Origin of the sequence: Chthonomonas sp. (assembly GCA_016788115.1) — a bacterium.
GTDB lineage: Bacteria > Armatimonadota > Fimbriimonadia > Fimbriimonadales > Fimbriimonadaceae > UBA2391.
The window spans coordinates 57,672-172,306 of the sequence record JAEURR010000006.1 but is presented as its reverse complement, the minus strand read 5'-3'; the positions used below and the strand labels follow the sequence as shown (position 1 = coordinate 172,306).

The 114,635-nt window shown below is 60.5% G+C and carries 114 protein-coding genes and 5 tRNA genes (2 of these 119 cut by a window edge); 73 read left to right on the top strand and 46 right to left on the bottom strand.

Annotated elements, in window-relative coordinates; all coding sequences use genetic code 11:
• Positions 1-115: the 5' portion of a penicillin acylase family protein gene (locus tag JNM85_05925; protein MBL8087594.1), read on the bottom strand. 2,111 nt of this gene lie to the left of the window's left edge; 115 of the gene's 2,226 nt are visible here — the first part of the coding sequence; its start codon is at positions 113-115; its stop codon lies beyond the left edge, outside the window.
• A 74-nt stretch (positions 116-189) separates the two neighbouring features.
• Complete coding sequence (locus JNM85_05920) at positions 190-393, bottom strand: hypothetical protein (GenBank protein MBL8087593.1); 204 nt, start codon at positions 391-393, stop codon at positions 190-192.
• Positions 394-481: 88 nt separating this feature from the next.
• Between JNM85_05920 and JNM85_05915 the strand changes: the two genes are divergently transcribed.
• Positions 482-1,345, top strand: a complete 864-nt coding sequence (locus JNM85_05915) for an NAD+ synthase (protein ID MBL8087592.1) — start codon at positions 482-484, stop codon at positions 1,343-1,345.
• On the opposite strand, the gene JNM85_05910 is transcribed toward JNM85_05915, so the two are convergent.
• Positions 1,339-1,959, bottom strand: coding sequence for an N-acetylmuramoyl-L-alanine amidase (locus tag JNM85_05910; GenBank protein MBL8087591.1), 621 nt, complete (start codon positions 1,957-1,959; stop codon positions 1,339-1,341). The genes JNM85_05915 and JNM85_05910 overlap by 7 nt on opposite strands.
• A gap of 17 nt (positions 1,960-1,976) precedes the next feature.
• Positions 1,977-3,029 carry a M42 family metallopeptidase gene (locus JNM85_05905; GenBank protein MBL8087590.1) on the bottom strand — a complete coding sequence of 351 codons (1,053 nt, stop codon included), beginning with the start codon at positions 3,027-3,029 and terminating at the stop codon, positions 1,977-1,979.
• A gap of 62 nt (positions 3,030-3,091) precedes the next feature.
• Here JNM85_05905 and JNM85_05900 point away from each other — a divergent pair, with 62 nt between their 5' ends.
• From JNM85_05900 to ftsZ, 23 genes are all read left to right on the top strand, one after another.
• Entirely contained in the window at positions 3,092-4,099 is a 1,008-nt protein-coding gene (locus JNM85_05900; GenBank protein ID MBL8087589.1) for a BMP family protein, read from the top strand.
• A 71-nt stretch (positions 4,100-4,170) separates the two neighbouring features.
• Positions 4,171-5,535 (top strand): ABC transporter ATP-binding protein, encoded by a 1,365-nt coding sequence (locus tag JNM85_05895; GenBank protein MBL8087588.1) that lies wholly within the window; start codon positions 4,171-4,173, stop codon positions 5,533-5,535.
• Entirely contained in the window at positions 5,532-6,551 is a 1,020-nt protein-coding gene (locus tag JNM85_05890; protein ID MBL8087587.1) for an ABC transporter permease, read from the top strand. The genes JNM85_05895 and JNM85_05890 overlap by 4 nt, the downstream gene beginning before the upstream one ends.
• A complete protein-coding gene (locus JNM85_05885) occupies positions 6,548-7,426 on the top strand; it encodes an ABC transporter permease (protein ID MBL8087586.1) in 879 nt (292 codons plus the stop codon). Before JNM85_05890 ends, JNM85_05885 begins: the two co-directional genes overlap by 4 nt.
• A 7-nt stretch (positions 7,427-7,433) precedes the next feature.
• A complete protein-coding gene (locus JNM85_05880; GenBank protein ID MBL8087585.1) occupies positions 7,434-8,717 on the top strand; it encodes a cellulase family glycosylhydrolase in 1,284 nt (427 codons plus the stop codon).
• The gene (locus JNM85_05875; GenBank protein ID MBL8087584.1) at positions 8,695-8,916 is read left to right on the top strand and encodes a hypothetical protein; all 222 of its coding nucleotides are present in this window, start codon (positions 8,695-8,697) and stop codon (positions 8,914-8,916) included. The genes JNM85_05880 and JNM85_05875 overlap by 23 nt, the downstream gene beginning before the upstream one ends.
• Positions 8,917-8,983: 67 nt before the next feature.
• Positions 8,984-11,548 (top strand): alpha-glucan family phosphorylase, encoded by a 2,565-nt coding sequence (gene glgP, locus JNM85_05870; protein MBL8087583.1) that lies wholly within the window; start codon positions 8,984-8,986, stop codon positions 11,546-11,548.
• 393 nt (positions 11,549-11,941) lie between these two features.
• Positions 11,942-12,433: a hypothetical protein gene (locus JNM85_05865; protein ID MBL8087582.1), complete on the top strand. Its 492-nt coding sequence runs from the start codon at positions 11,942-11,944 to the stop codon at positions 12,431-12,433.
• A 2-nt stretch (positions 12,434-12,435) separates the two neighbouring features.
• Positions 12,436-13,335: a 16S rRNA (cytosine(1402)-N(4))-methyltransferase RsmH gene (gene rsmH, locus JNM85_05860; protein MBL8087581.1), complete on the top strand. Its 900-nt coding sequence runs from the start codon at positions 12,436-12,438 to the stop codon at positions 13,333-13,335.
• A complete protein-coding gene (locus JNM85_05855; GenBank protein MBL8087580.1) occupies positions 13,332-13,769 on the top strand; it encodes a hypothetical protein in 438 nt (145 codons plus the stop codon). The genes rsmH and JNM85_05855 overlap by 4 nt, the downstream gene beginning before the upstream one ends.
• Complete coding sequence (locus JNM85_05850; GenBank protein ID MBL8087579.1) at positions 13,750-15,453, top strand: penicillin-binding protein 2; 1,704 nt, start codon at positions 13,750-13,752, stop codon at positions 15,451-15,453. Before JNM85_05855 ends, JNM85_05850 begins: the two co-directional genes overlap by 20 nt.
• Positions 15,450-16,928, top strand: a complete 1,479-nt coding sequence (locus JNM85_05845) for a UDP-N-acetylmuramoyl-L-alanyl-D-glutamate--2,6-diaminopimelate ligase (protein ID MBL8087578.1) — start codon at positions 15,450-15,452, stop codon at positions 16,926-16,928. Before JNM85_05850 ends, JNM85_05845 begins: the two co-directional genes overlap by 4 nt.
• Complete coding sequence (locus JNM85_05840; GenBank protein ID MBL8087577.1) at positions 16,925-18,274, top strand: UDP-N-acetylmuramoyl-tripeptide--D-alanyl-D-alanine ligase; 1,350 nt, start codon at positions 16,925-16,927, stop codon at positions 18,272-18,274. Before JNM85_05845 ends, JNM85_05840 begins: the two co-directional genes overlap by 4 nt.
• Entirely contained in the window at positions 18,271-19,230 is a 960-nt protein-coding gene (locus JNM85_05835) for a hypothetical protein (protein MBL8087576.1), read from the top strand. The genes JNM85_05840 and JNM85_05835 overlap by 4 nt, the downstream gene beginning before the upstream one ends.
• Positions 19,227-20,597 (top strand): UDP-N-acetylmuramoyl-L-alanine--D-glutamate ligase, encoded by a 1,371-nt coding sequence (murD, locus tag JNM85_05830; GenBank protein ID MBL8087575.1) that lies wholly within the window; start codon positions 19,227-19,229, stop codon positions 20,595-20,597. The genes JNM85_05835 and murD overlap by 4 nt, the downstream gene beginning before the upstream one ends.
• Positions 20,582-21,814 carry a cell division protein FtsW gene (locus tag JNM85_05825; protein MBL8087574.1) on the top strand — a complete coding sequence of 411 codons (1,233 nt, stop codon included), beginning with the start codon at positions 20,582-20,584 and terminating at the stop codon, positions 21,812-21,814. The genes murD and JNM85_05825 overlap by 16 nt, the downstream gene beginning before the upstream one ends.
• Complete coding sequence (gene murG, locus JNM85_05820; GenBank protein ID MBL8087573.1) at positions 21,756-22,871, top strand: undecaprenyldiphospho-muramoylpentapeptide beta-N-acetylglucosaminyltransferase; 1,116 nt, start codon at positions 21,756-21,758, stop codon at positions 22,869-22,871. The genes JNM85_05825 and murG overlap by 59 nt, the downstream gene beginning before the upstream one ends.
• 4 nt (positions 22,872-22,875) lie before the next feature.
• The gene (locus JNM85_05815) at positions 22,876-25,116 is read left to right on the top strand and encodes a D-alanine--D-alanine ligase (protein MBL8087572.1); all 2,241 of its coding nucleotides are present in this window, start codon (positions 22,876-22,878) and stop codon (positions 25,114-25,116) included.
• A gap of 280 nt (positions 25,117-25,396) precedes the next feature.
• Positions 25,397-25,816 (top strand): hypothetical protein, encoded by a 420-nt coding sequence (locus JNM85_05810; protein ID MBL8087571.1) that lies wholly within the window; start codon positions 25,397-25,399, stop codon positions 25,814-25,816.
• A 5-nt stretch (positions 25,817-25,821) separates the two neighbouring features.
• Positions 25,822-26,601, top strand: a complete 780-nt coding sequence (locus JNM85_05805) for a DUF881 domain-containing protein (protein ID MBL8087570.1) — start codon at positions 25,822-25,824, stop codon at positions 26,599-26,601.
• Positions 26,598-27,014, top strand: coding sequence for a small basic family protein (locus JNM85_05800; protein ID MBL8087569.1), 417 nt, complete (start codon positions 26,598-26,600; stop codon positions 27,012-27,014). Before JNM85_05805 ends, JNM85_05800 begins: the two co-directional genes overlap by 4 nt.
• Positions 27,015-27,029: 15 nt before the next feature.
• Complete coding sequence (gene ftsA / locus JNM85_05795; protein ID MBL8087568.1) at positions 27,030-28,250, top strand: cell division protein FtsA; 1,221 nt, start codon at positions 27,030-27,032, stop codon at positions 28,248-28,250.
• A gap of 101 nt (positions 28,251-28,351) precedes the next feature.
• A complete protein-coding gene (gene ftsZ, locus JNM85_05790) occupies positions 28,352-29,572 on the top strand; it encodes a cell division protein FtsZ (protein ID MBL8087567.1) in 1,221 nt (406 codons plus the stop codon).
• 59 nt (positions 29,573-29,631) lie between these two features.
• Here the strand turns inward: ftsZ and JNM85_05785 are convergent, their stop codons facing one another.
• The 4 genes from JNM85_05785 to JNM85_05770 form a co-directional block, all read right to left on the bottom strand.
• The gene (locus tag JNM85_05785; protein MBL8087566.1) at positions 29,632-30,018 is read right to left on the bottom strand and encodes a hypothetical protein; all 387 of its coding nucleotides are present in this window, start codon (positions 30,016-30,018) and stop codon (positions 29,632-29,634) included.
• Between the two features lie 15 nt (positions 30,019-30,033).
• Positions 30,034-30,121 (bottom strand) — tRNA-Ser (locus JNM85_05780).
• A gap of 26 nt (positions 30,122-30,147) precedes the next feature.
• On the bottom strand, positions 30,148-31,425 hold the full coding sequence (gene rocD / locus JNM85_05775) for an ornithine--oxo-acid transaminase (protein ID MBL8087565.1): 1,278 nt from the start codon (positions 31,423-31,425) through the stop codon (positions 30,148-30,150).
• A gap of 190 nt (positions 31,426-31,615) precedes the next feature.
• Positions 31,616-31,849 carry a hypothetical protein gene (locus JNM85_05770; protein ID MBL8087564.1) on the bottom strand — a complete coding sequence of 78 codons (234 nt, stop codon included), beginning with the start codon at positions 31,847-31,849 and terminating at the stop codon, positions 31,616-31,618.
• Between the two features lie 31 nt (positions 31,850-31,880).
• Between JNM85_05770 and JNM85_05765 the strand changes: the two genes are divergently transcribed.
• Positions 31,881-33,839, top strand: a complete 1,959-nt coding sequence (locus JNM85_05765; protein MBL8087563.1) for a homocysteine S-methyltransferase family protein — start codon at positions 31,881-31,883, stop codon at positions 33,837-33,839.
• On the opposite strand, the gene JNM85_05760 is transcribed toward JNM85_05765, so the two are convergent.
• Both JNM85_05760 and JNM85_05755 read right to left on the bottom strand, forming a co-directional pair.
• Positions 33,836-34,837 carry an aldo/keto reductase gene (locus JNM85_05760; protein MBL8087562.1) on the bottom strand — a complete coding sequence of 334 codons (1,002 nt, stop codon included), beginning with the start codon at positions 34,835-34,837 and terminating at the stop codon, positions 33,836-33,838. The genes JNM85_05765 and JNM85_05760 overlap by 4 nt on opposite strands.
• Positions 34,838-34,859: 22 nt before the next feature.
• The gene (locus tag JNM85_05755; GenBank protein MBL8087561.1) at positions 34,860-35,339 is read right to left on the bottom strand and encodes a hypothetical protein; all 480 of its coding nucleotides are present in this window, start codon (positions 35,337-35,339) and stop codon (positions 34,860-34,862) included.
• 70 nt (positions 35,340-35,409) lie between these two features.
• Here JNM85_05755 and JNM85_05750 point away from each other — a divergent pair.
• Positions 35,410-35,486 (top strand) — tRNA-Pro (locus tag JNM85_05750).
• Positions 35,487-35,527: 41 nt separating this feature from the next.
• Here JNM85_05750 and JNM85_05745 read toward each other — a convergent pair.
• The 5 genes from JNM85_05745 to JNM85_05725 form a co-directional block, all read right to left on the bottom strand.
• Positions 35,528-36,379: a hypothetical protein gene (locus tag JNM85_05745; GenBank protein ID MBL8087560.1), complete on the bottom strand. Its 852-nt coding sequence runs from the start codon at positions 36,377-36,379 to the stop codon at positions 35,528-35,530.
• A 294-nt stretch (positions 36,380-36,673) separates the two neighbouring features.
• Complete coding sequence (locus JNM85_05740) at positions 36,674-37,540, bottom strand: hypothetical protein (protein MBL8087559.1); 867 nt, start codon at positions 37,538-37,540, stop codon at positions 36,674-36,676.
• Positions 37,537-39,543, bottom strand: a complete 2,007-nt coding sequence (gene ligA / locus JNM85_05735) for an NAD-dependent DNA ligase LigA (protein ID MBL8087558.1) — start codon at positions 39,541-39,543, stop codon at positions 37,537-37,539. Before ligA ends, JNM85_05740 begins: the two co-directional genes overlap by 4 nt.
• Before the next feature lie 333 nt (positions 39,544-39,876).
• On the bottom strand, positions 39,877-40,593 hold the full coding sequence (locus JNM85_05730) for a PEP-CTERM sorting domain-containing protein (protein ID MBL8087557.1): 717 nt from the start codon (positions 40,591-40,593) through the stop codon (positions 39,877-39,879).
• Between the two features lie 112 nt (positions 40,594-40,705).
• The gene (locus JNM85_05725) at positions 40,706-41,737 is read right to left on the bottom strand and encodes a deoxyguanosinetriphosphate triphosphohydrolase (protein MBL8087556.1); all 1,032 of its coding nucleotides are present in this window, start codon (positions 41,735-41,737) and stop codon (positions 40,706-40,708) included.
• A gap of 92 nt (positions 41,738-41,829) precedes the next feature.
• Between JNM85_05725 and JNM85_05720 the strand changes: the two genes are divergently transcribed.
• The 4 genes from JNM85_05720 to JNM85_05705 all read left to right on the top strand — a co-directional run bounded on the left by JNM85_05720 (position 41,830) and on the right by JNM85_05705 (position 43,928).
• Positions 41,830-41,905 (top strand) — tRNA-Asp (locus tag JNM85_05720).
• 7 nt (positions 41,906-41,912) lie between these two features.
• Positions 41,913-41,988, top strand: a tRNA-Phe gene (locus JNM85_05715).
• Positions 41,989-42,072: 84 nt separating this feature from the next.
• Positions 42,073-43,200, top strand: coding sequence for an SLBB domain-containing protein (locus JNM85_05710; protein MBL8087555.1), 1,128 nt, complete (start codon positions 42,073-42,075; stop codon positions 43,198-43,200).
• The gene (locus JNM85_05705) at positions 43,197-43,928 is read left to right on the top strand and encodes a D-alanyl-D-alanine carboxypeptidase family protein (protein MBL8087554.1); all 732 of its coding nucleotides are present in this window, start codon (positions 43,197-43,199) and stop codon (positions 43,926-43,928) included. Before JNM85_05710 ends, JNM85_05705 begins: the two co-directional genes overlap by 4 nt.
• Here JNM85_05705 and JNM85_05700 read toward each other — a convergent pair.
• Positions 43,925-44,749 (bottom strand): N-acetylmuramic acid 6-phosphate etherase, encoded by an 825-nt coding sequence (locus JNM85_05700; GenBank protein ID MBL8087553.1) that lies wholly within the window; start codon positions 44,747-44,749, stop codon positions 43,925-43,927. The two genes, JNM85_05705 and JNM85_05700, sit on opposite strands and share 4 nt — an antisense overlap.
• On the bottom strand, positions 44,746-45,645 hold the full coding sequence (locus JNM85_05695; GenBank protein ID MBL8087552.1) for a hypothetical protein: 900 nt from the start codon (positions 45,643-45,645) through the stop codon (positions 44,746-44,748). Before JNM85_05695 ends, JNM85_05700 begins: the two co-directional genes overlap by 4 nt.
• 91 nt (positions 45,646-45,736) lie before the next feature.
• Between JNM85_05695 and JNM85_05690 the strand changes: the two genes are divergently transcribed.
• The 12 genes from JNM85_05690 (at position 45,737) to JNM85_05635 (ending at position 56,304) form a co-directional block, all read left to right on the top strand.
• A complete protein-coding gene (locus tag JNM85_05690; GenBank protein ID MBL8087551.1) occupies positions 45,737-46,438 on the top strand; it encodes a hypothetical protein in 702 nt (233 codons plus the stop codon).
• Between the two features lie 56 nt (positions 46,439-46,494).
• Positions 46,495-47,574: a shikimate dehydrogenase gene (locus tag JNM85_05685; GenBank protein MBL8087550.1), complete on the top strand. Its 1,080-nt coding sequence runs from the start codon at positions 46,495-46,497 to the stop codon at positions 47,572-47,574.
• Positions 47,534-48,307: an ATP-binding cassette domain-containing protein gene (locus JNM85_05680; GenBank protein MBL8087549.1), complete on the top strand. Its 774-nt coding sequence runs from the start codon at positions 47,534-47,536 to the stop codon at positions 48,305-48,307. Before JNM85_05685 ends, JNM85_05680 begins: the two co-directional genes overlap by 41 nt.
• A 59-nt stretch (positions 48,308-48,366) precedes the next feature.
• A complete protein-coding gene (locus tag JNM85_05675; GenBank protein MBL8087548.1) occupies positions 48,367-48,810 on the top strand; it encodes a hypothetical protein in 444 nt (147 codons plus the stop codon).
• A 156-nt stretch (positions 48,811-48,966) separates the two neighbouring features.
• Complete coding sequence (locus tag JNM85_05670; GenBank protein MBL8087547.1) at positions 48,967-50,562, top strand: flagellar hook-length control protein FliK; 1,596 nt, start codon at positions 48,967-48,969, stop codon at positions 50,560-50,562.
• A 9-nt stretch (positions 50,563-50,571) separates the two neighbouring features.
• Positions 50,572-51,231, top strand: coding sequence for a hypothetical protein (locus JNM85_05665; protein ID MBL8087546.1), 660 nt, complete (start codon positions 50,572-50,574; stop codon positions 51,229-51,231).
• Between the two features lie 3 nt (positions 51,232-51,234).
• Positions 51,235-51,615 (top strand): hypothetical protein, encoded by a 381-nt coding sequence (locus JNM85_05660; protein ID MBL8087545.1) that lies wholly within the window; start codon positions 51,235-51,237, stop codon positions 51,613-51,615.
• 159 nt (positions 51,616-51,774) lie between these two features.
• On the top strand, positions 51,775-53,091 hold the full coding sequence (locus JNM85_05655; GenBank protein MBL8087544.1) for a flagellar hook protein FlgE: 1,317 nt from the start codon (positions 51,775-51,777) through the stop codon (positions 53,089-53,091).
• An 81-nt stretch (positions 53,092-53,172) separates the two neighbouring features.
• Entirely contained in the window at positions 53,173-53,553 is a 381-nt protein-coding gene (locus JNM85_05650) for a RidA family protein (GenBank protein ID MBL8087543.1), read from the top strand.
• Positions 53,550-54,458 carry a quinate 5-dehydrogenase gene (locus JNM85_05645; protein MBL8087542.1) on the top strand — a complete coding sequence of 303 codons (909 nt, stop codon included), beginning with the start codon at positions 53,550-53,552 and terminating at the stop codon, positions 54,456-54,458. Before JNM85_05650 ends, JNM85_05645 begins: the two co-directional genes overlap by 4 nt.
• 32 nt (positions 54,459-54,490) lie before the next feature.
• Positions 54,491-55,264, top strand: coding sequence for a hypothetical protein (locus JNM85_05640; protein ID MBL8087541.1), 774 nt, complete (start codon positions 54,491-54,493; stop codon positions 55,262-55,264).
• Positions 55,265-55,269: 5 nt separating this feature from the next.
• Positions 55,270-56,304 (top strand): hypothetical protein, encoded by a 1,035-nt coding sequence (locus JNM85_05635; protein MBL8087540.1) that lies wholly within the window; start codon positions 55,270-55,272, stop codon positions 56,302-56,304.
• 4 nt (positions 56,305-56,308) lie between these two features.
• Here JNM85_05635 and JNM85_05630 read toward each other — a convergent pair whose 3' ends face one another.
• Complete coding sequence (locus JNM85_05630; protein MBL8087539.1) at positions 56,309-56,671, bottom strand: hypothetical protein; 363 nt, start codon at positions 56,669-56,671, stop codon at positions 56,309-56,311.
• A 100-nt stretch (positions 56,672-56,771) separates the two neighbouring features.
• Here JNM85_05630 and JNM85_05625 point away from each other — a divergent pair, with 100 nt between their 5' ends.
• On the top strand, positions 56,772-57,299 hold the full coding sequence (locus tag JNM85_05625; protein MBL8087538.1) for a Spy/CpxP family protein refolding chaperone: 528 nt from the start codon (positions 56,772-56,774) through the stop codon (positions 57,297-57,299).
• A gap of 52 nt (positions 57,300-57,351) precedes the next feature.
• Here the strand turns inward: JNM85_05625 and JNM85_05620 are convergent, their stop codons facing one another.
• Positions 57,352-57,888: a GNAT family N-acetyltransferase gene (locus tag JNM85_05620; GenBank protein ID MBL8087537.1), complete on the bottom strand. Its 537-nt coding sequence runs from the start codon at positions 57,886-57,888 to the stop codon at positions 57,352-57,354.
• 22 nt (positions 57,889-57,910) lie between these two features.
• On the opposite strand from JNM85_05620, the gene JNM85_05615 reads away from it, so the two are divergent.
• From JNM85_05615 to JNM85_05590, 6 genes are all read left to right on the top strand, one after another.
• Complete coding sequence (locus JNM85_05615) at positions 57,911-58,897, top strand: sugar phosphate isomerase/epimerase (protein ID MBL8087536.1); 987 nt, start codon at positions 57,911-57,913, stop codon at positions 58,895-58,897.
• A 10-nt stretch (positions 58,898-58,907) separates the two neighbouring features.
• Positions 58,908-60,995 carry a hypothetical protein gene (locus JNM85_05610; protein MBL8087535.1) on the top strand — a complete coding sequence of 696 codons (2,088 nt, stop codon included), beginning with the start codon at positions 58,908-58,910 and terminating at the stop codon, positions 60,993-60,995.
• A gap of 82 nt (positions 60,996-61,077) precedes the next feature.
• Complete coding sequence (locus tag JNM85_05605; GenBank protein ID MBL8087534.1) at positions 61,078-62,514, top strand: hypothetical protein; 1,437 nt, start codon at positions 61,078-61,080, stop codon at positions 62,512-62,514.
• 125 nt (positions 62,515-62,639) lie between these two features.
• Positions 62,640-63,206, top strand: a complete 567-nt coding sequence (gene grpE, locus JNM85_05600) for a nucleotide exchange factor GrpE (protein ID MBL8087533.1) — start codon at positions 62,640-62,642, stop codon at positions 63,204-63,206.
• Positions 63,203-64,579, top strand: coding sequence for a phosphoglucosamine mutase (gene glmM, locus JNM85_05595; GenBank protein MBL8087532.1), 1,377 nt, complete (start codon positions 63,203-63,205; stop codon positions 64,577-64,579). Before grpE ends, glmM begins: the two co-directional genes overlap by 4 nt.
• On the top strand, positions 64,563-65,321 hold the full coding sequence (locus JNM85_05590; protein ID MBL8087531.1) for a type III pantothenate kinase: 759 nt from the start codon (positions 64,563-64,565) through the stop codon (positions 65,319-65,321). The genes glmM and JNM85_05590 overlap by 17 nt, the downstream gene beginning before the upstream one ends.
• Here the strand turns inward: JNM85_05590 and JNM85_05585 are convergent.
• The 5 genes from JNM85_05585 to JNM85_05565 are packed head-to-tail and all read right to left on the bottom strand — an operon-like array spanning position 65,318 to position 70,900.
• Positions 65,318-66,178: a hypothetical protein gene (locus JNM85_05585; protein ID MBL8087530.1), complete on the bottom strand. Its 861-nt coding sequence runs from the start codon at positions 66,176-66,178 to the stop codon at positions 65,318-65,320. The genes JNM85_05590 and JNM85_05585 overlap by 4 nt on opposite strands.
• A gap of 57 nt (positions 66,179-66,235) precedes the next feature.
• Positions 66,236-67,870: a caspase family protein gene (locus tag JNM85_05580; GenBank protein ID MBL8087529.1), complete on the bottom strand. Its 1,635-nt coding sequence runs from the start codon at positions 67,868-67,870 to the stop codon at positions 66,236-66,238.
• Between the two features lie 31 nt (positions 67,871-67,901).
• Positions 67,902-69,062, bottom strand: coding sequence for a hypothetical protein (locus tag JNM85_05575; GenBank protein ID MBL8087528.1), 1,161 nt, complete (start codon positions 69,060-69,062; stop codon positions 67,902-67,904).
• Positions 69,063-69,091: 29 nt separating this feature from the next.
• Positions 69,092-70,063 carry a hypothetical protein gene (locus JNM85_05570; protein ID MBL8087527.1) on the bottom strand — a complete coding sequence of 324 codons (972 nt, stop codon included), beginning with the start codon at positions 70,061-70,063 and terminating at the stop codon, positions 69,092-69,094.
• A gap of 42 nt (positions 70,064-70,105) precedes the next feature.
• Positions 70,106-70,900, bottom strand: a complete 795-nt coding sequence (locus tag JNM85_05565) for an HAD family phosphatase (protein ID MBL8087526.1) — start codon at positions 70,898-70,900, stop codon at positions 70,106-70,108.
• 80 nt (positions 70,901-70,980) lie between these two features.
• Here JNM85_05565 and JNM85_05560 point away from each other — a divergent pair, with 80 nt between their 5' ends.
• From JNM85_05560 to JNM85_05540, 5 genes are all read left to right on the top strand, one after another.
• A complete protein-coding gene (locus tag JNM85_05560) occupies positions 70,981-71,472 on the top strand; it encodes a chemotaxis protein CheW (GenBank protein ID MBL8087525.1) in 492 nt (163 codons plus the stop codon).
• 17 nt (positions 71,473-71,489) lie between these two features.
• Positions 71,490-73,571, top strand: a complete 2,082-nt coding sequence (locus JNM85_05555) for a chemotaxis protein CheA (GenBank protein ID MBL8087524.1) — start codon at positions 71,490-71,492, stop codon at positions 73,569-73,571.
• Between the two features lie 7 nt (positions 73,572-73,578).
• On the top strand, positions 73,579-74,457 hold the full coding sequence (locus JNM85_05550; GenBank protein ID MBL8087523.1) for an HDOD domain-containing protein: 879 nt from the start codon (positions 73,579-73,581) through the stop codon (positions 74,455-74,457).
• 194 nt (positions 74,458-74,651) lie between these two features.
• Positions 74,652-76,823: a flagellar filament capping protein FliD gene (gene fliD, locus JNM85_05545; protein ID MBL8087522.1), complete on the top strand. Its 2,172-nt coding sequence runs from the start codon at positions 74,652-74,654 to the stop codon at positions 76,821-76,823.
• A gap of 58 nt (positions 76,824-76,881) precedes the next feature.
• Entirely contained in the window at positions 76,882-77,355 is a 474-nt protein-coding gene (locus JNM85_05540) for a DinB family protein (GenBank protein ID MBL8087521.1), read from the top strand.
• 82 nt (positions 77,356-77,437) lie between these two features.
• On the opposite strand, the gene JNM85_05535 is transcribed toward JNM85_05540, so the two are convergent.
• From JNM85_05535 to greA, 5 genes are all read right to left on the bottom strand, one after another.
• Positions 77,438-78,079: a ComF family protein gene (locus JNM85_05535; protein ID MBL8087520.1), complete on the bottom strand. Its 642-nt coding sequence runs from the start codon at positions 78,077-78,079 to the stop codon at positions 77,438-77,440.
• An 80-nt stretch (positions 78,080-78,159) separates the two neighbouring features.
• A complete protein-coding gene (locus JNM85_05530) occupies positions 78,160-78,354 on the bottom strand; it encodes a response regulator transcription factor (GenBank protein MBL8087519.1) in 195 nt (64 codons plus the stop codon).
• A 255-nt stretch (positions 78,355-78,609) separates the two neighbouring features.
• Positions 78,610-79,776, bottom strand: coding sequence for a hypothetical protein (locus tag JNM85_05525; protein MBL8087518.1), 1,167 nt, complete (start codon positions 79,774-79,776; stop codon positions 78,610-78,612).
• 123 nt (positions 79,777-79,899) lie between these two features.
• The gene (locus JNM85_05520) at positions 79,900-80,622 is read right to left on the bottom strand and encodes a hypothetical protein (GenBank protein ID MBL8087517.1); all 723 of its coding nucleotides are present in this window, start codon (positions 80,620-80,622) and stop codon (positions 79,900-79,902) included.
• Positions 80,561-81,031, bottom strand: a complete 471-nt coding sequence (greA, locus tag JNM85_05515) for a transcription elongation factor GreA (protein MBL8087516.1) — start codon at positions 81,029-81,031, stop codon at positions 80,561-80,563. The genes JNM85_05520 and greA overlap by 62 nt, the downstream gene beginning before the upstream one ends.
• A gap of 39 nt (positions 81,032-81,070) precedes the next feature.
• Here greA and JNM85_05510 point away from each other — a divergent pair, with 39 nt between their 5' ends.
• On the top strand, positions 81,071-82,006 hold the full coding sequence (locus JNM85_05510; GenBank protein ID MBL8087515.1) for a glycosyltransferase family 2 protein: 936 nt from the start codon (positions 81,071-81,073) through the stop codon (positions 82,004-82,006).
• Here the strand turns inward: JNM85_05510 and JNM85_05505 are convergent.
• The 7 genes from JNM85_05505 to JNM85_05475 are packed head-to-tail and all read right to left on the bottom strand — an operon-like array spanning position 82,003 to position 87,042.
• Positions 82,003-83,178, bottom strand: a complete 1,176-nt coding sequence (locus JNM85_05505; protein ID MBL8087514.1) for an ABC transporter permease — start codon at positions 83,176-83,178, stop codon at positions 82,003-82,005. The genes JNM85_05510 and JNM85_05505 overlap by 4 nt on opposite strands.
• Positions 83,175-83,906, bottom strand: coding sequence for an ATP-binding cassette domain-containing protein (locus JNM85_05500; GenBank protein MBL8087513.1), 732 nt, complete (start codon positions 83,904-83,906; stop codon positions 83,175-83,177). Before JNM85_05500 ends, JNM85_05505 begins: the two co-directional genes overlap by 4 nt.
• A gap of 21 nt (positions 83,907-83,927) precedes the next feature.
• On the bottom strand, positions 83,928-84,962 hold the full coding sequence (locus JNM85_05495) for a homoserine dehydrogenase (protein MBL8087512.1): 1,035 nt from the start codon (positions 84,960-84,962) through the stop codon (positions 83,928-83,930).
• A complete protein-coding gene (locus JNM85_05490) occupies positions 84,962-85,414 on the bottom strand; it encodes a hypothetical protein (GenBank protein MBL8087511.1) in 453 nt (150 codons plus the stop codon). Before JNM85_05490 ends, JNM85_05495 begins: the two co-directional genes overlap by 1 nt.
• 23 nt (positions 85,415-85,437) lie before the next feature.
• Complete coding sequence (locus JNM85_05485; GenBank protein MBL8087510.1) at positions 85,438-85,911, bottom strand: peroxiredoxin; 474 nt, start codon at positions 85,909-85,911, stop codon at positions 85,438-85,440.
• A gap of 40 nt (positions 85,912-85,951) precedes the next feature.
• Entirely contained in the window at positions 85,952-86,359 is a 408-nt protein-coding gene (locus JNM85_05480; GenBank protein MBL8087509.1) for a CBS domain-containing protein, read from the bottom strand.
• On the bottom strand, positions 86,356-87,042 hold the full coding sequence (locus JNM85_05475) for a hypothetical protein (protein ID MBL8087508.1): 687 nt from the start codon (positions 87,040-87,042) through the stop codon (positions 86,356-86,358). The genes JNM85_05480 and JNM85_05475 overlap by 4 nt, the downstream gene beginning before the upstream one ends.
• Positions 87,043-87,082: 40 nt before the next feature.
• Between JNM85_05475 and JNM85_05470 the strand changes: the two genes are divergently transcribed.
• The 3 genes from JNM85_05470 to dnaB all read left to right on the top strand — a co-directional run bounded on the left by JNM85_05470 (position 87,083) and on the right by dnaB (position 90,963).
• Positions 87,083-87,397: a hypothetical protein gene (locus tag JNM85_05470; GenBank protein MBL8087507.1), complete on the top strand. Its 315-nt coding sequence runs from the start codon at positions 87,083-87,085 to the stop codon at positions 87,395-87,397.
• A 20-nt stretch (positions 87,398-87,417) separates the two neighbouring features.
• Positions 87,418-89,523, top strand: a complete 2,106-nt coding sequence (locus JNM85_05465; protein MBL8087506.1) for a hypothetical protein — start codon at positions 87,418-87,420, stop codon at positions 89,521-89,523.
• Positions 89,524-89,598: 75 nt separating this feature from the next.
• Positions 89,599-90,963, top strand: a complete 1,365-nt coding sequence (gene dnaB, locus JNM85_05460) for a replicative DNA helicase (GenBank protein MBL8087505.1) — start codon at positions 89,599-89,601, stop codon at positions 90,961-90,963.
• Between the two features lie 2 nt (positions 90,964-90,965).
• Here the strand turns inward: dnaB and JNM85_05455 are convergent, their stop codons facing one another.
• Entirely contained in the window at positions 90,966-91,913 is a 948-nt protein-coding gene (locus JNM85_05455) for an SIS domain-containing protein (GenBank protein ID MBL8087504.1), read from the bottom strand.
• 45 nt (positions 91,914-91,958) lie between these two features.
• Between JNM85_05455 and JNM85_05450 the strand changes: the two genes are divergently transcribed.
• From JNM85_05450 to secD, 5 genes are read left to right on the top strand one after another with little or no spacing between them, the layout of a single operon-like run.
• Positions 91,959-93,680, top strand: coding sequence for a GAF domain-containing protein (locus tag JNM85_05450; protein MBL8087503.1), 1,722 nt, complete (start codon positions 91,959-91,961; stop codon positions 93,678-93,680).
• 16 nt (positions 93,681-93,696) lie between these two features.
• Positions 93,697-94,800, top strand: a complete 1,104-nt coding sequence (locus JNM85_05445) for a hypothetical protein (GenBank protein MBL8087502.1) — start codon at positions 93,697-93,699, stop codon at positions 94,798-94,800.
• Complete coding sequence (gene tsaB, locus JNM85_05440) at positions 94,797-95,351, top strand: tRNA (adenosine(37)-N6)-threonylcarbamoyltransferase complex dimerization subunit type 1 TsaB (GenBank protein MBL8087501.1); 555 nt, start codon at positions 94,797-94,799, stop codon at positions 95,349-95,351. Before JNM85_05445 ends, tsaB begins: the two co-directional genes overlap by 4 nt.
• Entirely contained in the window at positions 95,351-96,301 is a 951-nt protein-coding gene (murB, locus tag JNM85_05435; protein MBL8087500.1) for a UDP-N-acetylmuramate dehydrogenase, read from the top strand. The genes tsaB and murB overlap by 1 nt, the downstream gene beginning before the upstream one ends.
• Before the next feature lie 38 nt (positions 96,302-96,339).
• Positions 96,340-98,874, top strand: coding sequence for a protein translocase subunit SecD (gene secD, locus JNM85_05430; GenBank protein ID MBL8087499.1), 2,535 nt, complete (start codon positions 96,340-96,342; stop codon positions 98,872-98,874).
• 54 nt (positions 98,875-98,928) lie between these two features.
• On the opposite strand, the gene JNM85_05425 is transcribed toward secD, so the two are convergent.
• A complete protein-coding gene (locus JNM85_05425) occupies positions 98,929-100,167 on the bottom strand; it encodes a hypothetical protein (GenBank protein MBL8087498.1) in 1,239 nt (412 codons plus the stop codon).
• 63 nt (positions 100,168-100,230) lie between these two features.
• Here JNM85_05425 and JNM85_05420 point away from each other — a divergent pair, with 63 nt between their 5' ends.
• From JNM85_05420 to JNM85_05400, 5 genes are all read left to right on the top strand, one after another.
• Positions 100,231-100,572, top strand: a complete 342-nt coding sequence (locus JNM85_05420) for a P-II family nitrogen regulator (protein ID MBL8087497.1) — start codon at positions 100,231-100,233, stop codon at positions 100,570-100,572.
• A 26-nt stretch (positions 100,573-100,598) separates the two neighbouring features.
• On the top strand, positions 100,599-102,128 hold the full coding sequence (guaA, locus tag JNM85_05415; protein ID MBL8087496.1) for a glutamine-hydrolyzing GMP synthase: 1,530 nt from the start codon (positions 100,599-100,601) through the stop codon (positions 102,126-102,128).
• A 61-nt stretch (positions 102,129-102,189) separates the two neighbouring features.
• A complete protein-coding gene (locus JNM85_05410) occupies positions 102,190-103,455 on the top strand; it encodes a hypothetical protein (protein MBL8087495.1) in 1,266 nt (421 codons plus the stop codon).
• Positions 103,455-104,210 carry a class I SAM-dependent methyltransferase gene (locus JNM85_05405; protein ID MBL8087494.1) on the top strand — a complete coding sequence of 252 codons (756 nt, stop codon included), beginning with the start codon at positions 103,455-103,457 and terminating at the stop codon, positions 104,208-104,210. The genes JNM85_05410 and JNM85_05405 overlap by 1 nt, the downstream gene beginning before the upstream one ends.
• 42 nt (positions 104,211-104,252) lie before the next feature.
• On the top strand, positions 104,253-105,068 hold the full coding sequence (locus tag JNM85_05400) for a dihydrodipicolinate synthase family protein (protein MBL8087493.1): 816 nt from the start codon (positions 104,253-104,255) through the stop codon (positions 105,066-105,068).
• 79 nt (positions 105,069-105,147) lie between these two features.
• Here JNM85_05400 and hisF read toward each other — a convergent pair whose 3' ends face one another.
• From hisF to JNM85_05385, 3 genes are read right to left on the bottom strand one after another with little or no spacing between them, the layout of a single operon-like run.
• A complete protein-coding gene (gene hisF / locus JNM85_05395; protein ID MBL8087492.1) occupies positions 105,148-105,924 on the bottom strand; it encodes an imidazole glycerol phosphate synthase subunit HisF in 777 nt (258 codons plus the stop codon).
• Complete coding sequence (locus JNM85_05390) at positions 105,921-106,772, bottom strand: hypothetical protein (protein ID MBL8087491.1); 852 nt, start codon at positions 106,770-106,772, stop codon at positions 105,921-105,923. Before JNM85_05390 ends, hisF begins: the two co-directional genes overlap by 4 nt.
• Positions 106,773-106,988, bottom strand: a complete 216-nt coding sequence (locus tag JNM85_05385) for a hypothetical protein (protein MBL8087490.1) — start codon at positions 106,986-106,988, stop codon at positions 106,773-106,775.
• A gap of 33 nt (positions 106,989-107,021) precedes the next feature.
• On the opposite strand from JNM85_05385, the gene xth reads away from it, so the two are divergent.
• The 3 genes from xth (at position 107,022) to JNM85_05370 (ending at position 109,425) form a co-directional block, all read left to right on the top strand.
• On the top strand, positions 107,022-107,792 hold the full coding sequence (gene xth / locus JNM85_05380) for an exodeoxyribonuclease III (protein MBL8087489.1): 771 nt from the start codon (positions 107,022-107,024) through the stop codon (positions 107,790-107,792).
• Between the two features lie 173 nt (positions 107,793-107,965).
• Positions 107,966-109,255: a C40 family peptidase gene (locus JNM85_05375; protein MBL8087488.1), complete on the top strand. Its 1,290-nt coding sequence runs from the start codon at positions 107,966-107,968 to the stop codon at positions 109,253-109,255.
• A 94-nt stretch (positions 109,256-109,349) separates the two neighbouring features.
• A tRNA-Glu gene (locus JNM85_05370) sits at positions 109,350-109,425 on the top strand.
• A gap of 205 nt (positions 109,426-109,630) precedes the next feature.
• Here the strand turns inward: JNM85_05370 and kdsA are convergent.
• Complete coding sequence (kdsA, locus tag JNM85_05365) at positions 109,631-110,461, bottom strand: 3-deoxy-8-phosphooctulonate synthase (protein ID MBL8087487.1); 831 nt, start codon at positions 110,459-110,461, stop codon at positions 109,631-109,633.
• Positions 110,462-110,633: 172 nt separating this feature from the next.
• Here kdsA and JNM85_05360 point away from each other — a divergent pair, with 172 nt between their 5' ends.
• Positions 110,634-110,804 carry a hypothetical protein gene (locus JNM85_05360; protein MBL8087486.1) on the top strand — a complete coding sequence of 57 codons (171 nt, stop codon included), beginning with the start codon at positions 110,634-110,636 and terminating at the stop codon, positions 110,802-110,804.
• A 79-nt stretch (positions 110,805-110,883) separates the two neighbouring features.
• Here the strand turns inward: JNM85_05360 and JNM85_05355 are convergent, their stop codons facing one another.
• Positions 110,884-111,576, bottom strand: a complete 693-nt coding sequence (locus tag JNM85_05355; protein ID MBL8087485.1) for a hypothetical protein — start codon at positions 111,574-111,576, stop codon at positions 110,884-110,886.
• 41 nt (positions 111,577-111,617) lie between these two features.
• On the opposite strand from JNM85_05355, the gene JNM85_05350 reads away from it, so the two are divergent.
• Positions 111,618-112,661, top strand: a complete 1,044-nt coding sequence (locus JNM85_05350) for a BMP family ABC transporter substrate-binding protein (GenBank protein MBL8087484.1) — start codon at positions 111,618-111,620, stop codon at positions 112,659-112,661.
• A gap of 60 nt (positions 112,662-112,721) precedes the next feature.
• Here the strand turns inward: JNM85_05350 and pstA are convergent, their stop codons facing one another.
• The 3 genes in view from pstA to pstS are tightly spaced (at most 4 nt apart) and all read right to left on the bottom strand, a layout consistent with a single transcriptional unit that may run on beyond the window.
• A complete protein-coding gene (gene pstA, locus JNM85_05345) occupies positions 112,722-113,651 on the bottom strand; it encodes a phosphate ABC transporter permease PstA (protein ID MBL8087483.1) in 930 nt (309 codons plus the stop codon).
• Positions 113,652-114,623: a phosphate ABC transporter permease subunit PstC gene (gene pstC, locus JNM85_05340; GenBank protein MBL8087482.1), complete on the bottom strand. Its 972-nt coding sequence runs from the start codon at positions 114,621-114,623 to the stop codon at positions 113,652-113,654. It lies immediately after the preceding gene.
• Positions 114,624-114,627: 4 nt separating this feature from the next.
• Positions 114,628-114,635 carry the 3' portion of a phosphate ABC transporter substrate-binding protein PstS gene (gene pstS / locus JNM85_05335; GenBank protein ID MBL8087481.1) on the bottom strand. 1,087 nt of this gene lie beyond the right edge of the window, so the window shows 8 of its 1,095 coding nt (coding positions 1,088-1,095); the start codon falls outside the window, past its right edge — the gene reads right to left on this strand; its stop codon occupies positions 114,628-114,630.

Here is a 114,635-nt window from a genome sequence, read left to right as displayed (position 1 = left end):
CCTCATAGGCTAATGGCTCGCTGGGCGCGGCGATTGTCGGAACGCCGTAGCTGTCGCGGTCGGCGGTCGCGCCGAGTTGGGTGGCCAGAAGTGCAACGAGCGGGGCAAGACTCATAGCAAGAGGTTTAGCACAAAAAGAAGTCCTGGGCCATCGCAGCCCAGGACTTCTGTTGCTTCGTCCGCCTCGTGTTAAGGGAGAGGATTGCGAACGCCGCCGAGAGCTTTGCGTCCGCCGGACAGAGAATAGATCATGTAGATGATCGCGCCGAGCGCTAGCGCGGCAAAGCCGAACTTGAGGATCACCCCGATCAATCCAAAAGCCAATCCAACGGCGATCCTGAAACCGATGATCGCAAGGATCACAATCGCTATCGTCTTTAGAATGCTGGTCATGGTTTTTTTGAACTCCTGATCTACTCTACAACTTCCAGAAGCGAAACGATTCACGTCTAGGTCCATCGACCCTCCTGCAGGTACGATCATGCAATCCATGAGCGTGCCCATTTTGCGTTCTGAACCGCCGACCCTGGATCCGCTGGCCATCGATGCTCAGGCGGTTGCAGACTGGCTGGTGATGTTCTTGCGCGACGAGTGTATTCGGCGACGCGGAATCGGAAAAGCGGTGCTTGGGCTCTCGGGCGGGGTGGACTCCGCGGTGGTCGCGTACCTTTGCGCCCGAGCCTTTGGGCCGGAGAACGTCCACACCATTCGCATGCCGTACAAGGTCTCTTCGCAAGAAAGCCTGGACCACGCGCAGTTGGTCATCGACGATCTTGGACTGACCGCGCGCACCATCGACATCACCGCGATGGTCGACGGCTATGTGACGGCCGCCGAACCCGAGATTAGCTCGCACCGAATCGGAAACATCTGTGCCCGCGCGCGCATGATTGTTTTGTTCGACCAGTCCGCTAAGCTAGGAGCACTGCCGATCGGAACTGGAAACAAGAGCGAGCGGCTGTTCGGCTACTACACGTGGCATGCCGACGACTCCCCGCCGATCAACCCGCTCGGGGACCTCTTCAAGTCACAGGTCTGGGAAGTTGCCCGGGTGTTTGGAGTGCCCGAAGTGATCATAGACAAACCCGCAAGCGCAGACCTGATCAAAGGTCAGACCGATGAAAGCGACTTTGGGATCACCTATCGCCGAGCAGATCGGATCTTGCACTTCCTGTGCAACGGCTACCGAATGGATCAATTGGTTGCCCGCGGATTCGACCCGCATGAAGTGGAGCTGGTCTGGAAGCGCGTGGATGCGACGCACTGGAAGCGCCGACTACCGACCGTTGCGATGCTCTCCTCGAGCGCAATTGGTGAGTTCTACTTGCGACCGGTCGATTACTGACGCTTCTTGGGCTGCTCGTCGAGCTTGTAGATCAGTTCCAGTCCGTATTTCTTGGCCGTGTCAATCAATCGGTCCCAAGGGAAATTCAGCGGATCGTTCTTGCGTCCGCGGGGCTCGGCGACGTACTCGTGACTCGTGATGTACTTGATGTCCTTGAACCGGTACGTCTTGAGAACGCGAATGAGGCGCACACACGCATCAACCTGGGCATCGGTCCAGGGATCCTTCCCATCGCCGACGTTGTCCATCTCAAATCCGACCGAGAAGTTGTTGACGTTCTCCCGACCAAAATGGTCGATACTTTTGCCGGCGTGCCATGCGCGGTTGAACGTCGAAACGTGCTGGACAATCGCCCCGTCCTTGCCGATGGTGTAGTGCGCGCTTGCCTGACTCTCGGTCATGGCGAACCACTTGCAGACTCCCATCATGGTCGTGCCTGCGGTGTGGTGAAGGACGATCGTGTCAACAACCACACCAGCGGGCCGAGGGCCGAAATTGTTCGATCCGTACCAGATCATGCCGCCCCGTCCCGGGTGCAGCCCCTCCTTCTCTGCGAGAGGGTACGCGCTAGGCTGGGCCAGAGCGAGGACGATGCCGGCGATGATGGCTTCCATGCGCTGAAGTATACGCCTCAGATCATGCGGTAGTCGCCGTTATGTGCATCTTCGAGGTATCGGGCCAACAGCGCGACCGCGGCATCCACATCGGCACGGTGCACAGTCTCGTTAACTGTGTGGATGTATCGACATGGGACCGACAGGGTGAACGCAGGGATACCGCCGTGAAGTCGCTGAATCCCACCCGCATCGGTACCGCCCGCCGGAAGGATCTCCATCTGGTGCGCGATCTCGTTCTTCTCCGCGACGGTCCGGAAGTGTTTGACCAACTTGGGGTGACACAGCAGGGAAGAGTCCATGATCTTGATTGCGGCACCCTTGCCGAGGCGAGTAATCGCGTCCGAATCCGGGATGCCCGGGATGTCGTTTGCGAGGGTGACGTCGATGGCAATCACCACATCGGGCTTCACTGCCGAACCGCTGGCGCTTGCTCCGCGCAGACCGATCTCCTCTTGCACCGTGGCAACGGCCACGATCTCCACCTGGTGCGACTTCACCGCGCGCAGAGCTTCGATCATCACGTACAGCGCGACTCGGTCGTCCATGGCCTTGCACGTGCATAGGTCTCCCATCGTCTGGAAGTCTCGGTTCATGGTCACCATATCGCCGAGGCTCACCGCGGCATTCGCGGTCTCGGCGTTCATCCCAATGTCCACGAAGAACGACTCGATGGCCGGTGCTTTCCCCATCTCGTCCGGGCTGAGCAAATGCTTCGGCTTGGACTGGATCATAAGCACGCCGTGGATTGGGCCGGTGGCGGTGTGAACGATCACGCGTTGAGCGGCCATTTGGCGCGGGTCCCAACCACCCAGTGGCTGAAGCTTTAGAAATCCTTGGTCGTCGATGTACTTGACGATGAAGCCAATCTCATCCATGTGTGCGGCGATCATCACGCGCATTGGCGAGTTGACACCCTTGGGCGAGACGGTGCAGCTCAGGTTGCCCATCCAATCGACGTCCAGCTCGCCCGTAACGGTCAACTCTTCACGGACGATTGCGCGAATCTTGTCTTCTTGTCCAGGGACGCCGTGGGCCTCCGTCAGCTTCTTCAGCAATGGCTCGTTCATAAGCAAAAGATACTCCGTGGAGTCGGCGCAAAGTTGTCGTGGTCAGTGTAATCTGTACGGCTATGAAGTTTCGCACTTGGCTCATGGTAGGCGCGGCCTTTGTCGTCCTCGGTTGTACGGGTGGGCAGACCGCCGCGAAGGACGGAACCACCGAACCCACCGCGTCCAAATCCGAGAAGTTCAAAGTCGCTTTGATCACTCCAGGTCCGGTAAGTGACGCGGGCTGGAACGCGATGGCCTACGAGGGGCTTCAGTCCATGGCAAAAGCGCTCGGGGCAGAAGTAGTTGCCAGTGAAGCCCAGGGTCCAAAGATTCGCGATGCCATGCGAACCTACGCTCAGGATGGCTACAAGCTGGTCATCGGGCACGGCTATGAGTACAACGAGCCGGGTGCCGAGATTGCAAAGCTCTTCCCGAACACGGTGTTCATCAGCAGCAGCGGTGGTCTGACTGCCAAGAACGCGGGCGCATTTCGGTTCCAGTTGGAGGACGGATTCTATATGGCGGGGATGTTCGCCGCGATGCAGTCCAAGACCGGCAAGCTAGCGATGGTTGGTTTCAGTGCGATCCCCAGCATCGCCTCGACCTTCAAGGCGTTCGAGGCGGGGGCAAAGGCGGCGAACCCCAAGATCGTGGTGCGCACGATCCCCATCGACCTCAGCGCGGACTCAATCGCCGTACGACAGGCGACGCTCGCTGTCCTGAACGACGGCGCGGATTTTGTGATTCACCAGGCGAATAATCTCGCTCAGACGGTCTTCGATGCGTGCAAAGAGAAGGGTGCCTTTGCGCTGGGAGCGAACGCCAACCAAAACAGCAATACGAGCGGCGCGGTGGTTGCGAGCGCAGTGATCGTTGCGAATCCTGCCTTCCTGGAAGTCGGCAAGGCGGTGAAAGCGGGGACGTACGAGGGCGGGATTACGACCATCGGCATGGCCCAGAAAGCGATCGATTTTGTGATCCGACCCGACGTCGAAGCCAAGCTCGATCCCGCTGTGAAGGAGCGTCTCGCCAAAGTGCGGGAAGAGATCACTTCGAACCCCGCTTTGGTGCCGAAGGACAAGTTCTGACCGAGTTCACGCTGAGCGTCCGGAATCTGAGCAAAGCCTTTGGGGCGGTTCAGGCGCTGGACGGAGTTCACTTGGATCTTCGTCCGGGAGAGATCCACGCAGTTTTAGGAGAGAACGGCGCGGGGAAATCGACCCTGATGCACGTCTTGGCGGGCGAGTACGAGGCGGACTCTGGGGAGATCTTAGTTCAGGGAGTGCCTACGAAGTTTGGATCCGCAGCGGACGCACGTCGCGCCGGGATCGGCATGGTCCACCAGCATTTCATGCTCGTTCCAGCTTTCACCGTGGCCGAGAACTTGGCGATGACCACCCTCGATCGGTTGGGGTCATCACTCGACCTGGAGCGGCGAGCGAACAAAGCGCTGACTTTGGGGTGCGAACTCGGCTGGGAGCTTGACCCGCATGCACTTACCGGCCAACTCGCGGTGGGCGAGCAACAGCGTTTGGAGATCGTGCGCTTGCTCGCAACGGATGCCGAAGTGCTGATCTTCGACGAACCAACCGCTGTCCTGTCACCAGCGGAGGTCGAGGACCTGAGCCGAGTGCTGCGTCAGTTGCGCGATGGGGGGCGCACGGTGGCTCTAATCGCTCACAAACTCAGCGAGATCATGTCCGTCGCCGACCGGGTCACCGTATTGCGACGGGGAAAGTTTATCGCCACCGCACCAATCTCGGAGGTGGACGAAGGGACCCTTGCGACTTGGATGGTGGGTGAATTGCCTGCCCCGCCTGCCCCACCCGTACGTAACCCCGGGGAGATCGCCGTGGAGGCAAAGTGCCTGGTGGTCGATGGGGACCGTGGCGAAGTAGCGGCACGCGAAGTGGACATGAGCGTGCGCCACGGAGAAATCTTGGGCATCGGTGGAGTTGACGGGAACGGCCAATCAGAGCTTGCCGAGGCGCTTGCGGGCTTACGGCGGGTCCGGTCCGGGACTCTCAATGCACCGACGAACGTCGCTTATATCCCCCAAGATCGACAGCGCCAGGGACTCGCGCTCGGGATGTCGATCGAAGACAACCTCACCTTGGGTGTCTTGGACCGAGAGGGGTTCGTGAAGGCGGGTTGGTTGCAACCGCAGCGCATCCGTGGGTGGGCCGAACGAATGGTGGCTGAGTACGCGATCAAGGTGGGGAACTTGCGCGATGCAGTCTCGACGCTCAGCGGCGGCAACCAGCAAAAGGTCATCGTGAGCCGCATTGTGGACGCGGGTCCCGAAGTGCTGGTGGCGCTGAATCCCACGCGCGGACTTGATTTTCGGGCCGCAGAGTTCGTCCAACAGCAGTTGGTCCGGGCGGCGGAGCGCGGGTGTGCGGTCATCTTGTTCACCGCCGACCTGGATGAGCTTCAGTCGCTGTGCGATCGTTACGCGATCATGTCGCGCGGCGAACTCCGAACCGGTGAATTGGCGGCAACGTGGGTCGGAGGATCGGGATGAGAGCGTTGGGTTCGGTGCTGCTGATTGCAGCAGGACTCATGGTCGTCCTCGTGGTGACGTTGGTGGCCTTTGGCATGCCCCTTGGGCCGTCGCTGAATTGGCTCTATGAGGGAGCGCTCGGCTCGCCACAGGGGCGCGCGCGGTCGCTCGTGAACATGACCCCGCTGCTCATCACCGGCCTTGGGATTGGCATTGCCTGGCGCGCGGGCATGATCAATATCGGGGGCGAGGGGCAGTACGTGGTGGGCGGGTTACTTGGCGCGACGATGTACAAGCTCGCGCCCAACCTGAATCCGATCGCTCTCAACGTGACGATCTTGGTCGCGGGCTGCGTCGGCGGCGGGTTGTATGCCTCATTGGCGGGTTGGCTCAGCGTGCGCCGCGGCGTGCAGGTCATCATCTCCACGATCCTCCTCAACTTCATCGCGATCCAAATGCTGGACTGGGCCGTGAACGGGCCGCTTAAAGAACATAAGGGTCAGCTGCCCATGACCGATATGCTCCCGCAATCGGCGATGCTGGCGAGGTACTCAGTCAGCACCGATTTGCACGCTGGCGTCTTCTACGCCTTGGCGCTTGCGCCACTCTGTGCGCTGTGGCTTTTCCGTTCCCGGGCAGGTTTTGTGCTGCGAGTGGTGGGCAATAACCCTGCCGTTGCCGAGGCGAATCGTCTTTCGCCGGGGCGCGTGAAAATTCAGGCGATGGCCATCTCGGGGGCGCTGTGCGGACTCGCGGGTGGCATCCAGTACACCGCCGTCGCGGGGCAGCTCGCCCGCTCGTTCTCCCAAGACTGGGGGTTCCTGGCGATTCCGGTGGCGCTTCTGGGTGGTCTGAATCCGCTCGGAACAGTGCTGAGCGCGGGTTACTTTGGCGCGCTGTTCGCTGGGACCGATACGCTCGCTCGCTTTGTGCGTGGCGGGAGTGCGATTCTGTTCGTCATTCAAGCACTGGCAGTGTTCGGCTTCGTCGCTGCCGGCCGGTGGGTCGAGAGGCGTCGACGCGAGGCCGCGCCATGAGCGAAGCCCTCATCGCCCTGATCGCTGGCGCGCTAACCTACAGCATCCCGCTCGCCCTCGCCAGCCTCGGCGAAGTCGTCAACCAGCGGGCAGGACAGGTGAACGTCGGGCTTGAAGGGATGATGCTCGGAGGGGCGTTCTTCGGAATGACGGCGACGCTCGGAACCGGGAGTCCGGTGCTGGGCCTGCTCGTAGGCGTTGCCGTGGGAGTTCTATTAGGATTGCTCCAAGCCGTGTTCACCATCAAGCTCTCCCGCGATCAGGTTGTCATCGGCGTTGCACTGAACTTGTTCGTGCTGGGCCTCACCAACACGCTCTTCCGATCACGATTCGGAGAGAGTGGTCAACTCTTGTCGGTACCCACGCTACCGAAATGGCACGGGTTCGACGTGATGCTGCCGATTGCCCTGCTGGTCGCCGCCGGTCTGAGTGTTGCGATCCACCACTCGGCCTGGGGGCTCGCAGTGCGATCGGCGGGAGAGATGCCCCGCGCTCTGCAGTCGGTGGGCCATTCCGTCCCCAAGCTGAGGCTCCAAGCGGCGTGCATTGGCGCAGCGCTTGCTGGGCTGGCGGGCGCTTACTTGGCGGTCGGACTGACCGGGACTTTCAACGAGGGGATGCCCGCAGGCAAGGGGTTCATGGCGCTTGCCATGGTCTCTTTTGGTAGGTGGCGCACCCCGTGGGTCTATCTCGCCTGCGTGTTCATCGCTACGGCCGAGGCATCGCGATTCACACTGCAAGCGACCGGCGTCACGTGGATCCCTTCGCAGGCGCTCGTTGCCTTTCCATACGTGCTGGCCCTGGTGGTTCTCGTGGTGGTGGGCAGGGGAAATGATGCGCCACAGCATTTGGGTCGCCCGTACGAGTCAACATAGGATCACGATGGGTTGCGTAGCGCGAGACCGATGGATCCTGATGGTGGCAACCGTCATGCTCGCCGGTTGCTCCACGCCCGAAACTCGGCCGGGGCACACCGTCCCGGTCACAAGGGTCGAGCGGCTGCGCAAGGGCGTCTCAGTCAGCACATGGTTCAGAGGTTTCGAATCCGGCTTTGCCCCGGGTTCACTCGGGGTTCTCAGCCAGGCCGAGATGCGTCAGATGCGTCGGATGGGCATCGGCCATGTGCGACTCGCGCTGGATCCAGCGCTCTTCTACCGTCCCGATGCCCCTCAGCGCCTCGATCCGACCTACCTCAAAGCGCTCGACGATGCGATCCTGGGTCTTTTCGAAGAGGACATTGCGGTGGTGCTGGACCTTCACGACGAGAAAAAACCCTACGACGCCGTCGGCGTCGGAGCTGAACAAGGGCGGCGCTGGCTCGATGGGCTGGTGCCCTTCTGGTCAGAGATGTCGGACCACTACCGGCGTTTCGATCCCGACCGGCTCTTCTTCGAGCTCCTGAATGAGCCGACGTTCAAGCGCCGAAGTGGTGAGTGGGCGGCGGTCCAGGAGCAGTGCGTTCAGGCGATCCGGAAGCACTGCCCGAGGCATACGATCATCGCGACGGTCACGGACTGGAGCAGCGTGGATCGGCTGGCCGATCTGCGTCCAAGCAGTGATCCGAACGTTGTGTACGCGTTCCACTTCTACGAACCGTACGCGTTTACCCACCAAGGCGCTCCGTGGGCCGACAAATCAACCCGAGCACTGCGCGGGCTGCCGTATCCGGTGCAGGGAAGTCTTCCCGAAGGACTGAGCAGTTCCAAATCCGCAGTGGACTATTTCGCGGAGCGGTGGAACCGCGAAAGGGTGCGGAAACGGATTGACCTCGCAGGCGAGTGGTCGCGCAAGTGGGGAAGGCCTGTGTGGTGCGGAGAGTTTGGCGCGTATCCCAAATCGGTCTCGGCGGCGAGCCGCACGGCGTGGTTCACCGATGTCGCCGATGCACTACGCGCAAACCGAATTGGGGCTTGCATCTGGAGCTGGGACGAAGGGCTCGGCCTCAAATATATGACCGACTCGGCGGGCCGCCCAGTGCCGAACCCAGAAGTCGCGAAAGCAGTAGGGCTCTTGCCGGACCGGCGAGAGGACCCCAAGAAGGAGTCTCCAGTTGTCGCTGTACCTGTACCAAGTTCGACCCTCGCGCCCGGAAATGCCCGTCGCACCGTCCGAAAACGAAGCCCGCATCGTCGGCGAGCACTTCATGTACCTCGCCGACGCCGTTGAGTCGGGACGAGTTTGGCTCGCAGGCCGCACGGAAACCGCGCCGTTCGCCGGAATCGCGATCGTACGTGCACTCGATGACGCGTCCGCTGAGAGATTTCTGCAAAGCGACCCGGCGGTTGCCGAAGGGGTGTTTCTCGGGTCGATTCTGCCGTTTCGGCTCGCCCTGCACGGCACTGACTTCGATCCAACGCAAGAGTAATTGACAAATTTAGGCGAAGGGGAGCTAAACGCCGTGCGACTGAACCCGATATTATTACGGGTAACCCATGAAGCTCCTCAAATACGCACACTCTTTTGAAGTTTCCACCGAGCTTCCGGAGCCCTTGCGCGCTTTGCGCAAGCTGGCGATGAATTTCCGGTGGACCTGGCATCACGAAACGCAAGCGCTGTTTGAAGAAGTCGACCCGCAGGTTTGGGCTCAAGTCGAGCACAACCCCATGGAGCTGATCAATCGTATCGATGAGGAGCGAATTGACAAGCTGTGCGCGGACTCAGTCTTCTTGACCAAACTCAACCTTTGCGAAAAGGACCTAGACGCCTATTTGGCCGACGATAGTTGGTTCGATCGCACCTACCCCGGCAAGCGCGACGAGACCCGAATCGCCTACTTCTGCGCCGAGTTCGGCATTGTCGAATCGTTGCCGATCTACTCGGGCGGCCTCGGCATCCTTGCTGGCGACCACCTGAAGGCGGCCTCCGACCTCGGCCTGCCCCTCGTTGGCGTGGGCTTGCTCTACTCGCGTGGCTACTTCCGCCAGACCCTCAATGCCGATGGTTGGCAGGTCGAGCGCTATCCGAACTACGACTACTACCAGTTCCCACTGGAACTCCTGCGAGGCCAGGACGACCAACCGATCCGGGTTTCCGTCGATTTCCCGGACCGCGTGGTCACGTGCCAGATCTGGAAGGCGCGTGTCGGGCGTATCGAGCTCTTGCTGCTCGATAGCAACGTGCTCGAAAATCGTGCGGAAGATCAGGGAATCACCGATACGCTGTACGGCGGCGACGAGAACATGCGCATCCGCCAGGAAATGATCCTGGGCATCGGCGGCATGCGCGCGCTTAGCGCGCTCGGTATCAAGCCGACGGTATGCCACATGAACGAAGGGCACGCTGCCTTCCTCGCCATCGAGCGGATGAAGCAGCTCATGAAGGAGCACAACTGCGACGTCCGTACTGCACGCCAGATCGTCGTGGCGGGGAACGTCTTTACGACGCACACGCCAGTCCCCGCAGGGTTCGACGTCTTCCGGCAGGAGATGATCGCCCAGTACATGAAGAAGGAAATCGAGTCGCTGGGGATCCCCTACGAAGATTTTCTACGTTACGGCAGATTTGCTCCGGACAACGCCAACGAAGATTTCAACATGGCTGTGTTGGCGATGGAGAACGCGAACTTCGTGAACGGCGTTTCCAAGCTGCACGCCGAAGTGTCGCGTGGGATGTTCAACGCTCGATGGAAGGAGTACCCCCGCGAGGAAGTCCCCATCGAAGCGGTGACGAATGGCATTCACACCGGCACCTGGATCGGCCGTCGCATGGGCGATTTGCTGGACAAGTACGTCGGCCCCGATTGGCGCAACGACTCCAGTTCGCCGGAGACCTGGGCCAAGGCGGCCGAAGCAATTCCCGACCACGATCTTTGGGAGATGCGCGAGAACCAGCGCGGCGACTTTATCCGCTACTGCCGTCGTCGGCACGTCAAGAGCATGCTCGGTCGCAACGCGAGCCGACCCGAGATCAGCGCGGGAAGCAGCGTGCTCGACCCGCGCGTGTTGACGATAGGGTTCGCCCGCCGCTTTGCCACCTACAAGCGTGCAAGCCTGCTGTTCACGGACCGAGAACGACTGCACAAGATCTTGTTCCATCCCGACCGACCCGTTCAGTTCGTCTTTGCGGGCAAGTCGCACCCGCGCGATGACGGTGGCAAGAAGCTGATCCAAGAGATTGCGAACTACATCAATCATGAGGGCGGCTCGGCCCGGATGCTCTTCCTTGAAGATTACGATATGGAAGTCGCCCGCCATTTGGTTCAAGGCGTGGACGTGTGGCTCAACAACCCGCGTCGGCCGATGGAGGCCAGCGGAACCAGCGGCATGAAAGTCGTTCCGAACGGCGGTCTCAACTGCTCGGTATTGGACGGCTGGTGGGCAGAAGGATATGAGCCGGGTAACGGCTGGGCGATCGGAGACGAAAGCCAAGCCGCAGACTATGCGCAGCAGGATTGGCTGGACAGCCGCGCGCTCTATCATATCATCGAGTCGGAGATCGCGCCGATGTTCTACAACCGGGGCGAGGCGGGATATCCGCTCGCCTGGGTCGAGATGATGAAGCGGAGCATGCGGGACCTCGCGCCGGTCTACTCGACAAGCCGAATGGTCGGCGAGTATGCGCAGCGGTTCTACATGCCGAGCAGCGAGTCTTTCATCGGACTGAGCGCGAACGGCCAGGCGCGCGCGAAAGCCGCGCTGGTGTGGCGTGACCGTGTCCGCAAGAACTGGGACTCCCTGAAATTCGTGTCTGCCGCCGACACCGCATCGCGAAAGAATCGTGTTGGTGACACTTTCACGGTGACCATTGATCTCGAGCTGGGCGCACTGGAGCCGAGCGACATCAAGGTGGAAGTTCTCGTGGGCAAGGTGCTGAGTGGGCGAGAACTGGGCACAGTCACCACATACGTTGCAGAGCATGCCGGTGCAGGTTCACGGTTCATCGCCACCATCCCGTGCACGGAGAATGGTCACAAGGGTTACGTGTGTCGCGTCGTTCCGTCGCATCCCGATGTCAATGTGCGCAGCGAACTCTCGCTCGTTTGCTGGCAAGACGAGTAACCGCTGTCACTGGTGACACGAAGTCGGCGCACCCCCACGAAGGGCGCGCCGATTTTCTTGTGCCCATGAGTATAGGGCTGGGAACCCCACTGCGGTAGTAGACGTAAGGCTGATTCCCATTATCTGCCCAAGATCTCGTATCTCATTTTTGAGTATTTAGGTAGACAAAGAGTTGAAGCGGTAGTAGAGTTTTGATGCATTTTTGGAGAATCCCATGTATCACCCATTTTGAGGTTGTCTTCGCCGATAAAGGGAGCTATATTTCTTGTTACGCGATGACTGAGCCAGGAGGGTGATGGCAAAGCGGGGCGGGGCGGGGTGCTCTACCCAAATTCTACGAAGGGCCGGCAAGCATGAGGCGAATGCCGGCTTTTCAACACCGAGGGAATGACCGTGGAAGCCCAAGCAAGCGAACGAGAACTCCTCCCGCTCATCGGTACTGAAGAGGCGACCGTTGATGAGCGTGGCCGCGTTCTGCTGAGCAAGAAGAAGCGCGATCGATTGGGCGATGACTTCGTGTTAGCGATCGGCGTGCTCGGATGCTTGGTTGCTTATCCACTTGCCACTTGGATTCGACACTGCAACGAGATTCTGAACCGCTCAAGCATCAACCAAGGGCGCGATCAGTTGACTCGGCTGACGATGGCCGACGCGGTGGACGAAATGTCCTGCGACTCGGCAGGTCGATTCATGATCCCTGCCCACTTGCGAGCTGCGGCGAAGATTGCGGATCGCGTGAAGATCATCGGGCTCGGCGATCGGGTCGAGTTCTGGCCTGCGGACGAGTACGCCGAGTTTACGAAGTACCCGGCTGAATACAACAAAGGGCGACGTGCAACGTATGAGGCGGCTTACCAACTCATGCAAGAGTCGAACGGGGGCTAGTGTTGGCAGAGCATCGTTCGGTCATGGTGGCCGAGGTGCTCCAGGCGTTGGAGTTGCGGCCAGGAGCCGTTGTGGTCGATGGGACCGTGGGATTGGCGGGGCACTCGCTGGAGATGGCGGCGGCCATCGCTCCCGGTGGAGTCCTCATTGGATTGGATTGGGATAAAGGAATGCTGGAGGTAGCGCGTGAGCGATTGAATGCAGTGAAAGGCGTGGAAGTTCATCTCTTCCATACCGACTATCGCGCGCTGTCTGACTCCATGTCCTCCGCGGTTGGGACCGAGAAGAAGGCCGATGGCATCTTGCTTGACCTTGGGCTGAACAACGCGCAGATCATGGATCCCAAGCGCGGTATCAGCTTTCAAGAAGACGGCCCGTTGGACATGCGCATGGACCGCTCGACCGGTGAACCTGCATCCGCTTGGCTGAACCGAGCCAGCGCGGGCGAGATCGAGCGAGCCCTGTGGGAATTCGGTGACGAGCGATGGGCGCGGAAGATTGCCCAAGTGATCGTGAGTCGCCGCAAAGAGAGCCCGCTGCACACGACACTCGACCTGGTCGATGCGGTGGCGGCTTCGATCCCGCCAAGCAAGCGCGACAAACGGATCCACTTCGCTACGCGCACGTTCCAAGCCATTCGGATCGCGGTGAACCGCGAGCTTGAGAAGCTGCAGGAGTGCCTTGAAAATGCCGCCGATGCGCTGGCACCTGGCGGCACGATGGTTGTACTGAGCTATCACAGCGGCGAGGATCGCGCCGCCAAGATGGCCTTCCGTGGGCTCGAAGAGTCGAGCGAGTTTGAAACCCTCTACAAGAAGCCTCTCGTGCCAAGCGAACTGGAAGTACGAGACAACCCCAAGAGTCGAAGCGCAAAGCTTCGCGCTATCCGGAGGAAATCATGAGTGCCCTGTTGTTGCCTGAACCCGTCGAAGTCGAGCTGAAGCGCCCGAGGACCCGAACCCGCGCGCACGGATCGGTTTCGACCAAAGCCCGCCGCCGCGTTTCAACCCAAGTGAAGGTACGTCGGCGACCGAGACCCGGCAACAGGGTTGCGTCGTGGGCGGGGGTCTGGTGCAGCGTGGCGCTCATGACCTATGCGTGTAGCGCTCTCTTGGCGAATTGCCAGATGGAAGCGGCGCGCCGTGACGCACTACGGGCCACTGAGCGCGCAAAGCTTGCAAAGGCGGAAGTCGCGCGACTTCAGGGTGAAATCAGCCGTCTCTCTTCCTTAGGTGCCATCGACCAGTGGGCGGTTTCACGCGGCTTCGTCGCGCGTGAGTACGTTGCGCAGCCGAGGACCGTGGAAGGACTAGGCCGTGTCGCAAGCACCCGTTAACCTGCAATCACGATCGGGCCGACTCGCGTGGGTCGTGCTGGGACTGTTTGTGGCGACTGGCTTTTCCCAGGGTTACAAGCAGATCTTCAGCGCGGCTGGCACCATCCAGAAAGCCAAGAAGGCTGGCCGCTATACGGTGGAACGACAGGAAGTCGCCAACCGAGCAAGCATCTTCAGCGGCGATGACAAGGTCTTGGCCCAGAGCGTGGACCAGTTTGATCTGAGCATGACGCTCATGAACGTGCCCCACGTGCCCGGCTTCTACGTTGCGTTTGGTGAAGCTGCAGGGGTCTCGCCCACTGAGATTGCTCAGGCCGTCGCATCCGGCCGGAAGTCACTCTCGTGGCCCAAGAAGATCGGGCCCGAGCAAGCGACCCGGATTCGCAAGGTGAAGAAGGACTGGGTGGCACACGGGATCTCGCTCGCCCGGACGTCGAAGCGGATCTATCCGCTCGGTGAGGCGACGGGGTCGCTGCTGGGCACCTACTCGACCAAGGCAGAAGGTGGGCTGGAGATGACGTTTGACTCCGTGCTCGCCGGAAAGGACGGGAAGCGTGTGGGTCTGATCGACCGTACGGGTGCGTTCTTGCCAATGCGCATGGAAGCCGAATCGCAGGAGAAGCAAGACGGTGAACCGGTACAACTCACGCTCAATGTCAGTTTGCAGGTCTCAGCGACCCAGTTGCTCCGTACTGCGGTCACTGAAAACCGCGCCACCAGCGGAGTGGCGATCGTCATGGAGCCGACCAGTGGCGATATTCTCGCGATGACAAGCTGGCCCGCGGCGGACCCCGGTGCGGGTCGTCCGATCTTGGGGTTCGACCCGAACTACTCGGAAGTGTACGAGCCCGGTTCGACGTTCAAGATTCTCACCCTCGCCGCTGCGCTTGACGCGGGAGTGGTCGGTGTACACGATACGACGCAGTGCCAAGGAGAAATCCACTGGGGGAAGGGGTATCGCGTGCGCTGCGACTTGCACCATGGCAACCGCGCCCACGGCTTAGTTGACTCGGAGCTTGCAATCGCGAAGAGCTGTAATGTCGCCGCCTCCACTTGGGCGCGCAAAGTCGGCTACAAGCCGATGCTCGACTACATCGATCGTCTGGGTCTTTTGCACAAAACCAAGATCGGCGTGCAAAACGAGGTCGCAGGATTGTTCAACTTCAAGGAGGTTGCACAGTCCTTGCAAATCGCGAATGTTGGCTTCGGTCAGTCGATCAGCTGTACGCCCATCGGGCTCGCCAGCGCGTTCACCAGTCTCGCCAATGGTGGCGTGCGGATGCAGCCACGACTGGTGAAGCGGATTGGTCTGAAAGACCAGCCGGTTCAGAAGGCGGCGCGGGTGTTCAGCCCGGACGTCGCTCACCAAGTGATGAAACTCATGGAGAGTGTCATCGAAACGGATGCAGGCACCGGCAAGAAGCTTCGAATCCCCGGCGTGCGGCTGGCGGGCAAGACGGGTACGGCCGAGAAGATCGGCGGCGGTGCGAGCGGTCACGTGTCCAGCTTCATTGGTTACGTCCCGGCCGAGAATCCACGCGCGGTGATCTTGGTCATGATTGACAACCCAAGCGCAGGCAAGATTTACGGCGCAGAAGTCGCTGGCCCCGTGTTCCGCGCGATCGCGGAAGAGGTACTGCGTACCGATGCCGGTTCATCAGGGCGTTCTGAGGCCGCGAAATGACCCTCGTCGAGCTGCTGCAACGGGCCGGGGTCGCTGCCGACCTCATTGACCAAGGCGACTGCGAAGTTCAATCGCTTTGTGCGGATTCGCGCTCGCCCCAGGCGGGCGCGCTGTACGTTACGATGCCCAGTGAGCGCTCTGACACAGGAGCATTCATCGGCCAGGCGCGGGAGCACGGCGCGGTCGCAGCGCTCGTCCGTAACGATTCGGGACTGGACCACGCGCGCGCGGTCGGGATACCGCATATCCTTATCCGCGATGAGGGACATCGGTTCTATGCCTCGCTCGGGCGGCTGTGCCGGGCAAGCGCTCCGGACGATCCGACCCTCTCAATGCGCGTCATCGGGGTGACCGGTACGAACGGCAAGTCGACCGTCGCTTGGATGCTGCGCGACGCCTTGAGCAGCTTGGGTTGCAAGGCGGCGTACTTGGGAACGCTTGGATTCGCGTGTGGCAGCGACGTGATGCCGCTTGCCAATACGACGCCGTTTCCGGTTGAATTGTGGACGATGCTTCGCCAAGCCAGGCAGGCGGGCTGCACGGACCTCGTGATGGAAGCGAGCAGCCACGCGCTGGTGCAGCGTCGGCTCGCGGGAGTGAGCTTCGCGGCGGGGGTTTTCACGAACCTGACGCAAGACCATTTGGACTACCACCAGTCGATGCACGCGTACTCCGAGGCGAAGAAACTGCTCTTCACGGAATACGCGATGGCCAGCCCACGTCCCTTCGTCGCGGTACTGAATACCGACGATCCCGTCGGACGCCACTGGAGCGCCGAGTTGCCGACTCCCGTCTTGCGGTTCGGTGAGGGCGGGGTGCACATTGCGAATCCGTCAGTCGGCGTCTCCAACATCGCCGGACAGCTGAACGGAGCCCACGGGTTCAATGCGGCGGTGGGTGGGGCGTTCAACATCCAGAACTTGACCGCAACCGCGGCAACACTTCTTGCACTTGGATACTCGGAGTCCGATGCGGCCCATGCGCTGAGTCAAGTCACCCCCGTGCCGGGGCGGTTCGAATCGGTACCCAATTCGCTAGGGATTGGCGTGATCGTGGACTATGCCCACACGCCAGACGCACTAGAGAAACTTCTGGGAAGCGCGATCGCGACCCATCCGCGCAAGATCATCACCGTCTTTGGATGCGGAGGCGACCGGGACCGGACCAAGCGTCCGCTGATGGCTGCGGCTGCCGCCAAGTCGAGCGACCTGGTCATCGCCACGAGCGACAATCCTCGCACTGAAGACCCGGAGACCATTCTCGATGAGGTCGTGCGCGGTCTGCCTGCTGGATTCCCCCACGAACGAGTGACCGATCGTCGCGAGGCGATCCGACGGGCCGTTGCGATCGCCGAACCGGGCGACGTGGTGGTCATCGCTGGCAAGGGACACGAAACCGTTCAGGTGATTGGTTACACCGCGATTCCTATGGACGATCGCGAATTGGCCCGCGAGGCGCTGGCGGTGCGAGCGTGATTGCGATCACCACTGCCGATTTCGCCGAACGATGCGGTGGTTCGCTCGTTGGCTTGAGCGGCTCGGAGCCGATCACCGGCTTTGCGACGGACAGTCGGGAAGTAACTCAGGGATCACTGTTCCTTGCGATCAAGGGTGCTCAGGTGGACGGTCACGACTTCGCCGAAGGCGTGGTCGCTGCAGGGGCGATCGCAGTGCTGGCCGAACGTCCTGTCCCGGTTCCGCACATCCTTGTGCCCGACCTGGTGCAAGCGCTGGCTGGATTCGCCAAGAGTAAGCGCGCCGAGTTTGGTGGGCCTGTCGTGGGCATTACGGGAAGCAATGGCAAGACGAGCGCAAAGGAGTTCACCGCGGCCGCTCTGTCCCCGCTGGGGAGCATCCTCAAGAACCCGGGCAACAAGAACACCGAGTACACCGCTCCCTTGATCTGGGCCGAGCTTGAGGGCTCAACCAAGGCAGTCGTTTCGGAAATGGCGATGCGCGGCTTTGGGCAAATCGACCACCTGGCCCAGCTCACCCAGCCGAATCTGGCGATCATCACGATGATCGGGACGGCGCACATCGAGATGGTCGGATCTCGCGAGGGGATCGCCCGAGCCAAGGCCGAGATCCTTTCGCACCTGACTGGGCCCGCGATCCTGTGGGCGGAAGACGATTTCATCGGGACGCTGCGGTCGCTCGCACCTCACGAGGTCATTACCTTTGGTTTCTCACCGGACGCAGACTGTCGGATCGTCGGGTACCGCTCGCAAGGTTGGAACCAGAGTCAGATTCGTGGAGTGTTCCGCGGCGAGGAGTTCAGCGCGGTGTTGCCGACCGTGGGAAAGCACCAGGCCGTCAACGCTGCGAGCGCGATTGTCGCTGCCGTTGAGTGCGGAGTGAACCTGGCAGATGCCGCGAAGTCTCTGCAGAACGCCACGATCCCGGCCATGCGCATGGAAACGCGCGAGGCCGCCGGGGTCACGTACGTCTTGGATAATTACAATGCCAGCCCCGACTCGATGGTTGCCGCGCTAAAGACGCTCATGGAAGTCGATTCGGCGGGGCGACGCGTCGCCGTCCTGGGTGAGATGCGCGAGCTGGGAGACACCGCCGAGCAGGGCCATCGACTCGTTGGGCGAGCGCTGGCCATGGCCGATGTCGATTCGGTGATCGTGTTTGGAGACATGGCACGATGGATCGCCGAAGAGGCGATCGCGCTTGGGTTTCCCGCGTCGCGCCTGAGTCAAGCCACTTCACTGGACGACATCCACGATCGGCTCGTTGACGCGAACGAAGGGGACACCGTGCTCGTGAAGGGGAGTCGAGCGCTCTTCCTTGAGCGCGCGCTGGAGGGGATCCTATGAACGCGGTGCCGTTCCGAATGGGAGTCGCCTTCATCGTGAGTCTGGCGGTTTCAGGGTTGCTCGCGCCACTCATCTACCGATTTCTGATTCGCGTCAAATCGCGCCAGACCATCAGCGAGCACGTCGCCGAGCATGCCCACAAGCAGGGAACACCCACCATGGGCGGACTCATCACACTGGCGGGGTTCTTTGCCGGGACGCTCATCTGCTTCCCACAAACGCACACCAAGGTGCCGCTGCTGCTGTGCTTGGCGTACGGGCTTATCGGATTCTTCGACGACTACGTCGTGCCGCGGATGTTGTCCGGCAAGCGAGGATTGGGTTGGAAGCAGAAGCTGATCATGCAGGTCGGCCTCACCATCGCCATCCTGCTGCTGTATTCGCACAATGTAACCGAAGTAGCGATCCTCACGTTTCTGGTGCTGTTTTTCAGCAATGCCTACAATTTCGCGGACGGAATGGACGGCTTGGCTGGCTCGCTCGCACTGGTGCTCGCGCTGGCAATCGCCGTCATTGCTGGTTATTCGGGTTCTGAGTGGATACTGCCTCACATCATGCTCGCGCTCGTCGGCGGACTGATCCCATTCCTGTACTACAACGCACCGCCTGCCCGGGTCTTCATGGGTGATGTGGGAGCGTTGCCCATCGGTGCGCTCCTGGGATTCTCGGTGGGACACTTGCTGTTGCGCGGGTCGGTTATGGCTCCCACGCTGTGGTTCCTGCCGCTGTGCCTGCTGATGCTGGTGCTCATCGTCGAATTGGTCCCGGTTCCGATCCAAATTGCGAGCGTGAAGCTCCGCGGCAAGCGCGTTTTTCCCAAGACTCCGATCCACCACGCGTTTCAAGATGCGGGCTGGCCAGAGACCCGGGTCGTTTCGCTGTTTGTCCTGAGCCAGCTCGTGTGCGCTGGCCTCGCCATCATCTGGACCGCGATCCTTGCGGGGGTACTGAAGTGAATCTGGACGGGGTCCGAATGGCAGTGGCGGGGATGGGTCGCTCGGGCGTCGGCATCGCCCTCGCAGCGACCAAGCGCGGAGCCCGTGTAAGGGTTTTCGACGAGAAGTCGGCGGACACCCCCGAGCGCATTGCCGAGCTCGAGCGATTGGAGAGCGCGGGGATCGATGTCGTCACTGGGTGGCACGGTCACCTTGCGGGAGAAGATCACGACTTACTGACCGCTTCGCCGGGATTCCGGCGGGATCACCCGGCGATTCGCGATACGCTCGCCGCCGGAAAGGAAGTGATCAGCGAAGTGGAGTTCGCTTACCGAATCGCAAAGGCTCCGATTTTGGCGATCACGGGGACGAACGGCAAGAGCACTACGACCGTCATGACCTGGCTGGCGCTGAAGGCGACCGGGGTGGAGGCGGTGCTGTGCGGAAACCTCAGTGGCAGCGGCTATCCGGAGCTCACGCTCACCGAGGCGGCGGATTCGACGCCCGAAGATGGATTCCTGGTTGCTGAAGTTTCAAGCTTCCAGCTGGAGTGGGTTCGCGACTTTCGGCCGCTCGCGGCGTGCGTCACGACGGTCACGCCCGATCATATGGATCGGCACCCGACGTTCCGCGACTACTTCGACACCAAGCTCAGGATCTTCCGCAAGATGGGCCGCGGCGACACGGCGGTCTGGAATCGCGAAGAGGTGACCGTTCCCCGAACTGAGATCGAAGCCGTACTCGGTGATGGAGCCGCTATCGCACCGGTTCCTGGCGAGGTGACTCTGTCCGACTCCGCGATCGGTTGGCGCGGTGTCGAGCTCGCACTGGACAAGATGCCCCTGCTGGGCTCGCACAATGTGCAGAACGCGATGATGGCACTTACGATGGTCGGGGCGGCAAGAACGCGCACCACCGCGGCGCAGGCGCAAGCCGCTGTCGATGCGATCCGCTCGATGCACGCTCTCGACTACCGGATGCAGAACCTGGGGCAGAAGGACGGAGTGTTGGTCGTGAACAATTCGATGTGCACCAACCCCGGCGCGGTCATCGCGAGTTCGCGGTCCATGCGTCAGCACCAGATCTTGCTGATGGGGGGCGCGATGAAGGGACTCGACTTTGGGCCGGTCGGCGAATACCTTCGGCAATCCGGCCACACGCCGGTGCTCTTCTCTGAGCATCGATTTGCACTCGCCTCTAGCTTGGGTCTAACCGAGGTAGAGCACGCCGAATCGCTGGGTGCGGCCTTCTTGCGGGCCACACAGCTCGCTTCTTCGGGGCATGTGATCATGCTCGCTCCCGGTTGTGCGAGCGCCGACCCTTACACGAACTTCCGCGAACGCGGTGACGACTTCTCTCGCATGGTGAGCCAATGGTTAAACAACTAATCCGCCGACTACTCGCGCCCGCAGACCCTTGGCTTTTCCTCTTGTGCCTCATCTGCACTCTGCTGGGGCTGTTTGCGATCTTCGACGCGGGCTATGCGCGCAGCATCCTGAAAGATCGGAGCTTGCTTCCACGCGAGTTCAATATGCAGCTGATCTATACGATCGCAGCCATGATCCTCGGTGCATTGGCCGCGCTCATTCCGATTAGGATTTGGTCGCGCTACTCGAAGTGGATTTTTGGCGTCAGTTTGGCATTGGTGTTGCTGGTCATGGTTCCTGGTCTGAACCAGACCATGAGCGGAGCGACACGCTGGGTGCGCGTCGGGCCCATCCAGATCCAGCCGAGCGAGTTCGCCAAAGGGGCCGTGATCCTCTTCCTCGCGGGAGCCTTTGCGTTGCGTCAACCCTGGCCGAAAAGGGTCAAGGTCAAGAATCGGTTCGACTGGCTTGATCGGGTGGGAATGCCGAAGCTGGTTCGGGCGATTCCGCTCTTGCTCGTCGGCGTTCTCGCCCTGAAGGTGGAGCGTGAACCCGATCTGGGCACCGCCGCTGTGATTCTTGCCATCACTGGTGCGATGCTGTGGCTGGGCGGCGTGAGCCGCAAGTCGCTGGTCACCTTGGGGGCGATTGGTTTCGTGGGGCTGATTGGAGTCGCGACACTTGAACCGTACCGACTTGAGCGCATAACTAACCATCCCGCGCGCTGGACTGCCGAGCACATGGACGATGTCGGATACCAGACCGTGCAGAGTGAGATCGCGATGGCCGATGGCGGCCTCAAGGGAGTCGGCGTCGGTAACGGACGTGCGAAGCACATGCTGCCCGCAGCGACGACGGACTTCGTGACGGCCACGATCGCCGAGGAGACGGGACTGGTCGGTTCGCTGGCAGTGCTCGGCCTGCTCGGTGCGATTGTCGCCCGCCTGTTCGTGCTGGCGAAGCAGGCCAACAGCGAGTTTTCCAGGCTGTATCTGCTCGGCGTGGCGTCATGGATTGCGATTCAGACGTGTGTCAATGTATTGATGGCGAACGGAACACTCCCGCCAATTGGGATACCCCTGCCGTTCTTCAGTTCGGGCGGGTCGAGTCTGTTAGCACTTTGGCTGGCGATGGGCGTTGCCCAGTCTGCCGTGGCGGAACAACCTCAGGAGGATTTGGTTGGCGAAACTCATCGTAACCGGTGGCGGAACCGGCGGCCACGTATTTCCCGCGCTTGAAGTCGCGCGCGAGATGGATCGTCAGGGCTGCTCGGTCGAGTACTGGGGTAGCTTGCGCGGCCAAGAATCGAAGGCCTGTGATCGAGCGGCCATCGAATTCCGTGGGTTTGGCAGTGAACCGCTCTATCGGCTGACTTCGGTACGCGGCCTTCGAGGAGTTGTGAATCTGCTCAAGGCGATGATGAAGGTCCGTCGCCAAATGGAAGAGTATCGCCCGGCGGCGGTCTTCAGTACGGGCGGATACGCGAGCGCGCCGGTCGTAGGTTCGGCGCGGAAGCTCAAGATCCCGTACGTGATTCACGAGCAGAATGTGGTGCCAGGCCGGACGAACCGGATTCTCGGCCGGAGCGCCCATGCGGTATGCACCGTCTTTTGCTCGGGGCACGAGCACTTCGAAGGGACGCGCGTGATCCGCACGGGCATGCCCATCCGCCCCGAGTTTCGTAGCGGGCAAGCGGGATTTGGCATCGCCCAAACCTCAGAGTCGCACCGATCGCTGATCTTGGTGACCGGTGGTTCGCAAGGGGCCCAGGCGATCAACGAGGCTGCGATCGCAACCGCGACCCGCATGGCCCGCCACCCGATTCACTGGATTCATGTGACGGGACCGCGGCACTACGAGGCGATGATCGCTTCGCTCGGAAAATTGGGTGCCCAGAACCACTACACTTTGCGCGCGTACCTGGACGCTCCCGAGATGGCGGGTGCGATGTTCGCGTCCGAGGTCGCCATGTGCCGAAGCGGAGCTGGAACCCTCGCCGAGTTGGCTGCGCTGCGAAAGCCGTCGTTGCTGATCCCGTATCCACATGCGTTCGGAGATCACCAGCGCGCAAACGCGCAGGAGTTCGTGGAGATGGGAGCGGCGACGATGCTCGCCGAGTCCGAATTGCAACCAAGCACCATCGAATCGCGACTGATGGCCTGGATCGGCGAGTCGGATCGGATTGGGGCGGCCCAGAAGGCACTCGCCGATTGGGATTCTCCGAATGCGGTGCATGAGATCGCAAAGATCGTGATGGAAGCGGCGGGCGCGAGGATGGTTCGCCCACAATCTTAAGACAATGAGACAACCCTCCGAGATCAAGACCGCATTCGCCGCGCGCGAGCGGCTGAGCGAGTTCACGACGTTCTTTCTCGTGGGCATTGGGGGAGCGGGCATGGCGGGGGTCGCAGAACTCCTGCACCAACGGGGGTTCACCGTGCGCGGTTCTGATTCCACCGACTCGCCGACCATCGCCGCGCTGAGGAATCTCGGTATACAGGTGGAGATCGGACACTCGGGCGACGCGATCAAGCCTGGCATGGGGCTCATCCTGACCGACGCGATCGACCTGCAGACGAGCCCGGAAGTCGCCCGAGGTCGAGAATTGAATTTGCCTCTCTTCCGAAGAAGCCAGGCGCTCGGGTGGTTGCTTGGCGATCGCCGCGTCATTGCGGTGACCGGCACCCACGGGAAGACCACAACAACTGGGATGGTCGGTGCCGGATTGCGGGCCGGTGGACTCGACCCGTTGATCGTGGTTGGTGCGGATGTGCCGGAGTTCGGCGGGGCAGTGGTCTTTGGCCGCGGCGACTGGGCCGTCGTGGAGGCGTGCGAGGCGTACGACAGCTTCCACGACATCGACCCCGAGATCGCGATTCTCACCAACCTTGAGGCCGATCACCTCGATTTTCACGGCACCGAAGCGAACCTGAAGGACTCCGTCGGACGGTTCCTCAGCAAGGCCCGCATGGGAGTGGTCTACTGCGACGAAGACGAGGGTGCCCGCACCATGGCGTTGAACCTAGCCGGGATGGTCGTCCCCTACGACGCGAGCACATTCGTCGGTGAGGAGCCACTGGCTTCTCCAGGCGCGCACAATCGACTGAACGCGGGTGCGGCCCTACTCGCCGCACGAATGGCCGGTGCAGATGAAACCAAAGCGACCAAGGGCATTGCGGCCTTTCGGGGCGCAGCGCGGCGATTGCAAGTTCTGCGCGAATCGGGCCCTACCATCATCGACGACTACGCGCACCACCCCACCGAGATCGTGGCGAGTATCCAGGCATTGCGCGACCGCTATCCAGGGCGACGCCTGGTGATCGTTTTTCAACCTCACCTGTACTCGCGCACGGCTGAGTTTCTTAATGAGTTCGCGTCTGCACTTTCGCTCGCCGACTTTGTACTGATCACGGATATCTACCGCGCGCGGGAAGAGCCGATACCCGGCATCAGCTCGGCTCGTATCGCCGAGATGCTCACGGTCCCTCACAAGTACGTCCCAAGCCGCCACGTTCTGCCGAGAGAAGTCACGCGGATTCTACAACCGGACGATGTGGTCGTCGGCATGGGAGCAGGCACCATCACCGAATTCACGCACCGGTTCGCGGAGTCGTTTGATCGCCCGGGTCCGACGCGGGTGTGGGTCTGCTATGGCGGAGACTCGGCCGAACGGGAAGTGAGCCTCCACTCGGGTGCCAAAGTCGCCGATGCGTTGGAGTCGCGCGGCTACGCGGTGACGCTCTTGGACCTCAGCGAGTGCCTGCTCAATCCAGGATTGAACCTGCCGACGGAGCGACCCGATGTTGCCTTCTTGGCCGTTCACGGCACCCACGCCGAAGACGGCGCGATCCAAGGACTCTTCGAGCTCCTCCACGTCCCGTACACGGGGAGTGGTGTGCAATCGAGTGCACTCGCAATGGACAAGAATCTAGCAAAGCAGATCCTCTCACAGGCCGGAATTCGGGTGCCGCAGGGGTACAAGGTCGATCGCGTTGAGGACACGGTTGAACTCCCTGGGGTTACCCGCTACGTTGTCAAGCCCAATACCCAAGGTTCGACCGTCGGACTGAGCTTCGTGGAGTCGCCGGCAGACTTGAAGTCAGCGGTCCAAAAGGCTTTGTCCTACTCTGCGGAAGCCCTGGTGGAGGAGTGGATCACTGGAGTCGAGATTTCCGTGCCTGTGCTGATTGACACGGTCCTACCTGCTGTAGAAATCCGTCCGCGATCAGGGCAGTACGACTTTGCGAACAAGTACATCCCCGGCGCGACCGAGGAGATCTGTCCCGCTCGGCTCTCGCCCGAGATGACAGCTCGTGCTGCGGACTATGCGCTGCGGGCTCACGCGGCGCTGGGGTGTGCGGGCGCGACTCGCACCGATATGTTTGTGACCGAGGACGATCTGGTAGTCCTAGAGGTGAACACGCTGCCAGGCATGACCCCGACTTCGCTGCTTCCGCTGAGCGCATCCGTGGCGGGTATCAACTTTGAGTCCCTGTGCGAGCGGATTGTGCGGGACGCCATGGAGCGGGATGGCTCGTAAGCGAGCTCGACTGAATATCGTCCCCTGGCTTTGGACGGCCCTGTTTTTGAATTTAGGCCTGGGAATCGTCCTCTCACCGGTCACCGAAATCCGCAGAGTGCGCGTGATCGGGGCACATGAAGCGCAGCAACCGCTGATCCGAAAGCGGCTCCAGGCGCTAGCGAATGTTCCGAGTGCACGTGCAAGTTTGGACCGAATCGTATCCTTTATCCAGCGTGATACCTCGATCGAACGTGCAACTTTACGCCGAAATCTTTTCGGGTCCGGAGTCGTAACGATCTTGAACAAACGCAGCGTCGCGGTCGTTGACGGCGACCGTAATGTTGTACTTTGCTCCGACGGTTCGCTCGTGGTACGTGCAGATTCCGATCCGGAAGCTATCCAGTTTTCCGCGACGTCGCTGGCGTTTCGCCCAAGTTTTACTGCGATGGGGACGTGGCCAGGCAAGGCGGCGGCCGACCTGAGTGCAGAGATTTGCGATAACGCTGCATTCGGCGTGACGGGTCTTGTGCAGGATGAGGGCGGTAAAGTATCCTTGACCACGGAAGGCAAGGCCACGATTATTCTGGGCACGCTCGATAACTTCCGCGACAAAGTTTCAGCGCTGAAACGTGCGGTAGAGGTCGAACCCGAGATCCTCAGTCGAGTCAAAGTGCTCAACGTCTCGGCGCCCAGCAATCCAGTCTTCGTTCCCAAGTAACTTCAATGAACCCCTTCGTGAGCCGTATCAACAACAGCTCGCCGGTGGTGCCTTTGAGCATCATGGCGTTGATACTCGGCGCGATGATGTCCACCGCCTACGTTAGCAAGACCCACCGGACGGGATTTGATGCGCGAGATATCAGTCAGCGACAGAGCGTCCTCAGCGGATCGGCGGACGAGCAGCTCACCATCCGCAAGCAGCAAGACGAGATCACAAAGCTCCGCGAGGACAAGACTCGACTTGAGAACGCCCTCGCCGACGGAACCAAGCAGGCACGGGTCATTAACGATTCGCTCCAGGAACTGAAAAACTTCGCGGGGCTTACCGAAGTTACTGGACCTGGCGTGCTGGTGCGGCTCAACGACGCCTCGAGCAATGTGCAGAACCAGTACGAGGATGCCGAAGCCGCGATCATCCACGACCGCGACGTGCTCAAGGTGGTGAACGAACTCTGGAACGCGGGCGCCGAGGCGATCTCCGTCAACGGCTTGCGCGTGAGCGTTGGCACGAGTTTCAGGTGTGTTGGCACCACCATCCTTGTGGACACCACGAAGATCGCATCCCCGGTGATGATCCAAGCGATTGGCGATTCGGCCACGCTTGACGGTGCGCTGAAGATGCCGGGGGGCATCGTCTCGGAACTCACCAGCGTGAGTCCGACGATGATCAGCATCGAACAGGTTCAGAAGATGATGTTGCCCGCGTTCAGCGGTGCGACGAATCGCAAGTTTGCCCGGCCCGTCGAGGCTAAACCCAAGCGCGATCCAGGAGATCGACGGTGATCCTCATTCCGTTTGCGTGCCTCATCGTGGGAGTGCTCCTCGGAATAGTCCTGGGTGCACCCATCGACCGCGTGACAGGCCTTTACCTAGGTGTGGCGAGCCTGGCCGGATTGGACAGTCTCTGTGGTGGAATTCGCGCCAGCCTCGAGAAGAAGTTCCACACCGATGTCTTCGTTTCGGGATTCGTTTTCAACTGCTTGATCGCCTTCGGACTTGCCTGGATTGGCGATCGCATCGACGTGGACATTTTCCTCGTCTGTTCCTTCATTTTTGGTGTCCGTATATTCAATAATCTCAGTCTTATCCGCCGGTTTTGGCTGACCCAACTGCAGGACTCTCGCGAGCTTAGGCGCAAGAACGAAGCGCAATCGAGTGGTTCTTCGGCTATGGCCAACCAGGCGGATGCTAACTGACAATCAGACTGTTTCATGACTTACTTACTTGATCTTGGGACCAATAAAGTCGCGTGCCTGGCTGCAGAGCTGAGCGAGCGTGGCGATGTCATCGCGAAGGCTGCGGCGCATGCGCCGTGCCGGGGTTTGCACCGCTCGGTCGTCAGCGACCTAGAGCAGACTGCAGAGGCGATCGAGGATGTCATTCGCCGCGTGCGGACTTCGACGGGCGAACACCCCTCGACCATCGTGGTCACGGTGGGCGGAGCGCACCTTGAGAGCATGAACAGCCAGGGCTTCGTACCGATCTACCCTCGGTCTCGCATGATCACCCGCGAGGACGTCCTGCACGTCATCAACCACTCCCGCCAGATTCTGCCAGCCCCGGATCGCGAACAGATTCACGCCTTGCCTCGAGAGTTTCGCGTCGACGGCGAGAAGGGAATCCAGAAGCCGATCGGCCTCTCGGGCGGCAGGCTGGAGGTCGTGACTCACATCATCACCGGGGCAATCACCCATCTTCAGAACATCGAAAAGGCGGTCCAGATGGCGGGCTTCAAAGTCGACCAGATCGTCGCGCAGCCTTTGGCGAGCGGACTAGGGGTCGTCACTGAAGAGGATCGCGAACTCGGAACGGTGTCGGTTGACATCGGTGGTGGATCGACTAGCATCTCGGTATTCCAGGGTGGATCGCTGGCTTACTCTGCGGTCGTGCCCGTGGGCGGCAATTTGGTCACAAGTGACCTCTCCAAGCTCCTGAAATGCTCGCCCGAGGAGTCGGAACGGCTCAAGATCGCGTACGGCTGCGCGCTGAGCTCGATGGCCGATGGCAAGGGAAGCGTCGAAGTACTGCAGATCGGACAGTCTCAGCCGCGCCACCTGGACCGGCGGGTCCTCGCCGAGATCATCGAAAGTCGCATGCGCGAGATCGCAACGCTCGTACGCCAGCAGATCGAGCGAAGCGGCTTAAACGGCGTGCTCCCCGGTGGAGTCATCCTGACGGGCGGTGGGAGCCTACTTCCGGGCGCACAAGAGCTGTTCGAGTCCACGCTGCAACACATGCAGGTGCGCCTCGGTCGGCCAAAGATTTCCGGCCCGTATGCGGGGCATGTGAACAAGCCCGAGTGGGCAGGAGCGGTTGGAACCGCGAAGTACGTCCTCCAACACGAGGAGGACGAGATCTCGCCCGCGAGCGGCATCGAGAATTGGAAGCTGAAGATTCGCACTCTCAAGGCGATCTTCTCAACCAAAGCTTAATTCAGTCATCAGAGCCCCCATCGCAAAGACTTTGGGGGGTACAACCAAAGACTCGCACCTGTTCCCACAGAGTGCAACTTTTATTTGAGGGTAACGGACTAGTGAACACGACAACGGCAGTCATCAAAGTCATTGGCGTCGGCGGCGGAGGATCGAATGCGGTCAACCGCATGATCGCCGCGGACATCCAAGGCGTGGAGTTCATCGCCATGAACACGGACGTGCAAGTGCTCGATAGCAGCGCGGCACCGAAGAAGGTTCAACTGGGCGAGAATCTCACGCGTGGCTTGGGTGCAGGAGGAAATCCTGAGGTTGGCAAGAGTGCCGCCGAAGAGTCCAAAGCCGAGATCCGCAAGGTGCTCGAAGGTGCCGACATGGTCTTTATTACCGCCGGCATGGGCGGTGGTACCGGAACTGGTGCGGCCCCCGTCGTCGCAGACCTCGCCCGCGAAGTGGGTGCGCTTGCCGTCGCCGTCGTGACCCGTCCTTTCGCCTTCGAAGGTCCCCGCCGCAGCCGGTTGGCTGAGCAAGGGATTTCGTCGCTTGTGGGTCGCGTCGACACCATGATCACCATCCCGAACGACAAGTTGATGAGCGTGGTGGAAAAGCGCACGACGCTCACGGACGCTTTCCGGGTCGCGGATGACATTCTGCGTCAAGGCGTGCAAGGGATCAGCGATATCATTACGATTCCCGGACAAATAAACGTCGACTTTGCGGACGTCAAGGCCGTCATGAGCAGCGCCGGACCAGCACTGATGGGTATCGGCTATGGGGTGGGAGAGTACCGCGCCATCCAGGCCGCCCAGTCCGCGGTCAGCAGCCCGCTGCTGGAACAGACCATTCATGGTGCGAAGGGGCTCCTGGTCAATATTACATCGGGAAGCGACCTCACCCTCACCGAGGCGACCGAGGCAATGGAGTACATCCAGCAGCTCACCGACGAGAGTGACGCCAACATCTACTTCGGCGTAGTGGTGGACGAAGCGATGCGCGACGAGGTCCGCATCACCGTTTTGGCCACGGGCTTCAGCCCGTTCACTTCCGAGGGGCGAAAGGTCGCTCAGGCGACGATGATGCACGCCGCTCCCGTGATGCCCGCGCCAGTGCCCGCTCCGACCTCGCATGCGGTTGTTGAACCGGCCATCGACGCCTCCGTGCTCTCTGCGCCCAGCAACCACGGAGCGACCGTCAATCCTCAGGCGATCTTCCAGAAGTCGCCCGCCGCGGAGCGACCGAAGCAGTCTGACCCGGCTGACATCATCGACGAGTCTGACTTGGACATCCCGGCGTTCCTCCGCGAGCACCGACAGAAAAACTGAGAGCGCTTCGTGCTAGGATTGAATAGCGGGCTCGGCCAGGTCGGTCGAGCCCGCTATTGTTATGAGCGGACGAGCTCGTCGTGGCCCAGGTAGAAATGCTGGGAACGTTGCCCTGGCTTGAACCAGATCAACGCGGTAGAGACCTCGGGCATCAGCATCCCGCACACTGCTTGGCCCTCTTCGGGAGTGAGCGGAGCAAAGTCGAGCCTCGTCACGATGAGGTGGAGCAGATCTTCCTCTCCCTCGAACTGATAGCGGTATGCCCCCAGCGTTCCTCCAAAAGGGTTTGGCTCGATCCCGATCGTTTGCCCGGCAAAGTCACCGGGGACGCTCCTGTCCGGATCGTAGGGTGGGAGCTTGATGGTCGCGCCATCGAGAGTGGCCGTGCGGACGTTGTCCATCACGGACTGAATGCGCTGCGACTCGTCGGGGGTGAGTTCAAACATGGATCGCCAAAACTCTGGCGGAGCGGGTGGGATTCGAACCCACGATACGTTTCCGTATACGCGATTTCCAATCGCGCTCCTTCGGCCACTCGGACACCGCTCCTGACAACCGTTATTATGGCTGAACTCTTAGCCGACCGCGCGAATGGCGGCATCGACCCGCTCAACCGCGGAGGTGAGTTCGGCTTCGGTGATGACGATCGGTGGCGAGAATCGGAACGTGTGCTGCCGGGTCTCCTTGGTGAGCACACCGAGCTCGATGAACTTCTTGGCGAGCGCCTTGGTATTGAATCCCTCAGCAAACTCGAGTCCGATGAGGAGACCCCGTCCGCGGACTTCCACGATGCAATCGTGCCCCATCGACTCGAACTGGCTCTTCAACCATGCGCCCTTCTTCGCACTCATGCCCGCGTAATCTTCGTTCACGAACTCCGCCAGCGCCGCGACTCCGACGACCGCGGCGAGGGAGTTACCACCGAAGGTGCTGCCGTGGTCGCCCGGCTTGAAGACCTCCATGACGTGTCGCTGGCCCACCGCGGCTGCGACGGGGAGTAGGCCACCGCCGAGCGGCTTGCCCACCGTCATGATGTCGGGCCGAGCGGCTTCGGCCATCCAGCCAAACTTGTGCCCGGTGCGGGCAAAACCGGTCTGGACTTCATCCCAGATAAGCAGGATGTTGTGCGCGTCGCACAACTCGCGCAGGCCAGACATCCACCCCGTGGGCGGAATGATGACTCCACCCTCGGCCTGGATGGGCTCGGCGAAAATGGCACAGGTGTTCGGTGTGATTGCGGCCTCCATCGCGTCGAGATCGCCGAACGGGACGATTTTGAATCCGGGGCCGAACGGACCGAAATGCTCGTGGTACTGCTCCTCGCTGCTGAATCCGACGATTGTCGTCGTTCGGCCATGGAAGTTGCCTTCGCAGACCAGAATTTCGGCTTGGTTCGCAGGAACGTCCTTCACAGTGTAAGCCCACTTACGCGCAAGCTTGATCGCGGTCTCGTTGGCTTCTGCGCCGGTATTCATCGGGCAGACCATGTCTTGCTCGCAGAATTCAGCGAGCGCCTGGAGGAAGAGGGCCAGCTCCGTGTTGTACATCGCGCGGCTGGTGAGCGTAATGCGGTCCAACTGGCGCTTGGCGACCTCGATGAGGTGAGGATTCAGGTGACCATGAGCGACTGCCGAGTACGCGCCGATGCAATCGATGTACTCCTTGCCGTTACCGTCGTGGACCCGGGCGCCCTCGCCACCCGTGATGTTGACCGGCAGTGGGTGGTAATTGTGGGTTCCGAACTGTTCGGTGATGGCGATCGCTTCTGCGTCGGTCAGCGACTGCAAAACGGTTTCGATCCCCTCGGAAAGAATACGATCCATCATGGATTTGAGCATAGTGGTGCCGGTCATGCTTAAGATTGTGGGGTGCGTATCCAGGCGTAAACAACCCCAACAGGTATAAATACTGGGTGAATCTAGTGCGTCCAGGTGAACGGCGAGGTCGTGAGCACCGCCAGCACGACGCCGAAAACGATGAGCAATCGCTGCAATCGCATGCTCTTATGATCGGCAGGATCCGGGGGAACCGTGAGAGCGAAAGTTACCGGTTGCGACTGATCCAGAGTCCGGCCACGAAACACCACGCGAGAGTCGTCACGACCGCGATGGTGCGACCGAAGACGAGCAGCATCTTGTCGCGCAAGGGGACCGAGCCACGCTTCATCGCGTTTAACTCCACATCCGCGAGCCACCAAGCGGGGATCCCTGCGAGCGGTCCAACGATGGCGCTACCGACCGCGAGCATCAGCACCCAACCCGCCCTCGAAGACCGCATTGGCTGAGAGTACCGCGAGTACAATGACCGAATGGCTTGGGACTCACCGCTTTTGGACCGGCTCGCGCGCGGCGTCATGATCTTTGACGGCGCGATGGGGACGCAGATCCATGCGGCGAACTTCGACCAAGCTGCGTACACGCTCACACCGGAGAGCCGATACGCCGCCAAGGTGAATGCCGCTGCCGAGCGTCTCCAGGGTGCCTACCTGGAGGGCTGTACCGAAGTCTTGAACCTCACTCGCCCAGACGCGATCCAAGCGATCCATGAGCGGTACTTTGCAGCAGGCAGCGACATGGTCGAGACGAACACCTTCGGGGCGACCAGCGTCGTCCTGGGCGAGTACGACATTGCTGAGCTGGTTCATGAGGTGTCGATCGAGGCTGCCCAGATCGCGCGTCGAGCGGCCGATAAGTTTTCCACGTCCGACAGGCCGAGGTTTGTCATTGGAGCTTTGGGACCCGGCACGAAGCTGGTCACCCTCGGCCAGGTCAGCTTCGACGAACTGCAGAAGACGTACACCGAGGGGTTCATCGGGCTGATTGAAGGCGGCGCTGATGGGTTGCTCTTGGAGACCTTGCAGGATCTGCTGATGGTCAAAGCGGGCATCGTCGCTGCAAAGACTGCCATGGCCGGGACCGGCAAGCGCCTCCCGCTGTTCGTGCAGGTCACGATGGAGCAGACCGGAACCATGCTGCTTGGTTCGGAACTGGGCGCAGCACTCAACTTCTGTGAATCGCACCCGGAGGTCGTGGCCGTCGGTATGAACTGCGCCACCGGCCCGACCGAGATGATGCCGCACATCCGCATGCTTGGTGCCAACTCCACGCGACCGATTTCGGTCCAGCCCAACGCGGGATTGCCCGTGATGGAAGGGGGGCGTGCCGTCTACAAGTTGACTCCCGACGAGCTTGCTGGGAGTCATGAGCGGTTCGTTTCGGAGCACGGCGTCGCAATGTGTGGCGGTTGCTGCGGAACGAGCCCGGATCACATTCGAGCCGTTGCGGAGCGCGTGGGCGGGCGCCCGCATACCGGCGGAGCACACTGGCTCAAGGTGCGCGAACTGTTCCCAGGCTTTGACTTCGCGGTACAAACGGACGCGCAGATGGGCGCATTCAAGCTCGTCGGCTGCAGCAGTTTGTACCAGTTTCAGCCTTACGTCCAGGATTCCAGCTTCCTCATCATCGGCGAGAAGACTAACGCAAACGGCTCGAAGGCTTTTCGGGAAATGCTCGCAGCGGAGAACTGGGACGGTCTCACCGAGCTAGCGCGCGAACTCGAAGGCGAGGGCTCACACCTCTTGGATGTTTGTACGGCGTACGTCGGCCGCGACGAGCAACGTGACATGCGCGAGCTGCTTTCCCGCTACAACCAGCACATCACGGTGCCGATCATGATCGACTCGACCGAAGTGCCGGTCATCGAGACTGCGCTCAAATCGATCGCAGGCAAGCCGATCATCAACTCCGTCAATTTCGAAGATGGCAACGCTCGCACGGACAAAGTGCTTGAGCTCTGCCAGCGCTACGGTGCCGCCGTCGTTGGTTTGACGATTGACGAGGACGGCATGGCCAAGACTGCCGCGAAGAAGGTCGCGATCGCCGAGCGAATCCTTGAGGCGACGCGCCGCTACGGACTCCCCGACCACGACGTTTTCATCGACGCACTCACCTTCACGCTCGGATCAGGCGATGAGGAGTTCCGGCAGGCAGGAATCGAGACGCTCGAAGCGATCCGAGTCTTGCACGAGCGATACCCGCGCCTCAATACGACGCTTGGCGTTTCGAACATCTCATTTGGTCTGCGGCCCGCAGCGCGTCAGATTCTGAACTCGGCATTTCTCCATTACGCATGCGAGGCGGGTTTGACGAGTGCGATTGTCCACTTCAGCAAGATCCTTCCGGATAACCGGATTGATCCTGAGATATGGAAGATTGCCAGCGACCTCGTCTACGATCGCCGCGATTACGCCGAGACCATTGCCGTTTAGATACTCGGCCGGGCGTTCGGTCCAAAGTTCGCGTTGTAGTAGTCGGTGATGAACTCGCCGGGCCGTAGGACGCGGTCGATCTGTTCCTCGGCTTTTGGACTCAGCTTCGTGAGGCAACCCTTGACCGCTTGCTCAAGCTGTTGCTCGCTACGCGCACCGATGATGGGCGACGTGACGCCCGGGCGCGATGCGACCCACCCCAACGCAAGCTCGGTCATTGTGATTTCATACCGATCGGCGATCTTCTTGTAGCGGGCGATGGCCTCGCGGCTTGCGCCGGACAGCCGCTTCATCGGATCGGACTTGCTGTAGCGTGCCCCCTTCGCACCGTCCAAGTATTTGCCGCTGAGTTGTCCGCCCGCGAGCGGCGACCACGGAATGACCGCGTACTCGTAAGTCCGGCAGAAGGGAAGCAGTTCGCGTTCGGCGCGGCGGTCCAGCAGGTTCAGCGGTGGCTGCTCGGACACGAAGCCTGACAGACCCAGGTGACGCGCAACGTAGTGCGCCTCGGTGACTTGCCACGCGGCAAATGTGGAGCAACCCGCGTACCGGATCTTGCCTGCGCGGACGAGGTCCTCCAGACCACGCAATGTCTCGTCGATGGGGATGCTCGGTTGCGGTCGGTGAATCTGATAGAGGTCGATCCAGTCGGTCTTCAGCCGCTTTAAGGAGTCTTCGCACGCCTGGATGACGTGGCGGCGCGAGTTGCCCCACATGTTGGGATCCGTGTCGCTCATTTTGCCATGACACTTCGTTGCGATGATTAGGTCGTCTCGCTTGCCCTTGATCGCTTTGCCGAGGATCTTCTCGCTGGTGCCGCGCGCGTAGACATCGGCAGTATCGAAGAAATTGATCCCGAGCGAGATCGCCTTATCGACGATCTTGTAGCAGTCGTCCTCGTGCGAACCCCAGTCATCGGGCTCCCAACCGAATGTCATCGTGCCCATGCAGGCGACCGATACCTGAACCCCTGTCCGACCGAGCGAGCGAAACTCCATGGAACGTGTTTACCTGACCTGACTAGCGCGGCTGCGAATCGTTCCGCGCAAAGAAAAACGCACCGTATCCAAGCAGCGAGCACACGATATTCGTCCAGCCAAAGCCTGCTACGGCGATCGTGAACCCCGGCGCGACGCTTTCTGAGGCGGAGACGATCCCCATGACGACCGGGATCGCCCCGCTCAGGGTGATGAGAAGAAGAATTTGGTGGACTCGCGGACGGACTTGGCCCCGATCCCGCAGCCAGGAACTGTAGACCCAGCCCGCGTAAAACACGCCGCAGGCGTACACAAGCGCCATGACTCCTAGCATCGCAACCGCGAGCGCGACGATCAGGGCCTGACCGATTTCGCTCGTGCCACGTAGGGCGGGCTCGGCGAGGGCTGCGATGACGGCACCGCAGGCGAGCACAAGCAGGGCAACGCGACGCCTGCCCCCAGCCGTCTGTCGCTCGCGGGCATAACTTTCTAGAAGGTCACGCGGTTCGGCCGAATGTGCCATCGCCTCTCACCTAGTTTAATGCAAGATTCGCCGAATTAGAGCCCGATTCGGGTACATTGAGGATCGCGTTCGGGGCATAGCGTAGCTTGGTAGCGCGTCTGGTTTGGGACCAGAAGGTCGCAGGTTCAAATCCTGCTGCCCCGACCATTCTTTTCATGACGGTTCCGGCGACATTGGTGACACTTCGCCTATTGCGCACGCATCTGGTCTACAGGGCACTGCGCGCCCTCACTCGTCGTCATTAGCGTGCGACCGTCCAGACTGTAACCGATCGCCTCGACCTGCTCGCGGGTGGCAATCGGAATCCGTGTCGCCGCCTGCCGGAACCAGTCCGTGAACTTACCCTTCACTTCGAACTCGTACGCGGCGGTGTAGGTGACGAGCGCGACCCTACGTCCGTCCGGCGAGATGTCGCCGCCCGTAACCATCTGTGAGCCGGGGATGATCGATCCGACCTCCACGTCACCCACCTTGCGCAACGTGTAGTCGCCGCTCTTCCTCGGCGCGACGAGCGCATACACGCCGGACTTGCCTCGGTTGACCTTCGTCACGAGCCAGAGATCGCCGGTCGAAGGGTGGACCATCAGGGTTTCGCAGTTGTGCGCGCCGTCCGGATAAGTGAGTGTGTAGGTGTCGTAACTGGTCAGGATTTCCGAGCCCCCGGTGGGTTCCTTGACGCGGTAAACGGTGATGGTCTTGCGCTTCGATGGGTTGTCGCCGATGTCCCCCAAGTAGATGCTGCTCTGGCCGCCCAGTCGCGCGGCCGCCATGTCCTCCCAGTCGAGTGCGGCTGCTCCCTTCAGGTTGTATTCGCCGGTAATTTCCCCCTTTGTGTTGAACCGGAAGAACCGGGCGACGTCGCCGCTGTCGTTATGGGTGAAGTACTCGCCGCGCCGTGCGAAGCTGCGGGCCATGCCCGAGCTTTCGGTGATTGCCGGGGCTTTGAGACGGCAGACTTCGGTCGGCTTCGAGTACTTTCGCGGGGCGAGAGCGAGCGGAGGCAGACTTAGCAGTCCGAGTGTGGCGACGAGTCCTCTCATGCGTCCCATTCTACCGATGGCATAACGTTTCGATTGTTCGAGAGAGTCTCCTTGACGCTCTTTCGAAATCTCGGTCCTGTGGGTGGCAAGTAAGTCCAACCGCGAGCAAGACCAAGAACTGGCCTGACACCGAACACCCCGGCTCGGTGCCGAACCGATCGGACGGATTCGCCATGGCCTTCAGTTTGACGATTCCGCGGCGAGCATGGAAATCCATGTACGTTCAAGACAAGTGGGAGTCTGGATTTGAGTCTCGAGTGATCAAAGGCTAAACCGATGACTCGGAGACGAGCTTTAAACCACTGATTCCCGCGGTTTCGAGAGCTGCTCGTAAAACAAGATGTGGTGCACCCAGCCTGCGTCGGTCCCGAACCTGTCACGCAACTCCCGGCCCATATGGGTTGCGCGACTCACAGTGAACGGTTGCCCCTCCAACTCAGGGTGGTACCGCGCCACGAGCGCTCGCCACATGTGGACATCGACGGGTACCGCCTCGCCAAAGCCCAGGCCAAACAGCAGCACACAATCGGCAACTTTGGGCCCAACCCCAGGAAGCTGCATCAGTTCGGTGCGTGCGCTCTCGTACGTCGCCGAACGGAGCGATTCGAGCCAAGCCTCGCCGCGCGCTTGCAGCTCGCCAACCGTTCGAACAATCGACTTCGCTCGGTAGCCAAATCCCCGTTCACGCAACTCCGATTCCGAGATCGAGCGCAACTGATCCAGCCGAGGAAAGCGGTGCAAGCCTCCGGGTAGATCTGACCCCCATTGCTCAAGCGCGCGGACCATCTGCGATATGCGTTTGATGTGGTTGTTCGCCGTGCAGATGAAGCTCAGTAGGGTCTCCAGCGAGTCGCGTGGCTGCATCAGCCGAAGGCCACCGCACAGGGAAGCGACGTCGCGCAGGCCAGGATCCACCCGAAGACACTGGTCGAGCCGTCCCTGGGCGTGCTCGGTGAGGCCGAAGAGTGCATCGAAGTCGAGGGGCGTCCCGTTGGTGCGTGCCGTGATCCCCGTTTTATCTTGCCGAAGAATCCAGGCGAGGTCGCCATCGGATCCCCGCCAATGATCGCCGTCCTGAACCCACCGAAAGACCTGGCCCGCCGTCAAACACCGCGCCAAATCGAGCTCGCGAGCCGTGAGTTCGACGCGAAACTCGTTCAACTGTCGATCAACCCCGGCGGCAGCATCGCGATGAAGTCGGCCTCTGAGATGACTTTGACGCCGAGCTGCTCTGCCTTGGCCAGCTTGCTCCCTGCGCCGGGGCCGGCCACGACCAACGAGGTCTTGCTGCTGACGGAACCGCCCGCATTCCCGCCGAGCCGCACCACCAGCGTCTCTGCGTCCGTTCGGTCCAGCGTCTCGAGCTTGCCGGTGAAGACTAGGGTTTGGCCCGCGAACAGGTCGCCGGTCGGACCGGTCTCCTCTTCCGGCTGAACCCCGAGCGCGAGCAGCTCATCGAGCATCGACTGATTGGAGTCGTCCTGAAGCCACGAGGCAATTTCTTCGGCGGTGCGCGGGCCGATGTCGGCGATGCCGATCAGATCTTCGTAGCTCGCCCCGCGGAATGCGGCGAGGGTGCCGAATCGTCGGGCAAGATCGCGCGCAGTGCGGTCTCCGACAAATCGGATCCCCAGCCCGAAGAGTAGCCGATCCAGCGGTCGCGTCTTGCTCGCTAGGATCGCATCGATCAGCCGCTGCGTGCTCGACTCGCCCATTCGGTCGAGCTCGACCAAGGCAGCGCGATGTTGGGGCAAGCGGTAGATGGAAGGTAGGTCGCTGAGGTAGCCGAGTTCTACAAAACGATCGACCTGCTTTTCACCCAGACTCTCGATATCGAGGGCGAGACGGCTCGCGAAATGGACAAGTTTGGCGCTGATCTGTGCAGGGCAATGACGGTTCGGACATCGAAGCACGACCATGCCCTCGTCCTGGATCAGCTCGGTGTCGCATTCTGGACAGCGGGCGGGGGTTGGGACTGGAACGGCGTGGGTTGGGCGGCGAGAAAGGTCGGGTCCGACCACCTCCGGAATGACGTCGCCTGCGCGGCGGATGATGACGGTGTCGCCGACCCGCACGTCTTTGCGCGTTAGCTCGCTCATGTTATGGAGCGTGGCTCGCCGTACGGTCACCCCGCCGACCTGAACGGGTTGCAGCTCGGCCACCGGCGTGACCGCTCCGGTGCGTCCCACTTGAAAGGTCACAGCTTCGACGATAGAGAATGCTTCCTCCGCCGCGAATTTGTAGGCGATCGCCCACCGTGGAAATCGGCTCGTGAAGTCCATCTCGGCTTGTTCGGCGAACGAGTTCACCTTGATCACTACGCCGTCGATGCCGAAGGGGAGGGAAGCGCGGAGCTCTTGGAGGGCGGCCACGCGCGCAACCACCGCTTCAATCCCCATACACAGTTGGGCTTCCGATCGCGTCCCAAACCCGAGCGAAGCCAAATTGGCCATCGCCTCGGACTGCGAGGTCACGGTCTCTGCCCCTTCGGCAATGCTGTAAGCGAAAAAGCTGAGCCTGCGCTGGGCAGTGAGCCGACTGTCGAGCTGGCGCATGCCGCCGCTCGCTGCATTGCGCGGGTTCGCGAAGACTTGCTCTCCGCGTTCGGCGCGCGCCCGGTTCAGCCGCTCGAAAACGGACTTGAGCATGAGCACCTCGCCGCGGACTTCGAGCCGCCCTTGGACCTTCAGTGGCAACTGCAAGGGGATTCCGTGGACGGTGCGGGCGTTGTGAGTGACGGTCTCCCCGGTCGTGCCGTCGCCCCTGGTGGCCGCCAAGATCAGCCGACCGTCCTCGTATTGCAGTGCCATGCTCAGTCCATCGAACTTGAGCTCGACGAAGTACTCGATCTCTTCGCGCCCAAGAACCTTGCGGATCCGCTCGTCGAACGCGCGGAGCTCTTCCTCGGTGAACGCATTATCGAGCGAGAGCATGGGGCGCGAGTGCGTGTGGGGCGCAAATCCCTTTTGGGGAGGCGCACCGATACGTTGAGTCGGGCTGTCCGGTGTCACCAGCTCGGGGTGGGCGGCCTCGAGGTCGGTGAGCTCTCGGAGGAGCATGTCGTACTCCGTGTCACTGATCTCGGGAGCATCGTCCACGTAGTACCGCTCGATGGCTCGTTCCAGAGTCCTGCGCAGGTCCAAAACACGCTCCGATGGGCTCATGGTTCGTAGGGTACCGCCCCGTATCCTTGCGGGATACATCGGCAGGTTCGCGCATTCTTGGGTCTACATGTCACATCTGAACGCTTTCTTAACGATAGACCTGTGAAGACCGCCAATCGATGAGTGTGGATGCGTTGACGTGGGGCGGCGTGATCGGACGGGGAGTTCGATCCATCAATGAAGCTTAATGACCCACACTCCCCAAAATGCTCTATTAGTGCTATAAGCCCCAGACCACCGACGGGTGGACTGGGGCTCTTTTTTTGTGCCTGACACGACGAAGCCCCGCGTCTAGCACAACGCGGGGCTTCAGTGGAGGAGGTGGGACAGGATTTACTTCTTGGCGCGGCGCTTGCGGAAGATCATCGCGGCGGCACCCAGTCCGAGTGCGGCGACCGAGCCCGGCTCGGGGACTGCAGCGATGTAGTCCTGGTTGCATGCGTTCTTCAGTGCGTAGACCCCGGCGACCGCTGAACCGTTGGTTTGGGCGAGCATTGCCGAGCGCAGTTCGTTGTACTTGTTGGCGACGCCCGAGCTGATGGTCGCCTTCTGGAATCGACCCGCGTTCAGGTCAAGCGACTTGGACGTTCCGTCGAAATCGTACAGGATGTCCCAGGTCAGCATCTGGTACGCAGCGGCGTAGTCATTGTCGGCGGTCTTGAAGGCGCTGCCGCCGGTCGAGCGGATCAGTCGGTACATGCCCGCAACCTTCTCAGTCTTGTTGGATGCGCCCTTCAGAGCGTCTAGGCCATCGATCGAGATGATCGTGTACTGCTGAGTGTTCTTGGTGTCGGTCCACTGGCTCAGGTCCACGCAGTAGACGTTCTGGACCGTCTTGTCCCAGATCTTGATGGCCGAGCCGGGAGTCGCGTTGCTGAAGCTGAATCGCTGCTGGCTCAGGGCCAGGTTCTTGACGGCGCTGTCGAACTTGATCGAGCCGTTGCGGCCCGCGCCAAGTCCCTGGAATTTAAGGTCAACGGTCTGCTCCAACGCGAACGCCGGAGTGACTGCAAGAGTGGCGAGTCCGATAAGGATTAGTGATTTCTTCATTGGTTGCTCCGAGTCCCGTTCGGAAACCGTCCGCTCGGGGTGTTGGTTCGCAGAGGAGCAAAACGCCTGCCAAACTGGAGCCGCGAAGCCAAAACCGGGATCAATACCAGGACTAGGACTCGTCGGCGAGTCCGTGCCGAAAGGTCGCGGGCATGTACTTTGCTCGGAACTCCGCCATTGCGAACCGGTCGGTCATGCCTGCGACATAGTCCAGCGCCCCCTGGGTTCCTTCAAATCCCGTGGGAAGCGGGTTGTGGCGATAGTAGCTGAAGAGCGCCTTGACGATCCCCTTGGCTTTAGGGATGTCTTTGAAAACGATCGGGTACTGCGTGTACACCTCGGTGAACAGCCACTCCTTCATCCAGTTCATCGTCTCCAGCATCTGGTCCGAGAGTCGAATCGCGGGTACTCCCATGCTGTGGGAAATGACGTTCTCGACCATCGCGCCGATCCGTGCGCCGTGGTTCGGCCCCAGCATTGCGAGTTCGGCGGGAACCTCAGCGATCATCTTGCTCCGCAGCGCGTCGTCCAGATCGTGATTCAGGTAAGCGATCCGGTCGCTGATCCGCACCACCGCCGCTTCGAGCGTGCTCGTGGGCTCCCCGTCGGCGGCGCACAGGTCTTTGCGCCCCTTGCTGTGCCCGCTGATCCCCGCGCGCACCTCTTGGGTGAGATTGAGAGGCTCAAGCACATCCAGGACGCGCAGGCTCTGGTCGTAGTGTCGGAACTCGGTCGGCCCGTCGGGGGACGGGTGTTCCTGCAGCGCCTCATCGAGCGCGGACTCTCCGGCATGGCCGAACGGAGTGTGGCCCACATCATGCCCTAGCGCGATCGCCTCGATCAGGTCCTCGTTGAGCTGAAGCGCCCGACCAATCGTCCGGGCGATCTGCGAGACCTCAAGCGTATGGGTCATGCGGGTACGGAAGTGGTCGCCCTCCGGGTCGATGAATACCTGCGTCTTGTGCTTCAGCCGACGGAACGCCTTGCTGTGGAGGATGCGATCTCGGTCACGCTGAAAGCACGTCCGCACCGGGTCTTCGTCGACGGCGTTTACGCGCCCCGAACTCTCGCTGGCCCTCATCGCAAACTCGGAGAGCGCAGAGTGCTCTCGGGCTTCGATGGACAAACGGACAGAGTGGGACATACCAACAGATACAGACGGATGAAGTGCCCTCGATGCCGCGAGGCCCGTTGCATCTGTCGCCGGGTTGTGCCATACTTTCCTTCGCACCCAGCGGGGGTGTAGCTCAGTGGTTAGAGCGCCGGCCTGTCACGCCGGAGGTCGCGGGTTCAAGTCCCGTCATCCTCGCCAATTCTGCGCCGCGGTAGCTCAGTTGGTAGAGCAAAGCACTGAAAATGCTTGGGTCGCCGGTTCGAGTCCGGCCTGCGGCACCACCCCTCCCTTTCTGTCCCGATTTGGGATACAACGGCAACCTTTCTCGCTCCTTCCAAGCAGCCTGGCCCGTCTCTTCGTGTGAGATGAAGTGGGTCACCTTTGCCGCCCTGTTATTGATGCTTCTTGCTGCTGTGAGCGGCTGGGCGGAAACCACTGCCGTGGATAAGATCAAGCCCGGCGAGCGGCTGACCGTCAAGTGTATGGAAGAGCCTGCGCTGGACAAGACCTATGAAGTCACTGCCGACGGGCTCATTGTCTTGCCGTTCGTAGGAGCCGTCGAGGTGGCAGGGAAGACCGAGATCGAGGCGGCTGCCGAGATCTCCGGAGTGCTCATCGACCAGCGCATCCTTCGCCGAGCGACGATTTCCGTTGTGCGCGAAAAGCCAGCTCCACCCAAGGACTCGCCGGTGCGCATCTCCGGAGCCGTGTCGAAGGTCGTTGAGCTCCCATTCGCGGACGGATTGCGATTGAGCGATCTGGTACGTCTGGCTCAGCCCACCATGATGGCGGACCTGAACAAGATCGAGGTGACCTCGTCGGGCGGACAGGTCACCCGTGTTGCGTTCGAGGATTCTGCGGTCGCTTCGCTCGAGACAAATCCGTACCTGAAGCCTGGCGACCAGGTTTACGTCCCGATCATCGTTCGCGCCATGGAGTACTACGTGCTCGGCGGAGTGAAGCGTCCGGGAGTCTTCAAGCTCGGCGAGCCAATCACGCTCGCTGAAGCGGTACAGCTGGCCGGTGGCATCGACGACCTTGGCGACTCCGCGCGCGTTCGACTTGAGCGCACCCGCCAGAGCGCCGTGGTCTACGACCTCTCCGCAGTGACCCGTCCCGTGGTGATCGAGCCGGGAGATCGCATCATTGTGGAGCTGAGTGCTTCGAAGCGGTACTTGCTCGTGGTAGGGAACGTAGCGCGACCTGGGCAGGTGGAGTTCCGAGAGGGCATGACCCTGACCCAAGCGATTGCTGATGCGGGCGGGCTCAACGAGCGCAAACCCACGGAGCGCGTGGCCGTGTACTCACGAGACGAAGTGCCCGCCGCGAAGCCCGTAATCTACGACATCCAGAAGATCATGCAAGGGTTCGTGGGCGACATCGCGCTCAAGCCAGGTGACCGGATCGAAGCCATGGCTCCGGGCCAGCGAAATCCCAAAGGACTTGCTGTTTTCACTGCCGCCGCCTTGATCATGATTCTCGCAGGCAGGTGATCAAGTGGGATCGAACCCGCGGACGGCCTGAGCCGATCCGACTGTTGAACAAGATCCGTGAGGAGGAGTGCGGCGAGCCGCTCGTCTCCCTGGCCGAGGTCTCTCCCACCGTGCGCATTATCCGCGAGACCACGATCCCGTACGTCCGCCAGACCGTCGCGGAGATGGCCGAAAAGGCGGCGCGCTCACTGCCCGACGGCATCTTGCTCGCCGTTACGGATGCATGGCGGCCTTTCAAGCGGCAGCAGATGATCTGGGATATGATGTGGCGCTTTGGCCACGAAGCGTTTCCGCACCTGGATTACAAACAAATGCGTCGGCGGATCTGTCGCTGGGTTGCTCCAGTCGATCAGAAGGCCCCGCCGGGCCACTGCACCGGCGCGGCCATTGACGTGGTGCTCGTGGACGGTGCCGGAGAACTCATCGACGTGGCGACTCCGTACTCTCGCTTCACGGCCGCTCCGACCTTCACGCTCGGGTTATCGCCGGAGGCGCACCGAAATCGCATGTTGCTGCATGACTCCCTCGTGGACGCGGGCTTCTCGAATTGCCGAGACGAATGGTGGCACTATAGTTACGGGGATGCGGGTTGGGCCGTTCGAACCGGCGAGACAAGCTGCCGCTACGGACTCATCGAACTCGACCCAAGCCTCTATGCTGCGGCACAAATCGAGTGGGAGGCGGCAATCGCGACGCGCGAAAATCCGTTCCTAACAAGCAAGGACTAGCGGTCTGCGACGCTAGAAGCGCGTAGCGCGGCCAAAACCTCACGGACGTTCCAGTGGTGCTGTTCGAGCGCATCGCGTGCTTCGTCCTCCGTCGCCGTGCTTAGTTCACGGACAATTCGCACGCACCGCTCCTTGAGCTTGTGATTTTTCGCTTTGACATCGACCATCAGGTTCTCAATAACCTTGCCTGCAAGGACCATCGCGGTGGTCGAAATGCGGTTAAGGGCGAGCTTCTGCGCGGTACCGGCCTTGAGACGGGTACTACCCGTGAGGACCTCGGGTCCAGTTTCGAGCAAGATCCCAAGGTCGGCCTCATGGAGGAGGGCCGAGTTCTTGTTGTTGGCGATCCCAACCGTAAAGATCCCCTTTTGATTGGCGTGACGAATCGCGCTCAATACATACGGCGTTCGACCTGAGGCTGCGAGGCCGATCAAGACATCGCCGCGCTGCGGATCGAGGGAGTTTAAATCGTGGATGGCCTGGGTGTCGCTGTCCTCGGCGTCTTCGATGGCTTTGGTGTTCGCCGTCGCCCCGCCTGCGTGGAGTGCGACAAAGCGGTCCGCTTCGATCCCAAAGGTCGGCGGCATCTCGGCGGCGTCCATGGTGGCAATGCGACCGCTTGTGCCCGCCCCGACATAGATCGTGCGGTGGCCTGAGCGGAATGCCTCAGCGACCTTTTCTGCGGCTTGGGCAAGACCGCTCTCGGCGTGCTGCATGGCGCGGTGTACGGCTTGCTCTTCCTCGTTCATCAACCGAACGATCTCTTGGGCCGACATGCGATCTAGGCCGAACGAGCGAGGGTTTCTTCCTTCTGTGCTCATGATGCTAATTCGCGCGCCAACATTGCCGCGCCAATAACGGGAGGGGTCTCAAGGGGATAGAGCTCCGCGTCTCGTGCGCCAGCCATGACCCTGAGATAAGTCTCGAACTGCCGCTGGAAAACCGGCGAGATTCGCCAAAGCCCACCCGTTAAATAGATTCGCCAAGGCCGCTTGCCCTCGTGGTACGTCCAGAGATGGCCATGGACGATGTAGGCGAGCTGTCGCATCTGCTCCTCAATTGCGATGCGGGCGTAGTGCGCGCCGTGCTCGTAATCGTCGGCGATCACGGGGGCTAGCTTGCCGACCAGCGATGCCGGTGACGATTCTCGGTAGATGCGAGCCGGGACGCGGCTCGGGTCGCGCGTTCCAAAGAGGGCTTCCACCGCTCCGAGGAAGTTCTCCGTCACGCCTGGCACCACCGGGCTGCCGAAGAGGGCAACCGAGAGCGACTGTCGGGCTATGGCAAAGGCGGAGCCATGGTCTCCCAGCAGCGGGCCACCACCGCCGGACTTAAGAATCGCGTCGCCAACGCGCGAAAAAACGATCGATCCGGTGCCAGCGATGACGCAGCAAGTGGCTCGGGGTCCGCATGCGGTCAGAGCAGCGACGTAGTCCGGCCGTGCATAGCAGTGACTGACTCCCGTAATCTCGCGCAGCATCGACTCGGCCTCCGCCTCATCTTGCTCAGTGAGCAGACCGGCGAAGCAGCCACATACGGCAGCGGGGGGAGGAACGTTTTTCAGCGCTTCGGTGAGGTGAGCGCGCAATGTGTCGCGGTCTGTGCTCGCCCAGTTGGCCGCGCCCGATTTCCCTTCGAACACAGTTTTGCCATCTATGTCCAGTGCGAGCGCGCGGGTGGAAGTCCCGCCGCAGTCCAACCCCAAGTAGATCGCCATAAATGTGTGAGGGCACCCCCGGCAGCCCAAGAGACTTTACCCGCTTGGCCGCCGCCAACGGTTCCCAGGTTCGGGTCATACTCTCGAAACGATGCGACAACTGCTCCGGCACCTACTCCTGCCCGCGATCGGAGCATTCAAGGCGTGTCTGATCCCGTTCTTGACGATCCAAATCTCTGCGGTCATACTGGTGGTCGCTTACTTCCAGTTTCCGGCGGTGCAGCGGGCGGCCGATCACATCGGGAGCCTAAAAGCCCAAACGGGGCTTTGGTTCAGTTTTGTGGGTTACGCGGTGCTTTGCGCGCTCCTGCCGGAATTCGTACGGCTGATCCTGGGCCAGCTCAAGCGTGTGGACCTGGAATGGCTGGGGGCGCGCGCATACGTTGGATTTGTGTACGGCCTGCTCGGGGTGTTCACCGACGTCTTCTACGGTTTTCTGGCTCGGACGGTGGGCACGGACAATGCGATCGGCACCATGCTCCAAAAATCCGCGATCGACATGCTGGGGGCGACGCCTCTGGTATTTGTGCCGGCATCAATGTGGCTTCTCGGCTGGCGAGCAGCGAGTTGGGACTTTCGCGCGCTGCTCAAGCCAGCGACGGGCAAGTTCTGGCTGGACGAGGTGGTGCCCGGTGTCGGCGTTGCTTGGAGCTACTGGTTCCCGCTCACATTCTGCATTTACGCTCTACCCTCGGCCCTGCAATTGCCTTTCGCGATGCTTTGCGCTGCCGCTTACAGTCTCCTGTTTGTAACCCTCGCGGGCCGGATCCATTCGGCGACCGAGGTCGACTAGGGGACGTATGAGAATTGGGGTACCTTCCCCCACACGGTCTGGGACCGAGACGCCTTATGAAGTTTGCGTTTGTCATCCACCCGATCACCCCGCGTGACGCGGCGCGCAAGTACCCCATCGCGAAGTTCTTTCCTGACGCAGTTATCGAGAGCTTCCTGAAGGTCAAGCGACCGATGGTCGTCAGCGAGATCAGCGGCATCCGTTCCAAGACGGGGGCGACGGCCGAAGGGATCTTTATCGGCTGCCCGCTGACCCCCGCGATGATGATGTCGATGGATCTCGACAGGGTCTACGAGCGGATCATCCAATGCACCGAACTCGCGAAACGTGAAGGGGCGGAGATCATTGGACTCGGAGCATTCACGAGCGTGGTCGGAGACGGCGGCATCACGGTGGAGAAGGCGTCCCCCATCGCCGTCACGACCGGGAACAGCTACACGGTCGCCACGAGCATCGAGGGAGCACTAAAAGCTTGCGAACTCGTTGGAGTCGAGCCGAGTTCCTCGCGGCTGGCGGTTGTGGGGGCTACCGGATCGATTGGCAAGACGTGTGCCCGCGCACTTTCGCCGCTCTTTGCGTCGACGATCGTCATCGGACGCGATCCGGAAAGGACCCAGGCATTGGTGAGTGAACTGACTCGGGCAGAAGCGACCACTGAGGTGAGCGCGCTGCGGAACGCAGACGTGGTCATCACCGTCACCAGCAGCGAGACCGCAGTCATTCTGCCCGAGCACCTGCGCCGCGGCGCGATTGTCTGCGACGTGGCTCGCCCCCGCGACGTGAGTGTGCGGGTGGCGAAGGAGCGTCCGGACGTGCTCGTGATTGAAGGTGGCGTCGTGTCCGTCCCCGGCGATGTGTCCTTTGGAATTGACTTCGGTTTCCCGCCCAAGACCGCCTATGCGTGCATGAGCGAGACCATGCTCTTGGCGCTCGAAGGTCGGGCAGAGAGTTTCACGCTTGGCAAGGACGTGAGCCTGGAACAAGTGAAGGAGACTCAGGGGTGGGCTGAGAAGCACGGCTTCAGCCTCGCCGGGTTCCGCAGCTTCGAGCGCGCCGTCGAAGAGCCTGCCATTGAGCGAGCCAGAGAGGCTCGCCGTGACCACACTCCGCCGGTCCTCTCGCATGCTCAGCGTTGAGAAGCTGTCGCACTGGTTCGGGCCGAAGCGAGTCCTGACCGACATCTCGCTACAGGTCCAAGAGGGCGAAATCCTCGCGATCATGGGCAGCTCGGGCGGGGGCAAGACAACGCTCTTGCGCTGCATTTCCGGCTTAATCACGGCGACGGAAGGGAGTATCCACGTCTCCGGGATCGACGTCCGAAAGGATCCCGATGCCGCGCGCCAAAAGCTTGGGCTTGTCTTCCAGTCTGCCGCGCTGTTCGACTATCTGAACGTGCGCGACAACATCGCTTTCGGCTCGCGCCGCCAACTGAGGGCCAAATCGAGCGAGATCGACCGCATGGTCGCGGCAATGCTAGAGCTTGTGCATCTTGAGGGCTCCGAGACCCTGATGCCGAGCGAACTCAGTGGTGGCATGCGCAAACGCGTGGGACTCGCCCGGGCCCTCGCGATGAATCCAGAAGTCGTCTTGTACGACGAGCCCACGAGCGGCCTCGACCCCATTACTGCCTACGCCATCGACCAGTTGATCGTGGAGACGCGCGATGCCCTCGGAGTGACGAGTGTGGTGGTGTCGCACGACCTATCGAGCGTGTTCCGCGTCGCGGACCGCATCGCGTTCCTGGAGTCCGGCGAGCTGGCCTTCTTGGGCACACCCGAGGATTTCCGGGTCTCCCAAACCGGGAGCATTCGAGAACTGGTCGAGAAGGCCCGATCTGAGAAATTCTTGGAAGTCGCCGGCAATCAGTGAACATTCGGGATACAAAGCGTCTTCATCTTTGTATCACCTAGTGGAGATCGTTTTAACCAATGAAGAATTTTGTCAAAACATTCGCAGCATTCGTCGCCATTTTGGGTGTCGTCGCCGGTGCCTTTGCGCAAAACAGCGGACCCCGCGGCGGTCCTGGAGGTCCCGGGAAGAAGGGCGATGGCCAGCATCGAATGATGCTTGGTAAGAAAGAGAACGAAATGCTCGCCAAGCTAAATCTCACCGCGGAGCAGAAGTCAAAGGTCAAGGCTTTGCAGGATGTTCGGGATCGAACGTTTAAGAAGCTCATGAGCGATCGCGATCCAAGTAAGCGCGAGGAAACCGGAAACAAGATGCGAGAAGCCATGAAGAGGTACGAAACCGCGCTTGACAAGATCCTCACCCCCGCTCAGCGCACAAAGCTCACTCAACTGCGCGAAGCCGCCAAGAAGGAGATGGAGAAGCGGCGCGGCGAGAAGGGTAGCAAGCCCACTCCCAAACCCTGACAACCAGTTTCCAACTCACCTCTGACTGCCCGATCTGGAACCCAGGTCGGGCTTTCTTTTGCGTTTCACTTGAGCTTTGAGCGACATCGATTGACAATCCACTTTAGGTTTCGAAAAACCTGCTAATTGTGCGTGTGGCAGATGCCGACGATCCTAATGGCGAAAGCGCCAATGGAAAAAGTCATGCTAATCGACGCCTTAAGCGGGCTCGGGTTGGCACCTCAGACGGCGGCTGCGACGACGACGCGACCAGACACGGACCCGAAACCGGGCGAGTTCGAGGGCGCGCTGGATGAGCAGATCGGCGGGACGGGTGCACCACCGGACCCCAACACAAATACAGAGGCCCCTGACCGAGTCAAGGAAGCAAGTGGAGAACCCTCGAAGACGGAACCCACGCACAAGCTGGACCAAGACTCCAACCAGGACAGCCTCACCGATGAGTCACCGACGAACCCAATATTCTTGCCGGTGTTCGTCCCGATCTTTGCGCTCAATGTCGCTCCAGTGGCCAGCGCGGACGTACTCAACAACCTTGAGCCCGTTCAAGCTATTGCGAACACGGCACCGGCGGGCACAACGGGCGACAATTCGATTGATTCAACAGCCCTTCTGACGGTCCTTACCGAGACCGACGCTGCATTCCAGAATGTAGCATTCGAGTCAACGGACGTCATGAACGGGCTGGTCGAGGAATCCGCTCCGATCACGATCGACCCCGCGGCCAAAAGCCTTGGTGAATCGAAGACGCTCGAAGTTGCGGGCGGAACTGTGAAGCAGGCCGAAGGTACAAAAATCGCCGAGGCAACGGTCATTGACGCTCTGAATCCGACGGCAATCGCCGCTGTGGTTGAGCCTGCGAAGAACACCGATGCCGACGGAGCCACGGACACGGATCAGCCCGCGACCACGGCCGAAGGGGTCGCTCAGCAAGTGACCGTGACACGGGGAAATGCCCACGCCCATGCAAGCACCGGCCAGGGCCAGAACCAGACCGGCGCGAAGACAACCAAGGCGACCAAGGGCGGCGAGGCGACCGAGAAAGGCAAGGGTGAAGACGCCGTCAAGGGCGTGCCGACCGACACCAAGGCAGGCGCAGGAGACACGACACGGGTCCGCAAACCTGGTCAATCTGGCATCGAAGAGACGGTCATCAAGGCCCGCCCAATCGAGGTCAATCACAAGCCCAATGAAACCCTGGAGGCCGACACAACCGAGCTTCAGAACGTCCAATCGGGCGACGAGGCGAACGCCCAGACCGTGCTACAGTCCGTGCCGAACTCCAATCGGAACGACAAGGACCATGGGGTCATCGTGGACAATCGGATCGACCGAGCGTACGCCAAGGCCGTCCAGCAAGCGGAGTACTTCCTCGCGACTCGACGATCGGGCAGCGTCGTTGTCCACCTTGAGCCGCGAGACCTGGGTTCGTTAACCCTCAACATCAAGTTCTCGGGCAACACCGTCAGCGCCGACATCAGTTCGGACAATGCGGCCGTTCGCGAGAACTTGGAAGCGGGTCGAACCCACCTGGTGCAGCAAGTCGAATCCAAGGGGCTCACGCTCGGATCGCTAAACGTGAACAGCCAGGATGCGGGAAGTCGAGGTGGGCAGAATCCTGCCGACCAGACCTTCACGCGCCAGGACTTCGAGCAGATCGCCCAGCGCGAGACGAATGTGCCCAACCCAGCTTCCAGCCAGGCGGCAGTGCTCTTGATGTCGAGCAAAGTCGGCATGGATTTGGTGATCTAGGAGGAACTTATGGATACCGCAATTTCACCTGTAAATGGCAATGATTTCTTCGGTACCGGCGCACCCAAGAAGGCGAAGAGCGACCTGGATATGGCGGCGTTCCTGCGGCTGCTTACGACTCAGCTTTCGAACCAGAACCCGCTAGAACCGATGAACGATCGGGACTTCTTCGCCCAGATGGCTCAGTTGGGCACCGTGCAGGGTATCGATCAGCTCAAGGCTTCAGCAGAGGTCGAACAGGCCAACGCGATGATCGGCAAAGAGGTCGTCGCCGTCCGGACTGGACAAGAACTGCAGGGGCAGGAAGCGTTCGTCAAAGGCATCGTCAAAGGCGTGACGATGGTGAACGGCGAGCGCATGATCCAGGTTCAAGAGGCTAACGGAGGCATCGCCGAGGTCAAGATCGGCAACATCAAGAGCATCGGGGAACCGGCCGTGAATTCGCGAGTGGATACCGCCGTCGCACTGGCAAACTCCGCCCAGTTCATCGGAAAAACGGTCACCGCGAACCACCCAACCCTAAGAGATAGCTCTAACAATCCCGAAAAGATAACGGGTGCAGTGAAGAAGGTGAGCTTTGAGAAAGGCTCGGTCTACTTCACCATCCAAGATCGGCTCGGAAAAGATGTCCAAGTGAGCCTTCTTGATGTGCAGAGCTTCAGTGATTAAGCCATGAGCGGACCGATTCAGAACTCGAAAATCCAGGATCTCTTGACCACAAGGGTAGACCCTCGCGGTACCGCGCAGACGACTGCCCCCAAGCCGTCCGATGCCCCTGAGTTCGCTGCGATTCTCGATAACCGGCTCAAGCTGAGCGGACACGCTCAAACACGACTCAAGAGTCGTGACATTGAGTTCGGTCCTGCGGAGATGGAGCGGGTGATCGGAGGAGTGGATCGCGCCGCAGCAAAGGGTTCGAAAGAGAGCCTGGTGCTGATGGACGATGTCGCGCTCGTGGTGAGCGTGAAGAACCGCACCGTGATCACCGCCGTGGATCGACAGGCACTCAAGGAGAATGTATTCACAAATATTGACAGCGCAGTGATCGTGTAGTCACTGCCCTAATTTGGACCTGGACGCGACGCGTTTACCGAGAACGATTGGCTGGATCGTAGCGATGAGCTGCGAAGGCTTTGACGAGCCGCCCAAATGGCGGCCGTTCCTCGGCGACGTGCGCTTCCCCTGACCGCAACCAACAAGGGAACAACCACAATGCTACAAGCTATGCTCGCTGGCGTCGCCAGCATCAAAGCGCAACAGACGCGCATGAACGTTATCGGCAACAACCTTGCCAACGTTAACACGACCGCCTACAAGGGCAGCCGGGTGACGTTCCAGGACATGTTGGCGCAAACGATCCGCGGTGCGGGCCGACCTTCTGGAGAAGTTGGCGGTACGAACCCGATCCAGTTCGGTCTCGGCGTTCTCGTCGCCGGAACCGACGTTTTCAATGAGCAGGGCTCGTTGAATGCGACGAACCGACCCACGGACATGGCGATCCAGGGCAACGGCTTCTTCATGACCTCCAACGGTATGCGTGCGGCCTACACTCGTGACGGCTCGTTCGACCTTGATGCGGCAGGAGACCTGGTCCACCGGGCAACCGGTGAGCGCGTCCTGGGTTGGGACTTCGTCCGTAGCGGTGCCTCGACGACGACGAGCCCCATCACCCCTGCAAGCTCGCTGAACATCCCTCTGGGCCGACTGAATGCGGTCCAGGTTACGGATCAGGCCTCGATGGTCGGTAACCTCTCCGGTGCTACACCCAATGGCTCGACGATCGCGAACCCGGACTGGACCACCACCGCTCGCTTCTACGATGCCCAGGGTGGCGGACACGACGTGACCTTCCAGTTCTACAACAAGGAGACGGGCGCACTCGCCGGTGCACCCCCGAGCACGGCCTCGGCGGTTTCACGATGGACCTGGCGGGCACTGGACAGCACCGGTGCGGTGCTTACCACCAGCTCACCGACCACGGCGTTGTATTTCGACGCGGGCGGGCAGCCCATCGATCCGGGCGGAGCACGACAGGTGACAGTAGGTGTCACCCCGGCCGCGCTGAACTTCACCGTGAACCTCGATTTCACGGGGATCACTCAGTTGCAGACTGTGCAGAACAATACGCCGACCTCGCAGGTGACGGTGGACTACCAGAACGGTTTCCCTCCGGGATCGCTGCAGAGCTTCAGCGTCACCCAGGATGGCGTCGTCACCGGTCTGTTTACCAACGGTTTGACCCGCGAACTCGGGCAGATTGCGACCGCGATCTTCCCGAACCCCGGCGGTCTGGAGCGAACGGGTAACAACCTCTGGCGAAACTCGGACAACTCGGGCGTCCCCGTCATCGGTCAGCCACGATCGGGTGGCCGTGGCGGGATCAACTCGGGCTTTCTGGAGCAGTCGAACGTGGACATCGGTTCGGAATTCACCGATCTGATCATCACCCAACGCGGATTCCAGGCGAACACCAAGGTCGTCACGACGGTTGACGAGATGCTTCAAGATCTGATCAACATGAAGCGTTAAGCGCTGATCGTTCTTAGGGTTGCGGTGGCTCGGCTGTTCGGCTGGGCCACCGCGCTTTTGTGGGACAGGTAACCTTCGGTCATGATGCGCGAGATCGTTTCAACGGACCAAGCCCCCGCCGCCATCGGCCCCTATTCGCAGGCGATCAAGGCTTCGGGAAACATCCTCTTCATGAGTGGCCAGATCCCCTTGCGGCCCGATGGAACGCTGGTCGACGGAGATGTGCGGGCTCAAAGCGAGCAGGTCGTCGCGAACATGCGCGCCGTGCTCACCGCCGCGGGCCTGACCCCTGACCACCTCGTCAAGACCACAATCTTTCTCAGCAGCATGGATCACTTCGGGGCGGTGAACGAGGTTTATGCGACCCTCTTCTCGGGCGCACCTCCAGCAAGGTCGACAGTCGCGGCCGCGGGCCTCCCGCGCGGAGTGGACGTTGAGATCGAAGGGATCGCCGTCTATTGAAGCGCGTCGTCAGTATCAGCTTGGGGACAAGCGAGCGGGATAAGTCCACCCAGGTCGAAATCCTCGGCGAGCAGTTCTCGATTGAGCGGATCGGAACCGACGGCGACATGAAGCGGTTCGCCGCGATGTTCACCGAGCTTGATGGCCAGGTCGCTGCGCTTGGGGTAGGTGGTTGCGATATCTACGTGGTCGTTGGCGACCGGAAGTACGCCTTCCGAGAGATTGTCGGAGCAGTACGCGGAGCCAAAACAACCCCGGTGGTGGATGGTAGCGGCCTTAAACATACGCTGGAACGAGAGACCATTCAGCGGCTCCAGAGGGAAGGAACCGTGAACTTCGCAGAGCAGCGCGTGCTCCTCATGAGCGCGGCGGACCGCTACGGCATGGCACAGTCGCTCAGCGAGCTTTGCCCTGAAGTATTGTACGGGGACCTAATGTTCGGGGTGGGTCTACCACTTCGAGTGCGTAGCTACAAGGGCGTCCAGCGACTCGGTGCGATACTGCTGCCGATCATTACGCAGCTTCCTTTTCAGTGGTTCTATCCGACCGGCGACAAACAAAAGGTTCGGACTCCGAAGTTTCAGGCGGACTTCGGCTGGGCCACCGTAATCGCGGGCGACTCCCTGTTCATCAACCGATACGCACCGGACCGACTCGATGGGAAAACGATCATCACTCAGAGCGTACGCAAGGCAAACGTCGAGTGGATGCGCTCGGCCGGAGTCTCCCAGCTCATCACCACCACCCCGGTTTTTGGCGGTGAGACGTTCGCCACCAATGTGATGGAGGGGGTGCTTGTCAGCCTGATCGGCAAGCCGGTCGGAGAGATCACTCCTGCGGATTACTTGGCCAAGATGGCCGAGTTGGATTGGAAGCCAAACGTCCTCCGATTGCAAGAACCGTAGCACCAGTTGGAGCGGCAAGGTAGATTTCGATTATGAAGCCCAATCGCGTGGGACTCGTCTGCCTTGCCGGCCTCCTTCTGCTCAGCGGCTGCTCGAAACCCGGCGAGCCCGTCGCAGCTGCGCCCAAACCGCCGGTGGTCGTCACGCTCGTCGCCGGGACGCCCGTGAGCGTCGTTCTCCTTGAGGCTCTCGAATCGGGAAAGACAGAGGAGGGGCACCGATTTCCAGTCGCGGTCATCGCCGATGTCAAGGACCGCCAAGGGCACGTACTCATCCCCGCTGGCGCAGTAGGCGAGGGTGAAGTGGTTTGGTCTCGACGCGGCACCACGATGGGGGCGGTCTCCAACGAACCCGCGCGGCTCGCCGTCACTCTTAGCCATGTCTACGCAGCCTCTCTGGAGAGAGTCGATATTCGGCAAGAGGGAGATCGCTACGAGTTTAAACGTGAATCGATGAAGTCTGCGCTCCCCAAGCTTGCCAGTGAAGTCAACATGTCGTCCGAACAGATAGTCGTGTTGCAGCGCTTCGAGGAGCTGGGCCTGCGAGGGATGACCGCCGAGGACTGGCAGAAGCTCCACCAACCGCCAGCCACCGCGCTCGACAAGGTGTTTGACGGCAGCGTCAAGCGCATCGGGCTGCGTGACCTAACCGCGTCGTTGGAAGTCTCGAGCCTTGCGGGCACGCTATTCGACCGGGTCGGGCGCATGCTCAAGGCACGTCAGGTCGTTGCGCCCGTCGGCACAATTGTCGAGGCAAACGTCGTCTCTCAAGTGCAAATCACTCTTCCAGATCGTCCTGAAGAGTAATGAAAGTGTCTCGAGTTTCCGGACGTGGTGTAGGCCTGCTCGCGCTGGCGGCGCTGGTGGCTGTAGGGATGACTGGCGCGGGTTGCGGTGGAGGCAAGAAGTCCTCCACGGCGTCCCTCGCGACGCAGTGGACTCCTACCGCGATCCAAAAGCCGAGCGCAACGAACACCCAGATCGTTCGCATCAGCGCATCCGGACTGGCCGTGGGTACCAGCGACAACCGCATGGTCACCTGGAGTTTGCCCAACGGTTTCACCACGTACGGCACGCTTGGTGGAGCGGCGAGCCGCGGGTTCGACGTCGGTGCGACCGGCATCGCCTACGGAAGTGCGGATAACGGGGCCGACACGCGCGCCATCCAGAGCAACGACTCAGGCATCTTGGAGATCAATCTCGGCCTCGCCGTCGGAACGAACTCGGCCGCGTTGGCCGTGAACGACGCGGGCAACATCGCGGGTGTTACCTGGACCGGCAGCACGTACTCGGTATGGCGATCGGTCGCGGGCACGGTGACGGACATCACCACGCTGGGCGGAACTGGCTCGATCTCCATCCAGGCAATCAACAATGCTGGCGTGATGACCGGGGTTGCTCCTTCGACCGATGGAAAGAACCACGCTTTCCGCAGCGTCGGCAACGCCCTGGTCAGCATCGGTTCTGGACCTGGCAGTTTCGCCCAAGGCTGGGATATCAATACGAAGGGCACGGTGGTGGGTGCTTACGTTTTCAGCGGCGCACAGGTCCCGTTCGTCGCGACTGCCAACTCGATTGTCCCGCTACCGCTGCCAACGGGGGCGACCGAGGGTGTCGCCTTCGCCATCAACGACAACGATGATATCGTGGGTTGCGTCACCATCTCGGGAGTCAATTACGCGTATCTTTGGCGCGGAGGGGAAGGGTTCGATTTGAACACCAAGCTCAGGTCTGCGCTGCCTTCCGGCGCAGTGCTGAGTGTCGCACGCGACATTACCAATGCTGGCACGATCGTTTCGACGATGCGGGTGGGCGGACAAGACCACTCCTGCCTTCTCAGTCCCTAGTCGCTTAGTCATCGTCTCGATGGACCGACCCAGGTGTGAACGCGGGAAAACAAACCGCCACGTACTGGGTCGCTCCGTTTAGGGTGGAGTAACGCACCCACTCGCCGGCAGGGGTGTGGATCGCTTGCCCCGCGCGGACTTCGTGGACGCCGTCCCGCGTTTCGACCGTAAGACACCCTGACAGCACCACCGTGTACTCGTCAAACTCTGGCGTCTGGCCGGGCTCGGTCCAGCCCTGCGGGCTGCTCATTCGAGCGACGCTAACTGCACCGTCGCCTGAGTTTACGGCTCCAAAGAACTCTTCAATGCGCTTGGGTTGGTTGCCGTGTGCGGCGATGACGGTGGGTCCGGTAATCAGTCGAGCCATGTCGATATCGTACTTGGCTGACTTTTTTCTCGCCTGCGGTGAACAATCGTTTTGCGCCTCCGTCGGTCCTTACTGAGCCGCACTCACAGGAGGCAAATCGATGAAGAAACTCACAACGCTTGTATTCACTGCCGTACTCGGCATCGGTCTTTTGACCCCGGTCCTCGCCCAGCCAGGCGGTGGCCCCGGTCCTGGTCCCGGCCAAGGTCAAGGTGGCGGCCGAGAGCGAGGCCCCGGTGGCGGCATGGCCCAGCGCCAGCAGAAGATTGAGGACAAGGTTCTCGCCCAACTGAACCTGAGCGACAAGCAGAAGGCAGAGATCAAGGCCCTGCGCGAGAAGACGAAGAAGGCCATGGACGAACTCCGCGGCAAGGGCGGCGGACAGGGCAATCCGCCTTCGGACGAAGATCGCAAGAAGATGCGCGACGTGATGGAGGGCTATCGCACCGGCCTGGAGAAGATCCTGACTGCCGAGCAGCGCGAAGAGTTCAAGAAGCTCATGAAGGAAGAAATGGAAAAGGCTCGCAAGGAGCGCGGTGAAGGCCGAGGTCCTGGTCGAGGCGGCCCGGGTGGCCCCGGCGGTGGACCGGGTGACGGTCCGGGCGAAGGCCCAGGCGGCCCGCTCTAAGGCTAACCTAGAAAGACCAAGCGAGGTCGGATCGGAAACGATCCGGCCTCGTTTACTTGAGTCTCAGGCGAAAACCGGCCTCGATGCTCTGATCGGGGTCGGTGATGAGCTTGCGCTCGCCAAGGAGTTCCGCTCCTGAAGCGGTGTAGAGACCGTGCGCGGCAGTGAAGCGAAGATCGCTCCAAATCTCCATCCACGTGTGTCCCTGTGCACGTGCCTCGGCGATGACAGTTTCATAGAGCCGACGCCCGAGTCCGTTTCCGCGCCCTTCCTTGCGTACGTAGAGCCGCATCAGCCCACATGTCGTGCCGACCGCTCGCGGTAGTCCGTCGATCCAGGTCAGCCCGCCGGGCTGACCCGTGATCTCATCGAAAACCTCGAGCGCAGTGGTCCCCATCACCAGGCCATCTGACTCGGCGACCCAGAATTTGTCCGGTGCTGCGTAGTGTCGTTCGAGATCGTACAGGTCTGCGTGGTAACCATCGGCTTCCCACGTGAAGCCGTACTCGTCGTAGACAGTACGGATGCACTCCACCACTTGAGGGGAGTCCGCTTGGGTCGCCTGTCGGATCCGGTATTCCTGCGCCATGCTCCGATAGAATACTGGCTAGATGAAGATCGGAATTTTCACCGCGCTATTTGGCGACAAATCGTTTGAGCAGGTGCTGGACACGGTTCAGGCCGAAGGAATCGAAGCCGTTGAGCTTGGTGCGGGTGCGTACCCTGGGTCGCCGCACCTGGAAGTGGACGCTCTGCTGGAGAGCAAGGCTGCCCGCGACCGACTATTGTCCGAACTGGACCGGCGAAAGATCACTCTTTCTGCCATCAGTGTCCACGGAAATCCCCTCCATCCGAACCGCGCGATCGCCGAGGATCATCACAACGCGTTTGTCAAAGCGGTCAAGCTCGCCAACGCCCTCGGGATCGAGCGCGTCAACGGCTTCAGCGGTTGTCCGGGAGACTCGGCGCGTGCCAAGAATCCGAACTGGGTGACTTGTGCATGGCCAGACGAATTTCGCACCATTCTTGATTGGCAGTGGGAGCGGCGAGTGATTCCGTATTGGCGCGCGCAGGCCAAGCAGCTGTCGATTTTCAACGTGAAGTTCTGCATCGAAATGCACCCCGGATTCGTGGTGTACTCGAACGACACGCTTCTGAGATTGCGCCGGGCCATGGGCTCGAAACTCGAGGATCGGATCGGGGCGAACTTTGACCCCTCGCACCTGTGGTGGCAGGGCATCGACCCGATCGCTGCCGCGCGAGAGTTGCTGCGCAAAGGGGCGTTCTACCATTGCCACGCCAAGGACCTGCGCATCGATTCCGCCAACTCAACGCTCAACGGCAACTTGGACACCAAGAGCTACGGTGACATCGCCAACCGCTCGTGGGTATTCCGGAGCGTGGGGTTCGGTCATGGCGTTGAGTGGTGGCGCAGTTTCGTTTCGGTGCTACTCGCGCATGGATACGACGACGTTCTGAGCATCGAGCATGAGGACGGCCTGATGTCCACGATGGAGGGCCTGCGACGGGCAGTTTCGACCTTGCGCGAGGCGGTGGTCGAGGAGAAACCGGGTCCCATGTTCTGGGCGAAAGAGTAAACTCACGACCTTGGGGCGCGCAATTTTTAGGCTAGCGATCGGGTGGGCCGTGGCCGGTGCCGCGAGCCTGGCGTTCGCCGGACCGAGCGCGCAGCCACCCGGAAAGCTCGGCGCCCGATCCCCCGCGCGCGAGTTCGTTCAGGCGGTGCCTGTCACGCCGGGTCGCACTCGTCTGCGCACCGCAGGGTTGTTTGGCCATGGCATGGTGCTGCAGCGCGATCGTCCAGTGCCCGTTTGGGGTTGGGGTACGCCCGGTGTGCGCGTCAGCGTGACGTTCCGCGGTCAAGCAGAATCGACCATCGTCGATGGGAAGGGCAAGTGGATGGTGACCCTCGCGCCGATGACCGCCGGAGGTCCGGGCGAGATGGGGATCTTTGACGATGTCGATGAACTCGTCCTTGCGAATGTTCTCGTTGGTGACGTCTGGCTGTGCAGCGGCCAGTCAAACATGGCGTTCCCGCTCAGCCAAGCCAAGAATTCAAGCTCCGAGATCGACGCCGCGGACCACCCAAACATTCGCTTCTTTAAAGTCGGATTCAACGCGGCTGATGAGCCAGCGATGGATGTCCGCGGAGTTTGGCGGACCTGCACACCCTCGGTCGCGGGCAGCTTCAGCGCAGTTGCCTATGGATTTGCCCGCGAGCTACTCATCGAAGAGAAGGTGCCCATCGGGATCATCGAATCCAGCTGGGGTGGCTCGTCAGGCGAGGCGTGGACGCCGCGACGCGCGCTCTCATTCGATCCCGAGCTGAAGCCGCTGCTTGAGAGCTACGACCGCGCGAAGACGATCAACCGTGAAGAGATCGAACAGTATCGTCAGCGTTCCCGAATCCCGCGTCCGACCGTACAGTCTGATCCAGGGAACCGCGGGTTTGCGCTCGGCTACCATTCGCCTAAGTTCGACGACCGGAACTGGAGCAAGCTGAAGGTCCCTGGCTACTGGGAGGACCTCGACCCCAAAATGCAGATCGATGGAGTGGTCTGGTACCGCCGGGTCATCAATCTTCCGCATGAGTTTGACGACCACGAGCTCACGCTCCATCTGGGGCAGATAGCGGATCTGGACAATGTGTACTGGAACGGGGTGCAGGTCGGGTTTACCGTTGCCGGTGAGATCGATCCGGCGGGTCTGGTGCGTCGGTACGTTGTTCACCCTCGGTTGGTCCGCGCGGGTGCAAATGTGATTGCCATTCGCGTGTTCAATCGGGAAGGGAAGGGCGGATTTGCCAGCGACCCCGGTGACATGAAGATCCGCAGCGTCGCGAGTCTGGTGCCCATGCCGCTGGCGGGAGATTGGAGAGTCAAGGTGGAGACTCCGTTGGATCCCAGCCTGATCAAGCCGCTGGAAATCCCATTCGGCCCCGGGCATCCGCGCGCGCCGAGCAACTTGTTCAACGGCATGATCAAGCCGCTTGCGCCGTTTAGCCTGACCGGAGTGGCGTGGTACCAGGGCGAAACAAACGCCGGACGCGGAAAGCAATACACGGTACTTCTTCCCAAGCTGATCCAATCGTGGCGCAACGAGTTCACTCAGGGTGACCTGCCGTTCTTGATCGTACAGTTGCCCGGTTATCGTGCGCGAACTACTCAGCCAAAAGACTCCGAATGGGCGGAGATCCGGGAGGCACAGCGCTTGGCAACTAAGCTTCCAAGGGTGGGGTTGGCCGTGACCATCGACCTCGGCGATGCGAACGACATCCATCCCCGAAACAAGATCCCCGTGGGCCAGCGGCTCGCCGAAGCAGCTCGCCAACTGGTCTACTACACGACCGTCCGTGGCCTGAGCCCCACGATAGACGGATTCAAAATCGAAGGGAACACGATCCGGCTGTACTTCAAGAACACGGCCGGTGGGCTCATGACCGATAGCAACGCCGCCCTGCGCGGGTTCATCGTAGCGGGGCCGGATCGGCGCTTTGCGCCTGCGCAGGCGATCATCGAGAATGAGTCCGTGCTTGTCTCGTCGCCGCTCGTTCCTGAGCCGGTCGCAGTCCGGTACGGCTGGGCCGACAATCCCGACTGCAACCTCCTCAATCGGGCAGGATTACCGGCTTCTCCCTTTCGTACCGACGAATGGAACGGAATCCAGTGGCATTAACAGGTGAAGCCCCGTTGCGGTCTTGCCAACAATCTTCGAATAGTGCGCTCTGAGTGCGAGTGCGACGAACGGAGGATCCTGAATGAATTTTGTGAATGCAGCAACGCCGTTGTGGCGTAAAGGTCTTGTCGCAGTGATTGCCGCGGTCGTCTTGGCGGGCTGCGGCGGTGGTGGAGGTGCGTCGTCCGGTTCGACGACCGTGCTACCCGCAGCGATCCAGGGAACAGTTTTGATGCCGGCGGTCACGGCTGCCTCGCGGGCTGATGATTACGAGCCAGTGAGCTCGGCGGACGTAAGCCTCATTGACGTTGAAACGGGCGATACGGTTGCTACGACCACCACGGATGCCGATGGCGATTACCAGTTTACGGAGGGCGTCGAGCCCAACACCGACTACAAGGTCGAGGCCCGGGCAGAGCGGGACGGCGAATCGGTGGTTGTGACGACGATCGTCACGACGGACGATCAGGGCAAGTCGGCTGAAGACAACGATTGCGATCCTGTCACCACGGTGGCTAGTGATGCTGCCCTCGATCAGTGGGAAGCAGGTCGACAGGCCGACCCGGACTTCAAGCCCGGCAACCTCGAAGACGTCCGGCGCGAGCTGGAAGAGAAGGCCCGCCCGAACTTCGGTGCGGGAGATCAGCACTCTCCGGAAGAGCGCGAGCGCCGCAAGAATGAACTGCTCCAGCAACTCTCTCCGGACGGAAACTACCTCGGTGGATTCGAGGGCGACAGCCACGGCAAGATCGCCGCAATCATCAAAGACGGCACGTTTGCGATCATCGGCTTGAATGATCGTGAACTTGACAAGGCCCGGGATGTCACGAACTTCCGAGAAGGCGAGGGCGACGGCGGTGGAACGGTTGGCGGCGGTGACGGCGGTGCCGGCGGTGACGGCGCAGGCACTACCGGCGGCGACCTAGGCAATGGTGAGGGCTCGGGCGAAGGCAATGGCGAAGGAAACGGTGGCGGCGGTAGCACGGTCAACCCGAACGAATACGGCACTGAGCTCATCCTCGGCGGCATTGACGGCACTGGAATTGTCCGCGCTGAAAGCGCCGACGGCCACCTGAAGATTCAGGGCTTCGTCCTGGGTGATAAGGGTGTCGGTACGTGGCGCTCGGAGCGGGATGGCGAGATCGAAACGGGCGTCTGGCGCCTTCGCCGCGCGACCAATCCGTTCGCGGGCCTTTACGCAGGGCTGATGTCCAGCAGCGCACACTATGCGGGCATCGCCTATGCAATGATCGGCAACGAGGGGCAGCTGTTCTTCCGAGCAGAATCGTTCGAGCCGACCGAGCAAGTCAAGATCGGCTTTGGCCGCGTCAATCCGGACGGCACGTTCCACTTCAAGTACATCATTCCCGGCACCCAGGGAGTGGGCTCGGGAGCGGGTCAGATTCACGACGGTCGCGTCTCGCTCAACCTCTACAATACGGACTTGGGATCGGTCGGAGAGTTCAACATGTACAACACGTTTGATCCTTCGGCCGCGATCCAAAGCATGTCGAAGTAGGACTCTGCTTCAAGTCATGCACTCACGTGGCGGCGTGGACCTCGGTCCCGCCGCCTCGTTCGTGTGGGGTAGAGGCTGGTATAATTGGGTCTTCCCAACCCAGTTCCTGAGCGGAGGCATACCCTTTGACCCCACTTGATTCTGATCCACTTTCTCCTGACAATCTCGGCGATACGCTGAACGACGACGTGCTCGCCGATGCGGCCTATGATCCCGAGGAGATGGAGGAGTCGGACGCCACAAGCGACATCATCGATACGCTTACCCAGGAGCTCGAAGAGTCCAAGAACCTGGTCATGCGGACGATGGCAGACTTCCAGAACTTCCGCCGCCGGGTTCAGCAGGAGAAGGAAGAATTGCGCCGGTACGCGACCGAAAACCTCGTACGCGAACTCCTGCCCGTGCTCGACAACTTTGAGCGGACCGTAGCAGCATCTGAGTGCGGCGCGTCGATGGAAGCGCTCGTCGAAGGGGTGCGCATGATCGACCGCCAACTTCGAACCGCGCTCAACTCCGTCTCCTTGGTGCGCATCCATGCAACGGGCATGTCGTTCGATCCCGATCGCCACGAAGCGATCGCGACCGACGAAGCGAGCGGCCAACCTGCGGGCACCGTGACCGCTGAGGTTGAGCCAGGTTACATGCTGGGCGAACGAATCATCAGGCCAGCCCGAGTGCGGGTCGCGAAGTGAGCGGCAAGCGGTTTGGAACGGACGGTATCCGTGGGGTCGCCAATCGCGATTTGACTCCGGACTTATGCTTGGGCATCGGGTACGCCGCGGGCAAGGCGATGCTTGAGGACGGCCTCACACCGCGGGCTGTGCTGGGTCGAGACACGCGCCTGAGCGGAACGATGCTTGGCGCGGCCCTCGCGGCAGGATTCTGCTCTGCTGGCGTGGAAGCGGTCTCGTTGGGTGTCGCACCGACCGGTGCGATCAGCCATGCGGCCCGCGTCGGCGATTTTGGGCTCGCGGCGGTCATCTCGGCAAGCCATAACCCCGCTCCAGACAACGGGATCAAGCTCATCGCCCACGATGGGCGCAAGGTCAGCGAAGAATTCGAGGCACGCGTCGAGGCAGTCATGCATTCACTGCCAGAAGCCCGGGTTAGCGGTGGCCAGATCGGTCGTCTAGTCCAAACGCGCGAGCCGCTGGAGCGGTACATGACCGACCTGGAACCGATCGTGCCTGAGGGCCTGAGCGGCCTGCGCATCGCGGTCGATGGCAGCCACGGGGCGGGTCACGAATTGGGGCCAGAGATCTTCCGGCGACTGGGGGCCGAAGTCCATACGATCGGTGTTGAGCCGGATGGCATGAATATCAACGCTGAGGGCGGCGCGACCAAGCCTCACACCATCCAGGAGTTCACCAAGAGCATTGGTGCGCACATCGGCGTGGCGTTCGATGGAGACGCGGACCGAGCGGTTTTCAGCGACGAGCAGGGAAGACTGATCAACGGAGACCGGACGATCGCGCTGTGGTGCGGCCACTGGAAAGCGGACTTGGACCCGCCCGTGGCAGTAGGGACCGTCATGAGCAACACCGGGTTTGAGCGATACCTGGAGTCTCAAGGCATCCGTCTGGAGCGAACCTCGGTTGGCGATAAGTACGTGAGCGCGAAGATGTGCGAACTCGGCGGCCTGGTGGGCGGCGAGCAAAGCGGTCACTTGATCTTCAGCGAGCGTGGGCCCACCGGCGACGGCCTCATCACCGCTCTCGAAGTCCTTCGAGTTTTGAAGCGATCAGGCCGTGCCGCCAGTGAGTTTTACGGCGACTATGTGTATTGGCCCCAGCTACTTGTGAACCTGCGCGTGACGAGCAAGGAGGCGGTTGCCAACTCCGAGCCAATCCAGCAAGCAGTGGTGCACGCGAGCGAGCGACTTGGCACCGCGGGCCGGGTGAATCTCAGACCCAGCGGGACGCAGCCCGTCGTCCGACTCATGGTCGAGGCGGAAACCTACGAACTCCGCGATGCGGTCAGCAGCACTTTGCTCGAAGTCTTGGCTCAGCATGCAGGCGGCGAGATCGAAGGGCAGGTAGATTTGACCCATGCTTTGGGCGATTGACGTCGGGAACACGCACACTGTCTTTGGATTGTGGGGCGGGCAGTCTTGGAAGCAGACGTTTCGGATCGCTACGGACCCGGGTCGCACGACGGAAGACGATCTCGCGGCGAGCCTGAGGTCCCTCTGCAAGCAGACCGGGCTCGACTTCGCCGCCGATCGAGTGGTGGTCGCCTCAGTCGTGCCGGCCATGGATTCGTTGCTTGGACGACTTGGACGCCGCTGGTTGCAGTGCGAGCCGGAGTTCTTGGGTCCTGGCCCTACTGTCGGCGTGAAGGTTCACTACAGTCCGGTAGAGTCGGTTGGCGCAGACCGTATCGCCAATACGCTCTGGGCTCGTGACCAGGGGCCGGGGCCGTACATCTTGGTCGATTTCGGGACCGCCACGACGTTCGACGTTCTCAGTGTCGAAGGCGACTACCTTGGCGGCGCAATCATGACGGGCGTGGAAATCTCGATGGCGGCCCTTTTCGCACGAGCTGCCAAGTTGCCGCAGATTCCGCTGTCGCCTCCCTCGAAGGCCATCGGCACCAATACCGTGAGCGCGCTTCAGAGCGGAATCGTGCTTGGGTATGCAGGCTCGGTCGAAGCGCTCGTGAAGCACCTCTCCCAGGAGCTCCCTTCCAAGCCGCGGGTGATTGCGACCGGGGGGCTCGGCGGAACATTTATGGGTGTTTGCCCGAGTCTTGAGGCGTACGAGCCGATGATGACGTTGGAAGGCCTGCGGCTGTTCGCAGCGCTCTAGTTCGTGATGAGACGCTCAAGGCAGCTGTGGAACCGCTGCGGATCCCGGACCTGTTTCGTCCCGAAGAGTGTCGCTCCCATGTTGAACCGCAAGCCGCTGACATTCGCCCACCGGCAGTACTTCGAAAGCTTTCCTGCAACGACCCAATCCGCGGCCTCGCGGTCCTCAAACTCGTCGATGAGGGCGTAAGCGAACATGCGCGTCCAACGGTCGATGGGCTGGACGTAGAGGCGGTCGACGTTCTCGAGCGAATCCTCGACCTCGAACATCGCGATCAGATCGCGCAGGAAGGTCGCGGTGGTTTTTGGGCCCACGCCTCGGATATCGACGATGCGCATGAATTGCGGCTCGACTCGGCGCGTCTTCTCAATTCCTTTGATCGCCCAGCCCGCGATACTCCCGATCCCATCAAGGCGATAGATCTCTTGAGAGAGCTCCAGCATGCCTGCGATGACACCGCGATTGAGCTGCTCCGAAATCTTGTGGTTTCGCTCGGTGCACACCTGGCAGAACTGGTCCCAGAGCGCATCTCCGTCGGATTGCTCCAGAAACTCCGTGAAGGTGTCCTCCGCCGCAAGACGGCGCAGCGCGAGGCAGGCAAGCTGCGAGAGGTCATCTCGGTCGCGACCTCGGCGGGCAAACGCGTAGTGTCCAAAGAACGCGTGTAAGCACCGAAACGGGCTCTGGAGCGCAACAACGACGTCTTCGAGCTTCGCGCTGGCTGCGCGCCCCTGGGTCTGCAATGAAGGCAGCAGAAATTCGCTGAAGTACTTCTCGCCCCACTCCTCTGCGATGCTCTCAAAGACCGCGAGAACGTCTGGATGCAGGTCGGGTTGGTTGGTCACAGTTCGGTTCATGCATTCGATCGCGGCGCCGGTTCATTCACCCACGCCGCAATGTATTCCAGGCCAAGTTTAGAAACGCGAGTCGGGTGCCAGATTCGTGAGTTGTGGCAGGGTGGGTACCTGAGTCGCGCCACCGGCTCCCTTGCCCCGTTCGCCACCGCGAATCTTGTCAAAGACTTGCCAACCGAACTCTAGGATGGGGATTCGGTTCGATTTGAACTCGTTGAGTACGCGGCCCATCGCACTGGTGAACAAGCCTAGCTGTTCGCCGCCAACCATTCCTCCGGAGACGACTCCGCCCGGGATCGTGGCTTGCATCTGGGAGATCGCTCCAAGCTGAAGGGCCTCTTGGCCGAAGTACCGACCACCCAGCATCGGACGGCTAACCTGGAAGAAGCTGAAGATTCGGGCTCCGCGGTTCATGAACTGCTGGAAGAGATCGGTCTTGGCGACCATCGTCGTCTGATCGGTCGGCATAGCCGTGTCCACTCCACCGAGGTAGTCCTTGCCTTCAAGATTGACGCCGACTCCCGAGAAGTAGAGCATCACAACGCCATTCTCCGGCACCCGCTCAGCGAGCGATGCGGCGCCTTCAAGCATTTCTTGCGCGGTCACGTCGGTCAGGACCAAGATGTTCTCGGCCTTGTACCCACCGAGCTTGACGAGGTTCTGCTCCAGGTACCGAGCGTCGTTTACGGCGAAGCTCAGGCCCCCTCCGACCATAGCCGATTCGGAATTCCCGATGATCAGGGCGTACTTGTTGTCCAGAGCAATGACGTTGCCGTTCGCATCGAGCATGTACTCGTCACGGGAAACGACTGGGTTTGTCGCTGTGCCTGCAGGAGCAGGCTTTGGCTTATTGCTATCGGCGGGTAGGACCGGCGGTCCGTCATCGGTGGTGGGATTCTTGACCGGTTTCTTGGGAGTTTTGGGCTCCTCCTTGGCGGTCTCCTTCTTGGGTTCTTCGGTCTTCTTGGGCTCGTTCGTTGTGACGACTGGCTTTTCGTCCGTCGAAGCAGGTGACTTCACCGGCGCAGGTCCAGGCTTCTCTGGCTCCGGCTTCTTGGGCTCGGGCTTTGCGGCCTCGGTCTTGTTCGCAACCGGTTCCTTGGGTGCGGGCTTTGGATCCGGCTTCGGCTCAACAATCTTGGGTGCCTCTGGCTTTGGCTTGCCCTGAGCGACGACTCCAAAGATTGCGGCGCGCTCTTCGATCGACAATAGTTCGGAGTCGATCTTCCAGTTCATCTTGTCCGCGTTTGCGGCGGCATTAGTCGCCAGCGCAGCGACTTCTGCGTCATCGCGAAGCAAGTTCAGGACCACGTTCTGGAAGTAGTAGACCTCTCGGCTACGCTGGCCCTTGGCCATGAGCGCCTTGAATTCGGCGGTGCAGACCCTCAACAGCGCGTTGCGCTCAGCATCATCGGCCGTCTTCAGCGCGAGTTTGTACGCAGCGTATGCGGCCGCGAAATTCGGCGAGTAGCTTTCGCCATCGCGCCATAGCTTCGGCTCGGTGACCGATCCACCCTTGAGGGAGGTCGGACCGGAGAAGTCATCGGCACGCAGGCTGGCAGCCTGCTTGAACAGCGTTCGAGCTACGGCAAATCGCTCTGCCTTCAGCGCATCCAGCGCCTTAGCATATGAATCACTCCACGCTTGCGCGCTTGCGAGGGCGCAAGCGGCAATGAGAGTCCCGATCGAGATCATCCTTGATGTATTCATACGGTGCTGGGTTCTGTTATTTCAGGCGGTAGTTAAGCTGCAGGGCGGCATCAAATCCGCTTCCGGAAGAGGGAGCCGCAAAGTTCAGGTCGATGGAGTAAGGACGAGTGAAAGGTCGATATCCGACCCCGAAAGTGAGCGCGTTGCGATCGCGGAATCCATTACCCGCTTCAGGAACGGCGGTGAAGCCAAGTCGAATGGGGATGCGCGCTGCGCCGCGAAGCAAGTTGTACTCGGCACCCGCACCCACGTTCACCGCACGCTTCCGTGCGAATGCGGCCCCGCGCTCATTCTTGTAAAACGTGTCGATCTGTGCGCCGAAGACCACGAAGTCGCGGCCACCGCGAAGGCCATCCTTGCGATGGGCGAAGCCCACAGAAATCTTGCCGGGGATCGTGTCGTAGTAGGTTGCGGTGTTCTTGTTGCCCGAGATATTGATCGGGGTTCGAACGGCAAAACCGATGCTGGTGTTGGGGCTGCCCTTTGGAATCAGTTGGACACCGACGACCGCACCAACTCCGTAGCTTTGGTTGCTCAGATCAAGCGGCGGATTGGTGATCGCGGTTCCTCCCGCGGGCACGATGTCGTACGATTGGCGGTTCAGCACGTACTGACCGGCCAGGATGAGGCTCGCTCCCAGTGTGAGCGAGTTGTCCGCGTTCCCCCAGCCATAGCCGATGGTGAAGAACTCAGTCTTGGCCTTCAAAAGTTCGTTATAGTTGTTGACGCTGCTCGAAGCGTCGATGGGAAGCTGGCCATTATTGGTTCGGCTATCGCGAATGAACCCACCGATGGTGTAGCTGATGCCGACCGTGCCGCGCGGGTTGTCGTCCGTTCCCAGGGGCAGAGTCAAACCGGCATGGCTCAGTCCGTTTGCGCCTACTTCCGATCTGGTCGTCAAGACGGGGTTATTGAAGCTGCTCGACAGCGAAGTCTTGGATTGAGGCATGTTGCGGATGACGACTGAGAGCGTCTTCTTTCGCGCGTGGGCCAGGCCCGCTGGGTTGCTGAGCGTGGAGTTCGTATCCGAGCCTGAGACTCCAATGCCGCCACCCATGCCCATGGCGCGACCGCCTGCATCGAACGAAGTGAGCAGATCGGGAATTTGTGCAAACGCTGCTGGCATGGCCAAAGCGGTGATAAACGTTACGTTGATGAGCTTCCTTGCAATTGTCACGATGGTGCTTTTCCTCGCTTGCGGATACTTTACCTTCCGGAGATGTTGACGGTTACGGTCTGGTCCACCGCGCGATTCCCAGCTCGGTCAATCGCGGTAACGACCATCTTAAACTGTTTCGGGAGGCGGCTGGTTCCTTTGATCCGGCCAACCCACCGCAAAGTTGCGCCTGAGTTCGTCGCGGAACGACGTGCGACTCGGCCGATGTACTGACCATCCATGGTGTACAGGCTTGCGTTGACTCCACCTGCGATCACCGAACCTTCGTATTGGTCGGCAATCTCGATCACCACAGGGATGATCGACGTGGGACGGTAGCTCACGCCTGCGGGGCTCTTCACCTGGCTCGAAGGCGAAACCCGGTCCAGGGTCACGTTGATCGTCTTCGTCGCGCTGTTTCGGGCCTTGTCATCGACCTTAATGGTGATCGAGGCGGGACCATCGTTCTCGATGTTGCTCGTAGTCCAATCCACAGCGATATCGGTCGTCGAGCCAGAATTGTTCGGGATGTCGCGATCGTTCACGCGCACTCTCCAGCGATCAAGCCCCGGCTCTTCGACTTCGGCGCGGACAGGGACGAGAACCGAGACGAACGAGCCGCTGCGCGGAGTTACGTTACGGAACTTCGGATTCTTAGTATCAATGGTCAGGTTCGTGATGGTGCGCGTGTCGCGGACCACGCCCTGAGTCAGATACTGCACCTGCAGGGTGTACGTTCCGGATTCAGTGGTTTCATCAAAATTGAGGTCGAGCGTGCCGAGGATGCGCTTGTCGGCGTCTGGATCCAAAAGCGCTTCGGTCGAGATGCGGATGTTCGGCTTGGCGTTGTTGGTCGCCGTCGCCACCACGCGCGCTTGGCTCGTAATGTTCTCGATCAGAAATCGGATGGTGTTGGTCTTGCCGAGAGTGTCACCACTGTTGGGGCTTGTCACCGAGAACTGGGCAAAGGCTTGTGTCCCAATCAGTACGGCACACATCAACGCAATTCGAATTCCTTTCATAAGTGTCAGTAGTCTCGTCGGAATGCTCTATTTTCGCAGGTTTTAACCTAGCGCGTCAAGGAAGGCCGCTACCCCCGCCTCTTCATTGGACGGATAAACCACCCCCGCAGTCTCAAGAATCTTTGGGTGGGCATTGGCTACGGCCGCTGCCGTCCCCGCCCACTCCAACATCTCCAGGTCGTTGAGGTAGTCGCCGATCGCCGCGACCTCGACCGGTGGGACGTCCATATGCGCGGCGAGCCGGCTCAGGCCGTAGCCTTTGGTGACATCCGGTGGGAGCAGTTCCAAAAAGTCGGGCTCGGATCGCACCCAGGTTCCAAGCCCGGGTGGAACCATGTCGCGCAGGGTTCGGCCGTGGGTATCGAGGTCCTCCGGCTCAGCGAAGATGAGCATCTTGTTCGGCGAGATCTCTCGGCACGCATCCAGACCCAGCGGCTCAGGAGAGAAGTTCTGCACTCGCTCGGCGTAGGTGACCAGCCAACTCGTCTCGCGAACACAGGCGATCCCCGAGCCAGTATAGAGGTTCACATGCAGTTGGTGGGACTCGCAATAGTCGAGGATTGCCAGTGCGATGGAATCGGACACGGTCGCGTTCAGGACAATCTGCGCGCTGTCGTCCACTACGTAGGCACCGTTGCTGCTGACGATGGGCATCTCAAGCCCAATGTCGTCGGCGAACCTGCGCAAGCTGAGAAACATCCGCCCGCTTGCGAGTGCGACTTGGATCCCGCGTTCCGTTGCCCGGTGGATCGCCGCGATGTTCTCGGGGTGCAATGACCGGTCACCGCGGAGCGCAGTGCCATCCATATCGATCGCGGCGAGTCGAATGTTTGCCATGTGGGAAGTGCGGTCCGTTCCATAAAGTTACTGGACCCAGCCGCCAATAAGGAAGGTAGCAGATTCTGTGAGTGAACATCATGTCTACCGAAGCGACGAAAACGACTGAACCCATTGATTTGAATTCGACGACCGACGCCGACGCGTCCCAGTCCCCCAACCAATCCGTCATTTTCTTGCTCGGAGCGGAGAGCTACGGTATCGATATCTTCCGCGTGAATGAGATCATCCGTATGCGCGAAATCACCTCCTTACCCCGTGTGGAGAACCACATTCGTGGGCTGGTGAACCTCCGTGGCAAGACGATCCCGGTCATCGCGCTGGGGACCCGCCTTGGACTCAGCGAAGTGCCCGACACCGAGAGTACGCGGATCATCGTCGTGGACTCGGAACACGGCAACGTCGGCATTGTCGTCGACGCGGTCCGTGAGGTGGTCACTTTGGACCCAGCGTGCATCGACGCCACCCCTTCGATCGTGCAGGAACTAAGCGCTGAGTTCGTTCGAGGCGTCGCCAAGCACGAAACCGGTTTGATCACTTTGCTTGAGCTCGACAAGGCGATTGCGGCCTAACCTTCGGAACCCAAAGAATGAGTAACGACCTAGATATGGGGCAATACCTCGACCTCTTCGTGCAAGAGGCCGATGAGCAACTCGAAATTCTCGAGCAAGAGACCTTGAAACTGGAGCAAGATCCCTCGCAGGATCGGCTTCAGATCATCTTCCGCGCTGCGCACACCTTGAAAGGGAGTAGCCGCGCGATGGGCTTCCAGAAAATGGCCGAGCTGACGCACGAGATGGAGAACGTCCTCGATAACCTGCGTCAGGGCAATCTATCGGTGACGACACCGATCGCAAATGCGTTGCTGAACTGTCTGGACACGCTGTGTGACATGACGACCTCGATTCGCAATGGAAACGGGGACGCGGTCGAGAATCCGAGCCTCGTGCAAGAGTTGCAGAGCTTCGTGGGCGTCGCGCCCGCAGAGGATGAGGCTGGCGCACCGCTCGACGTCTCGTCCAGCGGATTTGCTTCGGGATTGCCAGCCGACATGGCGGACGCTCTGCGAGAGGCCGCCGTTCAGGGAACGATTTATCGGGGCCAGTTCACTTTATCTGCCGACTGCGTACTCAAGTATGTTCGCGCGTTCATGGTGACTTCGCTCATCGAAAATGTGGGCGAACTGCTGGTTTGCGTTCCGGACCGAGAAGCGCTCGAGGAAGAGAAGTTCGACCGAAACTTCGAAGTGTTCTTCCAAGTCAGCAGCGATTTTGAGGATCTGAAGACGCAGTTGGAAGGCGTCAGCGAAGTCGACTGGCAGTCCGTCGCACCATGGGACGGGGAAGTCGGAACCTCGGAAGAGGACGAGTCACCATCGGAGAAGGCGGCAGAGGCAGTCGTCGAGGCCACTCCATCCGCGGTAGCATCGACTCCCGCTGCGCCAGCGGCGGCCGCGACCACCCGCGCAGCGACGAATGAAGTGCGCAAGACGGAGTCAGGCCAGACGGTTCGCGTCGATGTGAGCCGACTCGATACGCTGATGAATTTGGTCGGCGAACTTGTCATCGACCGCACCCGCATGGCCCAGCTCGGTGCTGAACTGAGCGCAACCTACGATCACCCGTGCATCGAAGCGCTTGCCGAAACGGTTGGGCACATTGCCCGAACGACGAGCGACCTGCAAGACCAAATCATGAAGGCACGCATGATGCCGATTGAAACGGTCATGAACCGGTTCCCACGAGTCGTGCGGGATCTGGCGCAGAAGCTTGGCAAGGACGTGAAGTTGGAGTTGGTCGGCGGAGACACCGAACTCGACCGAAGCGTGATTGAGGTCATCGGCGACCCACTGCTGCACATCCTCCGGAACTCTGTCGACCACGGACTGGAAATGCCGGAACAGCGTCTCGCAGCGGGCAAGCCGGTCGAAGGCAAGGTCGTGGTCAGCGCACGCCACCAAGAAAACTACATTGTCATTGAAATTACGGATGATGGACGCGGAATCGATGCCAACAAGATAAAGGCGAAGGTTCTCGAAAGCGGGCTGGCGACGAAAGAGTCGCTGGATCGCATGACGGAACGAGAGATTCTGCAGTTCATCTTTGCAAGCGGTCTGAGCACCGCCTCAGAGGTGAGCGAAGTGTCGGGCCGAGGGGTTGGAATGGACATCGTCCGCTCCAACATCCAGAAGCTAGGCGGCATTATCGATTTGGAGACCGAGCTGGGAGCAGGCACGAAGTTTAGCCTTCGGTTGCCACTCACGCTCGCGATCATTCGCGGCTTGCTGGTGAAGGTCAGCGGGGTGGTCTACGTGATCCCGCTTGGTAACGTGATCGAAACGCTACAGATCACGGACGACCAGATCCAACACGTGAACAAACAGGAAGTGATCGTGATTCGAGGGATGACGACGCCGCTGATGCGGATGCGCCAGGTCTTCCAATCGCGTGACTTTGTAGAAAAGCAGGAATCCGAGCAGCTTTACGTGGTGATCGTCGGGATTGCCGAGCAACGATTTGGTCTGGTTGTGGATCGACTGATCGGCGAGCAAGAGGTGGTCATCAAATCGCTCAGCCGCTTCTGTGGCGATGCGCGAGGAATCTCTGGCGCGACAATTTTGGGCGACGGCAACGTGGCCCTCATTATGGATATCAACGGATTGGTGAAGTGAATTAACAATGGGTGAAGCAGTAAAGAAAAGTCCTCAAATCGTCACGCTCGATCGAGCGATGAAGGATTTGCCGCCACTGCCGACCGCAGTCGCGAAAATTCTGGTGCTCACAGGCGATCAGAACAGCCGTGCTGAGGAGCTTGAAAAGTTCATCATCACCGACCAGGCGATCAGCACCAAGGTGCTGCGCGTGGTGAATTCGCCCTACTTTGGAGTGAGTGGTCAGGTCGCCAGCATGAGTCAGGCCGTGCTCATCCTCGGGTTCGACCAGATTCGAAACTTGGTGCTCAGTCTCGGCACGACAAAGGTGTTCGACTCGAGCAGTCCGGCGGTGAAAGAGCTGCACTTGCAGTTGTGGCGGCATGCGTTCGCCTCGGCCGCTGCGGCGCAATTCATTGCCCGTCGCAAGCACCTAGAGCACAAAGATCTAGACTTGGTTTTCTCAGGAGGACTGTTATCGAATGTCGGCGCATTGTTCCTCGCGGCTCAGTTCACCAAGCCCTATACGCTGATTTACGACAAGCACACGAACGACAACCAGAACCTTTCGGAGATGGAAACCAAGTCGTTCAACACAACGCACGCTGAGATCGGCCAGCAATTGGGTGTCATGTGGAAGTTCCCGGAGAACCTCTGCATCATGCTCGGTCGGCATGAAGGTCCGTTCGAGGGTGATCCGGTGCCGAGTTTGTATGCCGTCCACGCCGGCGATCGCATTGCCTCGGTCGTGTGTAAGCCACGCGATCAATGGACCGATGAGGTCCTGCACATCGATCCAGCCGTCACCGACTGGCTCGGTTTTGACGACGCGACTTTTGCCAAGGCAAAGGAAGAGACCCTTCTCAAGCTTGAGGCCGCATCAGACATGTTGAATCTGTTCGGATAGCGGCCGCCCGTGGGATGGGTCTCGTATTCTTGCGGAGCGGCGTACGCCGTTTAACCGGGCATAAGGAAGATGAGATCACAGCCCATGAGGGGCGCTAGAACCAGGAGGTTGCAGTGAGCTTCGGAAGTACATCAGGTGTTACGTTCAGCGGAATCGGCAGCGGTATTGATACCGAGTCGATCGTCACTCGTTTGATGCAGCTTGAACGCCGGCAGTCGGTGACGCTTCAGCAGCGCAAGGCAACCATCAACGAGAAGAAGGGGATCTACGGTGAGCTCAAAACGCACGTTGCGGCATTCCGCTCGGCTTCGGGTGCACTGAACAACCTCGGTGCGTTCAACTCGATCACTTCGAATGTGAGTGATTCCGCGGTGGCGACCCTGATCGCGGGGGATGCATCCGTGCCGGGTACCTACGCACTCAAAACCTTCCAGTTAGCGCAAAGCCACAAGGTCGGTTCTAACGCTCAGGCGGGTATCGACACCGCGCTCGGGCTCGCGGGCACCATCAAGGTTAACGACAAGGAGATCGCGGTCGTCGCAACCGACACGCTTAAGACTCTCGCCGAGAAGATCAACACCTCTGGCGGCACCGTCGTTGCGAGCATCATCGATGGTGGTGCGAACAAGGCCTATTTGAACTTGACCTCAGGCGAATCGGGCACCAAGGGAAATCTCAAGCTCACCGATGTATCGGGATCGGTCCTGAGTTCACTTGGATTCGCCGGCACAACTGTGCGCGAACCGGTCACCGACGGCTACCGAACCTTTGCCGCAGACAGCGCGACCACAAAGCTCGCCGACCTGTTTGGCTTTACCGCTACCGGGCCGACGAACATCACGATCAACGGCCAAACGATCACCGTCGACCCGAACTCGGACACCCTCACCACACTCGCTTCGAAGATCGACGACATCGATGAGGTGACTGCGACGGTTGTCCCGGTCACAGAGATGGGGCGCACAACGTATCGCGTTGAGATCAAGGGCGGGTCGTTCACTCCGTCGATGTCCGATTCGAACAACATGCTCGTTGACCTCGGCGTCACGAGGCGATCGAACGAATTGGTTGCCGCACAGGATGCGCTGAATAGCCTGGACGGAATCGCCTTGCGCAGTTCGACCAACGCGGTGACGGGCGCGATCCCTGGCTCGACAGTCACCCTGCTGCAGGCGGACAAGACCACCGGAAAGGAAACGACCTTGACGCTGACCCGGGATGGCTCGGCGATCAAGAGCAAGATTCAGGCGTTTGTCGCGGCTTACAACAATGTCGCCGGCTTTGTGGCGGACAACAGCAAGTTTGATAAGGACTCCTTCGCATCCGGTCCACTGTTTGGTGATGCGACCGCGCGCCAAGTCATGAGCGACCTGCAGTCGACTCTGCAAGGGAACATCCCGGGTCTGTCGATCGGATCGAACAATGCGGCCGCCGCGGGATTGAGCTTCAATACCGACGGCACCGTGAAGTTCGACACCGCAGTCTTCGATAAGGCCCTCAAGGCTGACCCGATGGCCGTGCAAAAGATGTTCCGAGCCTATGGCGCGGGCAGCACGACTGACATCTCGTACGTTGGCAGCACCACCGAAACCAAGGCGTCCGGAACGGGTTCGTACTCGGTCAACATCACCCAGGCGGCTACGAAGCAAACGGTCACCGCGGCGGCGGCCCTCGCAGGCAATACCACCACGCTGGAAATCTTGTCGTTTACCGGCGGCGGCTTTGGTTCGGGTTCGGTAAGCATCAATATTGAAGCCGGGCGTTCGCTAACGGATATCGTGAATCAGATCAATGCTGATTCGAAGCTGAAGGATCTGGTCACGGCATCGCAGTCTAGCGGAAAGCTCGTGCTCACTTCAAATCGATTTGGTACCCCCGGCAACTTCACCGTCACGAGCACTCTCGCGGCTGGAGGAACGAACAGCGGCATCGGTACGACCGGTCAGGCAGTGACCGTTGCGGGCAAGGACGTGGCTGGTACGATCAACGGCGAACCGGCAACGGGCGTCGGGCAGTTCCTCACGGGCGCGTCCAACGCGACCACGAACCCCAAAACCTACGGCTTGCAGATCATGTACACCGGCAGCGCGACGGGGCAGGTAGGTTCACTAGGATTTACAAAAGGTCTCGCGGCGCTCATGAACGAGCGGCTCGATTCATTCACCGCGACGACGAACGGCCTATTGACCGCGAACGAAAACGCATTGCAAGCGCAGATTGACGACTTCGACGACACCCTGGCCAATCTGGACAAGCAACTCACCGCTAAGGAGTCCAATTTGCGGCAGAAGTTTCTGGCGATGGAGCAGGCGATCAGCGCCGCGCAGCAGCAGCAACAGCGGCTGTCCGCGATGCTCCCCAGGTAGTGGCTGAAAATTCCAGAGGCCCCGCACACGGAAGCGAAAATGGCGTAAGCTATGGGAGATGAAGCGATACATCTTCCATTCGCTGGAGTCGGGTCCTAAGGCGATCGCCCGACTACTTCGCGTCTTCCCAAGCGACCGCCTGGACGAAAAACTGGACTCAAATCGCTTTACTGCGCGAGAAGTCATTGCCCACCTCGCGGATGTCGAGGTTATCCACCTCGCTCGGCTTCGGAAAGCCGTCAGCGAACCCGGTTACAAGATGGTCGGATTTGATTCCGAGAACCAGGCCATCGAGCACCACTACGCAACCAAAGAGGTCTATCACGAGGCGGAAGTCTTCGAGTCTCGCCGCGAGATCACTTTGAACTACTTGCGCGAACTGACGGATGCACAGTTGCACACCGCATGCGTTGCCCCGAACGGGGATCAGATTGATGTGCTCACGTATGCGATGTCGATTGTCTCGCACGACGTGTATCACTTCGAACAGCTCACAGCTTATTTGGCCAACGAGGCAGCACTGCTGCACTAAGTGCAGACTGCAGGTTGAGGGGCCTGCTGAGTTGCTTTGGATATAGAACGGGGGTATCCGATCGGGTACCCCCTCTTCTTTGTCAGCCTCCACCGTGAGTAAGCGCGTACACCCGCACTTGTTGAGCACCCGCCTGCACGAGGGTGTGAGCACATTCTCGCGCTGTTGCGCCAGAAGTGTAGACATCGTCCACGAGCAGGATTCGCTTGCCGCGCACATCAGGGTGGGCACGGAAGGCACCGTTCAAGTTGCTCTGCCGCTCGACTGCGTTCAGCTTCATTTGCGGGACCGTATGCCGGGTGCGGACGAGCAACTCGGGACGCACATGCTCCTTCGACAGGGAAGCGCAAAGCAACTCTGACTGGTTGAATCCTCGCTCGCACCACCGACGCCAATGGATGGGGATCGGGACTATCGCATCGAGGTCATTCAGGAAACCGAGTTCGGTCAGGTGAGTGGCGACCAGGTGGGCGAGCGGCGGGGCCAGAGCACGCGCACGTTCCATCTTGAGCCTCAGAACTGCCTGTCGCGCACGACCCGCATAGTCGTAGCCAAAGGCCGCTTCATGCAGGGGGCTGTCGGTCGCGAAGGTCAAGTGAGGGTTGGGATGCTTCGGGAACTCACCGAGGCACACCGCGCAAATGGGCGGCGTCCCGAGCGTGTCGCAAAGCGAGCACCTACGCGGATAGATGGTTGCGAGTAGGAGCTCCCACAGCGACTCCATCGCACTATTGTGGTCCCAAAATGAAAGAGCGCCGTTCACCCATCAGGTGAACGGCGCAAACCTTTCGGTGCTTCGTTGACTTAGGCTTCGCCGAAGCCATGGCCGAAGATCGGCTCGAACGGAATGAGACCCAATCGTGTCGCCATTCGCAGAGCTTGAACTCGGTTATTCACTTGAAGCTTGTCGTAGATGTTAGCCAAATGGAAGTCCACCGTTCGCTTGGAGACGACCAGCTTTTCAGCTGCTTCCTTGCTACTGTGACCTTGCGCGATCAAGCTAAGTACTTTAACCTCTGTCGGAGTCAGTCGAACTCCGCGAGGAGGCATATCAGATCTCGTTGTGCTAGGCATTGCCATGAACCCACCCCTGTCGTTTTTCTTTGTTGCCGCCAGTTGTCTTCTTCCATGCCCACCCGCAATTTTGAGATTGAGAAACACGAAACTGCATAATTCCGGGCAATTCCGTCCCCACGTTCCTCTTCTGCGACACTACAAGCGATTGAGTCAAGCGTTAAGATCCTCCCTTTCGGATTAGTTGTTTGTGCGTGCAATGGGGCTTGTTTGTTCCCTGGTGCACACGATTTGGCTGCGAATTTCGTCTGGGGTCCCCACTTGAGCTCCATGAACGGCCTCTACAGCCATGCATTCTGAATTGCGGTGGGTCGCCGCGCGGTATTGGTCATCGACCGATTGGCAAAATGTCGCCACGCGCTCCCGCCACACGAGTGCGACCGCGTGTCCACCGAAACCTGCCCCTGTCATGCGTGCGCCGATACACCCCTCCGTACCTTGAGCGATGCGAACGAGCGTATCGAGTTCCAAGCAACTCACCTCGAGGTCGTCGCGCAGGCTGTCGTGGCTTTGTTGCATGACCTCGCCTGCCGCGAGCGAATCATGCGTGTCGAGCGCGCGTTCAAAATCCTGCACACGCTTTGTTTCAGTCACCACATGTCTGGCGCGGCGAAAGGCGACAGGGTCGAGCATCTCAGCCTCCCGCATGAGGAGCTTGAGTGACGCGTCGGCCAGCCAGCGCACCCCCAACTGTTGTGCCGCGAGCTTGCACTCCGCAGCACGCTGTGAATAGGCGCTCGCACCGAGCGTGCGCGGAACGCCGGAGTTCATGAGAACGATCTGCCACTTGGGCGGGATGCGCACCACATGCCGCGTTTTGAACTGGGTGTTGAAGAGCACGGCTTGCTCCGCCCGACCGCAGAGGCAAGCGACGGGGTCCATGAGCCCACAAGGGACTCCGAGGACGTCGTGCTCGGCTTGCTGGCATATCTTGGCGAGTTCCATCGGAGGGCGCGGAGTGTCGGCGTAGCGATTCGCGATGACTGCATAGGCGGTCGAGAACGCGGCGCTGCTACTGAGCCCCGAGCCGACGGGGAGGTTCGAAATGACGAGGCTCTTGTACGAGATCCCGGGCGTGATCGCGTTCAGCACCGCCTGAGCGAACGGGTTGGCCTGTGGCTGGACATCGTCGTCGCTGACCGTGAGGTGTTCGCTTCCGGTGGACAAGGAAGCGAAGACACATACCCAGCGCGATATCGCGACGGGTAGCACCGGGCCTCCGTTCAAATCGAGATACTCCCCGATCAGATTGACTCTTCCGGGAGAGATGGCGACTGTCTGCGGTTTTGACCCGAACTGGCTTTCAAAGTGGCGAGAGCCAAAGTCGAGTAGCGAAGTTTGATCCAACAACCAGATGTTACCGGTTGGAGCAGGTAGGAATGCCAGGATTGTCCAGCAGTCCTATACGGAACAGAGAACTCGGGCCCGTACGCGTGGTGCTCTGCCGCCGCTTGCACCGTCGTCGGGCCCTTACTTCTTTTCAGTGGACGTAGCCTTCTTAGCACCGAAGAGTTTGTCCAGTCGAGCTTGCGCCGCCTTGGCATCGTCTTCGGCAGACTGCAGCGACATACGCAGCGCATCCATGAGCTCGTACTGCCCAATCACTGCGCTCACGGTACGTCGTTGCCGCGAATCCGTAGCGACGACCACCATCAACCGACTCTGGCCCTTGGCCCAGAACCAGTAATCCGTGAGAGGGTACTGCGCCCGATTCGGCGCAGGGCCAAACGCGCTCTCGTGGTCGGCGACGATGCTGTTCAGCGTTGCGTCGTCGACGTTCTCCCAAGCGTGGATCGCGAGCACGACCTTGCCCTTCATCGTGATGAGCCCGAACGACTGGTCTCTGGATTCCCAAACACTGGCCTGCATCGACTCATTCAGGACTGGGGGGTCTTCAGTGAATTCGTAAGCCCCTTTCGGTTTCGGCACGACTTGCCATGCACTGGCCTTTGAGTCGCCAAGCCGAATGAGTTCGCCGCTGTGGACGAGCCCAAGGTCGCCCGCCTGGGGCGGGATGGGGACGGAGATGGTGACGCGAGGTTTCTCAGCGACTTCCTCCGGAGCAAGGGTCGCGGGACCCGCTGATCCGTTCGCGCTGCACCCGGCGAGTGCCAGCAGTAACCCCAGCGAACTAGCTGACGTCCAGAATCTGATATCGTTGGCGACCGGCCGGAGCTTCAACTTCGACTTCATCTCCTGCTACTTTACCGAGAACCGCACTTCCAAGCGGGGAAGTGATCGAGATCAGATCGTTCGCCGGGTCGGCCTCAAAGCTCCCCACGAGCGAGATCTCCAGTTCGTCCTTCCATTCGAGGTCCTTCAGCTTCACCCTTGAGCCCAGGTGCGCCGTGGTCCCGTCCGAGTCGGGGCGATCCACGATCGTCGCGTACTCAACCACCTTCTCAAGATCAGCAATGCGCCCTTCCAGTCGGGTCTGGTTGAGTTTTGCCTCGTGATAGGCTGCGTTTTCGCGCAGGTCGCCGTGCGATTTGGCTTCGCGGATGGCCTCGGCGACGATCTTGCGATCGACGGTCTTGAGACGCACGAGCTCAGCGCTGAGCATGTCATATCCGGCCTTGGAAAGCAGAATTTCGTTCGCCATGGGAAGCTATCATTGTAGCACGGCCCCTGCCGAGCTCGAATGTCACTGCCGCTGACCGTCATTGTCGTCTCGTACAACACCCGCGATCTGTTGCGGCGCTGTCTATCATCGCTGCACGAAGTGGACGAGGTGATCGTCGTGGACAATGCCAGCCGCGACGGATCGGCTGAGGTGGTGGAGTCCGAGTTTCCTCATTTCGTGCTCATTCGCAGCTCGACAAACGTTGGGTTTGGCAAGGCGAACAACCTCGGCCTCAGGCTGGCTAAGAATCCGATCCGGTTGCTCCTCAACTCCGATGCCGCAGCCGAGCCGGGAGCCCTTGCGTCGCTGCTAGCCTGCTTTGACGATCTGAATGTGATTGCCGCAGGCGGAGCGTTGGTAAATGACGCGGGTCATATCCAGCCTTCGTGCTGTTCCGAACTTACTTTGTGGAGACTCTTCTGTGAGCAGTTGCTGTTGGAGAAGCTCTTTGCCAAGAGTCGCCTGTTCAATGGCTACTGGCTCAACCGTTGGCTCGCGTCGGATCGCCCTTCGCAGGTCGGGCAAGTCATGGGCGCATGCCTGATGGTGCGGGGTGAGGCGGAGTTTGACGAGGAGTTCTTCTTGTACTGCGAGGACACTGAGCTGTGCTGGCGGCTGGCGAAAAGAGGTCAGATCTGGTACGAGCCGCGTGCCCGATTCTTGCATGCGCTTGGAGCGAGCTCCGAGGGGCGGCGAGACTGGTCGGTCGCCATGTACAACCGCGGGAAGGAACTGTACTTCCTAAAGTCTCGCGGGCTGTTTTGGGCCGTGATCGCGTGGCTGATCAATCGACTCGGCGCGCTTCTACGCACGGTGAGCTGGCTTCTCGCTACGATCGCGACGCTTGGCATGTGGAGCAGTGCCCGCCAGAGACTCGGGTGGTTCTGTAGGGTGCTTTTTGCACCGATCCAGGGCCCCGCGTTACCGGCGGACGCGAGTCACCCGAGCGGCTAGGCTCGGGTGAGGATCTTCTCTTTGGCAAACATTCGCATCGTCGCCAACACCAAAAGCGCGGCCAGCACCAGATTCAGCGCGATGGCCAAACCGATGTTTGCGGCGGTGGCTTTGCCCAGCAGGATCTCCCGCAATCCCATCGCTGTGCTGAGAATCGGCATCAAGCGGACCCAGAGTTGCTGGCCCGCGTCGGTGAACCCGATGATCTGGCTGAAGACCGCGGGCAGGATCACGAGGAAGTTCGCGACACCCATGTAGGTCTGCGCCTCCCGCATGTTCTTGGCCCAGGCCGAGATTGCCAGCAAGGTCGCCGCGAACATTCCAGCCAGGCTCGCCACCAGCAGCAGCGCCGCCGCAATCTGGACGGGCCCGATATGAAAGTTGCCCGCAAAAATCATCTTGCGTGCCGATGGGTCGGATTGACCCGCGACGATGAGCGCGATGACGGTCGTGAGCCCCGACATGATCGCAAAGACGGTGAGTGCGCCGAGCTTGCCTAGTGCGATCTGCGTTCTAGTGAGCGGCGAGATCAGCAGGGTCTCCAGCGTCCCGCGCTCTTTCTCGCCTGCGACTAGGTCGCTGGCGATGCTCATGCCTCCGGCGAACATGAAGAGGACGACCAGGTACGGGAGAAATGAGACCAGCAAGCTTTCGCCAGCTCCCTTGCTTGTCGAGATGTCTTCAGAGGACATCTTCACGAATTCGGCTGAGGAAGCGGGAATGCCTTGCTCTTTGAGGACGACCTGGAGCGCTTGGCGATTGAACTCGTCGAAGAAGTGTTCGATCTTTCGCAGAGCGATGGTACTGGTGCTTTCGTCGGACTGGTAGTAGGCGCTGATCGGGACCTGTTTGGCCGTCGCAATGTCGATATCCGGCATCACGAGCAGCGTTTTGAGCTTGCCTTTGCTGACCTGAGCCTTGCCCTCGTCGGCGTTGGATACTTCGACAATTGTGAATCCCGGCGTTTGCTTCAGAGCTTGCACGAGCATGTTGGGCTTCGTGCCCTTTAAGACTCCGATCTGGGTTGCCTTCTCATCACCCAGCGACGCTCCGATTGTCCCGAAAAGACGGATCATCATCATGACGACCAAAATGGGCATGACAAAGGCGCCGACGATCACCCGGCGGTCGCGCAGCATCTCCCGAAGCTCTTTTAGGAAGACGGACTTCATGCGTTCACCTCCGAGCGGTAGTCGACGATCTTCAAGAACGCCTGTTCGAATGACTCGGCTTGGTACTCGGCCTTTAGCCCTTCGACCGTCCCTTGGGCGCGCATCTTGCCTTCGTGAATGACGGCCACGTGGTCGCAGAGTCGCTCTGTTTCCGCCATGATGTGCGTGCTGAAGATGACGGTCTTGCCGGAGTTGCGGCAATCCTCGATGAACTCCAGAATCGTCTGGCTTGTCACGACGTCGAGTCCCGCGGTCGGCTCGTCGAAGAACAAGATGGGGGGATCGTGCAGGATCGCTCGGGCGATGCTGACGCGCTGCTTCTGACCGGTTGAGAGCTTATCGCACAGCCGATCCATAAACTCACCGATGTTCAGCTTGGCCACGATCTCCTCAATCCGGCGCTCGGTGTCGGCCTTGCTCATGCCGTAGAGTTCGCCGAAATAGCGAAGCATCTCGACCGGGTTCAGGCGCTGGTAGAGGGCCGTCGATGTGGAAAGGAAACCGATGTTGGCTCGTACGGATCTGGAATCGCGGACGACATCGAAACCGTTCACCGTAGCCGAGCCCGATGTTGGCTGGATCACCGTGCTGAGCATCCGCAGCGTGGTGGTCTTTCCCGCGCCGTTCGCGCCGAGCAATCCAAAGGTCTGACCCGGTTTGGCGACGAACGAAACGTCTTGAACCGCTCGAACGACCCCCTTCTTGGGATCAGCGAAGTTTTTTGACAAGTTCTCTACAACAACCAAGGGTTAATCCTCCCAAAGCACATCCGATGCAAAGTGTGCACCGAGCTCGTCCGAGGGGCCGGGACCCTCTGGGACCGCAGGCGCATGGTTCACGGACCATTCCCGACGAAGTTGATGCGGATCCCGCACGATTTCCAGGATGTCGCCAAGGACCGCGCTGGCGGTGGGACCCGCGCCTGCACCTGGGCCGCGAAGACTCACGTCGCCGCTGTGGGTTCCTCTGATCATGACGGAGTTTGTCCCTCCGGGCAGTTCGAAGAGCGGGTGGGCAGGCCCGACCAGTTTCGGGCGCACTTCCAGCGAAACAGCCGTCCCGGCAAAGCGGGCGGAAGCGACGAGTCGCCACCGACCACCGACGGCCTCAGCGTCGGCGATGTTCTGCGATGAGACTTCACGGATTCCTTGACGAGTAGCCGCATCGAGGTTGGGTCGCTTGCCGGTCACCAAAGCGCTGAGAATGGCAATCTTGAACAGCGAGTCGTAGCCGTCTACGTCGTGGGTCGGGTCCGCTTCGGCGTAGCCCAGAGCTTGGGCCTCCGCGAGAGCTTCGCCGAATGAGATTCCCAACTCGCGCATCTGGTTCAAGATGTAGTTCGAAGTGCCGTTCAGAACGCCGACGATCCGTTGGATCTGGTGCGGCTCGATGCTCCGCGCAACGGTGCCGACGACGGGGATCGCCCCTCCCACCGCCGCTTCAAAACGGATGGGTGCCGCTCCCATGGCAAAAAGCTCATGACCGCGTTTGGCCATAAGCTCCTTGTTTGCGGTGACGATGGGCTTGCCCGCACGGGAGGCCTGAGCGAGGAGGTCAAAGGCTGGGTCTAAACCGCCCATCACCTCGACGACCACATCGCAATCTTCAACGACCCGCGCAAGGTCCGTGGTGAATAGCTCAGCGGGTGCAGTGCGGGGCTTGCTCGTATCGCGGACTCCGATCGAGCCGATTGTGAGCGAATCTGCGTAGCCTTGACGCAGGATCATGTCCCATACACCGGCACCGACGGTTCCGAATCCGAGGAGGCCGAGTCGCGTCGCCATTAGCCGACGGTGATGAGCGTGTCGCCGGGCTGCACGAGCTGACCATTCTCGGCAGGCGTCGCCAGCACTGTGCCGCTGGCGGTGGCGGTGATCTCGTTGAAGACCTTCATGGCTTCGATCAGACCGATGACCTGCCCGGCGGTGACTGTGTCTCCCAGCTTCACGAAGGGTGGCGTTCCTGGACTGGGCGAGGAGTAATAAATCCCCATCATCGGGCTCGTGATGGGTGTTCCTGCCGGGGCAGCCTTGGGAGCTGGCTTCGGACGCTCCGCTTGGCGCGCGGCGCGGGGAGCGTCCTGGGTTGGCGTCGCGGCGGACACCGGTGCAACCGCGGCGGGACCCAGCCGCGAGAACTCGATCTTCCAGTCCTCGCCCTTCAGCTTAGCCTGATCGAGGCCGAACTCCTCCATCAGGTGCGCCAACTCAGTGATCTGTGTCTTTAGGTCGCTCACGGTACGAGCATTATGACACTGGGTCAGCCCAACGAAGCGACAGCTTCCTGAACCTCGGTCGCGTGGCCGGGCACTTTCACCTTGCTCCAGACTCTCACCACTGTGCCATTGGCATCCACCAACACGGTCGTGCGCTCGACACCCATGTACTTGCGTCCGTACATCGACTTTTCGACCCAAACGCCAGCGGCTTGCAGCAGGGCGTGCTCCGGATCGGCCAGGAGCGTGAAGGGGAGCGCGTACTTCTCGGCGAACTTCTTGTGTGAGCGGACGGAGTCCGGGGATACCCCGATGACTCGCGCGCCTTGGAATCGAGGGAGCGAATCACGGAAGTCGCAAGCCTCGGCAGTGCAGCCCGAGGTGTCGTCCTTGGGATAGAAGTAGATGATTGCAGGTGCGCCGGCGAGATCGGCTGGGCCTACGGTGTTTCCGTCTTGGTCTAGCAGCGAAAATTCGGGAAACTTTTGTCCAACGGTGAGCGCAACGACGGTGTTCATAGGTGTTTCTACGTGAGGCGGACGACGAAGATCGCTGCGCTTAGCTCTTGGGCTCGGGGATATTGCCATCCAGCAGCACGGCCTGCATCAGGTCCACCCGCAGCACCACACCTCGGAAGATATCGCCATCGACGACCGGCAGGATGGTGAGGCCGCTCATGAGCATGAGGTGAAGCGCGTCGGAGATCTCCATTCCGATCGGCGCAGTGGTCGGGTTCGCAGTTCCGTAGCCGATGGCGGGCAGGGCCGCGAGGCTTGTGAGGTTGCCCACACCCTGAACGGCCCGGGCAATGTCGCCTTCGGTGATGACGGCCACTGGCGAGGGACCTTGGTCGACAATCACCAGCGCAGGAAACTGGTAGATGTCCATCTTGTCGATGGCGTCGCGCAACGTGCTCTGCTGAGTCAGCACCGGGATGTGGGCATGGAGCACTTCTTGCAGGATCATCGCTCAGAGTCTAGCTCACAAGCAGCCCAGACCGCGAGCGCGGCGAAGTCCCAAAGCGTGGCTCCCGCGGGTGGATCCAGCGTGAGATTGACCGGCCCGCTGAGCCAGCATCGGACGTCGAGAACGCTGACCGCCCACCGGTCGATCCGGTCTTCTTCGGGCTCGTACCACCAAGCGATTTCCTCGCCATCGATAAGCACGCGGGCCCGTTGCCGTCCGTGGAAGCGATCGTAAAGTCGAGCCAGCCGTAACCCGTTGCAGCGTTCTGGTACTTCCAGTACCCACTCCAAGCGGCCTAGGTGCTGTCGGTGTGCATGGGTCTTGCCGCCTGAGGACAACATTCGGCATTCGCTCAGACCGGCCGCTTTGGCAGACCCCAAGTCGTCAGCAGCCAGCGCGCGCAGCGGGACAAGTTGCGATTCATCCCATCGACAGTGCGGAATGCGGGAGACCTCCGCGCGACCCTCCCCGACTGCGACCGCGGTCCGGGCACCACTCGCCTCGTCACGCAGCCAGAGCTCACTCGCAGACCGGAATTCTAAGTAGTGAGTGGCCTCGCAGTCGCCGACTACGCGGTGTCCGTCGGCATTTCGATACAGGCAGTCACCATGATCGAATGTCCAGGTGCGGTCGGGGTTGAGCGGAGGGAGCGGACCGTGCGGAAAAACGTCGTGCGTCGCCATGGGGAACTAAACCCAATCTACCGACTTCTATACCTGTAGCATGCAAGCAAAACGCCATCCGAATCTTCCAATTCGCACCGTCAGTCCTGGCTTGCCATTGCATGCCCTGAAGTGCTGTCCGCTTTGCGGCTCACTCAATGCGAAACGGAACGGCTCATGCCTCGTCTGTGGATGGCGCGGAGAGTTCGATACCGACGCGGACACGATCATGACCGCATTGCACGAGATCGTGCTCCAGTGCCCGGCCATCATCGATATCATTGCCCGAGAGCCGGAAGAGCGAGTCTCGATTTTGACGCGGTTGTTCGGGGTCTTGCGAAAGCGCAAGCACCGCCCGCTCGACCTGAGCGCCTAGCGAGTTAAACTGAGGCCACCATGTTTGCGGTGGCCCTCTTAATATCGCTCGCGGCCCAACCGGCTGAGTTTGGCCGGTTTGGCCGGATCCACGAAGACGGGCTGCTGACCCTATTGACGAACCCGACCGGGTTCACCGCCCCCATTGCAATTGGGCATACGAAAGTCGCTTGGCAAGCTGGCGAGCCAAAGGTTACGGCCATAGATCGCTCGCGCAAGCACCTCTCGTTCTCACCGATAGTGGGCCAAGTTCGAGAGATTCAACTGAACTTGACCGAGCCGTACCTGCGCGTTTCGTTCGAGGGCCGGTCAGATCTGCGCATCTTCCCCGCGGGTTACCGGGCGCAGAAGGTGGGCGGAGACGTTTGGTTGCTCCATGACTCGGGGATGGAACTTCCGCTCCGGATCCATCCGCTGGATGGGACCCGGATCGAATTCGATGGCGATCGTGTGACCCTGAGTGGACGACATGAGCCAACGATTCAGATCGGGTTCCCCTATGGACTCGATCTGCGGCAGCAGAAGCCGGATGCGGCGGCCGCGCTTCCCCTTGACTGGAGCTCGCCGGTCTCGGCACCCGTTATGGTCAGTGGGGCTCGACCCGGGTTTCAGCGATTCAAGATCATCGGCAAAGGCCCTCGTATCGCCGTTCCGCCGGTGCTGGCGCAGGCCATCGAGTCGGGCTCGCGGGCAACGATTCTAGGCGCTGTCAACAGGACAGGCCGACCCACGCTCGCAGGTCCACTCTGGTACGTGCGGGGCTCGGAGCTGCTCTACGATCTGCCCATACCGCCCATCGACGATCGCGTCCTGATCGCTCCTGAGCCTACCGCCGAAGAAACCGGCTGGATGCGCAAGATTTTTGGTTCGCTCGACATGAAGTGGGCCACAAACGCGGTGGATCTGTGCTACTCGCGTGCCGCCCCGGCGGTGATGGCGGGTGATTTGTTACCGGGAGATCTGCGCACCAAGGCGCTCGCTGCACTTCGGTGGAACGAGGTCTTTACCATGCCGCCTTACCGTACCGACCAGGCCGTGCGCCCGTGGATGCTTGAGACTGAGCCATCTACGGGGCTTACCTACCCTTGGACTTACAAGATCGATGGAGAAGGGCCCTACAAGTACGACATCGAGTGGGGCAATGCGCTGCCGGTGTACGGAACCTACCAGCGGTCGCTCGCCGAGCCGATTGACGTGAAAGGTGTTTGGTCGGATCTGAACCGTGTGTTTGAGTTCATGGATGCAGCGACCGATTGGGCGTGGATGACCACCTGTAACGCGGATCACGGATACTCGACCGGCACCGGCGACCCCATGTGCGCGTACTACGTGGGCCTCGCGGCGAGGCTGAAACTTGCGAGATTGGTCGGCGACACCAAGGTCGAGAACCAGGCCTTGAATCAATTATGCCATGTCGGCATTGCCTCGATTGCTCGGTTTGGATTCACGAAGTACGCGCGCGATTGGGGATTGATCGGACCGACGAGTGTTGCACTGGGTTTCCACGAGCGTGAGGGGGTGACCCGGGTGCCCGAAGGGACGACCGACCCTTGGGGACCGACGACACTCCTGAGCGGCAGTGGTGCACAACCCGAGATGTTCGATCTGTACTTGAGCGATGGGCGTCGCGGACTGGAGCAGTTCCTGAGCGACTACGAGCGGGCCTATCCGAACTGGAAGGACGGCAACCACAAGTACCCGTTTCAGTGCACCTACAATGGCAACTCCGGATATGTGAACTTCCCCCATATCTATGCGAGGTTGCGACTGGGTGAATCGACCGCAAAGTTGACCGAGATGGTGCGCGGCACCATGAAAAACCCCGTGCACGCTTGGGTCGGCGCGAACGTCATCGCAGAGATTGCCAACCGCCGCGCTCCGGGGTACCTAACCCGGCTGGAGAACGTCACCGTTCATTCGGCGAGGTTCGATCGAAAAACGAACCGCGTGACGCTGAAACTCCGGCCGCGTCAACCTGGAAAGCCCGCGAGTTTCGAGTTTCGGTCGCAAGGGAAGGGACGCTTGGGGATTCCATCGTTCGGGCAGTTGCGGGGATCGATTTGGTCTACCGCCAAGTGCCCCGCGAATCTCACCCTCACGTTCAAACAAGCGGTCCCTGGCGAGTAGTCCACACGAATTTTCTGTGTAACCTGGGGATAACCCAAACGGAGGCTTGAGGGGGCTCCATAATAGTGTCTTCCAATGGCCGCAGTGACCCGCTTTGACGACTATGTCCCGCCCCACAGCCTTGAGGCGGAGATGTGCGCGCTGGGTGCCATGCTCCTCAATGAGAAGGCGTGCGACGACGTCATTGGCATGCTCAAGGACGGTGATTTCTACTCGCCCGCGCATCGCGAGATCTTCAAGTCCATCTATCAACTCGCCTCACACTCTCGGGCGGTTGACCTCGTCACGGTCAAGAACGAGCTCCAAGAACGTGGCCTGCTTCCCAATGTAGGTGGAACGGACTATCTTATTCAGATCGCCGAGAGCGTCCCGAGCGCGAGCAACGCCGAGCATTACGCGGGAATCGTCCTGGACAAAGCGACGCTGCGAAGATTGGAGGATGCGGGCCACCAAATCGTTCAGCTCACTCATGACGGCGAGGCGACGGCGAACGAGAAGGTAGACCAAGCCGAGGGGCTCATTTTCCAAGTCGGACGTCAACGCCTCGGCAAGGAGCTCCAGCCGATCCGATCGGTCGCGAAGGACTTCTTCATCCAGATCGATGAGTTCTTTGAGACCGGCCAGGCAGTGCTGGGTCACCCGAGCGGGTTCTTCGACCTGGACAAGATGACCGGCGGCTTTTACGGGGGAGACTTTACCGTGCTGGCCGCGCGCCCCTCGATGGGAAAGACGTCGCTTGCGCTCAACTTTGCGCTCAATGTTGCCCGCGAGAACAAGGGGAACGTGGCGATCTTCTCGATCGAAATGGGTGCTCAACAGTTGGTGCGCCGAATGCTCTCGATGATCAGCCGCGTCAGTATGGGAGTCTTGAAGCGGGATCGGCTACCCGACGAGACCTACCAGAAGCTTGCCGACGCGTGTGAGTCGCTGTATACGTTGCCGATCTTCATCGACGACTCCAGCGAAATCTCGCCGATGGAGATGCGTGGGAAGTGTCGCCGGTTGAAGCAGGATGGCGGTTTGGCGATGGTCGTGGTGGACTATTTGCAGCTCATGCGTTCCAGCCGTCGGGCGGAGAACCGCGTGCAAGAGGTGAGTGAGATCGCGCGCGGGCTCAAAGCGCTTGCGAAGGAGCTTGAGGTTCCGGTGGTCGCGCTCAGTCAGCTTAGCCGCGGTGTTGAAGCTCGCGAGGACAAGCGACCGATGCTCAGCGACATCCGCGAGTCGGGATCGATCGAAGCAGAAGCCGACCTCGTCATGTTTATCTACCGCGACTCTTACTACAAGGCCAAGGAAGAGGGCGCGGAGGAGAATTTTGATGCCGACCGTGTCGAAGAATCTGAAGTCATCATCGCCAAGCACCGCAACGGCCCGACCGGCAAAGTCGTGCTTGGGTTCCAGCCCAGCTATGCCCGGTTCGTAAACCTCCGCAAGGACTAACCTTACAACGTCAGCGTCACTTTGCTGAGGTTGCGCGGCGTATCCGGATCAAGGTTGCGTGAGCGTGCGGTGAAGAGCGCGAGCCACTGTCCAAAGAGTACATCCGACAGGGGCGCGAGCTCGGCACGGTCGCTCTGTGGTGCGTAGATGGGCACGCATCCGAAGTCAGTCAGTCCGCTGGGGGCTTCGCCGTAGACAATGGCGGTGCTCTCCGGTCCAGCGAGCGCCTTGGGGCCGTGCTGAAAATCCGCGGTGGAGTATGCCTTGCAGGGAAGCAGGGCGCATTCCATGAGCTTCAGCGCGCTCTCGCAGCAGGTCGCGAAGCTGAATCCCCGTCCGAGCGAGAATCGGACAGTCTGTCGATTGAGGATGCCGAACGCCTCCTCGGCCTCGTCGCGGGTCCGTTGCAGCCAGGAGGCGTCGGGCAGATGACCGGCCGGGTCGGGCAGATTCGCACCCAGTGCACGGACCGCTTGGTAAAGCGCGAGCAGCGATGCCGTGTAAGTCTTGGTGGCGGCCACGCTCTTCTCGGCGTCTACGTTGAGCAGGATCGTGTGTTCGGCCTCTTCGGTCAATCGCGAGCCGGGCGTGTTGGTGATGGCGAGTGTGCCATGTCCGCTCGCACGCATGAAGTTCAGGACTTCCGCGACGTCCGGAGCCGCACCCGATTGCGAGATGCCCACAGCCAGACACTTGGGGAAGCGCATGTCCGAGCCGAACTTGGTAATGACCGACGGAGCGGCGAGCGAAACCGGGATGCGGAGATGGATTTCGATGAGATACCGCGCGTACAGGGCGGCATTGTCGCTCGAACCGCGCGCGGCGAGCAGCACCATCTGGTAGTCATGACCCTTGAGCCCCTCGCGGACGCTATCGAAGTACGCGGCAGCATTGTGCGCCAGTTGCTCTGGTTGCTGGTAAATTTCCGATTCCATGAGGGTGCCGTTCATCGGCCTAAGGTTACTCGGTGAAGCCAAAAGGTAGCATCCAGGTTCATGGGGTCGCTCCGAAGTCTGACCGAACTGTCTTTGCAGGTGAACCGAGAACCGAGCACGCACGAGGCGCTGCAGTTGCTGTGCGCGGGGGCGGTTGCGCTCACTCGTTCGCGCAACGTTCTACTCGCGCGCATGAACGATGAGCTCGGCGCGATGATCCTAACTCACGGCGCGGGGAAGGACATCAGCGATGAGATTCTGGGCAAGCTCATCAAGCTGGGAGCGAAGCAGGGGGGCGGCATCGTGGGCTATGTCGCGGCGAAAGGGGCGAGCTACGTCGCCGCCAACGTCGATGAGGAGCCGCTGTATCAGGACCTCTTCAGCAGCAGCAAAAGTGAGGTCGCGATTCCCATTCAAGATCGATTTGGCCGCATTCGCGCGGTTTTGAATGTCGAAAGCGACCAGCCTGATTGGTACGGCGAAGAGGAGGTCGACATCGCCGAAGGGGTCGCTGCGCTGGCGGGACACGTCATTGCGCGTGCAGCGCTCCGGGATCAGACGGACGCCTTGATCGAGATCAGCACGGCAGTCGAGCAGGCGACGACCGAAGACGAGCTCCTGGAGCAGCTCCTCCGAATTGCGGATGACAAGCTGCGTTTCACTTCCTGCGCAATCTTCTTGCGCTCGGCGGCGGACGGCAGTTTTGTCCTGCGGGCGGCGACCGGCATCTTAGCGGATCGAGTGGGACTGGTCGGATACGAACCAGGGGACGGCTTGACGGGTTGGGTTGCTCGCGAGGCGACACCGCTCCGGCTGAATCAGCCGCAGACGGATCCGCGCTGGCGCGGCAGACTCCTGGAAATCCCCGGCGAGCAGATCGCGAGCTATCTCGCCGTTCCAGTTATCTCGCGCGGCGACTGCATTGGGGTTGTCCGGGTCATCCGCCGCGCGAGCGAGAACCCTTATCACGACAACCGGTTCACCGAAGACGATCAGCGGATTCTGGGCGCGATCGCCGAAGAGGTCGCGTATGGACTGGAAGGAATCCGGGCAATGCGGCGAATCATCAGCATCGAGCGCATGGCCGCCTGGGGCGAGCTCTCCGCAAAGAGTAGCCACATGATCGGCAATCGCGTATTTGCGATCCAGGGTGATGCCAATGAGATCGGCCATCTCTTGGGTGAACCCGAGCTGGACCGCAAAGCGCTGCAAGATGTCCACGGGAGCCTTCGCGTGCAGATCTCGCGGCTCGAAGAGATTCTTCAGGAATTCCGAGATTTCGTTTCGGCGACACAACTGAGCAAGGCACCAGCCGACTTCAATGCGATTGTTAGGGAAGCGGTCGAAGAAGTGTTTCCTCGCCGAACGCCGGTTCGGCTCGTGTTCCGGCTGACGGCGGACTTGCCTCAGGTGGTGCTCGACGCCGCAAAGTTCCGGCGTGCGGTCAGCGAGATCGTCGAGAATTCTCTGAACTTCGTCGAGGAAGGGGAGTTGACGGTGACGACTGACTGGGCCAATGCGGAGGTCGTCGCCCAGGCGCGTCTCGATCGTAGCCGTAAGTACGTTGAAGTCGTCATTGAAGACCAGGGGCCAGGCATCGAATTCGAGCGCAAGAATTTGATCTTCACGCCGTTTTACAGCTCACGCGTGAAGGGGATGGGCCTGGGACTAAGCATCGTGAAAGGTATCCTGGAGGCACACGGCGGCCAGGTCATCGAATCTGGGGTCCAAGGAAAAGGCGCACGCTTTGTGATGCTCGTGCCGTGTCAAGCCCGTCCGTAACTAAGGTCCTATGTCGATGTTGACTGCCTCTGTCCTCTTTTGTGTCTTGACGACACCACCCAAGATGAAGGTCTTCATTGACCCGAATCTCGGGCTCAAGTTCAACCACCCGGCCCTTTGGGACGTGAAGACCCAGAAGAAGAAGACGCTCATCACGGTGCCGGTAGGCAAGGATCGACGCGCGGCCACCATCGAGCTTCTAGACATGACATTTTTTGAATCCACCGACCAGTGGCAGACCTACCAACGTGAGGCGGTGCAGGGCTCGGGCCGTACCCTCGATCGCCAGTGGCAAGAGGACCTGATGGGAGTTCCCCTGCTGTTGACCCAGACCCGAACCCGGGATCGCGCCGGAGCAGAGCGAGTTTCGCTTACCGGCCTACTCTACAGTCGCACCAACCACAAGCTTTTCTTCCGTTTGGCCACGAACCCGGCGGTGTTTCCCGATGTAGACGCCCAGTGGCGAACGGTGATGCTTTCTTTGGCGACGATCGACGGCGAGGCGTTGCTCCCGGAGATCCCTGGCCGTACGCCCGCTGCCGAGCCGGTGAAGAATCCTAAGGCGAACAAGCCGATCTCAGTCCCGCTTGAGCAGTCGCCGGATCGGCCGCGCAAGACGGTCGTTTTCTCGAACGATCCCAACAAACTGCCCGCGAAGCGTCCGAGGGATACGCAGGCGGTCGAGACCTCAGCCGGCGGTGCGCAACTCTGGCTGTTCGTTCCGCAGGCATGGACCCTCGAAGTTGAGGGCGATGGGTTTGCACTGCGCCATCCTCAGTGGCCCTCGACGATCACACTAGAGCCGCTTTCAGTCCTCGATTCTGCCAAGCCCGCGGACAAGCTGACGAAGATGAGCGGTAGCACGATCGGCGAGTTCAAAACCATCGACCGGCGCGAGGACCGCAAGCCGTTCACGTCTTCTGCGGGCGCGCTCGTAAACGTGGTGACTCGCCTAGGCTCCCTGGAAAGCGGTGCAGTCGTTGAGTTACTTGCGACCGGGGAGCGAGGCGACACCTACTGGGCGGTCCGGAGCCGGGTCGCGACTGCCGCACTGACCAAAGAGCAGCAGAAGTTGTGGGAGTCGTTGCTTCAGGGATTGCTCTTGGAGCCTCGAACTTGATTCTTGCGATCAGTACTTCCTCTCCAGTCGCAAGCCTCGCCCTGTTCTCGCCCGATGGCCAGTGTCTGGCCGCTGCGCATCGGCACGCACCCCGATCCGCCGGCGCAGCCCTCATGGAAATGATGCCGTCGGTCTGCCCGACGCTGGAGGGTGTAGAGGGCTTCATTGCGGATACGGGGCCAGGCAGTTTTACTGGGGTTCGTGTCGGCGTGATGATGGCGAAGACGTGGGGCGTTCTGCGGGGAGTACAAGTGGCGGGAGTTCCCAGCTACCGGTTGGTGTCGGCCCAACGGGCTGTCGTCTTGCCGAATAAGCGCGGAGAGTGGTTCTCGGTGCTGCCCGGCCAGCAACCGCTGTTCGTCACGGAGTTTCCGGATGGAGCGGTGGGGTACGGACCCGAGGTGGCAGAGCCGACGTATCCTTTGGCGGAGCGGTGTGGGGAAGTGTGGTCCGAGCTTGAGTGGACCGACCCGATGGTGTTGGTGCCGAAGTACTTGGTCGCTCCGAGCATCTCCCTGCCTAAGAGTGCGTTCGGGGCGCCCCCCGCGTGATGCTCGACATCCGGGAGAACGTCTCCCTCCACTCGTGCACGACGCTGCGCGCCGGTGGCCGGGCAGCGAAGTTCGCTCGTGCTTTTAGCCTCGCGGACTTGGCCGACATGGCGATCTGGGCGCAGTCGCACGATCTCGAAGTGACGACGTTGGGTTGGGGGAGTAACGTGCTACCGAGCGATGCAGGCGTCCCGGGTTTCGTTCTTCAGAATTCGACCTCAAACATTGAGCTGACTCCGGCTGGCGACGTCCAGTGCGACTCGGGAGTTGGGTTCCAGGAACTGTTCCTCAAGACGGCGCAGGCTGGTCTGAAGGGACTCGAGTACGCGGTGGGAATCCCAGGGACAGTCGGCGGCGCGCTGGTGAGCAATGCGGGAGCGTATCGAAGCAACATCAGCGAGTTTTTGACCGGGATCGAGATCGTATTCGAGGGGGTGCAGCAGTGGGTTGATCCGTCGTGGATGGAGTTCAGTTACCGGGACTCGAGATTGCGACGCCCGGACCCCGTGCGTTGCACGTTGCTCCAGATCCGGATGAAGCTTGAGCCCGGCGATCCGAAGGCGATCTACGATGAGGCCCGCGATTACCAGCGCCAGCGGATCGGCAAGCAGCCGCCACCAGCCAGCGCCGGGAGCTTCTTCAAGAACGTTCACGATGCAGCGCTTGCCGAGCGTTTGGAGACGCTCCCGCCCAACTTAAAGAAGATTGGGTTGGTGCCTGCAGGCTATCTGATCCAGGAAGCAAAGCTCGCGGGCCACCGACTCGGCGGCGCGATGTTCGCCACCCGACATGCGAACTTCATGCTAAACGTCGCGGGGGCGACCGCCTCGGACATTCGGAGTCTAGCATCGCTGGCTCGTAAGCGTGTGTTCGAGGAGTACGGTGCCGAGCTTGAGGAAGAGGTCTTGTACTTGGGAGACTGGTCGGGTTGGGAGCCGGTGCTCGGGTAGAATCGGGCGAGTCTGGCATCGCCAGGGAGGCGAATTCTTTGCAATCAGGAAACAAGGGATATCTTTTTCTAGTCGTCGTTCTTGCGCTCGCTGCGCTCTCGGGTTGGCTGTACAAGCAGCCTGCGTACGACTACAAGTTTGGCCTGGACATCAAGGGCGGCGTCCGCCTGACGTACAAGGTCAAGGAACTCACCGAAGATCAGCGCAGGAACCTGCCCGTGATCATGGACAATCTGCAGACCATCATGAGTGGTCGTGCCTCGGCTTCGCTGGGCGTCGTCGAAGGCAACGTGCAGCGCAAGGGTGAGGACGAGATGATCGTCGAACTCCCGAACTTCACGGACGCTGAGATGGCCCGCCAGACGATGAGCAGCACGGCGAGCATCAAGCTCTACCATGCGAAGAACGTTGTCACGGAGCGAATCAAGTTTCGCGACTACGTGATTGCCGGCCGAGACGACGCGACCACGGACCCTGTCCAGACTTTCTCCAAGCGCAACGATCCACAGAACCGAATCCTGAAGCCGGGCGATCCCGAGTACCTCAACATGATCAAGGGGTGGACCCTGATTTTGGAAGGCACCGACCTCGCCAAGGCGATGGTTGAGATCGGACCAAACAACAGCGTCACACCGATGTTCAACTTCTCATCGGAGGGTGCGCGTAAGCTCGAAGCTTGGAGCCGCCAATTCAGCGGCCAACAGGAAAACGTTGCGTTCGTCTTGGATGGCAAAGTCCTCAATATCGCTCCGGTCCAGCGTGACGCCATCCTATCCGATCACGCAGTGCTTACGGGCCAATTCACCGCGAGCTACGCCAATAACCTGGTATCGCTGCTGAACGCCGGTGCGCTGCCGGTCGAGCTCGAGGAGACTTCGAGCCAGGTCGTGGACCCAACGATCGGCAAGTTCGCGCTGAGCCAAATGATCACTGCCGGTATCGCGGCCTTCGCGTTCACCGCGCTGTTCTTGATCATCTATTACTTCTTCCCAGGGTTCGTCGCCCTCATCGCGCTGTGTCTGTACGTGCTATTCACGATCACGGCGATGAAGATGCTGAACGCGACCTTCTCGCTCGCCGCAATTGCTGGTTTTATTCTGTCCGTCGGCATGGCGGTTGACGCAAACATCCTCGTTTTCGAACGCGTGAAGGAAGAGATGCGCGATGGTCGGTCGCTGATGACCGCGGTCGAGCTCGGATTCAAACGAGCTCTGCCCGCGATCATCGACTCCAACGCTTGTACGATCCTGACCTCGCTCGTTCTCATGCAACTGGGTCAAGGACCCGTCAAGGGATTTGCCACGACGCTCGTCATTGGTGTTGCGATTTCGCTCTTCACCGCCGTGACGATTACACGCTCGTTGCTCGTCTTCTTCGTGAGCTCGGGCATCGTCAAGAGCGAGAAGCTCTTCGCCGCTGAGCGCGGATGGTTCGGCGAGAAGCTGGAGGCGACGGCGCACGAGAAGCCGCTGCAGGTCGTGAACAACTCTCGGCGCTACTTCATGATTTCGCTGCTGACGATCATCCCGGGACTCATCTTTGTGTTCCTGGGCGGTCTCAAGCCGAACGTCGAGTTCCAAGGCGGCTTTGAGGCGGTGTACAAGCTCCAGGCAGGGGCAACGACGCCAGAGGTGGTCAAGAACCTAGAGACGGCGGGATTCAAGGGTAGCAACGCCAAGATTACGACCGACAAGGGCGAGAAGTACGTGGCGATCACCGTGCCGCCAAGCGACAAGCTCAAGTCGAACGACCCGGGCGCGTACAACACGCTCGCACAAGCAGCGGGTGTGGTCACGAAACTCCCGGTCACGAGTATCACCAGCGTCGGCCCCGCCGTACAGCAAGAGTCGATCCGTAACGCGATTCTTGCGGTGATCATCTCGTCGGCGCTCATCGTGTTTTATCTCGCGCTCCGCTTCGGCTTGAGCATGGGCGGATTCCACAACGGACTGAAGTTCGGCATGTCGGCGATCCTGGCCCTCGTTCACGACATCTTCGTCGTGCTCGGCGTGGCGGCCATCATGGGATTCTTTGCCGGGTGGGAATTGAGCGCGCTGTTCATCACCTCGATGCTCACCGTTATCGGGTTCTCCGTACACGATACGATCGTCATCTTCGACCGTATTCGTGAGAATCTTCGCAAGCCGATGAAGGGTGAAGACTTTGGCAACCTGTGCAACCGGTCGATTACCCAGAGCATTGCCCGCTCGATCAATACGTCGATGACCGTTATCGTCACGCTCTTGATCTTGGTCATCATGGGAACGCCCACGATCGACTTGAAGTTCTTCTGCGTGGTGATGCTCACCGGCATCCTCTCGGGAACGTACTCGTCGATCTTCAACGCGGCGCCGATCCTCTACCTTTGGGATCGTCGCATCGCCCGAACTCGCGGGGAAGAGCATTCGCTCATTGCTGAAGCGACCGCGGAGATGAATCGGCTCCGGGCTCAGGCGATGCAGACTCAGGTTGCGAGTGGTCCCTCCACTGCGTCCGGTGCGAACCGGGGTTACAGCCAGGTGAAGCGGCGCGATTCGGCAATCGACCGATCGAAGTCCGAAATCGACGACTGATCGTACGGTCGCAAGCGAAGTGAAGCCTGCTTTGAGAACGCACAGCAGGCTTCACTATGTCTTAGGGAGACGGATTGTGAAGGTGCTTCCTTCGCCCGGGAAGCTCACCAGGCTCACGGAGCCGCCGTGCGATTCTACAATGTGCTTGACGATGCTCAGCCCGAGGCCGGTACCTCCGGTAGCACGCGAACGTCCCTTGTCCACGCGGTAGAACCGCTCGAAGATGCGCGGGTGGTGCTCGGCGGGAATGCCGATGCCATGGTCCTGGACGCGCAACTGGACGTAACCGTCGTTCGCTTCATCGAGCGAGACTTCGACCGATCCCTCGTTGGAGTAGTTGATCGCGTTGTCGAACAGGTTCACCAGGACTTGCGAGAGCTGATGGGGATTCGCTTCGATGAGCACCTCCCGGGGAACCGTCACGACAAACTCGATTTGCTTCTGAGCCGCCTTATCGGCGAGGTCGCTCACTGCCTCTCGGACGATCGCTGAGAGGTCGGTCGGGCGCTTCTCGACCGACTTTGATTCGGCGGAGCTGAGCGTAAGTAAGTCTTCGGTGATGAGGTTGAGGCGGTCGACTTCGGCAATGATCCGGTTAAGGTACTTCGGCCCGAGATGCTTCATATCCTCTTCGTCCGTTTCGGTCAGCGTCTCGGCCATCGCGCGTATCGTGGTCATGGGGGTGCGAAGCTCGTGTGAGACGTTGGCGACAAAATCGCGGCGTATCCGTTCGAGCCGCCGCAAATGGGTGATCTCTTGTAGAGTCAGAAAAACGCGCTCCCCGGCCATAGGATCGACCCACGCCTTCGCCAGGCAGACTCGCTCGTCTGGATAGCGCAAGACGACCTCGCCGAAGGTCGGCTCGCTCGTGCGGACTGCGTCCCCGACAAGGGTTTCCAATTCATGGCTCAAGGTGACGGCCAGGATGTTTCTGCCCTTGGGGACGTCGTACCGGAAGAGCTCTATCGCCTTCTTGTTCGAGTACTCCACGATCATCTTTGGATCGCAAAGGAAGATGCCGACCTCGAGTCCGTCCGCAAGGGCGTCTACGACTTCGCGGTGCCGCCGGATTTCGCGTTCGTACAACTCGGATCGTCGCTCGGCCTTCTTGGCCTCGTCTTGGAGTTCTAAGAGCTCCTCGCGCACCTGATAGACAGCGTAGAGGGCCAGGGCCCCGGCACCGATTCCAACCAGTTCGAGCGCGGCGAACGAGTGGCGCGTGAAAACCAACGCGGTTGCGGCTGCGGCAGCGGTTCCTGCCGCGACGAAGCACGCCACAAGCCATCGGTTCAAGCGTTGTTCAGGCACAGAGTTAATTGTGGCCAGTTGCTGGCTCTTTCGGTAATCTTTCTCGCGATGAAACGGATTGAGGCATTTGTGCGGCTGAACAAGCTTGAGGAAGTCATGAATGCGCTCGAAGACGCGGGAATCCATGGCCTAAGCGTGGAACAGGTGCGCGGATACGGTCGCCAGCAGGGCCAAACGGATAAGTACCGCGGATCGACCTACGCGCTCAACCTCGTTCCCAAGATCAAGGTGGAGCTGGTAGTTGCCGAAGGTGATCTGGAGACGGCCATTGAAGCAATTCAGGAGGCGGCGCACACCGGCGACATCGGGGATGGCAAGATCTTCGTCAGCGAGGTTTTGGATGCGGTTCGGGTACGCACCGGAGAGCGCGGCGAGGCCGCGATCCAGTGACCGAGAGTGCTAAACTCTGACCTTCCATGGATCACCAGAGCGTCTTGGTCATCGACTTCGGCGGGCAGTACTCGCAGCTCATCGTGCGCCGAGTCCGGGAGCTAGGCGTCTTTTCTGAACTCGTCCCGTGGATGACGGCCACCGCCGCGATAGCGGAGAAGCGACCGAGCGCGATCATCCTTAGCGGTGGTCCGCGCAGCGTGCTCGAAGAGGGTGCCCCCGATATCCCGCTGGCATCATTGCCAACTGAGACACCCGTCCTGGGAATCTGCTACGGCTTGCAGTATCTGGCGAATGCGCTGGGCGGGGAAGTGCGCCGCGCGACCGATCGAGAGTACGGACGCCGGAACCTGAGCGAGGCGACGCCGCACTCGTTGGTCGGTGGGCTCGAGTCTAAGCAGGTGTGGATGAGCCACGGCGACCAGGTGGTGCACTTGCCGAAAGGATTCCAAGTGACCGGTTCGACCGAGTCGTGCCCCGTCGCTGCATTCGAAGGGACCGATCGACCGATGTTCGGTGTGCAGTTCCACCCGGAAGTCTCCCACACCCTGAGCGGTCAGGAAATCCTGCGTCGTTTCCTCTTCGACAAGGCTAAGCTCCGCGGCGATTGGAATAGCGAGAGTTTCATCGACGAAGCAATCGAGGCGATCCGCCAGGAGGTTGGAGACCGCAGAGTTCTCTGTGCGGTGAGCGGTGGTGTCGATAGCAGCGTTGTCGCCGCCCTGATGGCTCAAGCGATCGGAGATCAGCTTACGTGCGTATTTATCGATCATGGTCTTCTCCGCAAGAACGAAGCCGAGGATGTGATTCGCGAGTTCACAGAGCACTTCCACCCCAAGCTGATCGCGATCAATGCCCGTGATCGATTCTTGACCGCGCTCAAGGGAGTAACCGATCCGGAACAGAAGCGAAAGATCATCGGGGCGGAATTCGTTCGCTGCTTCGAAGAGCATGCCGAGGAGTTGCAGGGGTGCGACTTCTTGGCCCAGGGAACGCTGTATCCCGACATCATCGAGTCCGGATCGGCTACCGCATCCAAGATCAAGACTCACCACAACGTGGGAGGGCTGCCTGATTGGATGAGTCTCAAAGTCATCGAGCCCGTTAAGTGGCTCTTCAAAGACGAGGTGCGCAAGGTTGGACGTGCGCTGGGGTTGCCGGAGCACATGGTGGATCGCGAACCGTTCCCGGGTCCCGGACTTGCGGTACGGATTCTTGGCGAAATCACGGAAGAGCGCGTGAAGATGACGCAGGAGGCGGACGCGATCTTCCGCGCCGAGCTGCGTGCGCGTGGTCTCCACAAGCTCATCTGGCAGAGCTACGCCGCGCTGCTCGATGTCCGCAGCGTGGGAGTCATGGGCGATGAACGGACCTACCAGCAGCCGATCGTTTTGCGCGCGGTGCAGAGCGAAGATGCCATGACCGCGACGGCGGTTGCGATTCCGTTTGATGTGCTCGAACACGTTGCGAATCGGATCGTGAACGAGGTCGAAGGGGTCAACCGAGTCCTGTACGATCTGACCAGCAAACCTCCGGCCACGATCGAGTGGGAATAGGGTCGGCGACCGCATCCCTTCCCGAGTTTCGCACGTCTGTAAAGACAGCATGCTTAGCCTTATGGCCAGTTTTTGGACCCTTGCGGGGGGCGTTTTTGCGTTCGCGAATAGCGTTTCCACCGATGTTCAACCTTCTGAATCGCCGATGTTCAGTCGGTACGAAGTCGCCTCGACTCAGCGACTTGCGTTGACTCCGCAGATTGACGGGCGGTTCGACCAGGAAGAGTGGGACGGCCTGAATACCTCGGTCAATGCCCCGACGACGATGCAATGGGAGCCGAACAAGCTGTTCCTGGGTGCCGTCGTTCCGGTGGGCCGAGACATCATTTTCTCGCTGGACCTCAATGGCGACGGCTGGTTGGTCGGGGACGACAACGTCGAATTGCGCGTGAGCTGGGGCGATGGAGCCCCGATCGTGCGTGCCCGGCGAATGGACGCCATGAACCGGAGCATGCCGCTTTGGATCGAGCAGCCTTTCCTGGAAGGGATGATTCGAAGCGCTGGAATCCAAGAAGGGGACCGCTGGACCCTGGAGATGGCAGTTCCGGCGGTAAGCGAGCAACCATTTGTCCTCGGTCGAACGTTAGGGATTCGCTCAGATGACGTCGCGCGAGATCAGCCGAGCCCCGAAGCTTTTATGCCGCGCTCGTGCACGCTTGTCTTCTTGCGTTACGAGCGCGGGCGTAATATTCCGGGTGGGATCGAGTGGGCAAGCGAGTACAAAGCGCGAACCGTGGTTCCCGGTGAAGCGATCAAGGTCCGCATGACCATGAGGCGCACCGGTGGGACAGAGATTAACCGCGCAGAGATGCGAACCGAAGGGCTCGCTGCGGCTTTCACCAAGCGAGTCGAGTTGCCGTTCCCGGCGTTCGATCGCAAGGGCCGGTCGTTCATCGACTACGAGACCAGCGTCGCCCCGGATGCGACGCGGGGATTCCGTATCTTGCGCACGACCTTGAAGTCGAGCGGACTGGAGGATGCAGTGCTGCAGACCAGCTACCGCATCAGCGATATCGTCGATTTCGAGGTGACGCTGCCAAACGGATTGGTGACCGAGAAGGATAGCCGAGTCCTCAAGGGGAACGTGATCTTGCGGTCGAATACTCTTCGGCGGGTGGACGGGGTCTTTACGGTCGGAGTTCCCGACGACTGGAGCGTCGCCCGGAACCGCGAGAAGAAGTTCATCATCTACCATTCGCGCGGAACCGCTAAGATCCCCATCGACCTGATCGCGCCGCAGAATGCACGCGGAGTGATCCCGATTGCGTTCCGGGCTCAGATCGGCGACCGCACAGTTTCAAGCACGACGTACTTGGTTATTCGGTAATGGCCGATCCGCGCGACCAGTTTGGACCTGCGGCCGAGCGGTATCTGACCAGCGGTGCCCACGCGAACGAGGCCGCGCTCGCTCGGTGCGTTGAGCTTGCTCAGCCTCGCGGCGGGGCAGTATTGGATGTCGGAACGGGGGCTGGGCACTTGGCCTACGCGTTCGCGCCTCACGCAAGAAAGGTGGTCGCGCTTGATCCAACCCCAGAAATGTTGCAAGTTACTGCCCGGACCGCAACCGAGCGCGGGCTCGATCAGATCGAGACGCTCCTCGGCTTTGCCGAGGAGCTGAACTTCGAGGACGGCGCGTTTGAAGGGGTGGCAAGTCGCATCGCCGCCCACCACTTCCAGAGCGTGCCCAAGTTTCTAGCTGAGGCGTGGCGAGTGACCGAATCGGGAGGCTGGCTCCTGATCGTCGATACAATCGGCATTGAGGATCCGGCTGCTAACGAAGAGTTGCAGTTGGTCGAAACGCTGCGCGATCCGAGCCATGTGCGGAACTACACGGAGACGGAGTGGCGCGCGATGACCGAGAAGGCGGGTTACAAGATCGTGCACGTGGAAACCCATTCGAATCCCCACAACGCTTACGATTGGCTCGATCGGATGAGCGTGCAAGAGCCGGTTCGGACCCGTACGCTCCACAGCATCATCTACAGCGAGGGCTGGCTCCGCGACTATCTGAGGCCAACCGGTGAGGGCGAGACGCTCACCTTCCGGCTACACCAGATCGCCCTTCTTGCCGCCCGACCCTAGCAACGTTGCTTGGATCTACCGAGAATGAACGGTGGAGCAACTATGCTTGACCTAACTGGATCTTTTGCGCCCTTGATCACGCCCTTCACCGATGATGGGAAATCGCTGAGCGAGGTGCGCATCGCGCGGATCGTTCGATGGTTGACCGAGCGCCACATCGAAGGGCTCGTGCTGAATACCGACGTGGGCGAGTTCACCTCGACGAGCTTCAGCGAACGCAAAGCGGTGATGGAGATCGTCTGCCGCGAGACCCGGGGAGCGATTCCGCTGGTGGCGAACTGTACGACGCTGAATTCCGGTGCTAGCTTGGACTTGGCGCAGCACGCTCAACGCCACGGTGCTCGGGCCGCGCTCATCATGCCGCCCTACTACGGCGATTTCACTGAGGCCGAATTTGTCGGACACTTCAAGACGATCGCGAGCTACGCCGCATTGCCGCTCATCGTGGTCGACCAGTTGGGCCGCCTGTCGAAGCAGGCCGTACTAGAAATTCAGCAGTTTCCACGGGTGACCATCGCGCATGCGCTCTCGACCGTTTGGCCCGACGGACCCCAGACATCGAGCACGGTAACGACTTACGAGTGGGTGACGGGAGGCGTCCTTTGCTCGCCGCTCGCCGGGATCTTTGGGCGGATTTCTCCAAAGCTTGATCTTGCACTCCTGAAGACTTGGAGCATGACGATGCGCGACTTCGGACCGCTGCGCGTGCTCAAGTGCGCATATCCAAACTTCGACTTGGAGATGGGGGACTGCCGGTCTCCTTACCTGCCGCTGTCTCCGCAACGGATCAACGTGGTCCGGGCGCTGACGATGCTGGTCAAGGCAAAAGAAAAGACCGCTGGAAATCCAGCGGCCTAAATTAGAATGAACGGATTCTCCTATCTCGGAAGCTGAAGTTCAGCCTCCGTTCTCGGAGTAAAGCATTCGACGTGCCAATTCAGAATTTGTTCGCGATTCTCGTAGGAATTCCGGCGTCGTGCATGAATTTCTTCAGGTCGGCCAGGTGATAGGTCCCGTCGTGGACGATACTTGCGAGCAGGACCGCGTCCGCGTGCCCTTGGGTGACCGCCTCGACCAGGTGCTCTGGCATGCCTGCGCCACCGCTCGCGATGACCGGAACCTGTACTGCATCGGAGACCGCGCGGGTCACCGCGAGGTCGTACCCACCCAGGGTCCCGTCGCCGTCCATGCTCGTGAGAAGAATCTCACCTGCTCCCAGGCGTTCGGCGTGCATGGCCCATTCGACGACGTCAAGCCCCGTGCGCGTCCGTCCACCGTGAATGACGACTTCCCACTTTCCGGGCTCACCCTCCCACGCGTGGGCATCGAGAGCTAGCACGACGCACTGGGTGCCGAACCGTTCCGCGGCTTCCGAAATCAAATCGGGGTTGTTTACTGCGGCGGTGTTCAGACTCACCTTGTCCGCACCTGCCCGCAGGGCCTCTTTGATCTGCTCGACCGATCGGATGCCCCCGCCGACTGTGAACGGGATGAAGATCTCATTGGCGACCCTCTCCGCAAGGTCGATGACCGGGGTTCGGGCATCGCTTGAGGCATTGATGTCGAGGAAAACAAGCTCGTCTGCGCCCTGATCGTTGTAGAGTCGCGCAAGTTCGACAGGGTCACCTGCATCGCGGAGTCCGACGAAGTTGACGCCCTTCACGACGCGACCGTCCTTGATATCCAAACAGGGAATGACCCGAATCGATCTCATGACTTGGTGATCCGCTGGATGCGCAACTCGCAGGTGTCGGCGGTGCGCCCTTGAACGTAGCCCCGGAAGGAATCAAATTCGAGGTCGACCATCATGTCTTCGATCTCCGTCCGCTGGTCCCAGCAGCGTCGCGCAAGCTCCTCGACTACCTGCTTCGCGACGGTCTCGGCATCGGCCTGAAGCGGCAACGTGCGAAGCTCTCGAAGCCCAATGGTGACCATGCCCGTGGTGACGATGCGACGGTACTCGTCATCCTCGACGACCTGGATGGTGACATTCGATTCGAACGATTCGAGATTGGTGGTCGCTGTGAGCCAGCGGGTGAACTGGTCGGGATCCATGAGGCGCTGCCGTCCGACGTCGAGTACGGCGATCCCATCGCCCAGTTTCATGCTGGCGTGCGCAAGATACGGCATAAAGGTGAGGTGCCGATAGTCGGCCAGTTGTTCGCGACTGACGTATCGCACCCTCAGCATCGATTGGGCCGCCGCCAGGCCATTGATGTTGCCAGAATCGGTGCCGCTGAGGGACATCAGGAGGTCTGGGCGAAAAACATGCGGGGAGCGCGAACGCAGAGTTAGCTCGATGAGAAGACGGATGTCGCTGAAAATCATGCCCTCGCGCGCGGTAATGGCGGTGGGTCTGTTGGGGTCGGCGGAGTTGGTCGCCACCATGATCTTCATCAAGTCGTCCTGTAGCGGTGCCCGCTCGGTAGGCAAATAGATCCAATACTCCACCTGCGCGGGGATCTGCGTACGATGGATCCCGGCGCGAACTGAATGGCGCATCGCACGAATACCGATGACGAGGATCGCGATCAGGGCGACAACGAAAAGTAGCTGCTGCACTTAGGGACCGACTCCAGACAGCCACCGCTGGACCGCGTCGATCTCCGGCGAGTTGAGCACGTGGTAGCAGTTGTCGCAGATCCCAGCGGCGTTGACACCCTCGCGGCGACAGAGCATGCAGAGATTGATCTTGCGATACTGCTGGACGATGTCCGGACGCGATAACGCCCACAAGAACGAACTTCGGGGAATGCCAGCGGCGGTCTCGCGATCCACGCAGGCGAGTGTACCGGGCGGTAGGATAGACGCGTGAAGATTGCCACCTTCAACACGAATTCAGTGCGCGTCAGACTTCCGATCCTGCTGGACTGGTTGGCCACGCATCAGCCCGATGTTCTGGGATTGCAGGAGATCAAGTGCGAAGATCACCAGTTTCCGCTGAGCGACTTTGAGGACATTGGCTATCACGCCATCGTCCATGGGCAGAAGAGCTACAACGGCGTGGCTCTGCTCTCTCGCGCACCGCTCACCCAGGTGCACAAGGGGATGCTGAATCCAGGTCTGGTCGACGATCGACGCATCGTGATGGCGACTCTGGACGACATTTGCATCGTGAACACCTACGTCCCGAACGGAAACAAGGTGGGCTCCGAGAAATGGGAGTACAAGATGGCGTGGCTTGAGAACTTCGTCTCGCTGCTAGAGGCGGCGCGCTCGCGCAGCAAGCACGTGCTGTGGATGGGGGACATCAATATCGCGCCTGCTCCCGCGGACGTTTACGATTCGCCCAAGCTGCTGGGCCAGGTAGGCCACCATCCCGACGAGTTCTCACGGCTGGCACGGCTGGTGGATCTGGGATTCAGGGACCTCTTCCGCCAGCATCACACTGAGGGCGGACACTATACATACTGGGACTTCTTCATTAAGAACGCAGTACAGCGCAAGCTCGGGTGGCGAATCGACCACTTGTACGCGACGAGCGCATTGGCTTCCCGGTGCACCGAGTGCTGGATCGACATTGAACCCAGGCTCGCGGAAAGGCCGAGCGATCACACGTTCGTGGTGGCATCGTTTGAGTGAGCCGTTTCAGCCTTGATTTAGTCGCACCAAAGAATGCAGCTTCACCGTCCGATAATACAAGTGGCGGATACTGAGCCGGTTGACTTACGGGGGCCAGCGCAGGTATCTTAAGCCTTGTCAGGGACCGCTGAAGTTCAGCGCGATGTTCCCAGGCACCAGAGGAGGAATTGCCCTTGAACGTAAGGACATTAGCCTTATGGGCCTGCTTGCTAGCGGCGAGCGCGTCTTTCGGCAACACATATACAATCAAAGCAGGGGATACGGTCGAGAAGATTGCTCGAAAGACCGGCGTCTCTGCGTCTGAAATCCGTAAAGCCAATCCGGGACTGAGCGAAACTCGTCTCCAGATCGGCAAGGAGATTCGGCTTTCCAGTTCTCAGCGCTCGACGAGCGGGCGCAGTTCGGCCGGTAGCGGTAACTACACCGTCCGTTCGGGCGATAACAACTGGGACCTCGCGAAGCGATACGGCATCTCCGTAGCCGAGCTTTCGCGCATGAATGGTGGTCGCGATCTGACTCGAATTCGTCCCGGCGACAAGATTCGAGTTCCGGCACCCAAGACCGTCGCCAAGGCACCGGCAAAAGTTGTTCGTCAATCGACGATGACTAAAGCGGTCGCAAAGTTTAAGTCCACCTACGTCCGCGTGTCCGGGGATGACGTTCGAGTCCGCTCGAACCCCACAACGGACTCTTCGCGGCTGGGAAGCGTCGATGTAAGGGACTACGGCAAGGTGCTACGCCAGCAGGGCGAGTGGTTGTACGTACAGTTCAATGACGTCGCAGGCTGGATTCGCAAGGACCTCGTGAAGGGAATCAGTGCGGCGGAAGTCGCTCGACTTCAAGCGGAAGTGGCGCGACGCTCCACCAGTACCGAGGTGGTTGCGCTTTCCAACAAGTCGCAGGAGGCTTCCCAGAAGAAGCCCGAACCGAAGAAGGACGAGCCCAAGAAGCGCAACGTCAAGAGCGGCGGCAGTGCCGATCGATTGATCGACAACGCCAAGGAGTTGCTCGGCACCCGCTACGTCTGGGGTGGTACTTCGCGCGGTGGCTTCGATTGCAGCGGATTCGTCGGCTACGTGATGCGCAAGGCAGGCATCAATCTTCCTCGCACTTCGAGCGAGCAGGCGACCCGAGGCACATTCGTTGCGCGGGCATCGCTGCAACGCGGAGACCTGGTGTTCTTCAATACGCGTGGAAGCCGCATCAGCCATGTCGGCATCTTCATCGGGAAGGGACAGTTCATTCACGCTTCGAGCGGGAGCGGACGCGTCCGGATCAACTACCTCAACGAGAAGTACTACAGCTCGCGGTACGTCACTGGCCGCCGAGTTGGAAATTTCGATGACGTGAGTCGTGCGGTCGAGGATGTTCGGCGCGTTCTTGAGGAGACGGGAGAGCTTCCCGTACCGGCCGACTCACCAGAGCTTAAGGTTCGACCGGGCGCTGACGAAGTGATCAAGTAACTTCGAAACGAAGGCGAATGTCGCGACCTCCTGAGATGGATCTCAGGGGGTCGCTTGATTTATAGGTTCAAGTCGGGCCATAATTTAGCTTCGCGGTCCGGTCGTCTAGCGGTTAGGATGCCGCCCTTTCACGGCGGAGGTCGCGGGTTCGAATCCCGTCCGGACTACCAACATTTTGATTCAGGGTGCCATGTTGATTGGATTAGAAATCTGCAACGTCAGCAACTAGCTGGCCTGTCTCTGCATCCCCCTCAGCCAAGCTGACAGCTTGCCGTCTCTGCAGCGACGAATTTGCGGCAAGACGCGTCGGATCGCTCTAACCGGCGAACTCTCTTCATCGGATGTGCGCACGCGACGCACGGGCGCGCTTTCGCTTTAGGGCTGCGCGAGTGCGGCGTCTCGAATCCGCTTGACGCTCGTAAGCAGGCTCCGTGCATGATCAAGCGGCCATTGTGTGGCGGAGTCCGAGAGGGCCCTTGCTGGGTCCGGGTGAACCTCTAAAAACAGGGCGTCGAGCCCCACCGCTGCCGCCGCTCGGGCCATGGCCGGGATTGATTCGCGATTGCCCGCTGTCGATGTGCCCGCCCCACCGGGGCGCTGCGCGGAGTGCGTCGCGTCGAAGCACACGGGAACGCCAAAGGATCGCATGATTTCCAGCCCGGGCATATCGACGATGAGCGTGTTATAACCGAAGCTGGTGCCTCGCTCGCAGAGCATGATGCCGCTCGCCTTGAATGTGCGCAGCTTCTCAACGATGTTCAGCGTGTCGCCTGGGGCAAGGAACTGTCCCTTCTTGACGTTGACTGGCTTGCCCGTTTCCGCGGCAGCTTGGAGTAGGTCGGTCTGACGGCACAGAAAGGCAGGGATCTGCAGAAGATCGACGCTGCCCGCCACTACGGCGGCCTGGTCGGGCAGATGCACGTCGGTGGTGGTCGGCAGCCCGAAATTGGCCGCGACGTTGCGAAGAATCTCGAGGCCCGATTCGAGGCCCGCACCGCGCGTGGTGGTGATGGAAGTTCGGTTCGCCTTGTCGAAGCTCGCCTTGAAAATGTACTGGAATCCGAGTTCGGCACACAGGACCTGCATCGTCTCCGCAACGTGAAAACACAACTCTCGGGATTCGGCCAGACATGGGCCAGCGATGAGCGTCAGCGGTCCGCTTCCCAGGGTCAGTTCACGCACGGAGAAGGAGTGCACAGGTTGCATTGAGGTTAGCATGACATAGGCTCGGCTCCGGTCGCATCCAGGTTGGCGGAGCAGCTTTCCGCGCCGAACCCCGTACATTTGCATGACGGCAAGAATGCGCAGGGTGGAAAGGGTTACCCAGGTACACGTTTGGGGCAACACAATGGGGAAGCGACAGCTGAGAGTAGTACGATTGATTGAGCCGGAGATCTGCCTAGATTGTCGGTTTGGTCAGCGCGCAGAGGTGGAACTCAGCGACGGCTCGACCCAGCAGATGATCTACTGCAAGCGGCTTGACTGCGACAACTGGGACTACAGCAGCGCCGAACCTGCGAAAAGCGTCAACATCGACGACGCAGCGTAAAAAGCCCACTTCCAGAAACAACTTGGCCGGACCACGGAGCGCAAGGGGTTACGCTTCGGGTCCGGCCTCACAGTGTTTCTTAGGCTTCTTCCTCGACGATCGCGCCTTCAGGGGCGACTTCGGGGATTTCCACTTCGACGACGGCTGCGGCAGCACGCTTGCTGGCACGTTTCTTGGGGCCGTTCTGACCCATCTCGGTGCCGACGTTGTCGCCCGAGAACAGCGCCTTAAGCTTGACGCGTCGGGTCAAATCACCACCGCTGAGAGTGGACCAGTTTGCGCGGTCAAGTGCCCACTGCCATCCAATGTCGGTGCTGGAGTATTGGTACTCGACGCCAGACTGGAGGATCTCCGCCAGCAGGGTCTTCAGATCTTCCCGCTCACCAAGGACCGTTTCGCCCTGCGCGTAGTTGCTGACGAGGTTGATCTTGAATTCGACGATCTCTTCCTCGGATGCGGCGATGGCCGCCTTGGTCCGCTTCGCTGGCGGCTCGATCCCGAGATTCACTTGCTCCAGGATCGGCAGCAATCGGCTGGTCAACTCGTGGTAGTCTTTGGTCCAATCAAACGTGTCGCCGTCGTGCTCCACCTTTGCATAGCGGCCGCTCAAGACCAGGGCCGTGGCCACGAGGGCCGCGTCGGTTTGGGGCAGCTTAGGAAACGTCTTCTTGACTTGGTCAAGGGTCGATTCAGGCTTGGTGAGGTTACAGACGATCAAAGTGTGAGTCTCCTGGGGCAGGGCAGTTGCCTGCGAGGGGCCACGGCGGCCCATAATTTAGTGATTTTACCCCGAGCGGGCTAGGAGAACAACATATGAAAACGACTTGGATGGCGTTGGCCGCGTGCAGCGTCGCACTGATGGTGGCCGGATGTAGCGGAAGCAAAGATACGGCGACGACGACGGACGGCACCACGCCAGCCGCTGGAAAGCAACTGACGATCGGGATCGTCTTTGACAGCGGTGGTCGCGGCGACAAGTCGTTCAATGACTCCGCGTGGGCAGGAATCGAGCGGGCGAAGAAGGACTTCAACATCAAGGAGATGTCAGTCGAGTCCAAGAGCGAAAAGGACTACGAAGCCAATCAGGGCTCACTGGCAGAAGCGGGTGCCGATTTGGTCATCGCGGTTGGCCTCAACCAAGAGACCGCATTGCGCAAGGTCTCGGCACAGTTTCCGGATTCCAAATTCGCCATTGTGGACGGTAGCGTCGAGGCGAAAAACGTCCGGATGCTTAAGTTCAAGGAAGAAGAGGGAAGCTTCCTGGCTGGCTACCTGGCTGGCCTCATGACCAAGACCAACAAACTGGGTTTTGTGGGTGGCATGGAGATCCCTCTCATTCACAAGTTCCAATACGGCTTCTTGGCGGGCGCAAAGATGGCCAACCCGCAGGTTGAGATGCTTCCGGCGAAGTTCACGGGCAACTGGGACGATAGTCAGAAAGGCAAAGCCGCAGCGACCGTTCTCTTCAGCTCGGGGGCGGACATCGTTTACCACGCTGCCGGGCGAGCGGGTCAGGGTGTCATCACCGCGGCTAAGGAGACCGGTAAGTTCGCCATTGGCGTCGACAGCGACCAAGACTATCTTGCTGAAGGCAACGTGCTGACCTCGATGGTGAAGCGCGTGGACGAGGCTGTTTACAGCACGATCAAGGACATCGTGGAAGGTAAGTACAGCGCAGGCGAGTCGATTTACGACCTGAAGGCGAACGGCGTGGGCCTGAGCGAGATGAAGTTCACCAAGGACAAGGTCGGCGAGGCCAACCTGGCGAAGATCGAGGAGATCAAGAAGAAGATCGTGGACGGCACGATCAAGGTACCGAAGTCCAAGGAAGAGTACGACGCGATGGTTACTGGCTAATCATCGCCATCTAGAACGTAGACGGGGCGAGCTCCCTAGTGGGCTCGCCCCGCTCTTTGCTTAGCCTAGTCTGGGCTGAGTCAGAATGCTCAACCATCGGATACCGATGTTGACCAGCGCGATCCAGATTACGAGGAACAGTGCACCCGTGATCGCGAGCTGAACGTTTAGGTCTGACGGAGAGCCTGCGCCGAAGTAGATGCTGAGCGGCAGCGCGCCCATCGCTTGGCGAGGGTCGGAAACGATCTCGCGGGTCCCCAAAGTGGTGAAGAGGAGCGGAGCAGTTTCACCCCCGACACGGGCGATGGCCAGGACGACGCCGGTCAAGATGCCGCTGCGAGCGGCGGGCAGCACAACGTGCCACACCGTGCGCCATTGACCGACCCCGAGGCCCATACTAGCTTCGCGCAGGTGGTTCGGTACCATGCGGATGGCTTCCTCGGTGACGCGCGTGATGACCGGGATCATCAAGAAGCACAGCGCGAGTGCGCCCGCAACACCGTTAAAGTTGCTCCAGCCAGGCACGTTCCTGAGGTGCATGACGAACAATGTGTAGGCGAGAATGCCCGCAATAATACTGGGCAATCCGGTGAGAACTTCTGCGAGGAACCGGATGGTCGCCGCGAACCAGCCTTTGCCGACCTCGGCCAAGTAAATCCCCGCGAGGAGTCCGATCGGGACGCCTACCAGCGAGGCGAGAAGAATAATGATTCCCGAACCCACGATTGCGTTCGCAAAACCTCCGCCTGGCTGACCCACCGGTTTCTCAGCGGCAGTCAGGAACGTCCAGTTGAGACCAGGACCACCCGCTTTCACGAGATAGGCGACGAGCAGGACGAGCGGGATGATTGCAAGCAGTGAGCCCAGATAACCCATGCCATAGGTGGTGAGATGGCGCACCTTGCGCTGGGTCGCCCAAGGCAGGAGTCGCAGTCCGATCTGATAGACCGCGACGGTAACGAGTGAGCCGATGAGGAGGGTCGCAATCATCTAGATCATCCCGCTCCTGCGGCGCATTCGCATGACGAGCCACCGGGCCAGCATGTTGATGCTAAGGGTCACGAGGAAGAGTAAGAACCCGAGGCCGATGAGCGCCGGTCGCAGGCTGCCATCCGCCTCTCCGAAGTTCGTGGCAATTTGGCTAGACAGCGTCGCCGCAGGTTGCAGCAAGTCTTTGTTGATGGTGGCGGTGTTGCCGATGATCATCGTCACGGCCATGGTCTCGCCGAGCGCACGCCCAAGTCCGAGAATCAAGCCTCCCAGGATTCCGCCGAGCGCAAAGGGGATCATGACCCCCTTCAGCGCTTCAGTGCGATTTGCTCCCAGGGCCAAGGCACCATCGCGCATGTTCTTGGGGACGACGAGGAGCATTTCGCGCGTAATCGCGGCGACGGTCGGGATGATCATCACCCCGAGCACGATCCCGGCAGTGAGCAAACTGTAACCCGTGCTCGCAAAACCGGATGATGTCCCGAAAAGGCCGGTCCATCCGAGCGTCGAAGTCAGCTGCGGGTACAGGTGGTCGCGCAGCCAAGGAATCAGGACTTCCATGCCCCAAAGGCCGAAGATGATCGATGGGATGGCGGCGAGCAGGTCAACCAGGAACGAGACCGGTTTGTAGAGCCACTTGGGAGCGAGCTCCACCAGGAATGCAGAGATCGTGACGCCGGTGACACCGCCGACCAGCAGCGCAATGAAGGCGCTGACAAAGGTGCCCCAGATGAGCGGGAGCGCCCCGTAGCGCTTGTTCATGGAGTCCCACTCTGACCCGTAGAAGAACTGGCCGCCTTGCTGGGCGAGCGCTTCGCGGCTACCACTAAAGAGCTGCTGGAGCGCGAGCACGACGATCAGGAGCAGAACTAAGCCACCGGCGGTGGCAACCCCTCGGAAGGTCAAGTCTCCCAGCCGACGCTTCCGACGGCTGGGAGCGATCTCCTGACGGGTCTCACCAACGGCGGCCACGCGTCTACTTTA

Bases quoted from the DNA above. Each gene is read 5' to 3' on its own strand.
- JNM85_05725 (MBL8087556.1), bottom strand. From the start codon at position 41,737: ATGTCCCACTCTGTCCGTTTGTCCATCGAAGCCCGAGAGCACTCTGCG.
- JNM85_05880 (MBL8087585.1), top strand. From the start codon at position 7,434: ATGGGTTGCGTAGCGCGAGACCGATGGATCCTGATGGTGGCAACCGTC.
- JNM85_05910 (MBL8087591.1), bottom strand. From the start codon at position 1,959: ATGGAAGCCATCATCGCCGGCATCGTCCTCGCTCTGGCCCAGCCTAGC.
- JNM85_05495 (MBL8087512.1), bottom strand. From the start codon at position 84,962: ATGGCGACGCGACTCGGCCTCCTCGGATTCGGAACCGTCGGTGCCGGT.
- JNM85_05565 (MBL8087526.1), bottom strand. From the start codon at position 70,900: ATGGCAAACATTCGACTCGCCGCGATCGATATGGATGGCACTGCGCTC.
- kdsA (MBL8087487.1), bottom strand. From the start codon at position 110,461: ATGCAACCTGTGCACTCCTTCTCCGTGCGTGAACTGACCCTGGGAAGC.
- JNM85_05465 (MBL8087506.1), top strand. From the start codon at position 87,418: ATGTTTGCGGTGGCCCTCTTAATATCGCTCGCGGCCCAACCGGCTGAG.
- JNM85_05485 (MBL8087510.1), bottom strand. From the start codon at position 85,911: ATGAACACCGTCGTTGCGCTCACCGTTGGACAAAAGTTTCCCGAATTT.
- greA (MBL8087516.1), bottom strand. From the start codon at position 81,031: ATGGCGAACGAAATTCTGCTTTCCAAGGCCGGATATGACATGCTCAGC.
- hisF (MBL8087492.1), bottom strand. From the start codon at position 105,924: ATGAGATCGATTCGGGTCATTCCCTGTTTGGATATCAAGGACGGTCGC.
- JNM85_05885 (MBL8087586.1), top strand. From the start codon at position 6,548: ATGAGCGAAGCCCTCATCGCCCTGATCGCTGGCGCGCTAACCTACAGC.
- JNM85_05535 (MBL8087520.1), bottom strand. From the start codon at position 78,079: ATGGAGTCGCTGTGGGAGCTCCTACTCGCAACCATCTATCCGCGTAGG.
- JNM85_05695 (MBL8087552.1), bottom strand. From the start codon at position 45,645: ATGGCGATCTACTTGGGGTTGGACTGCGGCGGGACTTCCACCCGCGCG.
- JNM85_05855 (MBL8087580.1), top strand. From the start codon at position 13,332: ATGAGTGCCCTGTTGTTGCCTGAACCCGTCGAAGTCGAGCTGAAGCGC.
- JNM85_05355 (MBL8087485.1), bottom strand. From the start codon at position 111,576: ATGGGCCGCCGTGGCCCCTCGCAGGCAACTGCCCTGCCCCAGGAGACT.
- JNM85_05630 (MBL8087539.1), bottom strand. From the start codon at position 56,671: ATGGCTCGACTGATTACCGGACCCACCGTCATCGCCGCACACGGCAAC.
- JNM85_05450 (MBL8087503.1), top strand. From the start codon at position 91,959: ATGGGGTCGCTCCGAAGTCTGACCGAACTGTCTTTGCAGGTGAACCGA.
- JNM85_05510 (MBL8087515.1), top strand. From the start codon at position 81,071: ATGTCACTGCCGCTGACCGTCATTGTCGTCTCGTACAACACCCGCGAT.
- JNM85_05655 (MBL8087544.1), top strand. From the start codon at position 51,775: ATGCTACAAGCTATGCTCGCTGGCGTCGCCAGCATCAAAGCGCAACAG.
- JNM85_05590 (MBL8087531.1), top strand. From the start codon at position 64,563: ATGCTTTGGGCGATTGACGTCGGGAACACGCACACTGTCTTTGGATTG.
- glgP (MBL8087583.1), top strand. From the start codon at position 8,984: ATGAAGCTCCTCAAATACGCACACTCTTTTGAAGTTTCCACCGAGCTT.
- JNM85_05730 (MBL8087557.1), bottom strand. From the start codon at position 40,593: ATGAAGAAATCACTAATCCTTATCGGACTCGCCACTCTTGCAGTCACT.
- JNM85_05685 (MBL8087550.1), top strand. From the start codon at position 46,495: ATGAAGTTTGCGTTTGTCATCCACCCGATCACCCCGCGTGACGCGGCG.
- ligA (MBL8087558.1), bottom strand. From the start codon at position 39,543: ATGAGCCCATCGGAGCGTGTTTTGGACCTGCGCAGGACTCTGGAACGA.
- JNM85_05675 (MBL8087548.1), top strand. From the start codon at position 48,367: ATGAAGAATTTTGTCAAAACATTCGCAGCATTCGTCGCCATTTTGGGT.
- pstA (MBL8087483.1), bottom strand. From the start codon at position 113,651: ATGATTGCGACCCTCCTCATCGGCTCACTCGTTACCGTCGCGGTCTAT.
- JNM85_05580 (MBL8087529.1), bottom strand. From the start codon at position 67,870: ATGATCTCGATCGGGACTCTCATTGCCGCTTGCGCCCTCGCAAGCGCG.
- JNM85_05825 (MBL8087574.1), top strand. From the start codon at position 20,582: ATGGTTAAACAACTAATCCGCCGACTACTCGCGCCCGCAGACCCTTGG.
- guaA (MBL8087496.1), top strand. From the start codon at position 100,599: ATGGATCACCAGAGCGTCTTGGTCATCGACTTCGGCGGGCAGTACTCG.
- JNM85_05585 (MBL8087530.1), bottom strand. From the start codon at position 66,178: ATGAACCGAACTGTGACCAACCAACCCGACCTGCATCCAGACGTTCTC.
- JNM85_05445 (MBL8087502.1), top strand. From the start codon at position 93,697: ATGTTGACTGCCTCTGTCCTCTTTTGTGTCTTGACGACACCACCCAAG.
- JNM85_05480 (MBL8087509.1), bottom strand. From the start codon at position 86,359: ATGATCCTGCAAGAAGTGCTCCATGCCCACATCCCGGTGCTGACTCAG.
- JNM85_05670 (MBL8087547.1), top strand. From the start codon at position 48,967: ATGGCGAAAGCGCCAATGGAAAAAGTCATGCTAATCGACGCCTTAAGC.
- JNM85_05550 (MBL8087523.1), top strand. From the start codon at position 73,579: ATGGGTGAAGCAGTAAAGAAAAGTCCTCAAATCGTCACGCTCGATCGA.
- JNM85_05625 (MBL8087538.1), top strand. From the start codon at position 56,772: ATGAAGAAACTCACAACGCTTGTATTCACTGCCGTACTCGGCATCGGT.
- JNM85_05410 (MBL8087495.1), top strand. From the start codon at position 102,190: ATGGCCAGTTTTTGGACCCTTGCGGGGGGCGTTTTTGCGTTCGCGAAT.
- JNM85_05745 (MBL8087560.1), bottom strand. From the start codon at position 36,379: ATGAGAGGACTCGTCGCCACACTCGGACTGCTAAGTCTGCCTCCGCTC.
- JNM85_05560 (MBL8087525.1), top strand. From the start codon at position 70,981: ATGTCTACCGAAGCGACGAAAACGACTGAACCCATTGATTTGAATTCG.
- JNM85_05615 (MBL8087536.1), top strand. From the start codon at position 57,911: ATGAAGATCGGAATTTTCACCGCGCTATTTGGCGACAAATCGTTTGAG.
- JNM85_05845 (MBL8087578.1), top strand. From the start codon at position 15,450: ATGACCCTCGTCGAGCTGCTGCAACGGGCCGGGGTCGCTGCCGACCTC.
- JNM85_05475 (MBL8087508.1), bottom strand. From the start codon at position 87,042: ATGGCGACGCACGACGTTTTTCCGCACGGTCCGCTCCCTCCGCTCAAC.
- dnaB (MBL8087505.1), top strand. From the start codon at position 89,599: ATGGCCGCAGTGACCCGCTTTGACGACTATGTCCCGCCCCACAGCCTT.
- JNM85_05770 (MBL8087564.1), bottom strand. From the start codon at position 31,849: ATGCGGTCTTCGAGGGCGGGTTGGGTGCTGATGCTCGCGGTCGGTAGC.
- JNM85_05520 (MBL8087517.1), bottom strand. From the start codon at position 80,622: ATGAAGTCGAAGTTGAAGCTCCGGCCGGTCGCCAACGATATCAGATTC.
- JNM85_05420 (MBL8087497.1), top strand. From the start codon at position 100,231: ATGAAACGGATTGAGGCATTTGTGCGGCTGAACAAGCTTGAGGAAGTC.
- JNM85_05570 (MBL8087527.1), bottom strand. From the start codon at position 70,063: ATGAAAGGAATTCGAATTGCGTTGATGTGTGCCGTACTGATTGGGACA.
- JNM85_05505 (MBL8087514.1), bottom strand. From the start codon at position 83,178: ATGAAGTCCGTCTTCCTAAAAGAGCTTCGGGAGATGCTGCGCGACCGC.
- JNM85_05605 (MBL8087534.1), top strand. From the start codon at position 61,078: ATGAATTTTGTGAATGCAGCAACGCCGTTGTGGCGTAAAGGTCTTGTC.
- JNM85_05620 (MBL8087537.1), bottom strand. From the start codon at position 57,888: ATGGCGCAGGAATACCGGATCCGACAGGCGACCCAAGCGGACTCCCCT.
- fliD (MBL8087522.1), top strand. From the start codon at position 74,652: ATGCAGCTTGAACGCCGGCAGTCGGTGACGCTTCAGCAGCGCAAGGCA.
- JNM85_05815 (MBL8087572.1), top strand. From the start codon at position 22,876: ATGAGACAACCCTCCGAGATCAAGACCGCATTCGCCGCGCGCGAGCGG.
- JNM85_05710 (MBL8087555.1), top strand. From the start codon at position 42,073: ATGAAGTGGGTCACCTTTGCCGCCCTGTTATTGATGCTTCTTGCTGCT.
- JNM85_05765 (MBL8087563.1), top strand. From the start codon at position 31,881: ATGGCTTGGGACTCACCGCTTTTGGACCGGCTCGCGCGCGGCGTCATG.
- JNM85_05900 (MBL8087589.1), top strand. From the start codon at position 3,092: ATGAAGTTTCGCACTTGGCTCATGGTAGGCGCGGCCTTTGTCGTCCTC.
- JNM85_05555 (MBL8087524.1), top strand. From the start codon at position 71,490: ATGAGTAACGACCTAGATATGGGGCAATACCTCGACCTCTTCGTGCAA.
- JNM85_05640 (MBL8087541.1), top strand. From the start codon at position 54,491: ATGAAGCCCAATCGCGTGGGACTCGTCTGCCTTGCCGGCCTCCTTCTG.
- JNM85_05785 (MBL8087566.1), bottom strand. From the start codon at position 30,018: ATGTTTGAACTCACCCCCGACGAGTCGCAGCGCATTCAGTCCGTGATG.
- JNM85_05470 (MBL8087507.1), top strand. From the start codon at position 87,083: ATGCAAGCAAAACGCCATCCGAATCTTCCAATTCGCACCGTCAGTCCT.
- JNM85_05915 (MBL8087592.1), top strand. From the start codon at position 482: ATGCAATCCATGAGCGTGCCCATTTTGCGTTCTGAACCGCCGACCCTG.
- JNM85_05455 (MBL8087504.1), bottom strand. From the start codon at position 91,913: ATGAACGGCACCCTCATGGAATCGGAAATTTACCAGCAACCAGAGCAA.
- JNM85_05805 (MBL8087570.1), top strand. From the start codon at position 25,822: ATGAACCCCTTCGTGAGCCGTATCAACAACAGCTCGCCGGTGGTGCCT.
- JNM85_05755 (MBL8087561.1), bottom strand. From the start codon at position 35,339: ATGGCACATTCGGCCGAACCGCGTGACCTTCTAGAAAGTTATGCCCGC.
- JNM85_05760 (MBL8087562.1), bottom strand. From the start codon at position 34,837: ATGGAGTTTCGCTCGCTCGGTCGGACAGGGGTTCAGGTATCGGTCGCC.
- JNM85_05660 (MBL8087545.1), top strand. From the start codon at position 51,235: ATGAGCGGACCGATTCAGAACTCGAAAATCCAGGATCTCTTGACCACA.
- JNM85_05835 (MBL8087576.1), top strand. From the start codon at position 18,271: ATGAACGCGGTGCCGTTCCGAATGGGAGTCGCCTTCATCGTGAGTCTG.
- rocD (MBL8087565.1), bottom strand. From the start codon at position 31,425: ATGACCGGCACCACTATGCTCAAATCCATGATGGATCGTATTCTTTCC.
- JNM85_05650 (MBL8087543.1), top strand. From the start codon at position 53,173: ATGATGCGCGAGATCGTTTCAACGGACCAAGCCCCCGCCGCCATCGGC.
- JNM85_05350 (MBL8087484.1), top strand. From the start codon at position 111,618: ATGAAAACGACTTGGATGGCGTTGGCCGCGTGCAGCGTCGCACTGATG.
- JNM85_05540 (MBL8087521.1), top strand. From the start codon at position 76,882: ATGAAGCGATACATCTTCCATTCGCTGGAGTCGGGTCCTAAGGCGATC.
- JNM85_05905 (MBL8087590.1), bottom strand. From the start codon at position 3,029: ATGAACGAGCCATTGCTGAAGAAGCTGACGGAGGCCCACGGCGTCCCT.
- JNM85_05890 (MBL8087587.1), top strand. From the start codon at position 5,532: ATGAGAGCGTTGGGTTCGGTGCTGCTGATTGCAGCAGGACTCATGGTC.
- JNM85_05405 (MBL8087494.1), top strand. From the start codon at position 103,455: ATGGCCGATCCGCGCGACCAGTTTGGACCTGCGGCCGAGCGGTATCTG.
- JNM85_05875 (MBL8087584.1), top strand. From the start codon at position 8,695: ATGTACCTCGCCGACGCCGTTGAGTCGGGACGAGTTTGGCTCGCAGGC.
- murB (MBL8087500.1), top strand. From the start codon at position 95,351: ATGCTCGACATCCGGGAGAACGTCTCCCTCCACTCGTGCACGACGCTG.
- JNM85_05665 (MBL8087546.1), top strand. From the start codon at position 50,572: ATGGATACCGCAATTTCACCTGTAAATGGCAATGATTTCTTCGGTACC.
- ftsA (MBL8087568.1), top strand. From the start codon at position 27,030: ATGACTTACTTACTTGATCTTGGGACCAATAAAGTCGCGTGCCTGGCT.
- JNM85_05700 (MBL8087553.1), bottom strand. From the start codon at position 44,749: ATGAGCACAGAAGGAAGAAACCCTCGCTCGTTCGGCCTAGATCGCATG.
- JNM85_05400 (MBL8087493.1), top strand. From the start codon at position 104,253: ATGCTTGACCTAACTGGATCTTTTGCGCCCTTGATCACGCCCTTCACC.
- JNM85_05920 (MBL8087593.1), bottom strand. From the start codon at position 393: ATGACCAGCATTCTAAAGACGATAGCGATTGTGATCCTTGCGATCATC.
- JNM85_05690 (MBL8087551.1), top strand. From the start codon at position 45,737: ATGCGACAACTGCTCCGGCACCTACTCCTGCCCGCGATCGGAGCATTC.